Here is a 115343-nt window from a genome sequence, read left to right as displayed (position 1 = left end):
GGTAGAAGTGTGGTCAATGGACAACTTACAACAACACCCTGATCATCTGTAACAATAACATTGTCCAGAGGTTCAATACCAATATTTGTAACAATATAGGTCCATGTTATCGGGTCACCAACTTCTATCTCAGGACCCGGTGCAGCATCAGCATCATAACCATTGGTTGCTTTCTCAATATCTATTGCTGCCAGTGGTGCAGCGGCTCCAATAGATGTTGCCAGTACCAAAGATGCCACTAGGCAAAATAGTATAGCTAATTTGTTTCTCATTTAATTGCCCCCATGATATGAAATTCAGGTCAATTCCACATCACTTTAAATTTGGTTTGCAGTGATTTATACTTAACTTGAAGTGAAGTTCCAATAGTAGCTACTGGTACTGAAATTATTCGTGATATATAAATTATCTTACATGAAAAAGAAGTTGAGAGTTAAGAAGCTTTAAGCGTTCATACATACCTGACAAGACGAAAAGCAAGCTCAATTTAGGAAAGTAGGAAGGAATACATTTCAGGAAATTAAAAAAGGATTAGGGAAACAGGAAACTTGAACTTGCGTACTCCTGCTGTGAGAAAAGACTATTGACATCTGTCTGTAAAACTATATATCATGGGTGAGATATTTTTATTGTTTAGGGGTTTAAATGAAAAATTATATCACTGATTTATCGCCAAGCAAAGCGGCAATGGTTTTAGGGATTGCGTTTATAACCTCGGTTTTCATTGTAACCTTAGTTGATGATTTTCTTTTAGCTAATTTTGTAATACCCGGAGATACTGCAGTTTTAGCCAGGGATATTGAGGCTAATGGGAGGCTATTTGGTTTTGCTGTTGTTGGTTATCTACTCGTACTTGCGTGTGATTCTATTATTGGTCTCACACTTTATGTAGTGCTTAAACAAGCAAACAAGACTCTCGCGTCGATTACAGCAGCTCTTAGATTACTATACGCTGGTATTCTTGTAATCGGTATCTTTGCTCTAGTATTCCAAATTATCAATGTGTATGTCTATGCATCCATAAAACTTATCGGATACATATTTTTTGCCTTACATATCTTTGTACTTGGTTATTCGGTCTTCAAGTCAGGATATATCCCGAAAAGCCTTGGTATATTGTTGATATTTGCATCGTTTACATATATTGTATTTTTTGTGGATCTCCATCTACCTGAAACACTTGGGGTAATTATTATGTTAACAATGGCTGTTGCGGAACTTTCACTAAGTACCTGGCTTATAGTGAAAAGAAATAGACTACCTGTAAATAGTTTTTAGTGAAATTACTTAGTTTTTGTTCTTTTCTAGCGGGTAACATTTAGAAATATCACATCAGTTCATTTTTTCCTTTCTCAAATCCTGCGGACATATCTTATTTTAAGTAAAAGTTCGGTTTTTTGGCGTTACCTATTACCCCCTCTAATTGTTTTTGGATAATAGGTCAGTCCAAAAAAGCGAACTTCTACTTTTTGCTTAATGATAGATTTCATTTTTGGACTGCTAAAATGATATATTTTAAAAAATCAAAAGACAGATTTACTTTATATATACATTCAAGTTATTCTAATTATAATACTCTAACAATTACATATCTGGAAAAATAATGCTACCTAATTACAAATACAAACCCGGCATCTATTATCTTTCAACCTTTATCGTAACCTATATTCTCTGGTTTGCAGGAGCATACTTGAGCTTTCATGATGGTGGAAGCGGCTTATACATGCTTATAATGCTTCCAGGGCTTATGACACCATTTCTAATATCTCTTATTATGATTTACCGTTCAAAGAATGTGGATTTGAAAAATGATTTTATTAACAGGCTTACTAATATCAGGTTAATACAGCCAAAGATTATGCCTGTATTTATTTTGTTAATGCCTTTGTCAGTTCTTATATCAATACTAATTTCCCTTTTTTTCGGAGAAACTGCATCACAATTTCAGTTTGCGGAAGGTTTCTCTTTTTCTGCAGGAAGCATCCCCGCATTGTTGATTCTCCTGCTTGCAGCCACCTTTGAAGAACTCGGATGGCGAGGTTATGCCTTCGACAGCCTGCAGAGTCGCTATACTTACTTTACAGCATCGCTTATTTTTAGTGTACTATGGTCATTCTGGCATTTTCCGCTGATATTCGTCAACAATTCCTACCAGTACGAGATATTCAATGAAAGCTTCTGGTACGGTGTGAACTTTTTTGTTAGCATCATTCCAATGGGAATAATAATCAGCTGGATCTGCATAAAGAACAGGAAAAGCATCATTGCTGCCATGGTCTTTCACTTCATTGTTAATATGTCCCAGGAACTACTGAATATAACCCAGAACACAAAGTGTATCGAGACTATTATTCTAATAATTGTGGCTGTTGTTATCATTGCATATGATCGGAAAATGTTCTTTTCAAAAGAGCACCTTGCAGAAAGACTGAATAAGAGTCCTGTTTCTTTTTTATGAAGTTAAAAATGGTAGTACAATCACAGAGTGTAGAATTTCAGACATTTATACTCAAATTTAGCTACACCTCTAACCTTTCCATCTTTAAGTACTTATTAGACAAGCCATTAAATCAGAGATTTAATGGGAGTTCCAGATTTTCAATCTGGAACAAACACAATAATCACCTTTGTGTTTTCTGTGGTGAGTAATACTCAGGGGATTTATTCTTTTTAAATTAATATGCTAAAATAAAAATTGAAGTAGGTTTTCTACAGAGTCCATTTATGATTATTTTTTGTTTTCTTTGAAGCAACATATCTAAAGTTGAAGTTCCTTCACAAAACGAAGGTCAAAAATATCTTCCTGCATCAGCTTTCCTGAAATACATCCCAGTTCATGCAGTACATCCACGAATCTCATGGTAGATGCAATATAGTTCTCAGATATGGCTGCCGAGTATTTTGGCGATACTTCATACATGTCCCGTACAAAGTCAGCATCAACCATCTTTATGGTATCTGCGACAAGTTCCGAAGCTTCTTCAGTGTTTTTCCGGATGAACTGGCAGGCTTTATCATGTAGTTCTATGAACTTCAAAAGAGTTTCATGTGAATTATCTATCATTTCCTGGCTTGCTATTATCCCGTAGCTTGGATTATCCGGCCAGAGCTTTTCCGGTGGGACCATGATCTTGGCATCACAGTATCTTTCCGCTACAACTGCTAGGGAAGGTGTACCTATGGCAACCTCGATCACCCCGTCCATCATCGCCTCTGGTATCATGTCTGCCCATTCGTAGTTCAGGACCTCTATGTCTTTTTCAAAGCCAGCTTCTTTTATGAAGTTCCTGATGATCACATCATGAATTGAACCCGAGGGCGGACAGGCAATAGTAAGTCCCCTGAACTGCTCCAGAAAAAGTATGTTATCGTTATTGCATTCTTCAAGGGTACGATATCCGGCAGTGGCTATCATCACCGTACCTTCGACATGCCCGCCTGCGATACACCTGGCCTTCAGACCCCTGTCAATTCCAATCATGGTGGGAGGAAGTCCGATATAACCTATGTCTATCTCATTGTTCTTCAGTGCATTGACGATTGCAGGTCCTCCTCCGAAAAGATTCCATTGGGGCTTTATACCTGCCTTTTCCAGCCAGTCCGTTCCCATTAGTATGAACGAGCTGTGATACATGGTGGAAAGGTGTCCGATTCTTAATTCTGTCATGTATTCACCGTCTTTGATGGGTATATGGATTCACTTATGATGGATCATCCCCCGCTGATTGCCGGCAGTACGGAAACCTCGTCCCTGTCTGTTATCTTTGTATCTATGCCGGAAAGATGCCGTATGTCCTCTCCGTTAACATAAACATTGACGAACCTTCTTATCTCTCCTCCTTCCATCAGGCGTGTCTCGAATTCCTTGCCGTATTCGGTGATAAGCTTTTCAAAAAGTTTTTTGATTGTAGTTTTTTCCAGTTCAATACTTGTGGTTCTTGTCCCTGTAACATCGTTCAGGGCAGATGAGAACTTGATCAATACCATTTGTTTTTCACATCCATTTTTCCCTTGCGGATATCTTCAGTTTTTTTAGAAATTCAACACGAGGGTTTTATAAATCATTCAAGGTTGTACTCTTAGAGCAGCCTTAGTTTGTGAAAGGTTAGTTATTGCAATTACATCTGTTCTTGTATAGAGGAAAATATAGCCGCATTCATTTTTTCAACAAAAAAAGACACAATATTGCCTCTTTCTATACATATTTATTACAACTTATCCATTCTCTGAAAAACGAATATGAGCCATGATGTTCAACCTTTTCCGGTCTCAGGGAGTTAAAGATGATAGGTGATTTTACAGAAGAACAGATCCAGCGTTACTCAAGACATATCATATTACAGGAAGTTGGAGGAACAGGACAGCAGAAGCTTTTATCTTCAAAGGTTCTCTGTATAGGTGCCGGGGGTCTTGGTTCTCCGGTAATACAATATCTTGCAGCTGCCGGTGTAGGGACAATTGGTATTGTTGATGATGATATCGTGGACATCAGCAACCTCCAGAGGCAGGTAATACATGCAGGTAATGTGTCAATGCCAAAGGTGGAATCCGCACAAAGGTACGTAGAGAATCTGAATCCTGATGTGAAGGTGATCACTTATAATGAAAGGATCAGTCCTGACAACATACTTGATATCATAAAGGATTATGATATCGTTGTGGATGGCTCTGATAACTTCGCCACTCGTTATCTTGTTAATGATGCATGTGTGCTTGCAAAGAAGCCTCTTTCCCACGGGAGTATCTTTCGCTTTGAAGGTCATGTGATGACCATATTGCCTGATGAAGGACCGTGTTACAGGTGTCTTTTTGAACATGCTCCTCCTGCAGGAATGGTTCCGAGTTGTCAGGAAGCAGGTGTTCTTGGTGTGCTTCCTGGTGTAATTGGGACAATGCAGGCCACTGAGGTCATAAAATATTTGCTGGGTGTTGGTGACCTTCTTAAAGGAAGGCTTGTATTCTATGATGCACTGAATATGTCTTTTGATGAGATAAAGGTCCGCAGGGATCCAACATGTCCTGTATGTGGTGAAAGTCCTTCGATAACGGACATAGTTAATGAGAACTACCTTCACGGAAACGGTGTGTGCAGTATAGGCTGAGAACATAGGAAGGAGAATACATGAAATTACTAATGTTCGATACCGAATATTTCTGGTACGAAACATTCCGTAAGAACCTTGAGCAGGCAGATGATGCCGAAAATGAAGAACGCATAGAGGACACGGCAGTTGTCTTCATCCATTCGGAAGCTGAAGATGAAAACAGAAGGAACAAGGTCCTGAAAAGTGCAGTGTCGAACTTAAAGTGGTATCTGAATAAGGTGGGTAAGGAACGGATAGTCCTTCATTCATTCGCTCACCTTTCTTCAAGTAATTCATCTCCTGAGTTTGCCATGGAAATTATCACTGATATAAAAGAAAAGCTCGCATCCAAAGGGATTGATGTCCGTACCACTCCCTTCGGTTATTTTTCAGAGTTTTCGATTCATGTGCGTGGGGAATCCCTGGCAAAAGTATTCAAAGAAATATAAGATCCACATCAACTGAATATCATCACTTTCTTTTTTAAAGTTCTTCTTCATCGGGTTTACTGTTATCATTAAAGAGATACAAGAGCTGATAAATCTCTCCTCCTCATGTCTATGAGCTTCGGTTCTAAAAACAAGTGTCAAAACATTTATATTTCATCAAACAAGTGCATAGGTCAGCATTTCGATATATAAAATTCATATTTAAGATATGAGTAATCGTGACTTTATTTTCTTATCTTTTATTCATCTTCATTCAAGAGGAATGACATTGACCGGTAAACGTATACTAATGGGCAACGAAGCCATTGCTTTTGGAGCCATGAAAGCTGGCCTCCAGATCGCAAGCGGTTATCCTGGCACACCATCCAGTGAGGTCATGGAAACCATCATTTCACATGCAAAAAAGTACGGTATCTATGCCGAATGGGCAACCAATGAGAAAGTAGCACTTGAAACAGCAGTTGGTGCTGCATATTCCGGTGCCAACACTATTGTAACAATGAAACAGGTCGGCCTGAATGTAGCTTCAGACCCTCTAATGAGTCTTTCTTACATAGGCATCAAAGGCTCACTTGTAATTCTTGTTTCCGATGACCCAGGACCACATTCATCCCAGACCGAGCAGGACACAAGAGCGTTCGGCCACTTCTCCAACATTCCTGTTCTTGACCCTTCAACCCCGCAGGAAGCCTATGACATGACAAAACTGGCCTTTAAGCTTTCACATGAGCTTGAAACTCCTGTTATTCTGAGAACTACAACAAGGGTTTCCCACGGCTGTGAGGATGTGCTCATTGAGGACATTGAGCCAGTAACAAGGGATATTGAAGGATTTGTGAAGGATACAAGATGGACTATATTTCCTAAACTGACAGCCCAGCGTCATCCTCTTCTTGAAGAACTACAGGTCAAAATGTCTGACCGTTTTTCAGAATACTTTAATGACAATACTTTTAACTCAATCACAAAGGGAAGTAGCAAAATAGGAATTGCAGCTTCCGGTGTTTCCGCTCTTTATGCAAAGGAAGCAATAAAAGAGCATTCTGATGTGTTCTCCTTTTTCAAAGCAGGCACTGCATATCCTTTCCCTGAAAATGCGGCTCTTGGGTTCATGGAAGGTTTAACCGACCTGATAGTTGTGGAGGAACTTGACCCTTATATGGAAGAGCAGTTCCTGCAAATAGCAGGCAAATATCATCTTGATATCAATATCCACGGAAAGAAGAACGGTTCTTTCCCTGTAAGCGGTGAATATGATGTTGATGTAGTTGTGGACAGCATCAACCTCGCGCTTGATAACATAGGTAGCCAGAATCTCAAGCTTTCTCATTCAGTTGCAGCCGTAAAACCAGAGGATATTCCACCGCTTCCTATCCGTGCTCCAACATTATGTGCAGGTTGCATGCACCGCACAGTATTCTATGCTTTCAAGAAAGTTGCTGCTAAAATGAAAAAGCAGGAAGGTATCGATTCAGTATTTTCAGGTGACATTGGATGTTACACTCTTGGAAATGCACGTCCTCTTAACATGGTGGATACCTGCCTCTGCATGGGTGCAGGAATAAGTGTGGCAGCAGGCCTTTCCCGTACTCCTGAGTTCATGCAGGGTAAGAAAGCAAAACAGGTTGCATTCATAGGTGATTCCACATTCTTCCACTCCGGTATCGCTGCTGTTGTAAGTGCTGTCTATAACAATGCTGACATAACGATTGCAGTGCTTGATAACCGTACAACTGCAATGACAGGACACCAGCCTCATCCCGGTATAGGTTTGACAGCCATGGGCTCCCCTGCAAAGATGATAGACATTGCAGAGGTTCTCAAAAGCTGTGGTGTCGGCATGGTAAAAACAATTGAAGTCGATGACCTCGATAAGTGTATGGATATAGCTACCGAGGCAATGGAATTTGAAGGTCCGTCTGCTGTGGTGTTCAAAGGTAAATGTGTTGCTATATGCAAGGCAACTGGACAATATGTTGTGGATGAGGACAAGTGTACCAACTGCAAGTTGTGCATCAACCAGCTTGGTTGTCCTGCAATATTCTCAATATCATCTGGCATTCCTGTAATTCAGGACACCTGCAGTGGATGTGGTCTGTGTGCACAGATTTGTCCGGCTGGTGCAATTGTACTGAAGGAGGCCTGAAAATGAAATTCGATATTCTCATTGCAGGTGTAGGTGGTCAGGGTGTTGTACTGGCTTCCCGTTTACTTGCTACCGCTGCAATGGATGCAGGTTTCCATGTTGCTACAGCCGAGACCATAGGAATGGCCCAGAGAGAAGGTTCAGTAACCAGCCATGTAAGAATAGGTGACGATGTATGCGGCTCATTGATTCCACAGGGAAAAGCAGACCTGCTTATAGGTCTTGAACCTGCAGAAGCTGCAAGAAATATTCTTTTCCTCAGCAAAGATGGTAATATGGTTGTCAATGAGCATGCTATTATGCCTTCAACTCAGGGATGCGATGAATACAACCCCGAGAAGATACTGGAGTTTCTGAAAGAGAGCTGTCCGCAAATCATTACAGGAGATTTCACCGGACTTGCAAAAGATGCCGGAACATACAAGGCTGCCAATGTTGCCATGATAGCAGCATCCGCAGGCGCTGGCCTTTTGCCATTCTCTGAAGAATACCTGTGGGGTGTGCTTGAGAAGATGATCCCTGAAAAGTACAGGGATGTTAACCGCAGGGTCTTTGACAAAGCTATTGAAAGTGTTTCAGGGAAATCTGTAAAATCCTGCAGGGAAACAAATGAGGATAAATGATCACAGGGTGAGTTGAATGTGTAACTGTCACGATAACAATAGCAAGAAGCTTGCAGACAAAGAGAAAAATGATGCTGATTACCGCAATCTCTGTGATTATGATACGTCCATAGAAAAGAGAACCGCCAGTCTCATGGACCTTTTGAAAAGAGTTACCGAAGGCAGTCCGTTTTACAGGAAAAAGTTTGCAGAAGCTGGCGTTGATATTAATGAAATTAAATCTCTTGAGGATATCAGCAAGCTTCCTTTCACCACAAAAGAGGAACTAAGGGATGCATATCCATTGGGATTACAGGCTGTTCCTGATGAAGAAGTCGTAAGGATACATTCATCTTCAGGTACAACCGGAAGCCCTGTTATTATTCCGTACACAAAAGGGGATGTAGAGGTCTGGGCTGACATGATGATGCGCTGCTATAAGATGGCAGGGCTCACAAATACGGACAGGATACAGATAACTCCCGGTTACGGATTATGGACAGCTGGTATCGGATTCCAGGCAGGTGCGGAACTTCTGGGTGCAATGGCTGTTCCTATGGGTCCGGGAAACACAGAGAAACAACTTCGGATGATGCAGGACCTTAAATCCACAGCTCTTACGAGCACTTCATCCTATGCTCTCCTTCTTGCAGAGGAGATCACTAAAAGAGAACTGAAAGATAAGATCCACCTGACCACCGGTATAATAGGTTCCGAACGCTGGAGTCCTAAGATGAGGGCACGTATCGAGGACGAGCTGGGAATAGATACCTATGACATCTTTGGCCTGACCGAGATTTACGGACCTGGGATTGCTCTAGACTGTTCACTACATGATGGTCTTCATTACTGGTCAGACCACTTACTCTTTGAGATCATAGATCCTGTTACCGGTGAAACATTGCCGGATGGAACTCTCGGTGAGCTTGTGATCACCACTCTCACAAAAGAAGGTGCTCCGCTCATACGTTACAGGACAAGGGATCTGACACGTATCTACCCGGAACCATGCAAATGCGGCTGTCCTTTCCCGCGTATTGACCGTTTGCTGGGACGTACTGATGACCGCATCAAGATCAAGGCCGTTAATGTCTACCCCGGACAGATAGAGGATGTCATCATGAGGGTGGAGGGTGTGAGCAGTGAGTACCAGATAATTCTTGAAAGGGAAGGCGGAAGGGACAGTATGCTCTTCAGGGTTGAAATCGAGAATGCTGATGATCCTGAGGCCAATAAACAGAGATCAAAACAGATGAACAAGGCTTTCCATGATTTCATCGGTGTAAGCGTTGATGTGGAATGTGTTCCAATCGGAGCATTGCCACGTAGTGAAAAGAAGAGTAAGAGAGTTATCGATAACAGAGAGATGTGAGAACATCAATCTTTATCCACAAGCACAGCATTGGTGATAACCACTTTTGCTGTGTACTCATCCCGTTCAATGACTTCCATTTCCTTAATCTCTATCTTTTTGTGATACATCGGTCCGTCAGTTACAAAGCTCTCAAACTCGCCGCCTTCACCGGCAACATTGAGTCCTATCTTTTCGTTGAGCTTGACAAGTTTCTCGATGTCCTTTTCGGTGATAATACGGCCTACCCAGTTTTTGTTAAGACCGTATGCAGCTACACTGCTGAAAATGAATTCAAATCCAAGGTCAAGGAGCTGGTACATTTCTTTTTCCTGATCAATGTGCCACAGGGGTGAGAACGCCTTTAGTCCGAGTTCGTCACAAACCTTCTCGATCCTCTCACGCTGGTAGTTTGAATAAAGAGCACCGGTGATAACACCTTCAATACCGAACTCTTCCTTTGCACGAATGATGGCATTCTTCATGTCATCCAGTTCTTTTTCCTTTTCTCCTTTAGTGAGTTCTTCGATGAGTGGGAGTTCCATTGCTTCTGCCTGCAGGCGTGCAAGGTCAATGTTAGGGGTGTGGAACATGTATGAGTCGAGGTTCTGGCTCTTGATGGTTATCAGACACTCTATGGAATAGTTCTGCTGCTGCATAACATGCATTGCATAATTACTGTCCTTGCCTGAACTGAACAGAACTCCCAATTTGAGGTTTGGCTGTCCGTAGAACTGCTTCAGGTAGTCAGTCTTTGTTTTACAGCCTGCTTTCTTTGCAAGTTTCCCGATGGCCTTGTCAAAACGACTTCCATATTGTGCAGCCTGTTTCCTGCGCTGGCTGACCTCGGCAGGAATGCCGATCTCTTCAGCGAGCATGCGGAGTATGAGCTTGTTCTGCTCTTCATTGATCTTGTACTCAGGCGGGATTTTCAGACAGTAATCCACAAACCTCTTGTCAAGATAAGGAACACGCAGCTCGATGTTGTTGTTCATTGAAACAACATCATCGCGGTATGTGTTCTTTTCATAGATCTTCAGAACATCAGCATAGCAGTCTCTGCTTATATCTGTGGAACGTTTGTGACGGTCATAACCTGCAAAGATCTCATCGGCTCCTGAGCCGGAGAACATCACCCTGATGCCGTCTTCTCTTGCAGCCACACATGCTGCATACATTGTCAGTGCAACACCGACTTTTGGAACGTTGCTGTCTTCAACAAGAGGAACCACGTCTTTGAGATATTCTTCAACTTCATCAAGGTCTATGATTTTGATTTTCAGGTCGAGTCCGAGTTCTTCTGCCATCTTCTTTGCGTATTCCACGTCAGGTGGAAGCTGAACTCCGGAAAGGCCAGCGGTGTAGCATGTAAAATCAATTCCCGGCTTTTTTCCCATAAGTTTGCAGAGACTTGCAATTATTGTAGAATCAAGTCCTCCTGAAAACAGGATTCCGAACTTCTCTTCCGGCATGCGGATCGATACTGCATCTTCCAGTTTCTCAAGCATTACTTTTTCAAGTTCTGCAATGCTGCCTTCGTGTTCCGGTGTAATAGAGAAGAATTCCCTGTTGAATTTCTCAAGACTTCCGGTTTTGATGTTGTAAGCCAATATCTCTCTGGGGTTGAGTTCCTTGATATCTGCAAAACCATTCCTTGCAAGTGCTTTTTTCTCAGAGCAAAATGCAAAGCCACCAGAACCAGAGTTGCTGTACCAGAGTGGTTTAAGGCCAACAATGTCCCTTGCAATGTAAACTGTGTCATTCAGCCAGTATGCGATGGCGTAGACACCGATAACCTCACGGAGCACCTCATCTATGAGCTGCATCATGTCGGTCTCAGATTCTATGGCTCTTTTCTCAATTAGTTGGATCAGCAGATCAGTATCGTTCTCAGCTTCGATCTCGTATTTCTCAGCAAGCTCTTTCCAGTTGTATATCTCACAGTTGGCAACCATTTTTCCTTTATAAACAAGAGGTTGCAGGACAAAGTTGACCATGGAGTGCAGTCTGTGTCCCAATACATTTCTCTCAGGGATTTCACTGTCAATTTCAAGTGAATCTACATTTTCTGCACGAAAAACTTTCTCAGCAGTGCAGATCCCAATTCCATCGAGTCCTCTGTTCTTTGTGATTTCCAGGGAACTGAGGGCATATTCCAGTGAATTGTCATTATTAAAAAAGCCTGTAATTGAGCACATATTCTGATCGGTGACCTGTTTTTAGTTCAAAGAGGTGTTAGCCTGATAAATACTTTGAGTATTGTGGTGTAAAATAATAAAAAATGAAAAAGAGAGGATTATTCTAACAGAATAAACAAAATAATAACAAAATAAATGTAAGTTAAAAAATAAAGTTAAAGAAAAATGTGCTCAGGGCTTACATTCCAGAGCAACGCGTTCTTCGGGTGAAAGTGAGATGTAGAATCTCAAGATATCATCAGGGTCCATGTCAAGTCCAAGGTTGTATCCGTTGGCTCTCCCAGCCCTGAGGAAAGTATCTTCTTTTTCATGCTTTTTGAGCATAAGAGCCTGAACCTCTTCATTGCTGAGTTTTGACATATCAGCTTTCCTGAGAAGACCAATGAGCAGGAAATTGTTCTCTATGCGTTCGTAATAGTTCTCTGTCGTGTTCTCTGCCTTTTTTTCAGGCTCGAACAAATATGCGGTCCCCCCATTAGAGTCCGTGTAGGCAAGTGATATTTTTCTAAGTACCAGTTTTCCGTTCTCGCACACCAGAATCTTACGTTCGGTCTTCATTTGCTTTCCTCGATTTTTTTAATAGAACGGGTACAACACCCCAGGTATTTTCACAAATTGATCTATTCCTATCCTGTGAAATTACTAACTGCAATTAATGCTTTCTCAAATTAGTATATATTATTTTCTCTACTATACTATCTAATGATTATCATCATAATGAGGAACTCTATTTACTCTGTGCATTTTAATTTCATAAAATGCAACAGATGAAATAGAATGAGATTCTAAATAGTTACAACAGTTACAGGATAGAGGAATATAATGTTCAGTGAACTTAAAGATACTATCAGGTCTTCGATATTACCATTTGTGAAATGGATCCCATTATCTCCAAATTCGCTCACCATAATCGGTCTTCTGATTAGTGTCTGGGCTGCATTTGTTTTCGCGACAGGTGACCTTATAACAGGAGGTTTACTTATCCTTTTCAGCGGTTTTTTTGATATGATAGACGGTGCCGTTGCACGGGCAAAAGGTCGTATGACAATATTCGGGGCTGTACTGGATTCCGTATGTGACAGGTATGCAGATGCAATCATATTTGCTGGTATCATTTACGGTTCAGTTACCGGTGCTATCGTCCAGACCAGCTTGTTCTCAGTGCCACTGTGGTTCTGGGTCGTCTTTGCCATCATGGGCTCGTACCTTGTGAGTTACGTGCGTTCCAGAGCGGAAAGCGCAGGAGTAGCTTCAATGAATATCGGTATTGCCGAAAGACCGGAGCGTATGATCATCCTTGTTGCAGGTTCACTTAGCGGCTATCTTATGGAATCCATTGTCCTGATCGTTATCCTTACACACATAACAATGGTTCAGCGTTTGCTATATGCAAAAAAAGAGCTTTTATAATATTCTTTTTTATGATTTTATCATTGTCATTTTTGTATTTAGGAACTGGAAATGGCATGTCTCAATGCAAAGCTTATAATATAAGGCGTTATTATTAATTGCCTAGTTAACTGTTATATTATTATCAATATACATCATCAAATGAGGATTCCAAATGCAATATCAGGCAGATGTAACCATTGAACTTAAAAGCGGTATGCTTGACCCTGAAGGCACAACAATCAAAAGGGCACTTGAGCACTTAGGATATGAGACCGACAGTGTAAAAACAGCAAAGAAATACACAATTGGTCTTCAGGCAGAGAACATCCATGATGCCAGAGAGACAGTCGAGCAGATGTGCCAGAAGCTCATCGCAAACCCGATCATCCATAATTATGAAATATCTCTGAGGGAACTGCAATGAGTATAGGTATTGTACAGTTTGGTGGCAGCAATTGTGACCTTGACGTGTTGCATGTCTTAAAGGATGTTCTTGGAGTTGACGCTGAACTCGTATGGTACAAGGAAGAAGACCTTTCCCGTTTTGACGGAATAGTTGTTCCGGGAGGATTCTCATACGGAGATTACCTCAGGGCCGGTGCCATCGCAGCACGTACTCCTGTCATGAATTCCATCAAAGCACTTGCAGAAGCCGGTAAACCTGTCATAGGTATATGCAACGGTTTCCAGATTCTCACAGAATCCGGCTTGCTGGATGGAGCTCTCACAACCAACAACTATCCTAAATTCAAATGTGAATCCACACTTCTAAGAGTTGAGACAACTGACACACCATTTACATCGAAATTCAAAAAAGGTGAGATTGTCAGCATTCCTATCGCTCACATGGAAGGTAATTTCTATGCAGACGAAGCAACCCTTTCAAAACTTGAGGACAACGGCCAGGTTGCATTCAGATATGTGGACAAGGAAGGTAAGGTCACAGACGAGGCAAATCCTAACGGCTCACAGGAAAACATTGCAGGCATTGTAAGTGCAAAGAAGAACGTACTTGGTATGATGCCACACCCTGAAAGAGCTTCCGAGGAAATACTCGGCTCAAAAGACGGTATCAGAATATTCGAATCAATGATGGAGTTCATCTCCAAAAATTGATTCCACTCTTTTTTATTTCAATTAACTTTTATTTGATTTTTATTTCCTGCTCTTATCGTAGGTCATGGATAACTTGGGTTATCCCGAAGGGTCCGGTGAAGCCGGCGTTTTCCCATTAGACAAAACAAAATAGTCTGTGCAATACTTTCTTCACAAAACGTCTGTAAAAGTCATTCTCTCTCTATACAAAAATCTTTGGCACAATCTTCTGTATAGAAGTATCGGAATGTGCCGCCTTCGGCGTATGGTTACTTTATTTTTAGGTTTAAGACTATTTTTGTGTCATTCATATTAACAGGGATTTTACAGAGCCTTATTTTGTTCTTGCTGCTTTATTCCTGATCATTTTCAGCTTCAGCATTCTTCACAACATTCTCCGCCGTCTTCCAGGAATGTCTCACATAATCAGGTAATTCTCCATGCTCCTCATACCAGTCAGCAAGGAACTTCTTAGTTTTTGGGTCTGAAGGATATCCGCTTCCAAAATCCACATCATTCTCAGCTTTTAAGTCCTCTATAAGCTGGTCCCTGCGAACTTTGGCAACGATTGATGCAGCAGATACTATAGGATAACTTGCATCTGCTTTGTGCTTTGAAACAATTGTTATGTTGTCAGCTTTTTCAGGATTATTCTTCCTGTATTCTTCCAGAAGCCTGAAACCGAATCTTTCTTCTTTTACATCAGCAGCATCAGCATATGCAGTTTCAGGGTGAAGCTGTTCAAGCACTTTTGAGAATGCAAGAACCATAATGTCATTCATACTCATAAGGGTTCTGAGTTCATCTATCTGCTGAGCAGATATCTCTAAAACAAAGACATTTTCTGAATACTTTTCTATCTGCCCTGCAAGATGCACTCTCTTTTTAGGACTGAGTTTCTTTGAGTCGGCAACTCCAAGATTCTTCAATGTACTTTCCTTTACATCGTCAATCATAACCCCGCCGATGCACATTGGTCCTATTACCGGTCCCTTTCCAGCTTCATCTAATCCGGCTATTTTCATGAACAAATCCTCTCTGCTGATCAGTACAAAGGATCCTGATTCTAAAAAAGTATTTGCCAGGAGAAGTTTAAGTTCCTGGCTTAATCTATAATGTTTGTCCTATCACACGAAAAGCGTGAATATTATGTATCCAATGGCTATCATAATGGTAGAATGCTTCAGACCGGACATTACATTCCCTTCTCCCATTGCACCTGCCATGAGTCCTGAGCTAAGTCCCTGGATAATGGATGCGTGCTTGAACAGACGTGTGTATGCCTCAAGGTCAAAGCTTCCGAGGAATCCTCCTGTCTGTGAGCCTGAAGCTGCCATCTGTTCTCCGGCTGCTGCCATCTCGGTAAGGAAGGTTGTGGAAATAACAAATATAACTCCGACAAAGACGAAGAACGATATATAGATGATGACAATGTAGATCATCATGCTCATACCACGTTCCCTTTTCATTCCCTGCTCGGATGCTGCATCCCTTGCAGCAACCATAAGGACTTCACCGATATCTCCACTGGATTCATTGGCTTTTGTTATAAGTGAAAGTGACCTTGTGACAACCTGAGTTCTCAGACGATTTGCAAATCGTATCAATGCATCGTTGATCTCAAGTCCCCAGAAGATATCACGCCAGATTTTCTTAATCTCTTTGCTAATAGAATCTGTATCGGATTTGGCCATAAGTCTGATGGAATCCCTGAGCGTCATACCAGTTTCGTTGGTGCTGGCAAGCTTTTTCATGAAATCCGGGAAGCTATTCTCCAGCTTTCTTTTTCTTCTGGCCTTTATCTCATGGAATATAGAGAGTGGTACAATGATTATAAAGATTGCAAATACTATCTTATCGTCAATAAAATCAATGAAGTAGGCTGGATCACGTATTCTGTTCATGTCCATTAGTATGGGCACAAGGATTACAAGCAGAGCCAGTGGGATTGTGATTGCAAGCGTAGTAAGTGGTTCCTTAAGCATTGGCTGCAGAGGATTCAATGCTATACTCTTCAATGCAAGAGATTTCTTGGATTTGATGAAACCTTCGAAATAACCTCTATTGCGGATTTTCTCTTCTGTTTCACCAATGAGTTCACCATCTTCATTATAAACCTGCTCCAGATTACCTGGAACATCCGGTATTCCGTGGTCCAGAGTTTCATTTGTAGGTAGCAGTTTAGGTTCACCAAGCTCAGTCGGTGTGATAATACTGATCATCACAACGAACATTATGGAACCAATAGGCAATACTGCGTAGATGATGGCATATACCATGGTGGTAGTTCCTGAGCCCATGACAGCCATCATGACTCCCATGATAATAATGAAAAGGGGGCCAGCTACAAAGGCAGTGACATATGATTCTGCCAGCAGTCCCAGGGTTTCAAGGAATCCTTTCTGGTCGACTTCTGCCTTGACAAGATATTGTTCTGATTTGTCGCGGAAATAGTTAGGTATATTTCCTCCACTGTCAATAACAGTAAGAAGGTTATACATAAGATCTTGGAATCTATCAGAGGGTGTTGTTTCAGAAGCACTTGAAAGTGCGGTTCTCAGGTCATGTCCGAAATAATCCATATCCCTTACTATGGAATCAATTTCCTTGGACACTTCTCCATATGTGTCCTCAGACCTTGCAAGTGCTCTGAACACATCAATAATATTCATTCCGCCTTTACTAAGGGCGTACATAAATGTAACAGCATAAGGTAGCTGCATATCTATCTTGGCTTTTCTTTCGCTTGCCTGGAATCCTGGCAGGAGCATGAAAAGTGCATAAACAACTCCTCCCATGCCTACCATGAAAATAGCCGTGATGAATACACCAACAAATAATTCCTTGAAGGCCAGTAGCCATGCAAACCTGGGGCTGAATGTTAGGTTTGTCAGTTGTTCAGGCAATCCTACAAGGACAACAACAGTGTATGTAAGGAATAATCCTATAAGGGCACCTGCAATGCCTGCAACAAGGGAATAGAAGATTGCATTTGAGATGTACATCTCATGAGAAATAGGAATACGTGCCTGGTTAAGCTGTAGTTGAAGATTCTCATAGCTTTTGGCTTTGATCTTATCGCCAATAAGCACATAAGGTATTCTTTTAAATATCTCCAGGTAAATTCCAGCTTTCTTCACGTAATGATCGAAATCAAAACCATTATTTGGTTTTTTAGATTTTTTAGACTTATTTTTCTTATTTTTTCCCTTCTTATCATCGCTTACCGGGTTCTGAGCTGTCCGGGTTTCAGCAGATACATCCTCTTCACCAATCTCCTCGATAATATCTTCAGGGATATCTTCTGTCAGTATCTCAGAACTTTCCTTTATCTCAGTCACATTATCACACCCAGTTTTTCACACCAGTGTTATACCAGTTTTAATTTTTTCAGTACCTTTTCCGGTGTGGACTGGTAAGCATTGATAATATCGGAGATCTCCTGGAAATCTGTAATACCGTTGTTTGCCATGTATTCAAGGATCTTCTGACGATAGTACAATTCCTGATCTATCTTACCCTGTGCCCAACCACGCCTCATCTTGATGTCGAAAAGGGCTTTTGATTCGCCTGTACGGATGAACATGTCCGACTCTGAATCCCATACAAAGATGTCGTTTGTCCTGATGTTCCTTGTATTCGGATCGATGTCAACGATCTCTACCAGCTTGATGTTTCTTCTTACACGCTTACCATGGGTGTATGTCTGGGACTGGATGCTCATGATATCCAGTGCCTGGATCATTGTACGTGGAACACTGATAGGGGGGTTCTCAAGTCTGTGAATGGCAGATGCAACAGAATCAGCATGCATTGTTGAGAATGTGGTGTGTCCTGTTGACATTGCCTGGAAAAGTGTGAGTGCTTCCTTACCTCTTACCTCACCCACAAGCAGGAACTCAGGTCTCTGCCTCAGGGCTGCTTTTAGCAGGTCATACATATCAACAGCTCCCCTTTCATCTGCGGTGAAGGAATCCCTTGTAACACTGGGGATCCAGTTTGGATGTGGGAGTTTGAGTTCTCTTGTATCTTCAAGGGTGATGACCTTGGCTTTTTCAGGAATAAAGAGTGAAACCGCGTTAAGTGATGAAGTCTTACCTGATGCAGTACCTCCTGCATAGATCAGACTCTTGTTGTTCTCAATACAGAGCCAGAGATATGCCATAGATTCTGAGGAGAAGGTTCCCCATTTGATAAGGTCCACAGGTGTTATTGGTGTATCACTGAACTTACGGATAGTAAATGTACTACCGTGTGCTGTAACACTTGTACCCAGTGTCATCTGGATCCTGGACCCATCCGGCATGGTTGCGTCAACCATAGGTTCTGCAACTGATATATGCTTACCACTTCTCTGGGCCATCTGGATGATGAAAGAGTTCAGTTCATCCTCTTCATAGATGACATTGGTTGCGATATTCGTGTGTGCCCTGTGATAAAGGAAAATTGGCACGTCATGGCCATTGCCGGACACATCTTCAATGGAGTCATCCATCATCAGGGCATCGATCTTTCCGAACCTGACGAAGTCCCTCTTAATGAAATATGAGATCTTTGCCAGCATCGGCGGTGTAATTTCGATAGTGTAATCCTTAATAATGGACCTGATCTTCGAGTCAAGCACAGCTTCCTTGTCATCCTCTTCCTCACGTATCTCTTCCACAAGAAGCACATCTCTTAATCTATCCTTTATTTCAAGAAGGAAAGTATGTTCAAAATCAGTAAGTTCAGGTTCTACTATGTAGTAAAGGTGACCGTTGCGGTCTTCGTTGAATAAGATAACTATGAATGCATACGGTTCATTTACCCAGTAGCGTTCAACTTCTTCGTATCCTTCCACACCTTTGAACTCGGTAATAGGTCCGTGAATCTCCGGGTCATACGGCTCGATCTCATCTTCTGTTTGTTTGAAAAGGTTTTTGATCTTGTCAACAAATCCAAGCTTCTCGTCTTTTTCTTCCGCTTTTTCCTGTTCTTTCGGAGCTTCTTCTTCAGTTTCTAATTCCGTAGCCTCTGAGGAAATTAATTCTTCTTCCGGCACGATACTTTCAATTTCTTCTTTGCCGGTATCATCTTCATCTTCCTTTTCTATACTTACTTCTTCTTTAATTGGCTCAGGAGCTTTTTCCTCATCAATTCCAGTGATTAGTGGCTTTGAAGGTCCGAAATTTGGTGATTTTGGAAGTAAAATCCCAAAATCTTCATCACTTTCCTCTTCTTCTCTCTGATCCTCATTATCTTCATCGGTTATGGCTTCAGTTGCACTAAGCAGTTGAGCAAAATCCTTCTCGAATTTATCTCTTTCTTTCTCAATTTCCGACATTTCCTTCATTATGTCCGTGTTAAGGATTTCATCGTCAGTTTCCGGATCACTGGAAACTTCTTCATGATTGTCTTTTTTATTTTTGTTATGGGTGGAAGATTCTTCCTCAGAAATATTAGATTGATCATCGGCCATTGTTTCACCGCTGGATGAATAATTTGATTTTATAGTGAATCTCTAATTATTTGATGATGTTCAAGGTATCAAGAAATACGATTAATTATATTGTATTTGTTTTATAATTAAACGGTACTGGTAATTAAAGGTATTGTAAGAATGTAAGTTTTCTATCCTACAATGCTGTGCAATTTCTGTGTATCTTTGCGTTATCTGCATATTCAATTGCAGAACTTAGCTTAAATTTTTATTTTTTCCCTTGCTTATCCGTAGATACTTATTCAAGTAGAGTATGTTCATTGGTATATACTAAATGTTCACAATTTTTAATATATATTTGCATTTATATTCATTATATTAACATGCGTGTCCAAAGCTATCAACTTTTATGAGTTCTCATGTACATGCAGTCGGTTCCGGATTAGGATTTAGAAATGATATCGTAATGCTTATGAATGTGCTTTGGAGAGAACTGGTGTTTGGTGGCCATCTCTTCGCTATAGGATCAGTTTCTGTTGTAATGGCTTGCTCCATTCTGTTTATGATCCATGTAAGCTGGGATATTCTCATTGTGACATATCTTCTGTTTTACGCAATTTATCTTTATGACTACACACAGGGTGCATCCACTGATGAGGTTACAAACAGCAGTCGTGCAAAGTATCTATTATGTAAGAACAAGAGCAAGTGCACAGTTATTATCGCATCTCTGGTACTTTTCACTGTAATGATGATTTTCACATCAATTATCATAACCGCAATAGGAATGTCAATCCTGATTCTTGGTCTTCTTTATGGAAGCCACTTTAAGAAGCTTACAAAAAAGATCCCGGCATTCAAGAATGTGTTTGTTTCCATTGTCTGGGCATTCATGGCAATTTTTGCATTCGTCTACTATTCAATACCAGTCACATACGGTGCAATGATGCTTTCACTCTTTGTTTTCATTCGCATGATGAATATCCAGATACTCTTTGATGTAAGAGACATGGAAGGCGACCGTAAAGATGGTCTTCTGACAGTCCCTGCAATTCTCGGTGATAGAAAATACCCATTCATTCTCAGACTTATCAACTATGTGTCAATTATCTTCATACTGGGTTGTGTTGTACTGGGTCTTCTGCCAGTTTTCACACTTGCGGTCATCCCAATGTTCTATTACGCTGTAAGCTACATTAACAGGGTTGTAAGGTCCAGAAAAGAATACACATCTTACATCTTCGCAGCATTTGAACCTATTATGTGGTCAGTATTCATATTTGCAGGAAAGTACGTCACAATGCTCAGTATTTTCTGAGCATTAAATTCAACATTAAATTTGGATTAAATCTTAATTTAATCTGGAATTAGCTTAGCATTTGCAATGTTTCAGGCATAGGGTTCTGAATCCTCTACAAAAAACGAACAAGAACTCTAAAAACGAACTGCATGTTTCCCTGTAAGCCGCATTTAACCCATATTTAGCCCATATTTAGCCACAATTAAACACAAATATTAAATGTAAAGGTGAATATGTTCTGCTAGATTATAGCTAGAATAAAACAGGGAAGGAACTGAGGAAAACCCTATGCCTATTATAACCTTACCATATGATGACCTTGAAAAATTAACCGGAACCGACAAGGATACAATTATTAAACGCGTGCCAATGATAGGTGCAGATATCGAGCGTATAGAAGATGAGTCCATAGATATCGAATTCTTCCCTGACCGCCCGGACCTTTACAGTGTTGAGGGCGTTTCACGTGCACTGCGTGGTTTTCTGGATATTGAAACCGGTTTCCGTGAATATGAGGTCAAACCTTACACAGTTGAGATAACAAAGGATGAGAACATAGATTCAGTCCGTCCGGTTTTTGGCTGTGCGATCGTCCGTGGTGTAAAGTTCACTTCAAGTGCTATCAAGACACTGATGGACCTTCAGGAATCACTTCACTGGGGACTTGGACGTGACCGTAAGAAAGTATCAATAGGTGTGCACGACCTCTCAAAGGTGCAGCCTCCTTTCAGATACATTGCAGCAGACCCGGAATTCAGTTTCATTCCTCTTGATTTCACAGAGCCAATGACCATGAGGGAGATACTTGAGAAGCATCCTAAAGGAACACGCTTCGCACATATCCTTGATGGTTTTGACATGTATCCACTTATCCTTGATGCAAACGACAATGTGCTCTCATTCCCACCAATAATTAACGGTACACTTACAATGGTCACCGAGGATACAACCGATCTTCTGGTTGATGTTACAGGACTCAGCAATGAAGTATACACTGCACTCAATATAGTTACAACAGCTCTCGCAGAACGTGGCGGAGAAATTGAGTATGTTAAGGTTGTAAATGCAGACGGAACCGAATCTATCCCTCTTGACCTGAGCCCAAGGTTAAAAGTACTCGATAGAGAAGAGATCGATGGTCTTATTGGTATGGAACTTCCGGCTGATGAGATAATTAACCAGCTTGGAAGAATGGGCTTTGGTGCTAAAGAACTTGAAGACGGACGCATTGAAGTACAGATACCACGCTACCGTGCAGATATTCTTGATAATTCTGACATCATTGAAGATATTGCAGTCGGATATGGTTTTGATAAGATTCCTGCTGTATTCCCAATGAATGCAACAGTAGGTAAGTCACACATGCTTTCAGACATAAGCACTGATATGCGTGAAATTATGACCGGACTTGGATATCTTCAGGTCATGCCTTTCACACTTACAAGCGACAGGGTTCACTTCGACTGGATGTGCAGGGAAAAGACCGATGATGTTACTTATGTAATGCATCCGATAAGTGAAGACCAGACAATGGTCAGGACAACTATCCTGCCCAACCTCATTGAGATCCTTTCCATGAACCAGCACAGGGAGCTTCCACAGAGGATATTTGAGGCTGGAGATGTTGTTATCAACGGAAAGAACGGTCTGCACCTCGCAGCAGTTTCCATAAGCCCGCAGGCAAACTTCACTGAAGTAAGGGAACTTGTTGATGCTCTTATGCGTGAAAGACTTGTGGAATACGAGGTAGTAGAATCAGAAGACCCTGCATTCATGGAAGGCAGAAGGGCTGACATTCTCGTAAATGGCAAAAAAATAGGTGTCATGGGAGAAGTATTCCCACAGGTCATAGTTAACTTCGGCCTTGGTCAGCCGGTTGTCGGATTTGAGATCGATCTTCTGGATTGATTTCAAACTCTATTTTCTTTTTTAAGTTTTATTCTTATTTTTAGTTCCCAGTTGAAAAGCGGAAAGTATCAGCACTTTCCACTTCCACATGGGACACAGACTTTTCTGTTAATGTCGGTTATGTCTCTTACAGTGACATCTATGCCATAGACCGATGACATTATCTGACTGTTCACAACCGATGGGACCGGTCCGCAGGCAAGCAGCTTACCACCTGTCAGAGCAACAGCATTGCTGCCTACCAGGAAAGCATGGTCTGGCATATGGGTGTTCATAACAATTGACATTCCTGATGATGCGAGTTTCTGAACGGTTTCAAGAACCAGCACCTGATTTCCAAAATCAAGGTGAGCAGTTGGCTCGTCCAGTAAAAGAAGTGCAGGTTCCTGTGCAAGGGCACGGGCGATAAGCACCATCTGCCGCTGTCCGCCGCTGAGACTGTTCAATGTCCTTTCAGAAAGATGCTCAACACCGACAGTTTCGAGGGATTTCCATGCGATTTCCATATCTTCCTCTCCGGGTGAACCGAAGATTGAAAGATGAGGTGTTCGTCCCATAACCACAAAGTCAAGTACATCGAATGGGAAAACAGTCTCGCTCTGTTGTGGTACATATCCGACTTTCTTTGCAATAGACCCTGAAGTCATTGTTTGAGTATCCTCCCCCTGTATGCGGACAGAACCTGCAGCAGGTTTGAAAATACCTGCAATACATTTGATCAGAGTGGACTTACCCACTCCATTGGGTCCGAGTACGCACATTACTTCTCCGCTTCCCATTGAAAACGATACATCCTCAAAGACGGATCCTTTACCATACGAATATGCCAGTGAATCTACTTCTAAGATTAATTCTAATTCCATCCCATACGCCCCCTTTTGAGAAGATATGCGAATAACGGTGCACCAAGCAGGGAAGTGATTATTCCCAGCGGTATCTCAGTTGCAGTTACAGTTCTAGCAAGGTCATCTACCAGAAGCATGAATGATGCACCAATCACCATGCTCATTGGCAAAAGCCGGTTGTAATTCGGACCTACGATCATCCTTGCAATATGCGGTACCACAAGTCCCACCCATCCGATAACGCCGCTGATACTCACAGCAGCTGATGTGATAAGGGTGGCACAGATAATTATTATCAAACGTATCTGGTCAACGTTCACACCAAGGGAACGTGCTTCTTCATCCCCCAGTGAAAGAATGTTAATACGCCACCTCAGGAGGAAAAGTACCAAAGTTCCCAGGAGCATCGGTACAATGATCCAGAGCAGGTCGTTATATCTGATCGAAGATAAACTCCCCATGAGCCAGAAAACAATTTCCGGCAGGTCATCATAAGGATCAGCCACGTATTTTGCAAGTGATATCAGGGCTGTAAATATCGAACCTACGATTATTCCCGAGAGAACAAATACAAGAGTCCCTGTTCCTTTGCTGACCTTGCCCATACTGATCGCACCAAACATTGCTATCAGCCCGCAGGCAAATGACAGCAGTTGGATTGCAAGCTGGCTGTCCCAGAGCAGAATTCCAAGACATGCACCAAAACCTGCACCGGCGCCCACTCCAAGAATATAAGGTGATACCAGAGGGTTCCGGAAAACACCCTGAAATGATACTCCTGCAAGTGAAAGTGATGAGCCGACAAGCAAAGCTGCAAGTATTCTTGGTAACCTTACACTGAAAAGTACAGTATGCTGTGTGGACATCGGGCTTGCAGTTCCCGATATGAAGGAGATTATTGTATTTACTATGTCAGCAACTATAAGTGGCGCCGGCATCTGGTACCTGCCAACAAAGAGTGAAGCAACTAACAGCAATATTGGAAGCAAATAAATTGAAATGGTGGCCCATCGCCTGTAATCAGGCATGAGTGCACCCCGCAACTTCCCTAGGCCAGATTCCTGAGGATGGCCTGTGGAAAGACCTGTTAGGCTTTGCATCAGTGTAATAGATGCCGTAGTAGCGTATGTAGAACGTATTTGCTTCCTGCTCAATGTCTATTTCCAGTTTACCCGGATACAGTTTATCTGCTATGTAAAGAAGACCGAGTATCCAGCGAGGACTTCCAAAATCCCACGAGGGTGGAAGCGCATAGATCCTCTGCTGCTTTACTGCATCCGCTTCAATTCCGTAATACTTGCAGAGACCATAGAACTCATACAGCGGACGGGAAAGAAAACCGGAGATAAATATCGTTTTTGGGTTATTGTCGTTGATAAATCCCGGATTGACATTGAAACCAGGCTTACCTTCTTTCTGAAGCAACTTGTTGATACTCCGTCCTCCGGCAAAATTAACAAGATTGTTTTCCATTCTTCCGGCGTTCAATGCAAAGAGCGGTGAACCCATACAGTAGTATGCGCTTCCTCCATCATTTTCCAAGGCTACCTTTTCAATCAGCTCCAGACGCTTGCTGATGAATGATATAAGGTCTTCACCTTTCTCCTGTACACCTGCCTTGTCAGCGATCAATCTGATATATTCCAGATATGAGGTCGGGTTCTGTATCATATGGTGAATGTCCATGAGTACTTCTGAGCTGGAAATTTCCTTCCATACTTCAAGCATCCTTTCCTCTTCGGGAATTCCCAGGCATGTAAGAACAGCATGAACCATTCCAAAAGCACGGCTTATCCTGTATCCGCCCATAAATCCTGATTCACTGAAACTCTCAATGGCCCCTGTACCTGTGACCGGAATATCGTGGCCACACTTACAGGTGTAATTGCTCCATGGTTTAAGAAGCCTGGAACCCATAGGTCCGTAGAACTCTCTCTCTGTAACGATTTCACCGCATTCAGGACAATAAGTGTGCATTAATCCAGTACCGGGAGAGTTGAAGAGGTACACATGTTCCAGATGGTCATGCAGGCTGTTGCACAGTCTTTCTGATGCACCAATGGAAGGTTCAAGGGTTATCGGTGCATCACCGAAGGGAATGAATCTCATGAGTTGCAAAGGAATTGATGTTGATATGTTTGCAAGGTTTCTGGCAACCTGGATTACGTCTTCTTCGTTTCCTTTTAAGTAGACCGCTGAGACCTCAACGTGTACTCCCATCCGATGTAATTTCGCTATATTACGAAATACTGGTTTGGAGGACAGGACTCCACAATTCCTGTAAGCATCATCAGAATATCCCTTTATACCTACATTCATGAAATTGACAAACCGGGCAAGTTCTTCAATAGTTTCTTCCGTAAAGTAGCAGTTAGAGGAACAACCAACAAGGAGGCCTTTTTCCCTGGCTTTAAGTGCCAGTTCACGGAACATATAAAAATTTGCAGCAGGTTCATTGAGTGTGGAAGCAATTCCCTTGCATCCAAGTTTTAGTGCGGTTTCAATAACCTGGTCAGGACTTAGGGTTTGCCATCCAAGTGATTTTCTTGTAGCCAGCAGTCTTGCAATACATCCCGGACACTGAAAATTACAGCCTGTGCTGAAAACCTGAAGGAATTTTCCTGCAGGATAGTAGTGGAGCATAGGAATTGTCTCTATTGAAACAGGAAACGCTCCCAGATAGCCAAGATCAGGGTCCTGGATTATTTTGTCACCGTCAAGCTGGTAGGTTTTGCATCTGCCGGTACTATGCTCGTTGATATCACAAGCCATTTCACATATCTTGCATTTCATTTTTTTGCCTCCTTTCTCTCTATTTGTTCATTACTATCCAGAAACCAGCATCATCATCTACAACTCTAAATAGCAGTCCTGTGGTGAAGCAGGCATTTTTCATTGCCTGCTTGTTCTCCGGGCTGAGCCTTTTTTTAGAACCTTCCTGCCAGTCAGGAGCACGTGCTTCCATTGTTTTTGCTATCTGCTGGCGAAGCTCAGCGGTACCAAAACCACCACCTATCCAGGCTTCACCTCCGGGAGCAAGCACTCTGGCAATTTCACTGAAGGCAACAGGAAGATCATCCCAGAAGAAAACAGAGCCACGGCTCACTATGAGATTTGCAAAGTCATCATCAAATGGAAGTTTATGTACATCTGCAAGCACAGGTTCCAGCCTGTCAGAAACACCGTGTCTGGCTGCTTTTTCAATTGACAGCTCATGCATTTTCTCGGAGATGTCTACAGCATAGACCATAAGTTCCGTCTGTTCTGCAAAAGCAATGCCAAGGGATGCGATTCCACATCCAAGGTCAAGGCAAATACCTTCTTTTATACCACTGGAAGCAGCAATATCTGAAGCTATAACGGGATATATGGGAGCAAATACGTTCTCTGCTATATCCGGGAAATTTCCTAACTTTTCATCCGTACTCATGCTGATGCCTCCGTTTCAGGGTGCAACAAATTGTCCAGTTCTTCCTCACTGAGGTCATAATGGAAGAATTTCGAATAGAATTCGGTCGTCAGTTCTTCAAGTTCAGTGTCTGAGAACAGTTCCGGATAGAGTACGTTGGCTGTCCATGCAGCTCCTATCACGCGGTGTACACCGTATGGCCTGTCTATCCAGCAGAAGGGATTTTGTGGTGCAAGATATACACGCTTGTTCTGCACAGCATCAATATTTGTCCATAACGGATCGGAATAAACGGAGTTGTAGAACTCGGAATCTGTTGTAAGTATGACCGCTGGGTCCCATTCAGCTACCTGTTCAATAGATACAGGTGTCATTCCCATTCCTGGTGTGACCTGGCAGTCTGCAACATTAATACCGCCACATATGGTGATTACTTCAGAATGCAATGAACCGGCAGGGTCGGTTTTAAGACCGGTTGAACCTTCTGCATAATATACACGTACCTTTTCATCATTCGGGATGTCGCTTACTTTATCTTGTATGTCATTGAGGACAGATGACCTGAAATTGATGAACTCAGTTGCCTTCTCTTCACAATCCAGCAGTTGACCCAGATATTCTATAGTGTCATCTCCATCGGCTACGGCAATAATGGAACCATTGATAGCAACCACAGGAATACTTCCGAATTTCTCCTGTCTTTCAGTAACCTGTTCGCTTATCTGTCCGTTTTTGCTTACGGTGTATCCTTCAATAACAATTTCAGGATTAAGACCAATGACAGTTTCATAGTTTGCTGTCTGGGCACTTCCCCATGAACCAACTACGGGAAGGGATGTATACCGCTCATCCATAAGCATATGGTCTACAGGAGTAAATGTATTCCAGCCTGCAAGTTTTTCAGGTGCAAGCATGTAAACCAGTATGGAATAAGGGCCTGTTGAGGTTACAAGGCTATCTATTTCAGAAGGCACTGTAAGGTTTCTGCCCAACATATCGGTTATTTCTACTGTCTCTGCCGTTTCTTCTTGCTGGACTATGGATTGCTGTGTCTGGTCAGTGCAACCGCTGATCGCAGTTGCTAAAATAAGAATTAATAAAAAAATACCTAAGGAAATACCTGGATAGAATTTCTTATCCATTTTTTTCACCACCTTTTGTTCTATATTAAATAAAGCACAGGCAGGAAGGTTTGTGCGAATACCTGTGCTTATTATTTTTTGAATCCGGTTAAGGATTCAGCAGTGATTCAAGTTCCTCGTCTGTAAGATCATAATGCAGGAACTGTGAATAGAAATCACGTGTAGTCTGTTCCATATCCATATCTTCGAAAAGATCTGGATACAATACTGTGGCCGTCCACGCGGTTCCGATAATGAGATGTGGTCCCTGTGGCCTGTCTATCCAGCAGAATGGATTTAGTGGTGACAGGTAAACACGCTCATTCTGTACAGCGTCGATGTTCTCCCAGAGTGGATCGGAGTAAACTGTATTGTAGAACTGGGCATTTGATGTGAGGATAACCTCCGGATTCCATTCTATTACCTGTTCAATGGATACTGGCGTCATTCCGTTTCCAGGGGTAAGTGAGCAGTTAGCAACATTTATACCGCCACAGATATCGATTACCTGTGAATGCTGTGATCCCGATGGGTCTGTGGCAAGTCCCTTTGTTCCTTCTGCATAGTAGACTCTTACCTTTTCATCGTCTGGAATATCAGCGACCTTGCTTTCAATTTCATCAAGGACCCCGGCTCTGAAGTTTATGAAGTCAGTAGCCTGCTCTTCACAATCAAGGAGTTTTCCTACGTATTCAATTGTAGGGTCTGACTGTTCTACAAAAATAATCGAATCATCAACGGCTACAACCGGAATATTTCCAAAAGATCCCTGTCTGCGCTCGATTGCTTCATCAATCTGACCGTCGGTTGTGTATCCTTCCATAACGATGTCAGGATGAATATTGATAATCGTCTCGTAATTTCCTGTCTGTGTGCCGAACCACCCGCCAAGAATTGGCAAATTGAGGTATTCATCGTTCATCAATGTGTGATTAAAAGTGTTAAGAAAATTCCAGCCTGCGACTTTTTCAGGTGCAAGCATGTAAACAAGAATCGTAGAAGGAGGAGATGTGGCGTAAACCGATGTGATATCTTCGGGTACCGTTAGTTCCCTGCCAAGCATATCCGTGATTTTCACCGTGCTATTTGTAGTATCCTGTACCTGTTCTGCACTTGTCTGTTCCATGCACCCGCATGCAGTAACAGCCAGCAGAACCATAAAAATGAGGAGTAATGTACCATTTTTTACTTTCATGACAACACCTGTAAAACATTAATTGTTTTTATCGTTATGTTCTGACAAACACAATGGTATAAAAAGATATACCATGAATTCGTTATGAATTTGATATTATATTTCTTATGTATCAGTTAGAATTATTTTATGAAAAAGACACTAGTTGCTTTTTCTAAGTCTGAATAAATGCTGTAAAGAGATTGAAAAAACTCAGAGTCAACATCAAATAAACAAAGAATTTGAAAAATAATAAGCAAAAGAACGGGCCTGCCGCGATTCGAACACGAGTCGATGGGTATCTTCGGACCAGAAGGTCACATCGAAGCCCATCAGGATATCCTGGCTACCCTACAGGCCCTCAAAGCAACTACTGATTGCTACGGGCGGTATTAAAGGTTTCTGTTATACATATCATTTTCACAAAAGTCCTGATAACATCTTAGCCGCCATCAGCCAAAGCACTATTCCAAACATTTTTTGTAGTGTTTCCGCTCTGACCCTGCTGTGCATCAGATGAGACCCCAGCTGCGCTCCGGAAAATGCTGCAATAATTATGTAGGTGATCAAACGCAAATCCGGGTTCCAGGAAGAAACATGGGCAATAAATGCGGATATGGATGTAAAAAAAACCATAAACCCGGAGCTTGCTGCGGCTCTTTTTATATCGAATCCAATTGCAAGTAATAAAGGAACGATCAATGACCCTCCTCCTATCCCTACCATACCTGATATCAGTCCTATCAGAAGTCCGCAGATGACTATCAGCAGGTATTTGAGCTTTCCTTTGATCTGTTTCCTCTTGTACAGTATCTGCACCTTTGAAAATATCATTTCTTCACCTACGAATAACATCAGTAGGGAAAGCATAAACAAAAGGAAATCAACGGGTGCTATCTTTGTGAAGAATGCGCCTATTTGTGCTCCCATTGTGGAGGCAATTACAAAAGGTATTGCTGTTTTGAAATCCACCATGTGCTTTCTGACATACGTAATAGCTGCCGATCCAGAGGTGGTTAAGTTCAAAAACAGGGCGGTAGTGACAGAAAATATAAAATCTCCGGTAAGCCAGTAAAAAAACGGTACATAGAATATAGCGCCACCAAGTCCTATCATTGAAAAAAAAGCAGATGCACAAAAAACAACAAGAGCAATAAGCAGTATGTCCATTGGTAGCAACCCATAAAATCAAATAATTCAGTTCTTTACATACTTTTCCTTGAAACGGGATATCTCTTCTTTTCCGCCTACAACTGCAATGATATCTCCTTTCAGTATCTTTGTGGATGGGAGTATGTCTGTGATGATCTTTCCTTCTCTTTCGATTCCTAAAATAGTACATCCTACTTTGTGTCTGAGACTTATATCAGCCACGGTCTTGTTTGCAAGATCATCTGAATGGGTAATCGTGTGTTTTTCAATATCTACGCCTTCATAGAGCATGATATCCTCGTCCATTTTCTTGCATGAGATATCTATGCATCTTGAGGTCATTTTCGCAAGCATTTGCCCGGCAACAATAGGCAACGCAGCAACATAATTAGCGCCTGCCTTGTATATTTTGTCTATGGACTTATATGAATTTGCCCTTGCAATTATCGTTGAATCAGGGTTAAGTCCCCTTGATATGAGTGTTGCGAACATCACATGGGTATCGTCATTAAGTGTAACTATAATTGTGGATGCATTTGGAACTCCTGCCTGTATCAGTACTTCTTCCTCAGTTGCATTTCCAACAACATAATCGTAATCAGCATTTTCAAATTTAAATACTTGTGAATCCACTACTACAAATTCAATATTGGCAAAAGTTAGAGTTTCCACAACCCTTCTGCCGACATCCCCGCATCCAAGAACTATAATATGATCCTGATGTCCTGAGTTTTCCATATCATTTACTCCGTGGATTGTGTCAATTTCTTAAGTTTCGATAGCTGATCATTGGAACCAATTGCAAGAAGCACGGAATTGTCTTTAATGATATCGTCCGGTTTGATCACAAAAGTCAGGCTTCCACCTTTCCACATCCCAACGACATTTGCACCGGTTTTCTCTCTTATTGCAGCACTTTTCATGGATTTTCCTATCAACGGACTTTTCGGATAGATGGGTAATTCCACGATGCTGACACCTTCAAAGAATTCCGTTGCACCGGTGAGCCTGTTAACAAACGGATCTGCCGCCTTTCTTCCGATGAACCTTCCAAAGAGTTCCTTTGGTGAAACTACACTTGTTGCTCCTGCATATTTCAGGTATTTCTTGTTGGCTCTGTCCTCAACCATAGCAATGATATTCAAGTCACTGATATTGCGTGCTGTCAGCACGATATTTGCATTCATCTCATCGCTTCTGTTTGCTATCAGGAAGCGGGCTTCTTTTATATTTGCATTCCTGAGGGTTTCTTCCTCGCTTACAAGGCCATAGATTGCATGGATATTCCTTTTAAGCAGTTCCATGACAAGCTCTGTCTCTTCTTCAACAAGGATATAAGGGATATCATTTTCCTTCAATTCCTCAATAAGCGTCTCAATAAGCCTGTTATATCCACAAATAATGATATGATCTGTAAGCTTCTTCGGTGCTTTGGAAGGAATGCCGGACTGGATCTTTTTTTCCATCCATGGGATTATTATAAGGGTGAAAAGTATCCCGAACACCAGTGGTATTCCTGTCAGCTGGACAAAAACAGCATACATCTTCCCTATAGGGGAAGTCATTGTAATATCTCCGTATCCTTCTGTTGTAAGGGTGGTCACTACCCAGTAAATGGAATCGTAGATGTTGACATGAGCTGTCTGACCTTCATATATCATTATCTCCAGAAAAAGTAATATATACACCAATATTATGGCAAGAGCTCCGGTGACTGATTTCAGAAGCGTTTTATGCCAAAGGTGTCTTTTTTTCATGTAGATTCCCATATAATTGTATCCAAACTGTCAGTTTCAGTCAGTCTTAGAACCCATGTACCAGATAAGGTCCTATTACCATAAAGATGAATGAGAACAATATCATCATTGCAAATGTAGCAGATATCAATGATGACATATTTTCTGCTTTTTCCTCATTTCCTGTGACCTTGTAAATGAAGGCGTTCATAGAATCCCTGAAAACGTGTCCTCCGTCAAGAGGTACGGCCGGAAGACAGTTGAACAGGCCTACATAGAAATTAAGCCAGCCTACCCACAGGAGAGTGTTTGCAAGCCAGAATACTCCTATTCCGAAAGGTTCTGCCCATCCTACAGGCATGTAGAACTGGGAAAGCGTTTCACTGAAACCCGGGAATCCGTTTCCTGTAAATCCGCTAATTGGCAGTACAAGAATTATGTACCATCCTGCAAGTCCTCCGAGCATGCCAGGGATGCTCTTTAGTAATTCAAGGTATTCTGCTGCCGGATATTCCCCTACGGAAAAACCAAGTGATGTTGCTACATTTCCTTCTGAGGTTGTTGTTACTCCAAGGAATCCTCTTCCTTCATAATCAGGATGCTCTGCAAGTGTGACCATATATTCAATTGTTTCTCCTTCATCGTTTTCAACAACAACTGAAATTTCCTGTCCGGGAGTGCTCTCACTGAGGATCTCGCTGAAATCGGTATACGTATAAATCGGTTTTCCATCAATGTAGAGAATGCGCGTACCTTCTTCCATTCCTGCTGTTTCTGCAGGTGTCCCCTCTACTATGCTTTGTATAAGGATACCTTCTGGGTCTATGTCAGTATTGCCAACTTCAAGTTGGTAACTTGACACTACACGCTCTGTAGCCGCCTGGACTGTTACTGCTGTGCCGGTTTCAAGTCCGCTCAGGTAGTCAAGCATTTCATTTACGTTGTTGATTTTTGTGTCATCAAGTTGCGTAATTACCATATTTTCCCGGATGCCTGCTGAATAAGCCGGGCTATCTTCGGAAATGTCCACGACCATTGTATCTCCAAGAGGTGCCAGTGAGCCAAGTACTGGTCCAAAGAGTAATGCAAAGGCCAGAAAAGCGACCACGAAGTTTGCCATTACGCCCGCTGCCAGTATTCTTGCCCTCTGTTTGCGGGTAGCTACCTTTTCATCGGTTTTGACAACTTTCTTTACTTCGCCCTTGTCTATTATGATTCCAAGGCGCCGGTCTCCATAAGGGTCGTTCTCATTATTGAGTTCTTCTTCCTGCTTTCCGAAAAGCTCTTCTTCGTCAGGTTCTGCAAAACCACCTATGGGAACAACAGCAAGCAGGATTCCCATTGATTTGACTCTGATATCTTCCACTCTGCATAGTATTGCATGTGAGAATTCATGGACTACAAGGGTGACAAGTAGTGCGATCGTACCCCATACGAGAGGTATGAACTCATTGACACCAGGTATCAGGAATATATTCCTTGCCTCGTTGAACTTGCTTGGCTCCGGCATTGTATTTGCTTCATATGATGCCAGCATGGCAAGGTCGGAAAGGATAACAAAAAGGAACATTGCTATCATTCCTATAAACATCAGTCTGATGCCGATGTCTGCATAAACTCTCCATGCTTTTTTAGGTATGGCAAGCTTATCAAGTAATTTCAGTCCTTTTGTTGTCCTTATCATTAGAACAGGGCCATAGGCGCTGATATTGTATTTGTCAAGTATTCCTTTTCTGTCAAGTGTTATTACAACGATCCAGTAAAGCAAAAGAATTGCAGCTGCAATGTATATTCCGTCCAAAAAAACTCTCCGGCGTTTGGTATTTTCGGTTGAAGTTGATAAATTAAGTTGATAATTAACTATTTTCAAAATATTATCAAGATTACTTACAAGGTAAATTAGATTTGTTTGTTAATTCTCTTTACGAGGTATATATCTTTACCATATAAAATGATAAGAATGATATATAATTGATTGGGCAGAAATCAGGGTGAAATATTCTGAAATAACTGCCTCTACTATTTTTATACAGTTGGTAAATATAAAAACCATGCAGGTTAAATTTATATAGTTTCTTTCTCAAATGTAATATTTAATGTTTGCCAGCTTTCCGGGTCCTTTTTTGTAAAATGTTTCAAACTTGCATAAAAGGATAAGTATAATAACAATAACGGAAATATAGCAATTACAGAATTACAAAACGTTGATAAACGTTGATGAATGGTTACAGTAAAAAATCGAGCAACAACTAAAAACCAGGACACTATACCGTAATGTTACTAAATCCGTGAGGGGATGAAAGTGCAGTCAATAGTTCAGGAAGCCTTAAAACACACAGAGAAAGAGAAAGCGTACCGCCAGTCAATTGCAGTTAACGATGATCAGTTCGATATTCTTGGTCAGCCAAGGATTATGATCGTTGGATGTGGTGGTGCAGGTAATAACACTATCAACAGACTTTACAATATGGGTATTGAAGGTGCTGAGACAGTAGCTATCAACACTGACAAGCAACACCTTGACCTCATTCGTGCAGACAAGAAGATTCTCGTGGGCAAGACACTTACCCGCGGTCTTGGTGCAGGAGGATACCCGGAAGTTGGTGCAAAGGCAGCAGAACTTGCCCGCGGCACCCTTGAAGAGATCTTCAAGAATGCAGACCTTGTTTTCGTTACAGCAGGTATGGGAGGAGGAACCGGTACTGGTGTTGCTCCTGTAGTAGCTGAGATCGCAAAGGAACAGGGCGCAATTGTCGTAGGTATGGTCTCCAGTCCTTTCAGAGTTGAAAGGGCAAGAGCAGTCAAGGCAGAGGAAGGACTTGAAGAGTTCCGCCGCGCTGCAGACACTGTTATCGTACTTGACAACAACAGACTCCTTGAGTATGTACCAAACCTTCCAATTGACCAGGCATTCTCAGTAATGGACCAGATCATCTCTGAGACTGTAAAGGGAATCACAGAAACGATCACACAGCCTTCACTTATCAATATCGACTACGCTGACATCAGGGCAATTATGGGGTGCGGCGGCGTTGCAGTAATGCTTGTTGGTGAGAGCAAGAACCAGGACAAGAGCGACGATGTAGTTCGCGCAGCACTTAACCACCCACTTCTTGATGTGGATTACAGAGGCGCAACAGGCAGCCTTGTACACATCACCGGCGGTCCTGACCTCAGTCTTAAAGAGGCTGAAGAGATTGCTGCTTCACTCACATACGAGCTTTCAGCCAGTGCAAATGTCATCTGGGGAGCACGTATCACTCCGGAGTACGAAGGCAGAGTACGTGTAATGGCTATCATGACTGGTGTCCAGTCAGCACAGATCCTTGGGCATCCACAGTGCAGTAGTGTATCATACGAGAGTGCACGTGAACCTATGGCAGACGCACCACGTGCATACAGGCGTGCAAGCCCATCTGTGAACAAGGTCAGCCGTTCCGTTGTAGAACCAATTCAGTCCAGGGGCAACGGCGGTTCAATCATTGACATTATCCACTGATTGATTTAATCAGTATCAGTCCGGCATTAAGCCGGATCTGCCAATTTAATATATTCTATATTTTTGGCAGATATTCTTTTTTACTTTCACTGCTATTTCCATTCATGAAAATACTGATAGCTACGGGCAGACTTGCTGAACAGACTGTAAGGAATGCAATTGGCAACCATGCAGATGTCGTTGTTGCTGACACTCAGGTTGCCGCATTCATTACCCCTCGTAAACTGCTTGCTGCGATCAAAGACCAAGTTACTGTTTTCGATCATGACTTAATATTTATTCCCGGTCTTGTTTCCGGCAATTTTGAAAAGGCAGAACATGAATTAGGATGCAAAATACGGCTTGGTCCAAAGCATGCCTATGATCTCAGTTTTGTACTCCCATTTGCAGAAACAATGGAATTCTCAAGGGATGTTCCTGCCTGTGAACTTCTTGCAGATGTAAGGCGTGCCATGGCTATTGAAAAGATTGAAGAACTCGAAAATGCTGCTATTTGTCCGCTTCAATTGAAGGAAATAAAAATTGGAGGCGATTCCCGTATGAAGGTACTTGCAGAGGTGGTTGATGCCACAGGGCTTGCTCCTGAAGCTCTTGAACTACGCATCCGCAGTTTTGAAATGAAAGGTGCGGATATGATCGACCTTGGTGCATCCCTTGACGCAAATCCTGATGATGTAAAGCGAGCTATCAGCATTGCCCGCAAAACCACCGATCTTCCTGTGAGTATTGACACTCTTGACCCTGTACTAATCAGGGAAGCCCTTAACTGTGGCATTGATATGGTGCTCAGCTTAGATGGTAGCAATATTGCAGAAATTGCTTCTGAAATTGCCGCCCATGATATTCCTGCTGTTGTGATACCTGATCAGGGTGAAGGTTATGACAGTCTCATGAAGAACATTGAACTTGCCCGCAAAGCCGGTATTGAGAAACTAATTGCTGACCCCGTTCTTGACCCGATTGGTCATGGAATTGCCGTTTCTATTGTAAGGTATATGGAATTCCATGAAAAGAACCCTGAAATCCCTGTTTTCTATGGAATAGGCAATGTCACCGAACTCATAGATGTTGATTCTACAGGTGTTAATGCTACACTTTGTGGAATCGGCGCAGATGTGGGAGCAAGCATTCTCTTTACTCCAGAATACAGTAACAAGACGCAGGGTTCCATTAATGAGCTCAAAAAGGCGTCCCAGATGATGATGCTGGCAAAAGAGCGCGAAAGTTCACCAAAGGATCTTGGAATAGATCTGATAGAGGTCAAAGAGAAAAGAAGACGTACAGATTCAATTCTTCCGGAATCCTTTGTGAGTGCAGAAAAAAGCAAGATGTGGACTGTTGATCCAAAAGGCAGCATCAGGATTAGCATAATTCCTGACTGTTTTGGAATGAAAGACGGAAGCATACTTGCAGAACATGAAAATGCTTCCATTGTCGGAAAAACTGCCAGGGAAGTCATGGATACAATTCTAAAGCTGGAGCTGGTTTCAAGAATGGAACATGCTGCTTATCTGGGACAGGAACTTAAAAAAGCAGAACTCGCCCTGAAGCTGGGGAGAAGTTATGCTCAGGACGATGAATTTTAGGCTATGTAGAATAATTTTCATAAAACAATATGAAAGTTTTAAAACTGATTAATCATAAGTCATGGATATCTTGAGTGATCCCGAAGGGTCCGGCGAATCCGGTGTTTTCCCACAATAAAAGACAAAATAATCAAAGACAAAATAATCTGCAAATCCTCTGTACTTTCTTCTCAGGATTTCTGTAAAATTCTCTGTATAAATACAATCGTCTTTGTAATTATTTCCGTGCAGCAGCATCGGAATGTGCCGCCTTCGGCGGATGGTTACTTTGTTTTTAGATTGCAGGTTGTTTTTGTGGGCATAAAAATGAGCAATTTTTGTGTCACTCAGATAAACAGGATTCCTACAAAGACGATTTTAAACAATTTACATAGAGGATTCATATACAATTAGATTTCAGGAAGCTTCAGCTTCCTGTATCTTTTCAAGCGATTGTTTAGCACTCAGCCTGATTGCAGGATAATCTTCTTTATCATTTGCAATCTCGGTCAGTAATTTAATTGCTGCAGGGTCTCCTATTTGTCCGAGTGAAAACGCGACCGCGTTTCTGATATCTGGTGAATCCTCCCTGTTGTCAAGTATCTCCATCAGGGGCTTGGTTGCTGTTTTGTTACCCATGGTTCCAAGTCCTGTTGCAGCTTTAATTCTCACATTCAGGTATTCTTCCTTATCCTGCATTAGCTGGATAAGTGCTGGTATTGCTCTGCTGTCATTGGTGTGAACAAGAGCACGTGTTATATACTGACGTATGTCATTATTTGTTTCATTATTAAGGGCATTTACCAGAGGTTCTGTTGAGTTTTCATCTGCTATGTTGACAAGGTTCATTGCTGCAATATACCTGACATCGTGCTCTTCATCATTCAAAGCCAGTAGTAGCGCATTAGACGCATCATCTCCGGCAATATCTGCAAGAATCTGTGCAGCTTCTTTTCTCACAGCCCACTTTTCATCGTTTAATAAAACATATTTAACGAGTCCGATAGCTGCTGATAGATTCTCTTTATTCTCATTATTCGACCCTCTGAATGCAGATAGGATGCTTAATCGAATTTCTACGTCTTCTATTTCAAGTTCCTTAATTAGTATTTGAACAGCCTTTTTTTCGTCAATATTCATTAATGCCCGTGGAATTCTGGTTCTGATTGTCCTTTTTTCATTTTCGTTTTCCAGAATCTCAACAAGAGGCGCAATGGTATTTTCATCACCGAGTTTTCCAAGGGCTGAGATAGCTGCTCTTCTAACATCTTCATCTTCTGTTTTGTCCTCTGCAATTTCCAGAATTATATCATAAGCACTCTGTTCATCCAATGCACGTAGTGCATAGATTGAGTTAATACGCACAGCAGTATTACTACTTTGAATATTTTCAAGAAGTATGTCTTCTACCGTCACTCCTAATTTATCTAAAGCCTCGGCTGAACTGGTAACTGCAAATTCATGCTCATTATTCAGTAGCTCAGTTAAAGGCCCAATTGCTCTTTTATCGCCAATTTCTCCCAGGGCCCATGCAGCCTGACCTTTTATATAATACGGTGTGTCATCCTTCAGGCATTCAATAAGCACTTCAACCGCCCTTTCATCCCCTATTTTTCCAAGTGATTCTATTGAATGCTCCCGCATATATTCCGGCTGACTCTCATTTGCCACTATGTCCATTAGTGGCTTGACTGCTTTTTTATCACCCAGATTTCCCAGAGCAACAGCTGCTCCTGCTCTAAGGGGGTCTTCATCAAGCTTTTGTATTAGTATATTCGTATGTTTTTTACTTCCCACTTTTCCAAGATTTTCAATTGCATACTCTCTTATTTGAGCAGATTCTCCTGTGTCTTCCATAATTTTGATAAAAGTTTTTACAGCTCTGCTATCTCCTGATTCCCCAAGTTTGTATGCAGCACGGGATCTTTCCGATTCATTTTTATTTTTGTCTTCAAAAATCTCAATCCACTGGCTTACATTATCTTGTTCCTGATTGCTTTTATTTTCGACATTAATGTATGTACGAAAAGCATCTATGGTCGATGAAAGATTAAAATTTGATACCATTGAAGTGGTGTATTTTGCATTATCATTTTCCTGATAAGCACTGCATTCAGAAACAAGGATTAATAGCAAAAATCCAATTATGATTAAATTATGTGCTTTTGTTCCCAATCCTTCTGCTCTCGGTTTCATAGTTCTACCTCCGTCACAGAACTATTTTCAGGCACAAGTATTTCCTTTTCAACAACCTGGTCATGCCATACAGCAGTAACTCTCACAATATATTGCTCTCCAGTCTTCCCTTTGGCAACTGCCAGGGCAGGCATGTAACTTTCATCTGAGTTATCACCGGAGCTTAGCTCAATAACACCCGCCGGAGAATCATGCCATGTGCTGAAAGGGCTTTTTGAATAGGCTGGCACAACAAGATTCCATTTATCTGAAGCTAAAGTCTCATTTGTTTCAGGGTTTATTATACTCAGGTTTGCTTCTACATTTTCAGCTCTGCCAAGACCGCTGTTCAGCACATAGGCATCGATATTATAGATTTCCAGTTTTCCTTCGGTTTTCAGATTGTAATTTAACTCCAGAGAAAGTTCAGGTGGTAAGACATCTACAGTAAAAGATTTCTCATCTAAGACAACTTCATTGTTTACAATCCTGATATGAACATTCTGTTCTCCCGTTACCTGATATCCAAGCAGCAGGGTTAATCTGTTCTCACCTGGTTCAAGGCTGATCTTGTCCTGTGTTGAAATATAATCACTGTAGCGGTAGCCATTATATCCGAATACAATAAATGTATCAACGCTCTTTCCGTTCTCATCTACAAAGGCGTTTTCAGTTTCAATCGTTACTTCAACATTTTTTGATTCGTTGTTCTGTATGACAAGTTCAATTTCGTTCATGCTGTCGGTTCTGATAGTATCTACCCCCAGAGTCCGAGGTGCACTTATCTCAGCAATACTTACATCGACACTACTGTCATAGTGCCACCATATTATGACAGAAACCAGAATAATTCCTGCCAGAATTAATGGAAGTTCTTTTCTCATTTGTTCTCACCCCTTATCTCTTCAGTCAGTGAGATGCAGTTGGTCAGTCCGTACTTCTGTTTTGAGATTATGCCCTTCTTTTCGAGATTAGAAAGAACACGTGAAGTTTTAGCTTTGGAAAAATCAAGTCTGTTAACAAGTTCATTCTGAAGTATCTGTCCGTTATTATCCACAATTGTCCTGACAATCTTTTTCTCATCTCCTTCCAGAGCCATGAGAAGTATTTTTTTCATGTCAGTATGGATTGAAGCTTGATTTTCAGCTAAAATTTCAGTTTCATTACCAGAACTAAGCATTTCTAAGTTAGTTTTAACTTCAATATCAGAAGAAAACTCACGAATAGTTTTGTGTTTGAATGGATAAATGTCCAGAGACAAAAATATCTGGTATAATGTAAAACCTGAGAAAAAACCGGATATTAACAGCAAGTATGCTTCACCTGTAGTGTAGGAATAGGGAATCTCGATTATCTTGAATGATTCACCATCTATCTGTATAACTACAGGTGCATCCTGCAGCAGTGTGCTCACTGTAATTATTCCTGCCAGGATAAGAATTCCTGCTGATATCATTAGTTTTGTTTTTTCCTTTATCAAGTCACCATCTCACTGTTGACAATTATCACAAGGGATGAAACAAATGATATATTTTGACTGTAACAATTGGATGAAACGTATCATTTATTTGAAACCACCATTGTTGCATACTGGTTTTCGACAACATCAATTAGTGTATTGTTATAACAACCATTTTAATAATAACACGCCAGGTATTAAATAGTTTAATACATCATCTAAGTTATTAGTAAAGTCCCATGCACGTAAAACTGGCAACATTTATTTTTAGAAGATACTAAAACAACATTGAAATAATTAGACAGCTTTATATAAATGTAGAATTATATTGAGGGGTAGATGACAGCCTCGAAATATAAGGTTCTTATTGTTGATGATGAACCACTGAATGTGGAATTATTATCTGTATATCTTGGGGATGGTTACGACATCGTAACTTCGTATAATGGAAAGGATGCTCTTGCAAAAGTAAAGGATGAATGTCCTGATCTGATACTTCTGGATGTGATGATGCCTGAGATGGACGGGTATGATGTCTGCAGGGTAATCCGCAATGAGTTCAAACTGGATTTCATTCCTATTATAATGGTTACAGCTTTGACTGACAAAGCAGATCACCAGAGAGGAATCGAGGCTGGTGCGGACGAGTTTCTGAAAAAGCCGGTTGGCAAGTTTGAGCTTGAAAAGAAAATTGACTCTCTTTTAAGAATAAAAGAGCAACATGATAGCCTTTTGATCGAGAAGAACAAAGCATATTATTATCTTGATTATGTTGGAATTCTGGTAGCAGTTCTTGATCTTGATTTCAAGGTCACTACTATTAACAAGAAAGGATCGGAGCTTCTTGGCTACAGTCCTGATAAAATAGTTGGCAAAGAATGGATAGAATCTTTTATTCCGCATGATTCCGTAAACGATATAAGGGCTCATTATGATGGAATTGTTTCAGGTGAAGTAAAACCTTATGAGTACAGTGAGTTTCACATTATTATAAGTACAGGTGAGGAACGTCTGTTCAGGTGGTATGATTCACCACTGAGAGATAGTTTTGGAAATAATATGGGTATTCTGATATCTGGTGAGGACATCACCGAGATGAGAGCAGCTGAAAAACAGTTAAAGGAATACGCATATCAGCTTGAGAAGTCCAATGACCTCAAGGATCTCTTTACCGATGTCATGAGGCATGATCTGTTAAATCCTGCAGGTCTCATTAAATCATTTGTAGATTTACTTGTTGAAATTGAAACGGACAGTGAGAAAAAGAAGCTTCTTAATAATGTAAGCACAGCAACTGAAAAACTGATCTCCATGATCGAAGATGCCGCTCAGCTTGCCAAACTGGAATCTGTTGATGATATCAGTTTTGTACGTGTTGATCTTAATTCTATGATAAATGACACAGTAAATGGATTTGCACATCAGGCAATGGAAAAGAATATGGTTATCAGTGTTAGGATGGACGAAGGTTGTTATGCCCTTGCAAACCCAATGATGGAAAGGGTATTTGTGAACCTGCTTTCTAATTCCATAAAGTACAGTCCTGATGGAAGTACCATTACAATTGATGTCATGGATATCGGGGACAAGTGGAAGCTCAGTTTCATAGACCAGGGTGACGGTATACCAGACGAGAGCAAGGCATCTGTTTTTGAACGCTTCAAGAGGCTCCATAAAGAAAACATCCGTGGAACTGGCATAGGTCTTGCAATCGCCAAGAGGATCATGGACCTTCACATGGAAACCATCGATGTTGATGACAATCCGGAAGGCAAGGGTAGTGTTTTCTGGCTGACGCTTAAGAAAGACAAATAATCATGATTTCGAATTTTTAGTTTACTGTTCAGGTAAATAGTAATCACAACTTTCATATCATATATTTTCATATTAACGAGCAGTGAGTGATACCATAGGTAGCTAATTGAGCGTATAATTGCCTGAAAAGACGGTAGGTATATATGCTCCAGTGCCTAATGTCACTCGATTAACAGGTTAAGAGTGATAAACGTGATAAGTGTCAACGAAAAGGGATTAGCTATAATCGATGAGATGCTTGACTGGGAAGAGGAACTTAAAGTTCAGTCCATAGAGCTTGATAACGGCGCTACTGTCATTGACTGTGGTGTGAATGTAGAAGGTGGATATGATGCAGGTATGTATCTTTCCCGTCTCTGTCTTGCAGATCTTGCAGACATCAGCTACACCAAGTTCGACCTGGACGGTCTTCCAGTACCAGCTATTCAGGTAGCAACAGATCACCCAACCATCGCATGTATGGCATCCCAGTACGCAGGCTGGAGAATTGCAGTCGGTAAATATTTCGGTATGGGTTCAGGTCCTGCAAGGGCTCTGGGTCTTAAACCAAAAGAACTGTACGAAGAAATAGGCTACAAAGATGATTCCGAGTTTGCAGTCCTTGTAATGGAATCAAGCCAGATACCAAACGAAGAGGTCGTAGAGTACATTGCAAAGCACTGCAGTGTTGATCCTGAGAACGTCTACATCGCTGTTGCACCAACAGCATCAATTGCAGGTTGTGTCCAGATCTCAGCACGCATCGTTGAGACAGGTATCCACAAGCTCGAATCCATCGGATACGACATCAACACAATCAAGAGCGGTTTCGGTGTTGCACCAATCGCACCTGTAGTCGGTGACGACACAAAGTGCATGGGTTCAACCAATGACTGTATCATCTACTGTGGTGAAACATACTACACCGTTGAGTACGGAGATGTCGAGAAGCTGGAAGAGCTTGTAAAGAAGGCACCATCCACAACCTCAAGAGACTTCGGTAAGCCATTCTACACAACCTTTAAGGAAGCAGAGTTTGACTTCTTCAAGGTTGACGCAGGAATGTTCGCACCAGCAAAGATCACAGTGAATGATGTCAAGAGCAAGAAGTCATTCACAAGCGGAAGGATCAACCCTGGCATTCTCCTGGAATCCTTCGGCATAAAAGAGATCTAAACTGATTTCTAACATACTTAAATAATACCGATACAACCTTAAAGGTTGTATTACTTTTTTCCTTTTGGAGATAGTTATGGAAATCATTAGTACTTCAAAAGGTATCGGTGGCCAGCTTACTGAATTCAGGAAACTTGTTAACGATTCTAAAAAGATCACTTTTATCGGAACAGTTGGTTTTTGTACACCATTTGCCGAGCTTATGGCATTTGTTCTAAGAGGAAGCGATAAAAAGACTGTTTTTCTTCCTGACCTACGTGCAGATGAGGCACGTTCAATGGTATTCTCATCCTACGGAATGCAGCTTGATGAAAAGGCAGACCCTGCTGCAGATACTGTGGTTCTTCTTGGCGGTCTTGCAATGCCAAAGATAGGCGTTGAACCTGAAAAGATGAAAGAGCTTGTTGATGAGCTGACCAAAGATGCCGATAACAAACTGATAATTGGCGTCTGCTTCCAGTCAATGCTAATAAACTGCAACTGGCCAGGCCACATTGACTTCGATTACATCATTGATGCGGATATGACAAACGAAGTCAAAAAACTATAAACTCAAATACTAATTTTCGTCTTTCAGTTTTAAGAAATCCTGGCGTCCACAACAACATGCCAGACGCCCGGAGAATATTTTTTGATCTTGCGGCAGTCCAGTATCTCTACTTTCTTCTCGGCTTTTAGTGCAGCATCCTGTATTCTCTCAATAGGTCTTGAGAATACCATGCTTTCAGGTGTTGTTTCATGATAATGGATTATGCCGCCTTCTGGTTTAAGGGCTGCTATCCCGGAATCAAGATAGTGGTGAGTGGTGTTCACATATCCCATTAGAACCCTGTCCGCAATTCCTTTTGGTGTTACTTCTGCACAGTCACCGTTTCGTGCTTCAACTATATTTTCGACTTTATTCAGAAAAATGTTCTCTTTCAGGTATCCGTATGATTCAGGATTTATTTCAATTGCAACGATCTTTTCAGGTTTTGCGTGTACTGCCATGGGGATTGTAAAATATCCGATTCCTGCAAACATGTCGACTATTGTCTCATGCGTGCCTATTTTGCTCATGAGTTTCTTCTCATGGAGGTTGCCTTTGGAGAACATCACTTTTGTAACATCAAGCTTGAAAAGGCAGCCGTGCTCTTTATTGATGGTTTCCGTGTTATTTCCAATAAGAAGCTCTCTCTTTGGTAACCTGAACTGGCCACTGATACCAAGGTCACGTACAACCGTATTGCAGGAAGGGTACATTCTGAGCAAGGCTTCAGCGATCATCTGTTTCAGGTGATCTATGGCAGGATCAATTGTAATGACGATGATCTCTCCGATAATATGCCATCCGGAAGGCAGTTTATTAAGCTCTTCTGCAGAGATGCCCTTTCTTAATATATCTTCAAGAGACTGCCATTTATTGTAAAACTCAGCATCTTCCTGTAAGAAGGTTTCAAAGCCTTCAATATCTTCAGTAACCGGTATCTCGAGCAGACGCTGTTCAGTGTCTATGAGTTTTATCTTGCGGTGTGGATCAAGTCTGCCTGATTCCGCAAGTTCGATTCTTAATTTTTCAGCATCTTTTATGGAAACCCGGATACTTTTATTCATGGTCATTGGATCAGAGGGCATTTTCTTTTTGCAACTAATATATAATATTAGGAATCATTTCTATATATAGTGATTAAAGTCATTCGTCAAATAGCGAACATTTAAATACGTTGTCGTTTTATTCATAATTGCATGAACAACGGAGACAACACGGCTATTTTTTCCACTGATATTGGAGTTATTGCTCTTAATGGTTCTGTAAAGATAAAGATACTTGATTTTCTCAAAACTGGCTGTAAGTCCTTTGATGAGATTGTACAGCATACTGGCAAGGCCAAATCAACAATATCCGTGCATCTCAATGACTTAAAAAGCCAGAATCTCCTTGAGGAGACCATTGATTCCAATGACAAACGGAAAAAGGTCTATTTCCTGAGATGCCAGTATGTTGCATGTTCCCAGGAACCGGGAATGAAACAATATAATGAAATGCTGGATCTCATAGCTTCTCCTGATGTGCACTCTTTTGGCTGCTTGAAATGTCTTTTCCATGCAGTGCAATATGGTTTCAGGGCGCATGGTGTTAATTGTGACCCTATCATGCGTAAGATCGGCCATGATGTTGGTAACAGTCTTTCAAGGAATATAGTTTCACAGGAGCCTGAGGATATCCTTCAGGAAATGCTGGATTTCTGGGTCAAAAATGATATTGGAAGCTTTACTGTCCTTGAAAAAGACCCCATTAAACTTGCCGTGCACAACTTTTTTGATTGCCGTTCAATTCCCATTAAGGAAAAAACCTTATGCTCATTCGCACAGGGAGTATTTGAAGGTGTTTTCATGGCAAAAATGGGAGGGGAATGTGTAATGCAAATGCTGGGCAAATGCGATGATACATGCGATTCCTGCCTTTTCCAGATGATCAAACTCTAGTGTTAAATCCTTAATTAAAAATCAGTTTGAGGTTCTTACAACCCCAAGCTCACCTTTTACTAGTTTTCCGATTGCGGCAACAATGCCCGGTCCATCAGTGTTTTCCCGACATGTTATCATGTGTTCCATAAGCCCCAGTCTTTCAATGCCGTAAATGTCTCTTGCATGACCTGTTTTCTTGATAGCTGCCTTAAGTTCTGATCTGGTAACTGAATTTGCAATCACTCTGTCCTGCTCAGATTTCTTCCAGCTCCACCAGAGGTCGGCCTGTTCTCTGGTAAAAATCCCTGTCTTTGTTTTTTCATCGGTAATCTCTACTTTTACTGGCAGGTGTCTGATAATACCAAAACGGGTAGCTATTTGTTTAGCTGTGCCAGTTCCAAGATTGTTGAGATTCTTACGGGGAATGGTCACAAGAACTCCAACATCGACAACGATTTCTTCATCATGTATCTGTCGTATAAATCCATGATATATTTCATTTTTAACGATTTCAGTGACAGGTGTACCGAACTTCTGTATAAGGAAATTGGAAGCAAATTCGCTGTCTTCCCCGGCAATATCAACAGTAAACCAGTTATCATCACTAACTGAGAATTCAGCTGAGGCATCAAGTTCTTTCAACTCATTGTTAACCAGTACTTCTGCAGAATGAGTTGCTCTTTCCCTGTTGCCATAGATCTTGATCAATAGTTTTGTGACCATCATCATTGTCCTTTAATTTGTCCTTTTATTTATTGCTTCATCACAAGGTCAAAGATATTCTGTATCTCTGTAAGCTTATCCAGGCCCTCGTCATCAATGAGGTCTTCATTCTCCTCTATTGAATTTAAGAGTAACTGGATATCCCTGCTAAAAGGACCGATCTTCATTCTCATGACCTGGAGTTCAGTGTTACTTTCTGCGAGATCCTTATATGTGGTCATGATCTGCTGGTGCAGTCTGTCTATATGATCAAGGGTTGTTTTTTTGGCTTCGTCAGTATCTTCTGAACCCTCTTCGGAATCTTCGCTGTTTTCTGCCTGTGATTCCTCAGGTGATTCTCCCTCTATTGCCATGATCAGGTTCTTGAGCGCATCAACAACCTGATAACCATGATCTGTAAGCTCCACGTATTTTACACGCCCTTCTACTGAAAACTGTACAAGGCCATGTTCTTCCATTTTGGCTAATATTTTAGTAGTGTGGGCAAAAGTGGAATTTATTTCTTTAGTTATAACAGATGCATAGGTTTTTTGAAGGGACCAGATAGCCAGAAGTGCAAGGGTTGGTTTTTCCTGTAAAAAAAGTTGTTCAGCATATTCTTTTGTCATACTATTTCCCCTCTAATTTAGCTTTTAGAACCCTTGTTTTAAAAAACATCATAATACCTTGTATTATATATTATTATATATATCATTAAAATAAATATACTATATATTTCTATCGGATATCAACAATTATTCGTTCAATATCCGGCAGTTCTGCGTCCGTTTTAAATGAAATGCCACTGAAATGCGTTCTTGAAGCCTTATATCCGTTATCCTTCAGTGCAGTGATAAGAGTATCAATAGTTGACGCGGAAACTCCAAGTTTTTTACATAGCAGGTGCTGGTCATAGAACATCGGGATACTGAGCTCATCCCTGCAGAATTCCAGCATTTTTATAGACATCTCTTTAGTTCCGCAGTTTCTCTGCTCGAGTTCCTCAATGGTCTCATCACAGAACTCAGGTTCATGCAACTCTCCAAGCCACATAGGTCCGGAAATTACATTTTCTTTCCCGCAGAGACTGCACCTGTCGTTAATGTGGACAGCAAGACCATGAACTATCTCACGGTTTCCGCATTCACACTGTGCAATGAACCCCATTTTCTTCAGCATTTTATCAGCCTGTTTTGCTCCTCTTCTGATCTGAAGATAAGTTCGCACATAATGCCTGGTAGCATGTGACAGAAGTGGAACCATGGCTTTATCATGAAGTGAGAGTTCCCTTGCGATCCTGCCAAGAAGAATGCGTACTCCCATCTCGCTGTGATATTCATTGTTAAGTGGAATTGCTGCATATTTGCGTATTCCTGAATTCAGGTGTGCACCGCAAAGTGGTGCTGTATCAGTTGCTGTGACTTCCAGTAAATCTATCACAGAACGGGCGGCAGCCGCCAGGAATGGTGCAGGTGTGCCAAATGGATCAAGATCAACAATATTGAAATGTTTCTCATGTAACAGCACATTGGCATTTTTATGGGTTGCAAACGTATGGTCGGCAATACCCAGTTTTTCAATATTTTCCTGTATAAGCTGATAGGCATCTTCACTCCAGTCATTCAGGGTGGTTTCAATGCCGATTTCATTGGCTACTCTTAAGCCTCTGATTCCTGAAGCTGAAAGTGCATCAACATAAGTAATGGTCTTCTCAGGGTCAGGTTCCATTCTTTTTAGAAAAGCAGATGTTGCAGCTATGGAGATATCACGGTTCATCTCCATGACCGGATTAAAAAAAACAGGTGCTGCAGAAGGAGCAAAATTAGCTCCTTCTTCAGGAATAGGAACCAGAACTTCTGTATCTCCTTCTTTAACAGATCTTACTTTCATCCGGTTCCCAGAAGATACATTCTTATTTAACAATAATGGTTCCCTTCATTCTTTCTTCCCAGCCGAGTACATAGTATGTATACGTACCAGTCTCGTTGAAAGTGTATTTGAAGGACAATCTGTATCCGATGGTAGTATTATCCCAGAGTTCCTCATTGCTCACAACTGTAAATAGTCGAGTTGGGTTATTCCTGTTGAACCATACCACAGTGTCATATTGAGCAATTGTTAGATTACCTGGCTGGACTAAAAAGTTCTCCATGTATACAGTATATGTTTTTGGACCTTCATATTCAGTAACTACTAGTTTCTCATCTTCTTCAGAAGTAGTATCTTCAGAGTTGTTTTCCTCAACAGAAACATCATCTGCAACAGTGTCATTTACAGTATCGTTTACTGAATCGTTTACCGAATCGTTCATGGATGCATTCTCTTCTGTTGTGGTCTCAGTGTTATCGACACAGCCTGCAACAAGTAGGGAGAGCGATATTAGTAGTATCATCAATAATTTTCCCTTCATTGGATCACCTGCATTATAATATATTTCCGATGGTTAAATAACTTCTCTATCACTTTTTATAAGTTCGACATTTATAATATGAGTTTTTTTCTCAATTTTAATATCTATTACAGCAGCAAATCCTAAAGCAGCCATTCCGGGATTGACAATTGTGGTTCTTCCGGACTTTTCAATTCCTCTTGCTTCATGAATGTGGCCACACACTATAAGGTCAGCTTTGCCAAGAAATACATTGAGTGCCTTGCATCCAACATGGACATCTCCCACCGTGTCAAGAACACCGAAGGGAGGAGTGTGTGTAAGAGCCACAAGCGCCTCATCTGCGTTCACATCTTCCATCATGCGATTGACATTTTCTTCAAAATCACATTCCTGTATCTCAAATGGAGTGCAGAATGGCGTTGGATTTGACCCTCCCATGCCTATGAACCTTATTCCATCTACTGAGACTGATCTTTTATGCAGGTTAGTGGCTTTTGATTCTTCAATCACTTTGATTATGGACTCATGATCGCAGTTGCCGGGTACGGCAAGAATTTTTGAACTAAACTTGTTAAAAAGATCAAGGGCTTTTTCATCAGGTCCAAAATTTGTGATGTCACCTGCTATCAGTACCAGATCCACATTACCTGCAATCTTTAGCAGATCCTCTATCTTTGAATAATTTCCATGCGGATCTGCTATAGCGAACAATCTCATTTTCCAGTGTCTCCAATTTCTATTGTTGAGTTATTTGCTCAGAATGATCGGTCTCCGCCAAGAAGACCTCCAAGTGCATTGCTGCCGATACCAGCTATTCCGGAAGATTCTTCTCTCTGATTATTGGTCATATATCTTGATGCAGCGACGATCCTGTCAGCAAGACGTGAGAAGGGCAGGCTCTGCAGATATATTTTTCCAGGTCCGGTAAGTGTTGCCAGTACAAGCCCTTCGCCTCCAAAGAGCGCATTCTTGAATCCGCCTGCCCATGTAATATCGTATCCTACAGTTTCCTCAAATGCAGTAAGACATCCGGTATCTACCCTGATCGTCTCTCCGGGTGCAAGGTCTTTCTCTACGATAGCGCCACCGGCATGTACAAAGGCCATACCATTGCCTTTCAGTCTCTGGAGTATGAATCCTTCTCCACCGAAAAGTCCTGCTCCTATCTTCTTGGTGAGTGCTACTTCGATCTCAATTCCATTTGCAGCGCAGAGGAACGAATCTTTCTGACAGAGGAAACTACCTCCGAATTTTCTGAGGTCTAGTGGTATAATCTTTCCTGGATACGGTGCTCCGAATGCCACATATCCTTTTCCTTTACCTTCATGGACAAAACTTGTAATAAAGAAGCTCTCACCTGTGATAGCGCGTTTTAAACCTTTGAGCAAGCCGCCTCCGGTAGATGTTTCCATTCTTACTCCAGGTCCCATATACATCATAGCTCCGGCTTCTGCCCTGACAGCCTCGCTGGGGTCCAGTTCTATTTCTACTAGCTGCATGTCGTCGCCAATTATCTCATAATCTATTTCATCAACCATCAATCATTCCTCTAATGCAATTATTTAATGTTCCTGAAGAACTTGTGATAGAGATTTGTGCTACCAGTATTTATTGCTTTATCCTTCATTATGCATATTCGAAGGCATGTTGCACAACTCAACTTGAATAGTTTAATATAGCTCCTGTGCGTAACCACCTGTTGATAAGTGTGTACCGAAAAAATTTTCCACTTCATTTGAAGCATTATTTGCTTGCACTGCAGGCAAGGAAACATGGTGGGAGGACTCATGAACTGGCAATGAGATTCAACAGTGCCGAATCAGATATTCTTGATTTCAGTTCTAATATGAATCCTCTTGGCACACCGTTCAATTTTCAATCAAGTAACCTTGACCTGAAACAAGTTGTTTTGAGATCAACAGAAAGGATAGATCAATATCCTGATAACAGGTATCTTGAACTCCGGAAAGCTGCTGCTGCATATATAGGTCATAATGTATCTGCAGATAACATCATTCCCGGAAACGGTACATGTGAGCTTCTTCGTCTGATAATGGAAACAGTGGTTGAAGAAGAGGATATTGTGATTTTTGCCTCACCATCATCGGGTGAATATCGCCATATTTCCGAGGTTTTCGGAGCACGTATTCATTCTTTTACTACAGACGAATTATTGCATCTTCCAAAAATGACACTTAACAAGGCAAAGGTCATTATTATAGGTAATCCGAATAATCCGACCGGCCAACTCATACCAAGAGATAACCTTTCTGATTTTGCACAAAAATGCGCTGAACATGGTACCCTGCTTATTGTTGACGAATCAGCAATTGAACTGGCTGACCCTGATATGAGCATTGCTGAACTGGCATTAGATAACGAGTATCTCTTTATAATAAGGTCAATATCTAATATTACGGCCATGCCAGGCACCAGGCTAGCATACGGTATTGCTTCCCTTCCTCTTGCAAACATACTCAATTCTGCACGTCTTTCATGGAACATTGGTGTGACTGATGAAGCCATAGGTTTAGCTTTCCTTAGCATGGAAGGTGGTCCTCATAGTGACTATCTTAAAAGGTCCCGTGAGTTCATAAAAAATGAGAGGGAATACATAGTTAAGCGCTTTTCGGGAATTTACGGCTTTGATCCGGTAAAAAGCAGTACTAATTATATACTTATTGACGTGAAGGACCTGTTCCTGGATTCGGTAAGACTCAGCGAAGGGCTGGCTCTGCATGGTATATTGATACGTGAATGCAGTGATTTCTTTGATGGAAACAAGCGATATGTGAGAATATCTGTCCGCCAGAGGGATGATTTTGAAAAACTGATACATACTCTTGATGTTGTCTTTGCTGAAACCAGCAGGGAAGATGCAAGGGAAAAGCTTGAAGAAACCATAGAACACGGCGGTAGTTCATGTGCAGGCCGCGGTACATGTGAATATTATCCCTGCCATTTTACCGGGCAGGATTGCACTTTCTGTTTCTGTCCTTTCTATGCATGCGAGGAAGAACTGACAGGAGGCAAATGGATAGAAAGCTCCACCGGAGGGCAGGTGTGGAGTTGTGAACATTGTACTTTATTGCATAGACCAAAGGTCGCCAAAATGGTGCTTGATGCACTGATGGCAGACGGAGACACTGATAATAATATAAGGAGGGCATGGAAGGAAATCATTGAGCCCCTGCTTTGATTCAGTGGAGCTCAACTGAGCAGGTTAATATATTTCCTGTTTTCTACATGCTTTGATTATTGTGACAGACCAAAGACCACCTCTTCCGGTGAAGAAATATCTTCTAAGCCTTGAACCATGTGTTCACGGTGGACTGATAAGAAAAAGTTCCCAGAAATATGGCATTCCTGAATCAGACATCCTTGATGCAAGTGCAAGTCTTAATCCCTTAGGAACTCCTTTTGACCAGCCGGATCCTGAGCTGGATTTACAGGAGCTTCTAAACAAAGGACTTGAAAAACTGGAGCAGTACCCTGACAACCGTTATCTTGAGTACCGCATAGCTGCAGCAGAATTCGTGGGAATGGGAATGACATATGAGAACATCATTCCCGGAAACGGTTCAACTGAGATTATCAGGCTGGTGGCAGAGTGTGTTGTAGCTGAAGGCGATGTTGTGCTTATTCCAAGGCCCACCTTCAGTGAATATGAATTGCAATGCAGTGTCATGGGTGCCAAAATAAAGTACATCAAGCAGGATGATATCTTTGACCTTGATAATGATGTCCTTGCAGAGGCTAAGATCATCTTTGTGTGTAATCCGAATAATCCGACCGGAAAACTGTTTGACAAAGAAAAGATGGAGAAACTTGCAGAACAATGTGCGGCTCAAAAGACCATACTCTTTGTGGATGAGGCTTACATCGAACTGGCAGAACCGGAGCAGAGTGTTGCTTATCTTGTGGAGAATAACGATTATCTTTTCATCCAGCGTTCCTTAACAAAATCATTTGCAATCCCGGGAATCAGAATGGGTTTTGGAGTAGCTTCTTCAAAATTTGCATGTGTACTTAACAATGCAAGACTTTCCTGGAACATGGGATGTGTTTCAGATACCATTGCAACTGCCCTGCTTAGTATGAAAGGTGGTGTGAACAGCAAATACCTGCTGGATTCAAGGACTTTTATAGAGCAGGAACGCGAGTTTTTAATGAAGAAACTCTCCCGCAGGGGATTCAAACCAGCAGAGAGCTGTGTAAATTACATTTATGTTGATATTTCCGATCTTTCCCTTAATTCATCAGAACTTGCAGAAAGGATGGCATCTCATGGTGTACTGATACGTGATTGCAGTTCTTTCCAGAATAATGGCAAAAATCACATAAGAGTGGCAATACGTACAAGGGAAGAAAATGAGCGTATTGCAGATACAATTCGCCAGGTTATTTATGAATGGGGCAGGGAACAGGCTGAGATGCAGCTTCATGAAAATATTAATGTAGCGGCAGAATGCGGTCGTAAAGGAAGCAATATTGATTGTGACTATTATCCATGTCATTTCGAAGGACAGGACTGTACCTTCTGTTTCTGTCCGTTCTATCCGTGTGAGGACGGTCGTACGGGTGGCAACTGGATTGAAAGCTCAAGCGGCGGTCAGGTATGGAGTTGTTTGAACTGTAATATAGTTCATGAGGAAAAGATAGTCAATGAACTGTTGCCTATATTTGTTGCTGAAGGTCTCAATGATGAAAGTGTCAAAAAGGCCTGGAAGGAAGTTATGGAGCTCAATCTATGATCCTGCCAGTGCCGGTACAACCAGATGCCAGTGAATTGGTTATAGTACTTCTTCTGGCCTATGTTCTGGATATTGTGTTAGGTGAACCTCCATTTGCAATACATCCGGTTGTCTGGATGGGCAAATTGATAGGCTTTTTCAAGAAGAATATTCCTGAGAACAACCGCAGGCTCTACGGAATATTCATTGGCCTGACAACGATACTTTTCGGATGTACTATCGCCTATCTTGTAATGTTATTCATGGGCATTGAATCCGTCCCGGCAATTCTTCGTTATCTTGTGGCCGCTTATTTCCTTAAGGCAACATTTGCTATTCGCTGCCTTTACGGTGCAGCCAGTGAAGTAAGGACTGAGCTTGATGCCGGAAGACTTGACAGTGCCAGACAGAAGCTTTCAATGTACGTGAGCCGTAATACATCAAAACTGGAGGAAGGGCAGGTTTCTTCAGCAATAATCGAGACAACTTCAGAGAACTATGTAGATGGGATACTTTCTCCTTTGTTGTTCTATGCATGTTTCGGGCCTTATGGACTTATTGCAGCATACATATTCAAAGCTACAAGTACCCTGGATTCCATGGTAGGATACACAGATGAACGCCACCGTGAAGTGGGCTGGTTCTCTGCAAAGTTCGATGATGTGCTTAACTGGATACCTGCACGTGTGTCTGTGATTTTCCTTTCAGCTGCAACTCTTGTTGTGAGCCTTGTGTATCGTAAGGTCAAAATACCGGATTACAAGACTGCCCTTAAAACAGGTATCAGGGATGGATTAAAAACACCATCTCCGAATTCAGGTTTTCCAATGGCCTCAATTGCAGGTGCCCTGAAAATAAAACTGGAAAAACCAAACACATATGTTCTGGGTGATGGTTTTGTTTACCCGGTGTCAGAGGATATCAAACTCACATCCTGGATAATCCTTGTGGCATCATTCTTTGCAATCATCGTATCTTCGATTACGATTATACTTTAGTTATTTGATAATTAGTTCACAATTACAATCTGATATTAAAGTCTAAGAATTGAAATCCAGAAATATAACGATCGAATCTCAAACAAAAATCTTATAAAGAAATCTCTCCGAAGTGATGGCAATGAAATTATCGGATATAGAATCAAAAGACCTGAAAAAGAACCAATCCAAGGAACTGGAGGGTGAGATCACCAGGGATATAATCGAGATCCTTGAAGAGGAAGGAATTACAGTCCGGATGCTTGTTGATGCTGCACTTGAACTGTATGCGCCGCATCCGGGTATAGAGACAAGGGAACTCGCAGAGGAAAAGTTCCTCAGAGAACTTGATATCGCAGTATCCGATCCGAATCTCTGTCTTCTGATCTATTCCGGTATCTTACTTGAAAAAGAAGGGCTTGAAGGGCGTTTGCCTAATATAAGCAGAAGTTCATACGAAAAGGACCTGACATTCATCATTGCAGATGAAGTGCTTGGTATGAGTATTTCCAAGTATATCAGTGGTGATAAAGGAATGTTTGAGTTCGTACGCTTTGACAAACAAAAACCTGGAATTCTTGCAGAACTTGGTCCTTTTATGGATGATATCATCGGCGGTCTTATAGGCGGAGTGTCTGCCAATATGTACACAAGAGCAATGGCAGAAGCTGCTGAAATGGCTAAAAAGAAGAAAACCGATCCTGAAAATAAGAGTGATGTGATCTCAGGATGAGCGGGTTTTTATTAGCTCTCAGGTCCAGTTTCGGATTCCTTTCAACAATTCCCGTAGGTATTAGTATGGAAGGGCTTGACGAGTTCTTCAAAAGAACATATCTGCATCTGGTAGTGGGAATTGTCCTTGGATTATTAATAGGTGCGGTTGCATACCTTCTTGTAACTTATTTGCCAATCTCCATTGCTGCTGTACTTGTGATAGCATTCGTCTACTATATTACAGGACTGAATCATCTGGATGGAGTGGCGGACCTTGGTGATGGTCTCACTGCCCATGGTTCTGTGGAAAAGAAACTCAAAGCACTGAAGGACATGTCACTTGGAATAGGTGGCGTTGCCTACGCAGCTCTTATTATTATTGCATTCTATGCGACTCTTGTAGCATTGCATGAGCAGTCTTTGATTGTATACTCATCTGCTGCCGACATCGCAAAAATATTCTTCTTTGCAATGTTTGTTTCAGAGATCAGTGCCATGCAATCAATGCTGACAGTTGCTGCATTCGGCAAGTCCATACATGAAGGATTGGGTTCAATACTTATCAAGAATACCACAGTACCTAAATACCTTATAGGATTTGTAATTGGTATTGTTGCCTGTGTTGGAATGTCATTTTACCTGGGTTTTGGTATGGCAGGTATTATTCCTTTCATTGCAGCTATATTGGCAACGTTTGTTTTGATCAATATCAGCAACAGGCATTTCGGTGGTGTTAATGGTGACGTTATCGGTGCTTCCAATGAGGTAGGAAGGATAATAGCACTAATTGCCGTGACATTGGTAGTGATGTATGGAGGTATTGTTTGGACGCTATAATAATGGCAGGGGGATTTGGAAGCAGACTAGGTATGGGGGAAAAACCCTGTGTTGAACTACTTGGAAAACCTCTGATATCATATGTTATCGATACTTTGCAAAAAACAGAAAGCATTGGTGATATCTATGTTGCCGTATCTCCGGCAACACCTAAAACCGCATCTTATGTAGAGGAAAAGTATGAGGGTAAAGTTCAGGTCATACCCACAGGTGGCGGCAACTATGTTGGTGATATGGTCTATGCAGTAAAAGCTGCCTGTATAAGCGACCCTTTGCTGATACTCATGTCAGATCTGCCTTTACTTACTCCCGATCTGCTTGAAAAGGTAATTGCTGAATACAAAGTATGTGGTAAACCTGCAATGTCTATATTCTCTCCGATATCCGTTTGTAAAAGTCTTGGCATAAGGCCGGATACGGTGTTCAATTGGGGCGGTGAAGGAAAACTGATAGTTCCTTCAGGTGTCAATATAATGGATGGTAAAGATGTTGATCATGAACAGGACTATGTTAGTCTTGTGATGGACGATGTTGAATTTGCTCTAAATATCAATACAGTTGATGACCTGAAAAGATGCAAAGAGATGATCTCTGAAAGGGATGCCAAATCTATCAGGAACTAATTCCGTTCTAAGAAAATATCAGTAAAATATTGTTAATGATATTTAATTATAATATCCGTACACTTTATATCTTATAATTACTAATATTTCTTTAGACAGGTTTAAATTATCTCATTGTGAGGTGGTTGGAGAACTCACAGGCACCTTTTAAGGAATAAAGGGTGCCATTCTATTAATTTTCTTTAATTTCATGTTCTTTCTATTTTTTATTGTTTATAGCAGAACAAACCAAAGCATTTAAATTCTGTTTCTGACTAAAACTAACATAATTTTGGTTGTTATTACAGTAAATACATATGAGGATAGGTTTATGATTAAAAGATCTTACATGACATTTATCATGTGTCTCGTTCTCATGGCTGCAGTCTTTGCAAGTGGCTGCACCGGTTCGGATGACACTGTAAATGAAGAATCACAGCAGGAACCTGTGGCTGATACGGCTTCCACTCCTGAGGAAACCCAGGTCGATGACAGTACTTTTACCAATTCTATCGGAATGGAATTTGTAAAGATTTCCGCAGGTGATTTCCTGATGGGTGCTCCAGAAGATGAACAGTATAGTGACAGGGAAGAAAGACCTGTTCATCAGGTGACCATTGGAAATGATTTCTATATAGGTGTTTATGAAATGACCCAGGACCAGTGGGTGGAAGTTATGGGTGAGAATCCTTCTTACTTCACAGGTGATGGCGACCTTCCTGTAGAGAAAGTTTCCTGGGCAGCGGTCAATGAGTTTATTGATGCTCTAAATGAGATGGAAGGAACTGAAAGCTACCGCCTTCCTACTGAGGCTGAGTGGGAGTATGCTGCAAGAGCCGGCACTGATACTGCTTTCTCATTTGGTGATGATACTTCAATGATGGCTGATTATGGCTGGTTCGATGATAACTCAGAGGACAAGACCAGACCTGTTGGCATGAAGGAAGCAAACCCATGGGGTCTTTATGATGTACATGGAAACGTTGCTGAATGGGTCCAGGATCAGTATCACAGCAATTACAATAAAGCACCAACTGATGGTAGTGAGTGGACAGGTGGTGTAGACCGAAGAGTTATCCGTGGTGGAAGCTGGGAAAATGCAGAAGAGAATTGTCGTTCCGCTTCCAGAGATAGCATTGGCGAAGGAAGCCGCATGAATTACATCGGTTTCCGTCTTGTGAAGGAGATTTGATATCCGTAATGGGTATCTTCTTCTTCTTTTTTATTTTGATTACAAATCATTCAGGATAGTTTTCACTGTTAAATTCGAAACTTTTAAGTATGATTCATGCTGCCCTTAGTTGAAAGTATTCAGGCTTAGGCGATAGAATTAGCATGATGCAGATTCTTGATGCAATATATTTAAATTCCATATTGCAGTAGGATAAGCACTAGGTTTACACGCAGTGTTTACATATAAATTCAAACTAATCATAATTCACATTTACATGGAGAATCCTGAATGATAGAGGAGATCACCAACCAGTATGACCCAAAGAAAATAGAGGAGAAGGTACATGCTCTCTGGAACGAGACAAGTGCCTATTCCAAGGTACGTGAGCACAGAAAAGGTGGAAAACGATTCTTTTTCGTAGATGGTCCGCCATATACAACAGGACATATTCACCTGGGAACAGCCTGGAACAAGATCATCAAGGACTCCATTCTCAGATACCGTTCCATGAATGGTTTTGACATAATTGACCGTGCAGGTTGGGATATGCATGGTCTTCCTATTGAAGTTAAAGTGGAAGGTGCACTTGGTTTTACTTCCAAGAAAGACATCGAGAGCTATGGTGTCGGTAATTTCATCGAGAAATGTAAGGAATTCGCACTAAATCAGAAAGATGACATGACAGACCAGTTCCAGGACCTTGGAGCATGGCTTGACTGGAACGACCCTTACATGACACTCAGGGATGAATACATCGAGGCTGCCTGGTGGACAATGAAACAGGCACAGGAAAAGAATCTCCTTGAGCAGGGAAAGCGTGTTGTCAACTGGTGTCCACGCTGTGAAACAGCTATTGCTGATTCCGAAGTAGAATATGATGAAAGGAAAGACCCTTCCATATTCGTAAAATTCCCGATAATAGGTGAAGAGGACACCTTCGTGGTCATATGGACCACAACACCATGGACCATACCTTCAAACGTAGCAGTTGCAGTACATCCTTCTTTTGAGTACTCAAAGGTAAAAGCAGTAAGTTCAGAAGGCAAAGAGGAAACACTCATAGTTGCTTCCGAGCTTGTTGAGAACGTACTCAGAAAAGGAAGATACGCAGATTATGAAGTTCTCGGAACAATGCTTGGCGAAGACCTCACATCACTTTCATACGAAAGCCCGATCGCTGATAAGGTGCCAAAACAGGCCGAGATGAAACACAGCATATATCTTGCAGACTATGTAACCGCAGAGAATACCGGTTGTGTACACATTGCTCCGGGACATGGTATGGACGACTTTGAAGTTGGTAAGAAGAACGGTCTTCCAATATTCTGTCCTGTAGGGCCGGATGGTCGCTACACCGAAGAAGCCGGTGAATATGCAGGAATGCACATCCGTGAGGCTAACAAAGTTGTCATCGAAGACCTTAATGAGCGTGGAAACCTGCTTTCAGAAGGTATCATCGAACACAGGTACGGGCACTGCTGGCGTTGTAAAACACCAATCATCTACTTAGCTACTGAACAGTGGTTCATCAAGATCGGCGAGCTCAAGGAACAGATGCTTGAAGAGATAGCACAGGTAAAATGGTATCCTGACTGGGCCGGTTCTGCAAGATTTAAAGACTGGGTCGAGGGAGCACGTGACTGGTGTGTTTCCCGTCAGAGATACTGGGGTATCCCGATCCCTGTCTGGAAGTGTAAAAGTTGTGGCAGGATGCACGTAGTCGGTACCAAGAAAGAACTTCAGGAAATGTCCGGTGTCAGTGATGATATTGAGCTTCACAGGCCATATGTAGATGAAGTACTACTTGACTGTGAATGTGGCGGTAAGATGAAGCGTGTTGAAGACGTTTTCGATGTATGGTTCGATTCAGCCGTAGCTTCCTGGGCAACACTCAGGTTCCCACAGCAGACAGAAGAGTTCGACAAATGGTGGCCTGCTGACTTTATCACAGAAGGGCAGGACCAGACACGCGGATGGTTCTATTCACAGCTTGGTGCAAGTATGGTTGCTTTTGGCAAGGCACCTTACAAGAGCGTACTTATGCACGGTTTCACCCTTGACAGTGAAGGCAAGAAAATGTCAAAGAGTCTCGGAAATGTCGTAGCTCCCGGTGATGTTATAGAACAGTTCGGTGCTGATACCCTGCGTAGTTTTGTCTTATCTTCAAGTGCTCCGTGGGATGATCTCAAATTCGTAAGCAGTGAATTGGGCAATATCAACAGGACTATCAACATTCTCTGGAATGTTTACCGTTTCCCACTGCCTTACATGGTGCTTGACAAATTTGATCCTTCACAGGTTTCACTTGAATCCGTAAAACCACATTTTCGCAAGGAAGACAGATGGATTCTTTCAAGAGCTCAGTCACTTGTTGCTGAGGTTGACGATGCCATGTCAAAGTGCACATTGCACAGGGCACTCAGGTCTATCAACGAGTTTGTGCTTGAAGACCTTTCAAGGTGGTATATCCAGCTTATCAGGCCAAGGACATGGGTAGAGGCAGATGACCCTGACAAGCTTGCTGTGTATCGTGTACTCTATGACATATTCGTACTGACAGCAAAGGTAATTGCACCATTCATGCCACACCTGGCAGAGGAAATGTACCAGAACCTTGTGAGAAATGTGTACCCTGATGCACCGGTAACAATTCACATGAACGACTGGCCACAGGTGGATGAGAGCCTTGTCGACAGGGATCTTGAAGCTCATATGGATATGGTGCGCTCAATTGTAGAGTCCGCATCCAATGCCCGCCAGAAGGTTGGAAGGAAGCTCAGGTGGCCTGTATCACGCATAGTTCTCAGTCCTGTAAACCAGCAGGCAGCAGATGCAGTTACAAACCTGAAATCCGTACTAATGGACCAGACAAACTCCAAAGACATCGTGCTTACCGGAGTAGGAGAATCATGGGATGAACTTGGATTTGAGGCAAATCCGGATCCCGGAAAGATAGGTCCGGTATTCAAGGGCGATGCTGGCAAGGTCGTTGGTGCAATAAAGCAGGCAGATGCAATGCAGCTTAAGAAAGCACTTGCTCTGGAAGACCAGTTTGAACTGGAAATCCCGGGCGGAACTGCTATGATAAAACCTGAAATGGTCAACTTCATAGAGACACTGCCTGAAATGGTTGCAAGTGCCCAGTCCAGTGCAGGTATAATTTATGTGGATGCGAACCTGACCCGTGAAATAGAATCCGAAGGTTACACAAGGGAAGTAATCCGCAGGGTGCAGGATATGAGGAAGGAACTCAATCTTGCAGTTGATGACAATATCAAATCCCACATACAGATAAACGACCAGAGGGTACTTGACCTTGTACTTGACCGTGAGCAGTTCATTGCAAAAGAAACCCGTGCGAATATCCAGGTCATTGGCCTTGATGTTGACACAGCAAGTTCACTTGAAAAGGACTGGGATGTCGAAGGCATATCCATGACCATCGGCATTTCAAAAACAAACTGAGGTTACAATGGACTTCAATGAATGGGAACCCATTTACGAGTCCATACTAAAGGACATGGGCTTTAGCAGGGAAGGTGATGAGCAGGCTGCTCTTCTCCTCTCTGCAATGCTTAATGCATCTAATTCTGCAGACATTTCCGAATTAAAAGCTCTTATTGAAGGAAAGGACGTTCTTGTCTGTGGAAATGCTCCTGTTCTTGCACAGGAACTTGAACTGATTAATCCCGATGATTTTGTGATTATTACAGCCGATGGGGCTACTGCTGTACTTGTTGACAGGGAAGTTATTCCAGATATCATTGTAACCGATCTTGATGGTGATGTCGAGAAAGAGATAATTGCCAACAAAGCCGGAGCAATCATGGTGGTACACGGTCATGGAGACAACATTGACAAACTTCATACCTATGTTCCTCAACTTAACAGAATAATAGGAAGCACTCAGGCTGCACCTCTGGAAAATGTTTTTAATTTCGGTGGTTTCAGTGATGGAGACAGGTGTGCGTATCTGGCAAGAGAATTTGGTGCCACCAGCATAACCCTTCTGGGATTTGATTTTGATGATGAGAATGTCAATCCAATTAAGAAGAAAAAACTAAAATGGGCTCGTCTGCTAATTGAAAGACTAAATCCATAAGTCTTTTAAAATTCAATTTATCTTTTTTCCAAGTTACTTACAGGTAACGTTTTATCAGAATCTATTTATATTTTCGTTATAAATATCTACAGGAGTTGCATGCAAACACTGGTAATATGTATTGACAGGGATAATGACCTTGGAGACAAAGCAAACGTACTTGCTCCTCTTATAGGCAGGGAAGCAAACATAGAGGCAGCAGTGAAACTTGCAACGGCAGACCCTGAAGATTCTGATACCAATACGATTTTTGGTGGAGTCAAGATACTTGACGAACTGCTGGATAAAGGAGTCGATGCAGAGATAATCACCCTTGCAGGTGACCGGAATATCGGTATCATATCCGACCAGAAAATAGCAAACCAGCTCGATATTATATTGAAGAGATTCCCTGCAGAATCCGGAATATTCGTTTCCGATGGCGCCGAGGATGAAACGTTACTTCCAATCGTCCAGTCAAGAATGAAGATCGATTCTGTCAGGCGTATAGTAGTAATGCAGAGTGCAAATCTTGAAAGTACTTACTACATAATCAAACATGCATTCAATGACCCGAAGATATCCCAGACATTCTTCGTACCTCTGGGCCTTGCGGCTCTGATCTATGCATTTTTCCTTCTCATAGACTATTCCCAGGGAGCCATAATCGGTATTCTGGCTGCTGTGGGTCTTTACATGCTTTACAGAGGTTTCAGTGATACAGTAGACCTTTACTGGGAAAAACTGAAAGATTCCTTCTATTCAGGCAGGATGACATTTTTTACCTATGCAACAGCAGCTCTTCTGATATTGATCGGAACATTGGTAGGACTTATGGGTGTATGGTCACTATACACCTCACAGGGAATATGGTATTACGGAATTATTCCACTAATTACGTCTTTCATTCATAGTACTATCTGGATATACATACTGGCAATCATTTTTGCAGATGCCGGTAAGATCATTGATTGCAGACAACGCTCTGAACCATCAGGTAAGTACATAATTCCTGCTTACTTTGTCATGTCATTAGGTTTCCTTTTGTGGGGAGCTACAAGTTACCTTATGTCCCTGAATCCAGTGATGGGTGGGACGGAAACAAGCCTGCAGGCTGGCTTGGAGATATTTGTATATTCCATTGTGTTTGCCATAATTCTTGCACTGGCAGGAATCAGAGCTTCCAATAAACCCCAGAAAAAAGAAAAAAGATCAAAAAGGTAGGAACATGAAGGAAAAAGTACTCAATTGTATTATATCCCCTGGTAGTTCACAGGATAATAAGGACGATATGCAGGGTTACCGGAATCTGAATATCCAGGCTGCCTTAATAGGTGGCGTTGCTTTTCCTTCCGAAGCAATGTCAGAGGAATTAGTGGTCAGTACGCCTTATGGGGACGTTACTGTCTATCTCTGTACTATTGGTGAAAAAAAAGTTGCATTATTACCCAGGCATGTGGGGAACAATGGTCATCTGCCACCCCATATGATCAATTACAGGGCAAACATTTATGCTATACATAAACTTGGTATTTCAAGGGTGATCTCTACAAATTCAGTAGGAACGATGAAAAATCATCCAGTTGGAAGTTTCTTCCTTCCTGAGGACTTCGTTGACATGACGCGTACCCGTCCATCTACGTTTTACAATGACAGGACTGTTCATGCCGATGTAACTGAACCATACTGTCCTGAGATAAGAAAACTAATGGCCGATTACCTTGAAAGAACTAATATTGGCTATTCTGAAGGTGTTTATGTATGTACCGAGGGTCCACGCTTTGAGACCAGGGCTGAAATACGAATGATGAGACAGTTCGGAGATGTGGTTGGTATGACAGGTCTTCCTGAAGCAGTCCTTGCAAAGGAGATGAATATGTGTTATGCTTCTATCTGCACAATCACCAATAATGCATGTGGTCTTGGAAATGGGAAAATGACAGTAAGTGATGTTCTTGATACTCTTGACAAAATAAAAGAAAGGTTGCAGGACATTCTGGCCAGCGTTATATATGCACTTCCTGAAACCCCGTCCTGTAATTGCAGATATGCCTGTTCTGATTCTGAACTATAAATATTTTTTAAAATCTGATTAAGCGATATCCCTTGAAGTATCGATCTGGACACCATCACCGATCTTGAACTTAATGATCTCAGTGTTGGGTATCATTCCTCTTATTTTCGGAATCGCCAGTTTGCTCACGACCTTGTCAGCCCCCTGGTCAAGCATGGATTCGAATATTACATCACATAGATTGTAAGCGAAGGCCTTGAGATTATCATTGGGGCTGGAAGTTGATCCGTAAAGGTAAGTGAGGCAATTAAGTTCTTTTGTTGTTTCGTATATGACGTTAATTAGCTGTTTTATAAGTCCCTTGTTAGCTGTAAGTCCTGTAAAGAAACAAAAAGAATCAAAGATTATGTTTACATCCTCTCCACTGGAGTCATTTGCGATATTACGCAGGTTATATTCGGTAAATTCCAGTATTTTTGAATCTATGAACTCGTTATTCAGATTATCAGAGATCTCTCCACCTGAGGTACAGTAGTATTCGCTGTAAATGTCTACAAATATTATATTAGAAGGATCAAAACCAAGGTTAATGACATCATTTAACACGAATCTTGGTCTTCTGTTGGTTGTGAAGTAATATGTTTTCCTTGATTGAGTGAACTGGTAAAGGAAAACCTCTGACATGGAGCGGGGATCAGCTGAGAAAAATGTAAGCGAACCTGCTGGCACCCCTCCTCCCAGTGTTCTGTCAAGAACAGATATACCGGTAGATTTTAGTTGAACTCCTTTGTGTATAACCTGATTCTTTTCCGGGTTTTTGATACTGTCATACAGGGAGCTTTCACTAGTCTCTCTTGATTCTTCTACATCAGGAGTAGCAATTTGGTTTTCGAGCATGTTTTTAGGATCCAGCATATTATGCCCTCTTTAAGATACTAATTATATTGTGTTTAATATTATAAAACTCTTTTTTTACGTTTTCGATATCATGCAATATTATTTGTTAAGTTCATGATGTTATCATCAGTACCAACAGTTTTTATAAACTGAAAGTCATCAATGAGCAGCAATGACACTCTGGATACTTGCAAGCCCTGAAAGGTCAAAGATAATTATTTTACCGATACGGGATAAGAAAAAGGTTCCTCTTTTTGTCGGTGAACTCATCCTGAGGCATACTGATGCAGGCCCGCGCCCTCATAAATTCAAGGTAAAAAGTGATGGCAAAGGAGAATACAGGCCACCTTCCGAATTCATTGATCTTTTAAGGATCGCTGACCGCATCATGATAGCAAAAGGCGGTGATGAGAAACAAACAGCAGAGTTTGTTGAAATGCTCCAGGGATTCCAGCTCAGTGCAGATGTCGTTAATGCCTGCAGGTTCTGCCTTTTGAAGAACAGGTTCAATTTCCTGAACCGGCGTTCCATTAAATATCACAGGGACAAGATATGCGAAGACTGTGCCAGGGAAGAACTTAACAGGATGTTAAAAAGTTCCCAGGTCAATTATGCTGATGAGGCATGCCAGAGATTCGAAGAGATAATGCTCCAGACAAAGGATCTTGACCGTACGATGGCTATGGTAAGTCCTGAAGACCTTGATCGTGAGCTCACAAGGTTCGATTCCATTGCAGCAAACACAGAGGTTCCTACAGGGAAAATTAAGGATCTGCCTCTGCATAAGAGTTTCAAGAATATATTGCTGGCAAAATCAGAAACTCTTCTGCCGGTTCAGTCGCTATCCATAGAGAATGGTCTTTTAAAAGGTCAGAACCAGCTTGTAACTTCCGTGACAGCTACCGGAAAGACACTGATAGCAGAACTTGCGGGTATTGAGAATATACTGCGTGGTAAAGGACGTATGCTTTATCTTGTGCCCCTTGTTGCTCTTGCAAACCAGAAATACGACCAGTTCACAAAACGTTATTCTCCAATAGGTTTAAAGACATCCATCAGGGTTGGCAGTGCGCGAATTAAGACTGCAAAGAATGCTTCCATGAAGAGAACCCTGGATTCAGAGATCATTGTGGGAACGTATGAAGGATTGGATTATTTGCTCAGGACCGGCAGTGCTGACCTGTTAGGAAAGATTGGTACTGTGATCATTGACGAGGTGCATACCATTGAGGATTCTGAAAGAGGACACCGGCTTGATGGTGTTATTGGAAGGTTGAAATATGTTGCACCAGGTGCCCAGTTCATCTATCTGTCTGCTACCGTTGCAAAGCCGAAGTTGCGCGCAAAGCAGTTTGACGCAAGACTGGTGGAGTATGAGTACCGTCCGGTGCCAATAGAAAGACATCTCATTCTGTGCCCTGAACATTCCAAGAACAAGATAATGACCCGGCTTGTGAGGGAAGAATATGCCACCACCTCATCAAAAGGGCACAAAGGACAAACCATTATCTTTACAAATTCAAGAAGGAACTGCCATCGTATAGCTGAAGCACTTCCGATATTTGCTGCTCCTTACCATGCCGGTCTTACAAGTCAGGAACGAAAAAAGACCGAGATAGCATTCCTCAAAGGAAAACTGCCTGTGGTGGTTACAACTGCTGCACTTGCTGCCGGAGTTGATTTCCCTGCATCACAGGTGATATTTGAATCCCTTGCAATGGGTATCGAATGGCTTACAATGCAGGACTTCCTCCAGATGCTCGGGCGTGCAGGAAGGCCGGATTACCATGATCGTGGAGAGGTTGTGCTGCTTGCAGTTCCCAATAAGAAATACTCAGGTGATAAAGGTGACACCGAGGATGCTGTTGCCCTGAAACTGCTTAAAGGTGAGATGGAACACACAAAAGTCGAGTACGGGGAAGATGAACAGCTTGAAGAGACTCTTGCTTCGGTTGCTGTGACTTCATCAAAGAAAGACCTGGAGAAGATCCATTCATCTATGCTGGCAGATTTTAATGTGGATTATCTGCTTGGAAAGCTTGCTAAGAATAAATTCATTCATAAAAAAGGAGATTTTGTGTCTCTAACTAAATTTGGTAAGATAGCAGCAGGGCATTTCCTGTCGGTTTCGAAGGCGTTCCTTATACGAGATTCTGTTCTTGTGGAGCAGGACCCTATTGTTACGGTTTCCAATCTCGAATTCTTTGATTCGGTTTATTACAAATACGCGAATCGTATTTCTTCGGCTCTTAATGTGAACCTTCCTTCCAGGGTATTCCAGGGTGCTTCTCTGGATATTCTTTTTGAAGGAGAGAACATGGATAAACTGGATATTACCCTGCGAGACCAGTTGTTCGAGTTTGCGGCTGATTTCCTTACCTGCAATTGTCGTGATTCTCCGTATTGTGGCTGTGCGGAGCGCAAGTTCTCTGAGAAGATAATTTCTATCAGGGCTGAAGGATATGAACCGGAGGCCATTGTAAAGAAACTCGAACATCTTTATGGTGTTACGGCTTATCCGGGTGATGTACTCGGATATCTTGACAATGTAGTGCGTAACCTTGAGGCTGTTGAGATGATAGCCGGGGCTTATTCAAAGCGTGATCTTTCGGCAAGGGCTAAGAGTTTGAGAAAGCTGGTTGAGGGATGAACTGTTTCTTTCTCTTGAAAGTGAAATCAAAAATTATAATAGTTATGTTGCTAGATTAGAGTGCTGTGAGGATATGATATTATGGACAAAGAAAAAAACGAAGGTGTTGTAATGAGCGATAAACCGGAAGATGCTAAGAAAAAGAAGACTGTGAGAATAGAGCTTCATAAGCCTGAGGACTTTAAACAGGTGTACTCTATTGGAGCTGTAGGCGGTCACAGTCCATATGATTTCAGGATCGGTTTCTATAATGATATGCCAATGGCAACGGATAAGTCTGGAGAGCAGATAATCCAGAGAAGGCTTGAGACCGAGGTAATTATGTCACCTCTGGCAGCTGTGGAACTTGTGCGCTGGCTTAATCAGCATATTCAGAACTATGAGGCTGCATTCGGTCCAATTACAAAACCACAGGTGGGCGTTAAGAAAAAGCCTGAGGCTGTTCAGGACAGTACCGAGATACAGGGATATATGTGAATTTAGTTATCATACCAAAAATGAGTGCCCGTGAAATTGCGGAGATGAACCGTTTCCGGTAATCCCACTTGTTTTCCAGAGCTGTAAGATTTTCAAATTTCCCTGAGAAGTCGCAAACCAATACGACTGCTGTTGCGTCTTACAACCTGGGGAAAAAAATAACGGCTTGCAGAACGGCATCCTACGGCAGATGTCTGCCAGCTGCCTCCACGCAGTACTCTCACAACCCTGGAAGAAATATCAGTGTTTTCCCGCGCATTGCCGTCTGCAGGGGCACCTTCGTAATTATCAAAATACACATCCTGAACCCATTCCCACAAATTTCCGTGCATGTCATGCAATCCGAAAGGATTTGGCTTCTTCTGGCCTACGGGATGTGAGCCAATATCCGAATTACCGTGATGACAATATTCATTCAATTCTGACTCATCATCACCAAATGAATATCTTGTAGTTGTTCCTGCCCTGCAGGCATATTCCCATTCTGCTTCAGATGGCAGACGGTACTTTTCAGTACCCTCTTTCTCATTAAATTTCTTAATAAATTCCTGCGCATCATTCCATGAAACTCTGTCAACAGGTCTGCTCTCCCCGGTAAACTTAGAAGGATTGCTGCCCATTATTTCAATCCATTGTTTTTGTGTAACTAAAAATTTACCAAGATAGAATGGATTTTCTATGCTGACGCTGTGAACTGGTTTTTCGTTATTATACCAGTTACTTTCATTTGCATCAGAACCCATTTCGAAATCACCTGGTGGAATTAGAATGAGTTCCATTCCAATAGAATTCATGTAAGTATTAAGAATCTCTGCTGCTTCTTTTTTTGGCAGAATGGATGGTGATTCCATAGTAACATTCAACCCGAGATATTTCCATCTTTCACAATGCATTGTAAAGGTTCTAGGTATTAATCCCTTCCACCCACTTTGGAATCTTTACATGGAATGAACTTCCAAGTCCCCTTTGACTTTCTATCCATATGTTTCCATTGTGAGCTGCTACAGTATCTTTACAAATATAAAGACTGGACTCAAAGCCCTGGAACATCCTTGCTATGGACTCATCTGCCTGATACATCTTGTAGAACAAACGCGGGATAAGGCTCTTGTCCATACCTTCGCCTGTATCTGTTATGGTCACATGCAAATAATCACTTTCATCGGCAACATCAACTCCTATGCTGTTTCCTTTAGGTGTGAGATTAATTGCATTGTGGATAAGATAGACAAACATTTCCTTCAGTTTCTCCTTATCAGCTTTCACAGGCGGAAGTCCATTGGGAATTTCTTTTTCAAGTAAAAGTCCTTTCTCATCTATAAGCAATATCTGGTTCAGCAGAACATCAGAAAGAACATTTTCAATACTAACCGGTTCAAATGAGTACTCGATCCTGCCAGACTGCTGCAGATCACTATATAGAATTGCATCGACCAGCAGCTTTAATCTCTCAGAGTTATTCAGCATTATGGAAATTGCTTCTTTCTGGGAGTCATCCAGAAGGTTCAGTGTTTCATCATCAAGTATATCGAAGCTATGCAAAAGGTCATGTCCGTTATTCATATATTCTTCTATAAATTCAGCTTTTATCATATTAACAGACCGAAGCTTCGTGTTAGCTTTAAGCAGCTCCTCGGAGTACTTACTTAATGCACCTATCAACTGTTTTCTCTGGATCAGTTTCCACATACCCTGCATCAGGAGAGTTAACTGGCGAACATCTGATTCATCATAGTCCTCATCCTTGTTCCCGACACCTACAACAGCGACTATGTGTTCACCGTCAAATATGGGAACATTCATATGCCTTGTCAATTTGACATGCCCCTCAGGATAACCTTTCTTCAGAGGACTGGGGGCTTCATAATCATTTGTTATGATAGCTTTTCTCTGCCTGATGGCTTCTCCCCATAATCCGGTATCCTTTACAGGATAAATGAACTCTTTATCACTTATGGCACATTCACTCATTGCTGTTTTAGACCAGGAATGCATTATCAGGTCTGTCTCATCAGCATTCATGAATGCAATATATCCAAGGTTGCTGTCCGTAAGTCGAACAGCCTCTTCTTTGACAAATTCAGCGATTTCATCCAGAGAAGCGCCTGTCATCTCATTGAGCTTTATCAACGCTTCAAGACGCGATTCATTAAGTTGTTTTGCTTTTTCAGCCTTTTTACGTTCTGTAATATCGCGTGCAACAGACAGGACAGTCTTCTTGCCATTATAGTTGATCATTCTTGCATTAATTTCCAGAGGGATTACACTTCCATCCTTGCAGATGGCTGCAGCCTCATACATTGCCTTATGATCCCTTTCTATGATCTTAATGAGCTCAGAAGCACGCTGTACGTACCATGAAGGAACAATATCCATAGGTGATGACTTTAAAATAAACTCCTTTGAATATCCAAGGCTATCGACAACAACCTTATTGACATCTATCAGATTGCCATTCAATTCACTGACATAGATCTGATCATTGATATTATTGAAAATGGTCTTGAACTTATGATCGGATTCCCTGAAAGTCTCATTAACTACACGGTGTTCAATCTCAATTGCTGCAAGGTCAGCATTTGCCTTGAGATATTCGTAACATGTCTTCTTTGGTGCATTAGGAAAATTAAAATACATTAAGAAAACACCAAGTATCTCACCGGTAGAAGATTTTATCAGTTCTGCCCAGCTGGCTTTAAGACCTGCTTTTTTAGCAATCTCCCTGTGTTGTGCCCAGTATGGATGGACCTCTATATTTTCAACAATGACATGCTCCCCCATATAGAGTGCAGTACCGCCTGAACAAACACCGTATCCAATCTCAAGACCTTCCATTGCTTCTTTATAAAATGCAGGAAGATTGGGTGAAATAACACGACAAATGTGTTTTTTCTCTTTATCAAGAAGCATAACAGCACATGTAAGGCCATCACGTATCCTTTCGGCATTGGTAACAAGCAGCCCCAGGACATCATCAAGTGAAATCTCGGTAAGTGATCTTCCATTATGGGATTTCTGCTGGTGTTTTATCATTTCATTGTGCTTATGCTCGGTTATGTCAGTAATTGTGCCTTCAAGGTGTAAATTATCCTCATCATATTTCTTTATACGAACCCTGTCCTCAACATACCGGACCTCTCCAAAGCGGCTGATCACCCTGTACTCCTGAATGAATTCCGGCAATTGCTTGTTCAGGTACTTTAGGGATTTTAAAACAACTTTCCTGTCATCCGGATGAATAAGGTCTGCATATTTGACCTGACCTGAATAGAAATCCTCAGGAGTATATCCAAATTGCCTCACATTGTTTGAGATATACTTCACTGGAAAGTCTTTCTCTATCTTTCTGGAAATCACAATAACAGGACTGCTATTGATTATTGATTCCATACTAATTTTAATATCTGCTTGTCCAATCATGATCCTGGCCGATGATACTTTACATTTCCAATTGTTCGTACAGCTAACCTTTATCCGATAAAGCTGAGGTGATCAAACTGCAGTAAGATCACCCGGGGATATTGTTCTTATTTCTCTGTAATTTATAGCTTTAACAGGACAAACTCCTATACACCTTTTACAACTCATGCCCAGGCAAAGATGTGCTGTATAGTCAACAAAAATATGCCCGTCCTTTGGGACAACATGTATGGCCTGCTCCGGACATTCGCGTTCACACATCTTGCACTGCATGCATCCGCTGGATTCTTCTTCGATGAGCATATCAAGATCCCTGATTATCTTTAGACCCTGATAACCCGAATCTTCAATATCTCTGCTAACTCTCTTTTCTATAGTCGGGATGTAGTCAATATCAGGAATAGAAGGCATTCCGTATGATTCAAGGAATTTATTGTACATTCCATAGGGCATTCCTTCCGTCCAGTAAGCCAGTTCACATGCGTAGATATTTTTGAAAACATCATTTGAAGCCAGCATAATATGATCAGCTTTTATCCTGTCAGCAAGACTTACTATCTCGTCCAGTTCAAAATTGCTAAGAACTACATCCTTTGCAAGTTCAAGAGATGTGTTGCCGAATTGTACTATATTCCTTGAGAAAATAGGTGCCAGACCTATCTGACGTCCTTTCTCAGCATCAACATAAGTTCCTGAGGCGCCTGACATATACATGTACTTCAGATCCTCATACTTCACTCCAGCCTCAATCAGCAATGTCAGATGAGCCGCTCTTATGGCACCTATAGCTTTTCCTGCCTCTGCAAAGTCTTCATTTGTGAGGGTAACCTTTTCACCAAGAATAAGCCTTCCATTTGGAAGTTCAGGTAATTTAGTTACCATTCCTGAGCTTATCGCAAGTGATATTGCAGAAATGACGCCAGTTCCGGTGATTCCCCTTGACTGCACTTCACCTTTTTCCACAATCACTCCGGTTTCAGGATCGATCAGATCACCTTTTCCCGGTTGCATATTTTCATCCAGTACAGTAATCCTCCAGAATCCGTTCTCATCATTCACATCAGAAATAGCTCCTGGACTGGCAAGCATACCACACTTGATTCCCTGCCCTTCAATTGAAGGGCCGGCTGCTGCACTGCAGGTAATAATGCGATCGCCTACTTTAAGTGCCATTTCAGCATTAGTGCCATAATCCGTAACAATCGCCACTTTATTTTGTTCAATGAAATCTGTCTTGACCATCATTGCAAGAGCATCAGCCCCAATCTCATGCTCAATTGAAGGTAAGACAATTACCTCACACTCGTCCAGTCCGCAATCCTGACCAAAAATATCCCTGCCAGTGTAGATCTTTAAGCCCCTTTCAACGCTTTTGATACCAAGTCTTCGTTGCATATTCTTTCCGGCATACGCAAGATCCCTTATTTCGATGTTCTGGAAAAGTGAGAGCTGTATGGGATTTCCACAAACGGCGATTCTTGTAATCGCTTCAAGAGGGATGTGCAGTTCATTGAACATTTTGAGAATAGTATGGATCATTATCCTGTTTGCATTATCTTCACCGACCTGGATAGCAAAACCCAGATGGTCAATCACATTTCCTCCTGGTAGGGGATGTCTCATTGTCATTACTGTTTTGATAGCATTTCTGTTTCTCAGGTTTATAAGTTGTAATCTAAATCCGCTTGTTCCAAGATCTAATGCAATTCCATACAAACGAAATCCTCCTTTTATTTTAAACGTGAAAGCCTGGAATGTAGTTCTATTGTATATGCAATTGATTTGTCTGAGAACTATAAATAACGACTTCGGGGAAAAAATAAGAGCCGGCGATATTATCGATGCTTCAAATAAGGATAGTATTGTTGATAAAAAAAAGACCGGAATTAAAAATAACATGGTTGATTTTATCAACCATATTTTCACTAACGTTGCAGATAATTAAAAACTGTTCGTAAAATATCACTATGGAATTGTCAATTGTTTGCAGGGCCATTTTAAATGTGGAGAGACCCTGCAAAACAGGTGGATATTCAATATGCATAATCTTCAAGAAAAGTTATAACTTAATTTCTGAATGAAATTTCAGATCGGAAGTAGAATTACAGACCCTTGAAATATGCATGTATTTTCTATCCTATCCACAGATGGACAATTCATGCTATCAGGTAATAGAATATATAATAACTTGAAGTAATTAATCAGTAAACAGGATATTATCAACACAATGTTTTCAATTCAAACAATGAATTTTACAACTTCCTGATTCAGGATAACAGCATTCAAAATGACAGGTACATGAGAACAATTAAAGCCTTTGATTATGTCAAAAGCATGAATGAGTTTGCAAATAGAAAACTAAAAACGAAAAGAATAATGATCTTATATTTTCATTTAACCTGTTCGGCAAGTCCTCTGTAATGTAAAAAGAAATCCTGTCCCCATTCCCGTGCACTATCCTCAAAACTTATGATCTTCTTATGATCAAAGAATCCCTTCTTATTAAAGAATGACAAAAGAAGAAGATTATCTGTAACAGATATTGCACCCGGTTTCACAATATCCTCTTCACACACATAAAGATGTGAAGTGGGAGATTCCATTATAGCGTTATATTGCTCTGTATATTCATCCCGCAGTCTTTCATATACCGGCCTTGTAAGAATAAGATTATAATTCACTTCTTTTTTTGCCAGCTCTGCATAGTTATTAGGACATGTGGGACAGAAATATGAGTAGAATGTACAGACATTCTTTGTCTGCTTAAGGCTCACAAGCAGTTCTCTGGGAGGTTCGAATAGATGGTTAAGATCAGGTTCATGTATAAGGACATCTCCCAGGTCACCAATCCTGTCAAGCAAAGGATCAGGTACTGCACCAAGGTCTCTGCTTGCCCAGAAATCCTTATTCCCTTCCACGACATTGAGCGCCTCTATTAATGGTTTTATTTTTTTAAGGATTATCTGGCCAACATGTGTCAATCTGTATTCATCGTTCTTCTGTTCTATCAGACCCTGCTCCAGAAGGATTTTTATCTGAGCCATGATCGCACTGGTTGTACCATTTATGGAATTCTTGATCTCATCAATGGTGGCTGGCCCATCCATTAACATCAGCAGAGTACTTTTCCTCTTTTCAGATAGGAACACCGTACTTATCAATTCAGTTTTCATGTTCTCTCACTCGCCTTTTCCCGAAGGAAGTAACATTAATTACATGGACACGATTGATCTCTAAACAGTATAAATAGCAGGACGATGACATTCTTAACCCCCGAATCCGGTTGATCAGGCTAATATTATTATTGCCCGGGTCTTTCTCCAAAAGCATCATGATATCTTTTTATTACTGATTCAATGTAGTTAGCTGTCATTCGTGTGGATCTTTTGGACATGAAGTCGTTTAATGGGAATTCGGTATGGCAATGAGTGCATCTGGCAAGTTCACAACCCCTGACAAGACTTGGACATCCGGTACATAATTTTGCTCTTGAGTAAAACAGATTGAATGATCTGCCACATTCAGGACAAAGAAGCATTCTGTTGGCATCATAGAAGTTCTTGTTAACTCCCTTTCTCTGCAGCTCAAAAGAATACCGTTCATCACGCTTCAGATCATCAATATATTTTTTCTCATCAGACATTATTTCACCTTTTGACAGTAATACATAATTTCCATTTCATACCTATATATAACGAATTATACTTTAAAATCAAAAAGTCATAGGAAATCTTTAATCAACAAAATAACAACGATGTCGATAAAATCAAAGGCTTGAACTTAACATCTGCATTAGATATAATAGACAGCTAAATCTATATTTTTACACAAATAGGTACGTATCAATTACCTGTTATTGATATCATATGTTGTCCGGATACCTCTTTTGCAGAAGGTAGAGAAAAAAATGTTTTCATGTAGCTAATGTCAGACATATTGTGAGGATATATGGTATTTGAAAAATTGTTCGAACCGCAGTACATTGGCAAGTGCAAACTTAAGAACAGGATAATAATGTCTCCTATTGGCAATATTAATATGGCAGATCCTGTCGGTCGTCCCCTCAATAAGATGATAGAATATTTCATTGAAAGGGCAAAAGGAGGTACCGGTCTGCTGATCACTGGCCTTGTACCTGTGTCTTATGGAATCGATCCGACTCTTTCTGAAGAAAATGACACCACTTATTTTCCGCGTATCGATGGCTCTTCACGGACACGATTAAGCGGCTGGAGGGACCTGACTGCCGGTGTAAAACCCTACGGGGCAAAGATATTCATACAATTGTCGGCAGGTCTTGGAAGGGTCGGTTCACCTGAACCTGCATTACATGGAAATATACTGAAGTCTGCTTCATGGAACAGAAATTATTACATTCCTCAGGTTCCTCATCTGCCACTCTCTGACCGCAAGATAAAAAGAATTGTCAAAATGATGGGACAGAGTGCAGCCAATGCAAAAATATCCGGATTTGACGGTGTACACCTGCATGGTCACGAAGGATACCTGATGGACCAGTTAACATCTGCACCATGGAACCGCCGGAAACTGGGCAGGTACAGGAATAAATTCCAGTTCGGCATTGATGTTGTAAGGGAAATAAAGCGTTGTTGTGGAGAGGATTTCCCTATAATATATAGAATAGACCTGACACAGGCATTGCAGGAAAGCTACGGTGATGAGATCTTCATGAAACGCTTTCATGGAAAAGAAAGGACAACAAATGAAGGATTACAGTTCTGCAAGGCTCTGTATGAAGCCGGAGTAGATGCCTTTGATGTTGACAAAGGTTGTTATGATAACTGGTTCTGGCCTCATCCCCCATCTTATTTTGACGATGCGATCTATGTTGAGGAAATGGCTGGCAGGCTAAAGGATTTCTTTAGAAAGGAGGGCATAGATGCAAAGGTCATAGCCGTAGGCAAGCTTGGAAAACCTGAAGTTGCCGAGTCTGTACTATCGGGTAAGCAGGCCGATTTTGTAATGCTTGGACGGCCTCTGCTGGCAGATCCATACTGGCCGGTCAAAGTGAAAGAGAACAGGACAAAAGAGATAATTCACTGCATAGGTGACCATGAAGGATGCATTGAATCTTTTAAAAAGGGAGGGCATCCTTGCTGTTCAGTGAATCCGTACACCGGATTTGAGGACACAAAGAAACTTACTAAAGCAGAGAGGAGAAAGAAGGTCGCCATTATAGGTGCCGGTCCTGCAGGTTGTGAAGCGGCCATTACATCCCATATAAGGGGGCATGATGTGACTCTTTTTGAAAAGACTGACCGTATTGGAGGTCAACTGGTCACAGCCGGTAAAATGCTAATAAAACATGATATCAGGAGATACCTTGAGAATCTTGAATATCGTGTGGAATTGCTAAAAAAAGATGGGCTTTCTATCAGGTTCAACACAAAGGTCGATGAATCTGATATTACTGATGAGTTTGATGTTGTTATCTGTTGCAATGGAATAAAAACGACTTTACCTGTAATAGAGGGACTGGATGATATTATGCATTTTGAAGTCAGGGATTTTCTGAACAGTGAGATGGAAATGCCTGAAAATGTGCAGAACGTACTGGTCATTGGCGGAGGAGTGCTTGGATGTGAGATCGCTTATTCCCTTTCATATGAAAAAGGAATGAATGTGACTCTTGTGGGCAGGAATAAGGAATTAATGCCTGATACAGTACAGGCTAACCGGGCTCAGATGTTATGGATGATGATGGGAAAAGGTTCACCATCCGGCAGGAAGGAAGATATCCTGAATCGTCCTGTTAAAGTCTATAATGCTTCTGAAGTTGTCAGATTCTCAAATGGTAAAGCCTATGTTAAAGTGAATAAAGGCAGAAAAGACCCATACACTCCATGGAAACCTTTGATCCCGGAGAATGTCAGAAATCCCTTTGAAAAGGAACCTGATCCTAAAAATGTAGAAGAAATAGCCATTGATACCGATATGGTGATATTTGCCACCGGAGGTAAGGCTGATGATAGTCTTTACTATGATCTGCTAAAAAGAAAAACATGTGTGGAAGTCTATTCAGCAGGTGATTCAACAAAGCCCGGAAGAGTATGGGAAGCAATCACAGGCGCAAATGAAATTGCAAGGAACATATGAACTTGCGGATAACAAAGTAATTTTCGATTTGCCATGTGATTATATTCATGCTATTGATATAATCAAAGTCATTCTTTTTTTTTGTATTGATGTTTTTCTGAAAGCTGTAAATTCAGAATACCGTATTTGCAAAATCCATATTTTGAATATAGAATGCCGTATTGATAATAATTATTTTGTTGATTAATTACTGCAAGTTATTATTTATATCTATTATTGGATATGGTAAATTGTCAGCAATTACAGGTTCTTACCTTTTTGCTGTCATCATAAATTATTCGTGGAAAATAATCAGGAGGCATTCTATGGAAGAAAATGAGATTATTAGCGGACTTACAGACGCCGTTGTTACAGGAAAGAAAGATCAGGCAGTCGAATTAGCACAGAAGGCACTGGACCAGGGTATAGATCCATATATTGCAGTTATCAATGGACTTGCAAAGGGCATGGAGATAATGAGTGAAAAGTATGAGAAAAAGCAGGCATTCATGCCACATCTGCTCATGGCTTCTAACGCAATGTACGGAGGTATGGATATACTCGTACCACACATCAAGGCCGAAGGAGATGGTGCAAGGAAGGTCCTTATCATTGGCAGTGTGGAAGGAGATGTCCACGACATTGGAAAGAACCTTGTTAAAACAATGATGAGTGCAGTAGGCTTTGAAGCAATCGATCTTGGAAAAGACGTACCTGTTGAACAATTTGCAGAGGCTGCTGCTGAACATAAGGCAGACATCGTATCAATGAGCACACTCATGACCTCGACAATGGACAACATGCAGAGGGTAATGGATAGTCTCCAGAGCAAGGGTATCAGAAACAACCTTAAGGTCATCATTGGCGGTGCACCTATAACTGCAGACTTTGCCGAAGAGATCGGAGCAGATGCTACAAAGACCGATGCTATGGAAGCTGCAAGATGGGCACAGGAAGCTGCTGCATCACTTGCACCTGAAAGATGGGCTTAAAGATTAAACAACTGCAAAAACCAGAGCAAAAAACTGTTTGACAATCATCCGGGAATGAAACCCAAGTCTAAGTTCATTAACCGGATGATCTGCATGAATCAACCAACTTTCCACTCTGACTGTTTTAAATATGACTCGCCTGACAGTCAGATCAAAAGCAGAAGATCAGGTTTTTTGCAGGTTGATGTGGGGGTTCACAGAATGCACAGGAGGATATTTACAATATCTGTGACCCTGCATCCTATTTAAAAACAACAACTAGCAAGCAATTATATTTCATATTTATTTCAGTTCACAATATCAAATAATTACAGGAGATCATCACAATGGATGAATATACACCTAAAGAGCGGCTGGCACGTGCATTAAAAGGAGAATCAGTTGACAGGATGCCAGCTATATCCGTTACTCAAACGGGAACCGTAGAGCAAATGGAAGCCTGTGGCGCATTCTGGCCTGAAGCTAATGAAGATGCAGAAAAAATGGCCACTCTTGCAGAAGCCGGTCATAAGGTCATTGGATTTGAGGCTGTACGTGTTCCTTTCGATATCACAGCAGAAGCTGAGTTCTTTGGCTGTGACATTAAAGCAGGTACAAAGGAACAGCAACCATCTGTTGTAGGACATATTGTGAAATCAATGGATGATATTGCCAAGCTCAAGGACTATGATATCAGCAAAGGCCGTGTTGGTGTTGTCTGTGAAGCTATCAGGATACTTGCAGAGAAATATGGTAATGAACTGCCAATAATGGGCAGCATGCTGGGTCCTTTTTCACTGGCTCAGCATATGAATGGTGATGACTGGTTCATGGCGATAATGACAGATGAGGAGTTTGGTCATGCACTCATGGAACTCACAACAGAGTTCAACATCGCTTATGCAAAGAAAATGGTAGAGAACGGAGCGGACACTATGGTCATCATAGACCCAACTGCAAGTGCAATGCTCATTGGTGATGAGTTCTACCAGAAATTCGTGGTGCCAGCTCACAAGAAGATCGCTGATGCAATGCGTGAATTGAATGTTGCAACCGTACTTCACATCTGTGGAGATACCACGCCAAGTCTGCCATTAATGGAATCATCAGGAGTGGACGCCATCAGTGTTGACCAGAATGTGGATGCTGCAACAGCTTGTGGAATGGTCGATAAGGCAGTGATCATAGGAAATCTTGATCCTGTAAGTGCCCTGTGGAAAAAGACGCCTGAAGAGATCCAGAAAATATCACAGGATGTCCTGGATACAGGTGTTGGACTGCTTGCACCCGGATGTGGTATTGTCAGCAAGACACCGAATGCAAACCTTCAGGCAATGGTCGAGGCAGCAAAGAGCCACAAATATTAAGATCAAAGATAATTTCTCCGGCTCCCGTCTTTCATGTTCGTCTGACCTTCCATCCGGAGAAATTATTCCTTTGTAATGGTGAAACCTGGGATATAAAGAACATAATATCAGGTTTTGTCCGGAAATCTACCTCCAAAACTTCCCTGGCCAGTGTTTATTCACTGGCACCTTTTATTATTCAGGGAAATTACCTGCCACTATAAAAACTACAAAAGCCTGCGCCAAATGTAAAAAAATAGTGATCGAAATGATATCCCAACTAAGTTCATTTATTAGCAAGCAGAACGACCAGGACTCTTTTTCATACAACGAAATAAGGTCTGCACTGAAAAACACACTGGATACAAAAAGTGGTGTTCTTCTCAATACTCCACATTATTTCTTCATTTTCATGCTTTCTGTGATATTCGGAGTTCTCGTTTACTACACAAATACCGTTGACGAGATAATGCCAACGATTGTGCTCTCAGTCCTGTGGGTGCTTTTCTGGAAGAACAGTGACAGCCAGGGAAGGATCTTCCTTATCATTGCATCCGTTTTCGGATACATACATGAGCTTCTTGGTGTGAGATACGGATATTTCACTTATCTTGGAGGATTCATAGGCGGTTCACCTATATGGCTGATACCCGGTTATGGAACTATATTCTGGTCATCTCACAACCTGTGGAAGATATTTGAGGATAAATATTCAGACAGAAAATGGTTCCGTTTTACAGGAGCCTTTGTTGCCCTTAGTTTTGCTGTGCTGGTAACTGCAGATTATATTTTGTTAGACCTCTCTGAAAACATGATGGGAATAATGGTCAAATTTGTTCTTGCATTCATGCTTTTCAGCACGATACAAGGTATGAGGCTTGCATATTTCGTGGCATTCTTCACAGTGCTCACGGAATTTACAGGTGAGATGCTAGGCACATGGTATCATCCTGACTTTTCATTGATCTCTCTGATGGCAGGATATGTGTTCATGCTGTGGCTGTGCCTTGCGCTTAATAGTATTTCAAAAGGGACATATCTTAAGAACCGGAGAGGAACAGAGTCCGCCGCCGCAGTTGTTCTGACTGCATTTTACGTATTATCTTTGTCAGGAATAGTATCTGTATAAGAAATAAAGCAAACGAAGTGATACAGTCGATGGAACAGGATATTCAGACGATATTCAGATCACAGAAAGAAAACTCATCCAGACTTGCACAGATGAGCGTAAAGGAAAGACTGGAACGTGTGGAGCGCATCGATAATTACCTGAAGGATGAAAATAACTTATCAAAACTATATAATGCACTTTACAATGATCTGCGAAAGCCAGAGGTCGAGGTCATAGCAACAGAAGTAGGAATTGTTCAGACCCAGATAAGCCACCTGAAGAAGAATCTCAATAAATGGGACCGGGATCACAGAGTCTCCACTCCGTTACCATTGCTCGGAACCCGGTCCTACATTCGCTATGAACCCAAGGGAGTGGTTCTCATTCTATCACCATGGAACTTCCCTCTGAACCTCTCCCTTGTTCCTCTGGTCTACGCTATTGCTGCAGGCAACGCTGTGGTATTAAAACCAAGTGAGATTTCATCCCACACTTCAGCTTATATTAAAAAAATGATAGGCGAGCTTTTCAGATGGGATGAGGTGGCTGTTGTCGAAGGCGATGTCTCAGTGGCAACCAGGCTATTGGAGATGCCATTTAATCATATATTTTTTACAGGCAGTCCCCGTGTCGGAAAGATTGTCATGGGAAAAGCCGCTGAGCATCTTAGCAGTGTGACCCTGGAACTTGGAGGAAAATCACCTGCTATCATTGATGAAACAGCAAATATCCAACAGATAGCAAGACGCCTGGCATGGGCGAAATCCGTCAACTGTGGTCAGACTTGTGTGACCCCGGACTATGTTATCATCCATGAATCAAAAAAAAGAGAGTTCATTAAGGAGTTCAGGTCAGCTATCACAGAACTATACAACAGATCCGGAAGCGGTACGGAAAACTCACCGGATTACTGCAGGATTATCAGTAAATATCATTTCATGAGACTTAATTCCCTGTATAAGGATGCACTTGAAAAAGGTGCTTCTCTGCTTACAGGCGGGTATTTTGAAGAAGATGATCTTTTCATTTCTCCCACATTACTGGATGGTATCTCTGAAGAGATGAGCATTATGCAGGAAGAGATATTCGGTCCATTGCTTCCGGTACTTACCTATCATGACCGCCTAGAAGTCAGTGAGATTATCAGCAGACATCCAAATCCCCTGATGCTCTATATTGCCAGCCGGGAGAAGAAGAATATCCGGTATTTCATGGATGGAAATCCGGCAGGCGGCACTGTGATCAATGACTATATGCTGGGTTACAGCAATCCGAATCTTCCTTTTGGAGGAGTGAATAACAGTGGTATCGGTAAGTCACTTGGTTTTCACTGTTTTATGGAATTTTCCAATAAGAGAAGTGTCATTCATCGTAAGTGGGGATCACTGGATATGATCTATCCGCCCTACAACAGCCGTGTCCTGTGGCTGGTCAAAAACCTGTACGGATGGATGTGATCTGATGACAACTGATAATATGGCGGATGAGAACACAGAAACTTGCAGAAAGACTGTTCTTATTACAGGAGGTGCAGGTGGTATCGGGCAGGAATTTGCAAAGCTCTTTGCCAGGGATGGCTATGACTTGCTGCTTGTGGACAGGGCGAAAGAAGAGCTGAAGCATGTTCGGGATTCTTTACAGGCCATTAACCTGAATATGAGCATATTGCTGCTGGAACAGGATTTGACGGAACCTGATTCTGCCGAGAAGGTGCATGCATTTACCAGTGAACGCGGACTCCACATAGATGTGCTGATCAACTGTGCGGGTTTTGGGTCCTTCGGTTTTGTCAACGATATCGATGTAGAAAAGGAACTGGACATGCTGCAACTGCATGTTATTACACTTTACAGGATGACACGGCTTTATCTTAAGGAAATGATCAGGCACAATGAAGGTACGATAATAAACGTGTCATCAATTTCGGCTTTCCAGCCGAATCCTTATTTTGCTACTTATGGTGCCAGCAAGAGTTTTGTGCTGAACTTTAGCAGGGCACTGAATTATGAACTGAAGGAGAAGGGAACGAATGTAAAGGTACTTGCTGTCTGTCCCACAGCCGTGAAAGATACGGGATTCAAGGCAGCGGCCGGGATGGAGCACACAAGAGCTTTCCATTCGTGGATGTCTGTGAATGCGAAAGTTGTAGCACGTGACACGTACAATGCGCTTGGATCAGACAGGGATGTGGTCATACCAGGCAGAGGTTTAGGTTTGCTGCATCGTGTAGTCAGCTTTCTGCCGGTTAAGTGGCTGATGAGGATTTCACGCTGTGAACTGAAAGAAGGCAGCGGTATACGCTTAAAAGAGACGTTCATCTGTTCCCATGATAAGGGAACTGATCAATGATGTGTTCGAGGTGATTAAAATGGATATTGGATATGAGGAAAATACAAAGAATGATGTTTGTAGAATGAGGGATGATCATAGTTCTTTGATCCAGGTTTTGAGTACAGATACCAGTAACTCCTGCAAGACAGATTGTCTTGTCTGTGGTACTGAGGTAGATTATCTGAGCGAACCGGTGAATGCAACATGTCATTACTGCGGAGTTGAGGAGAAGACGTACTTCGTGTGCAAGGATAGACATTATGTCTGCAACAGATGCCATTCCAAGGATGCCCTTGCTGTGATCGAGAATATATGCACTACAACGAAACTCGCTAACCCGCTTGCAATTGCAGAAATCATTATGAAACACCCCGGCATCCACATGCATGGACCGGAACACCATTCTCTTATCCCTGCGGCCCTTGTTGCTGCTTATCAGAACTATACCGGCAATACGGATAAGAAACAAATTATTGAAGCTATCAACCGTGGAAGCATGATTCCCGGTGGTTTTTGTGGCATTCACGGAGCATGTGGTGCAGGAGTAGGAGTGGGCATTGCAATGTGCATATTGCTGGAAGCCACCCCCCTCACACCAGAGGAAAGAGCACATGCCAACTGGGCTACTGCCTGTACCCTGAAATGCATAGCCGATGCAGGTGGAGCCAGATGCTGTAAAAAGTCAACCCGTATCTCACTGGAAGAGGGAATGAAGTACCTGTCCGATATGTTCGACCTCAGCTGGCATGAGAAAGCAGATTTCAATATTAAGTGCGAATATATGCAGTACAACAAGGAATGTGACGAAAATTGCAGGTACAGGAACGATTCCTGAATCCTGCTTTGTTTTCTTTAATTCATTTATGCGATTTTAGCTTTTTTTAGAAACCTTGATGTGATAATAGCAGTTTTTTGATTTGAATTTACCCTGTAGCAAAGCCATTTTGGGATATAGTTAACAACAAAAAACGGAACTCTAGAAAATAGCTATGTAAGTATGTGTTTCAATAGTTCCGATCAAAAAGTTATTTTAAATAGTGTTCAATTTCTATTTTAATTGGAAGCAATGTTCTATCCCCTTGATATTTTTCACATTTGTAAAAGTGAACATCAAATCCTTCATCAAGAAAATATTTTTTGATGCACTTATATATTTCTAGTATATGATTATGTGGGGTGTTTAATCCAAATATTATGCCTACTAGTGAACTTTTATCAAAAGTTTTTAAAATCCCCTTTTTCTTAGATGAGTTATACTGAAAATCAATTAACCTATATTCTTCCTCATATACCCAATTTAATTTTTTTGTAAGCAAACAATTTCTTAAATCATCCATTTTTGCATTAAAATAGTGAATTGGTTCAGGAACTGCATCTGAGTATTTCATTTCATATAACTCTAATAGTTCTGAATCAAAATTGATTGCAAAAAAATCAGGATGTTGTACCGCCTTAAGACAAAGACAAATACCTTTATTATTATCGGCGTAGTGACTCCACATTACATCATTATTATTCTTTTTAGTTAAAGAAAGTATTTTAAAATTATCTCTAAAGTCATTCATTGATGCTTCGCTTGGCTTTTTTAGATAATTTCCATCATCAAGTTTTTCCAAATTTTCACTAATATAGTTATCAATTTCATTGTCAGTAACTCTGTATCCTACCAAGTCAATATAAAAATCTATCAATTCAGCTTTAGTTGCTTTTAAAACAACATCAATCTGAGAATCAAATAAATCATTAAAACACGAGGGGGATGAAAACCACAACTGATTGTTTTTCAACATATCCAACTTGCGCTTATCTAGTTTTTTGCCTCTAGATACTGATAAATATTTGTAAAATATAGAGTCTGAACTGTTCTCTCTACTCATAGAAAAAACATAGACTTACAATGTATTAATTTTTTGTTAAAAACAATTTTGAATCTACTGAGCAGAATCTAATAACCTCCTCACCGCTGGAGTATTCAAATTGAGATTTCCATCCCTTATCCTTTTCTGCATATCCCACAATGTAGTCTTTGGAATTCCTAATTATTTTAAAATCAATAGTTTTTAATAATCTTCTCTCCTAAAATACGATACAAAAAACTTAGAGATGATTTCTTTTGACTTATGTATGTAAACATTGCAAAAATCCAGTAAATTCCTTCACTCATTTTTGTACTCATTGTGGGCAAAGAGTAGAGGTTATTGATCCTAATTCCATCAAATCTGAAAATAAGCAGTATGCTGTAAAGCCTACAGGCATAAGAAAAGGACCACATTACAGATGTAACGCATGTTTTACTGTTTTCAAAGATAAAAGCAAGTGTATTTCACATATTAAAAGATGTCACACGTTGCTATATATGAAAAATAACAGTTCCTTTCATGAGTTATATACCCTTAACGGCATAAGTGTCTCTAAACATAAAAAACAAAAGACTTCAAAACATAAAAAACGAAAGACCTCGAAATGAGGTTTTTTTAAATATTTAATCTTTATCACTTTTCCCACATCTCCAACCTTTCCCTTACATGAGTATTCATAGTAAATGGCTTATCAGCTTTAGCATTCTTCTTCATTTAATGCAAAGTACCTTTTGAGATTCCCATCTTTTTCCAGTCTGAATATGAGATACTCAGTATTTTCTGCCTTATTTCGTCTGAATTTTTTGTTCATCCAGTTATTGAACTCTTCAGTCACCTTCTTAGCTCTTGAAAGTTCGTGCCTAAGAGAACAATTCTTCCACACATTCCTTAAGATCACGGTAGGCGCGGGTTTCTGCTATGTTCTGCGGACCCGTAGCTAAAGCCTCCAGCATTGAGTGGTAGTACCATTCCTGTTCTTCCTTTGGTGCGTTGAACTTGTCCCAGAATCCTTCTCCTTCCATCTTTAGTTCGCTGATGAGGTCCCTGATATTTGCAAGCTTGTCCGCACATGAGAGAAGTTTGATCTCACGGTCAGCATTCATTATCTCTTTTATGGTGTGTTCCTTCCGCTGCTTCCAGGTCTGCGCTTTGTCACCGGTTGCAGGCTGCCTGAGCTCTTCGGGTTCGGTAACAGCGTTCACGTAATCAGCAACCTGCCTGCCGTATTTCTTTGATATTGTTTCAATATCTACATCGGTATCCTCAACAACGTCATGGAGCAGTCCTGCAATAACAAGCTCAAGAGACGCATTCTCTTTGAGAAGGATGGACGCTACATCCATTGGATGAGAAATATATAGAGTACCGGACTTCCTCATATCGTTATTGTGTGCACCAACGGCAAATGCAAATGCATCAGCAAGTTCTGTCAGGTCTGCTTCCTTGTGTACCTCATACTTTTCCTGGAGGTCATTCAACTGTATCCTGTAGTTTGCCATCCTCACGTGTTCGTAAACGGTTAAATTGCCATCTATCTCTGTTGCTATCATCCTGTAAGCATCGCTGGCCCAGATCTTTCTGAAGGGTTCCATGGACAGGTAATCCAGATAACTGAACAGTTCGGGTGTTTCTATGGATTCAGGAGCATCTATCGTATAGATGGTGATTCCGTTCCCTTTTTTCTCAGTACTGCTGCAATATTGACTGATAAGCTCGCGTATTTTCATGATGATAACTTCCTGATAAGTGTAGATAATCTTAATACCGACTTTGCAGGTCTTCACCCATACGCTTTAAAGTTAATGGTATCCCAACCCCGCAATGGAATAAGGTAGACGAGAGTGAGAATGGCCATTCAGACTGAACAGTTTATATTCTCACAACTAACGTTTGAAGACCATATCACAAAATTAGTGCTTCAATTCTTCTCATCCCTGAATTCAACATTGTAGTGACTGCCGTCACAGAATGGTTTATTTTTTGAGGCTCCACATCTGCAAAGGGAATAATGGTCCTGTGTCTCCGGTACTGAGCCATCGGGATCATCAAGTTCTATCCCTGTAACATTATAAGGTCCGTCCTTCTGAATGGAGATTCCCGGTTCTTCCGAGTAATCCTTATGCAATTCCCCGTTGATAGTATAACTCAATGCACCGGAAGGACAGGTCCTTATGAGAGCTGCTATCTCTTCCGGGTCTGCGGCATCGGGATCTGCCCAGGGATCCCTACCCCTTTCAAAAACCGCAGGCAGGTTGCAAACACAGTAACCTGCATGAGAACATACACCTCTGTTACGATGGATGGTGATATTTTTCCCGACATAAGTCTCAATTCTGTCGGGAACCCGGTCCTCTTCTTTTTCCCCGGAAAAACCAATCTTTGCATGTGTCCCATCACAAAATGGCATATTAGCCGAGCCTCCACACCTGCAAAGTGTCATTATGGGTTTTGTCTCAATCAAAACACCTTTTGAATTCCTGAGCGATTTAACGTCTTTCGCAATGAATGGACCATTTTTTGATACCTTTATCGAAGGTCTGACATCTTTATCCACTGATACACCTCTGTAAAGTGAAATCTGTGTGCATCAGATTTTAGATTTTTGCAGGGAAGATATTGTAATAAGATTGGAGAAAATAACGGACAAAGTTAGTCGGTCAGTTCAACAATAACGATTTGCATTCTTGTAGATATGAATAGAGCCAATATACTCTACGCTTGTTTTATTAATGAATGATCAGGATGTCATACAGGTAAAATTTGCCTCAAAAAGGAGGAATAAATATCCCTTCATCAATTTTTGATATTAAAGACCAAAATATACTTCACATAGCATGATATCATTTCACCTTAAGCAAGTAGGTGAACCTTGATTTTTGGAGGCAGTATGGAGAACTTTCTTCAGGTAGAACAAGCTAATCTATCGCACGTTGGCTTTCTTTCAGAATTCGGGAAAAGTTCATTCATATCCGCATATAAACTAACACTTCCTATAGAAGAACTTAGAGCCTATGTTAATGAAGCTTTCTCGGAAGAACTTATCAAATATGAGATCGAAAGCTCAGAAGCTCTTTATTTGATCTGCAAGAATGAAAAAAGAATGATATGTGGCTATGCGAAATTTCTGAATTCTGCGGTACCAGATTGTGTAACAGATAACAAGGCAATAGAATTGCAACGCCTTTATGTCAGGAATGAAGCAAGAGGTAAAGGAGCTGGTGGGCTTCTATTCAAAAATGGAATATCAATATATAAGGAAAGGGGATTCAAAGTATTTTGGTTACGTGTCTGGGAAGGTAATACTGTTGCTCAGAATATCTACATGAAATGGGGATACACAATTTGCGGTCAAGAGTGGTATGAAGTAGGAAAAGAAAAAAGAAGAGTATTAGTAATGATGAAGCAAATTTAAGCAAGGATTGATCTTCTTTCTTCGTTATCAAATCAACATACGTTTTCTAGTTATCCTGCTTATATCAAAGGGTAGATTATAACCTATACATAGGCTATGTATGTTATAGACCTCAGGATAAATTACCATGTCTATAAACTCATTTTTGGTATAGATAGACAGACCATTTTTAGGAGCACAGACATGACATCTCTCTATGTCTGTTAGTATGTTTATTTTCCGTCGATAACTATTTTGCTTGAAAAAACTACTATTAATGGGGGAACAATAATGAAAATATCAAAGCAGGAGTTACCTGTAACACTTGAATCAGATGCTATGGTCATCCAGGAAGTGGTCTGGGGAAATATGCATGTAGGATATGAAACCTACAAAGAACACACAGATCTTGGTCCACTCCTAAAGGGCCTGCCTGATAATAGTTGTCAGTCTTCTCATTGGGGGTACGTGATAAAAGGGCGCATGGTCATCAAATACAAGGACATAGAAGAAATTATTACAGCAGGTGATTTTTACTATCTTACACCAGGACACATAGCAGTCATGGATGCAGGAACTGAGATAATGGAGTTCAGTCCAAACGATGAATACAGCAAGACCATGGAAGTAGTTGAGAAGAATTTGTGATCAAAGAATATAGCATTAGATTAATCCAAATTTGAACTGTATTTTTTTATTTTATAGTTTTTCTTAAAAAGGAGTCGGATTTTTAAAAGTATTATTTTAGGGTTTTATCTATAATTTCTTGTATTATCTGATGACAACACTTGCCTGATGGATTGTTTATCTGGCAATTTGGTTTATTCATTGCCCCTGTAATTTTTATAACTTCTTTCACACTAGTTGCATTGTCGTTAATCACAGCTGTTATAACTTCTTCTTCTGTAACTTTACTGCAATAACAGGCATATTTTGGTTTTGCATCCTTTTTAAACCATATTGGTACTTTTATGTCACTTTTTTTGAATTCAATCTTGAGATCAATGTTATAATACGCAATCTGACAATCTTCATTCATACACAAACAATAGTCGGAAGTACCTACCGTTTCTAGCAGGTCATCAGATATCATGTGCCTTACAGTAATATTCTTTACAAAACTGCCTGAACCACTACAAACAGGACATAAACTATTATTGTCTTTAGTATCCGGTTTTAAATTAGTTTCACAAGGTATTACATTAAGGGCAATTTTGTTCATTTTATGTTTATCTCCTTTTGTACTTGTCATCAACACTTATCTTCACATTTTTAACCTTACACTGACTTTTATGTATATATAGTAAAAACAATCATCCCTTTGTGTTTTCGGTAGCAGATAATGCTAAGGGTATTAATCCTTTGAAATTGTTATGTCAAAATAAAATAGGAAGTAGGTTTTCTACAGAGCCTAAATTCTGATAAATAATTATTGAATCTTTTTCCCATCATTAGAATGCTTTTCTTATCGAGTTATCAATGAAGATGATTCATTCCCACATCTCCAACCTTTTCTTAACATGAGCATTCAAAGTAAACAGATACTGAACAGAACAATCCTGTTAAATAGAATAATATCTGATTTTAATATGGGTTAAATCATGGGGGTAATTATTTGCTGAAATACATTTGTCCAGCTCTGGTTATATTACTTATTTTTAGTAGCACAGCAGAGGCATGGCAACCTGAAACATGTAAAAGTTGTCATATTGAAATTTATGAAAAATGGAACGCTTCAGCACATGCCGAATCACTGAAAGCTGCCGGGGGTTCGGTTCTGAATATTGAAGAATGTACAGAATGCCATCTTGAATCTTCCATCAAAGAAACGTGGGGTCGAGAAGATATTGAAACAACAATTGAACCCATCACCTGTGAAGTCTGTCATAATCCACCGGCTGAAGGTTATAATGCACATATAAATGAACCTTCTTATTATGCACCAGAAGTGAACCTTTCTGCAGAAATATGCGGAAACTGCCATAGAGATGAACATCATCCGATGATCGAGGAATGGGACGAGTTCAGTAATCCGGATTTCAATATAACATCCATGGAAAGTCATTCAGAACCAACCGATATTGCGGAACCGTATATCCTTGACAGAGACAATTCCTGTGTTTCCTGCAAAGCAACAGACGGTGCAATTCCAAATTTAGAAGACCCGGATATCTTCGGACTGAACCTTGATGAGGTTCCTGAACCCTCCGAAGTATCAGAATGGCGTATTACATGTGTTGCCTGCCATGAACCTCATTCAACTGGTTACTGGATAGAGGATGACGTTTTGTTGTGTGGGAATTGCCATAATTCTGAACATGCAGTACCAGATGGACAGACAACCCGGGTATTGCATCCCCAATGGGAAATGTACAATGGATCAATCTATGATACAGGTATCCATCCTGTAGGCATAGGTTGTTCAGATTGTCATATGGTCACTCAGGAATACAATGATACTACCGAAGAATCTGCTATAACCGGGCATACCTTTGATTTCAAGCCTGAAATCCTGTTCAGCCCCAACGCTACCAATGGTTGTTATGATTGCCATCAGGAAGTCTTTATTCCGGTGGTAAAGGCAAAGCAGGAACTCATCGTGAGAAGGATCAATGACCTTGAAACGATCAGGATCAATGCCAGCGAGTCACTGGAAGAATTGAACGGAACCCACACATATGATGCTGCGCTTGCAGATTACAACAATGCTGTCTTCTATCTTGAAGCGGTCAAGGCGGACGGCAGCCATGGTATACATAACATGGAAAGAGCCAGTGAGTATCTCGATAATTCCAAAGAACTCTTTGATTCTGTGATTGAACGTCAGGCAACAATGTCAGAACCAGGCTTTGAATTGATTCTTGCTGTGATCGGATTGCTGGCGGCTTTGTGGACCATGAAGAAGAGAAAGTAAGACATTCATAATTTGCCTTGCTTTCCTTTTTATTAATTAGTTTTTGCAGTTATCGAAATGATTAAAGTTTACTGAATATTTTAGCATTCCCACATCTCCAACCTTTCCTTAACATGTGAGTTTAGAGTAAAAGGCTTATCATTTTCAGCATTCTTCTCCATGGATTAAAAATTGCATATCAAATATGCTATAGTCAATTCTTTACGTAGATAACTTCCCCTTTGTACTTGATTTTAAGTATTCTATGATATGGTATCATAGTATCGGGAGTAACTGTAAAGAATGAATGGCCAATGTCTTCTATATCCTCACCTGAAACCTTTTTTGTGTTTCCAGGTGCACCCCTGTGAATATACTCTATGCTGCATTCATTTATATCAAGATCATCTTTCCATTTCAATTCATTGAATATGTCTCTCGGATGTTTTGATTTTATTGCAGTACTCATAAAATACCTTCTAGAAAGCTTAATATGCTTATTATAAAACCATTCATACAGATCCAATTATCTGTTGAATTCTGTCTGTTCTCTACAATATTAGTTAAGATAAATTTTAATAAATAATTATTGAATCTTTTGACTTATATCGTCTGAATCCTGCCTTTCAACTGCAAACGCAGGCTTACTGAAATCAATACTTCTACACCACACTATCAATCTTTGATTTAAAACAGGCTTACTGACATTGTTATTAAAAGATAGATAAAGACTACAGGTCTGTTCGAAGCTTAAGAAGAGACTAAATAACAACAATTCATACTGGAATGAAGGGAGCAAAAACCTATGCAAAATACGAGAAAAATACTTACTTTACTTTTCATATGTGTTTTAGCCACAGCCACTCTTTTAGTATCCGGCTGTACTGAACCTGTTGATAATTCGGAAGATATGAACAACGAAGAAATGGAAGCTGAAACCATTTCCATAAATGATATAGCTGATATTGAATGGCAATGGTCAGGATTGACTGAGACACTTTCATCCAGCCAGTCCGTAGTTCCTGATCCGGAAAATTATAAAATCGTGTTCAACTCGGATAATACATACTCAATTAAAGCAGACTGTAATGTTGGAAGCGGAAGCTACACACTGGAAGGAAACAACCTTACATTATTACCAGGAATAATGACACTTGTCTATTGTGGTGACGACTCAATGGATAGCCAATATCTTTCCCTATTAAATAATGTGACAACTGTCTCAATGGAAAATGACCAGCTTGTCCTTGTTATAGGAAACAATAGTGGCAGAATGCTATTCGTTGAAGGGGAAGAATCAACATATAACAACGAAGAATCCGAAGCTCTACACATTCTTAACGGAACCATATCTTCAATCGAGGAGGGAGGTTCTTATCCAATGCTCCTGCTTGAAGGTGAGGAAGTAAATAACTCAGGATATACAAAAGGAATTAAATTCGTTATATCCGAGGAAACAGTAATAGTAGACCCAAACGGAGGTCTTTTTGATTCAGAGAATCTAAAAGAAGGAATGAACGTTAGAGTTTTCTTTGGTCCGACATTGACCAGGAGCATTCCACCTATTGGGCAGGCTGAATTAATTCGACTAATTTAAAAATTACTTTTTTTATTTTTTATATACTTGATATCTATTTTTCAAATATACTTAGAAAAGACTATAAAACCTTCACAAAAAAGCAATCTTTTGAAAAACAATCTCAAACCCCATCGCCAACAGCATCCCCACGTTCCTCAACAACAGCATCGCTAATAAACACATTATCATACACTAATGCTGCAACGATACCGCCAATTATCGGACCGATCCAGTAAACCAGATGATCTGTCCAGTAACCTGCCATCAGGGCCGGACCAAATGACCTTGCGGGATTCATGGATGCGCCTGTGACCGGTCCGCCTATAAGGATAGCCAGAAGGACAAAAGCACCGATGGTAAAACCTGCAAGACCTGGTGGTGACCTGCTGTCTACTGCAACACCAAATATCGTAAAGACCAGTAAAAAAGTGAGGATTGCCTCGATTACCATTCCTGCTGCAGGGGAGATGTTTGTGCCAAGACTTGTAGCCCCAAGATGGACACTGCCCACGGCGGAAGGGAACATCTCCATGAGCATAAAACTTGCAGCACAGGCACCTGCCACCTGTGATATGATATAGGCAAAAGAATCCCGGGTGCCCATTTTTCCTGTCACAGACATTGCAATTGTGACAGCCGGGTTAATATGGGCACCTGAGATATGGCCGATGGCATAGATCATCACCATCACGGTTACACCGGTGGCGATTGCCATACCTGTCAGACCGAGGATGCCATGTGATATATGGTCCACTGCGTTAGAACCCGCAGCAATGAACACCAGTGTGAATGTCCCGATAAACTCCGCTATATATTTACGGAGTGATGTGGAGAGGCTTGGGATCATTCACCGGTCCACCGCTCTATATCGCCGATCCTCTGGTCCAGACAGGCCCCACACATACATGTTTCATCGATAATTGAAGTGATATCCCGAGTCCTGTATCGTATAAGAGGCATACATTTTCTTCTCAGGGTGGTGACCACCAGCTCGCCTTTTTCACCAGCAGGCAGCACCTTCCCTGTCTTCGGGTCGATAACCTCAACAAGGAAATCAGGGTTGTTAAGGTGAAAGCCATCCTGATGTTCACACTCGATAGCATTTGCAAGACCAAGCTCTGTCATTCCCCATTGACGCAGAGTCTTACAGCCCCATACGCTCTCGATCATTTCCCGCATGGTCTCCGTGAGGGGTTCTGATGAACAGATGATTCTCTTGATCCCAAGTTCACCTGGTTCTATAAGTTCATGTGCCTGCATTGAAAGATTATAGAGGAAAGATGATGTCCCGATAATAAAGGTTGTACCGGATTCTTTCATAGTCCTGATCTGCTCTCTGGCATCAAGTGAATCCTCAATAACGGAATTAAAACCTCCAAGAGCACATGCCTTACTCAGAACAAGTCCCGGGTCCCATGTTGCTGTGATTGTGGGGTACATTATCTGCAAAACATCATCCTTTGAATCCATGCCTGCCATCTTCAGACCGGATATCACGGAATCCACGATCTCCAGCAGCTCATCCTGAGTATATGCCATTCTTTTCAGCATATTTGTTGTCCCGGAACTTGTGAATTCACGGATTATGTCTTTTCTCGGGACACAAAGGAAGTGATATGGTTTGTTCGCAAGGTCTTCCTGCTCCGTAAGCGGTAGTTTTTCCAGGTCCTCATAACTTCTGAACGTGGAAACATCGATGCCTGCATTTGCATAAAGATCCTGATAATAGGGACTGTTCTCCAGTACGTAACCAAGAACTTCCCTGAACTTGATAAGCTTGTACTCTTTGATAGCTTCCCTGTCAAGCTCAACGCCGCTGAAGTGATTGCTCAGTACCTTGTTACTTTTGATGTCGTTCCTTATTTTTGCAAGTCCCCACTGTTCAAGCGGGTTTCCGTGCTGGGCCTTTATTTTTCTGGAATCAAGCTTTCTTTTTGCCACGTTCATGCGAACAGATGTCTTTATTTTTGTCTGAAGACTCATTTTCTTCCTCCTGTACAATTTCAGACCATGCGGTCATTTGCCCGAACTAAAATAACCGGATAAAATGAAATTTTGAAAATGAAATAGAATTATCGTGCATTCCTGTAAAGAGTATTCCCGTTGCAGTCACTCATATTGTAATTACAGAACGGGACAAAACGCCCGTCACGTGTAACAACATGTATGCAGCAGTTTTCCACACGGTCCTGTTCATATGACCAGGCGTCCTGGAATGCCATTGTTGAGATAGTAAGATAATTGTTCTTGCTCATCTCAATGAAATCAGCCCATCCTCCGCTCTTATCCTTACCGGAACCTGAGTTCTTCGGAAGGATATCGATAAGCGGTTTCTCGCAACATGATCCCTTCACGGTTATGCTGCTCAGAGGCTTTTCACAGCATGAGCTTTTTATCAGCAGGTCACCACATGATGACTTGGAAGTTGAAGTTGAATCCTTTTCAAGACCCTTCCACCTGCCCATAATAGACTTCTTGGTTTTGCTTGCAACATCCGATGCTGACTTGACAGCACCCATTGAAGCATTGGTCAGTGGCAGGAATCCGCCGTTGTCTATCAATGTGAGACATGTGGCACCGCAATGTGCATGTGGCATAAGAGCCGGTGTAAAGTTGCTGACCTTGAGCTGTCCATTGGTCTGCTTTTCAATTTCCCGAAGCAGTTCCAGTATGGTTACCTTGTCCTTCATATCCGATGGTGATCTTCCAGAGTGGAACACCGGCTGGAAATGCACACCCCTGACCGCCGGAACTCTGCTTGCAGCGAAATCTATGATACTGCCAACTTCATGCAGATTGTATCCCTTTGCAACCAGCGGTACCAGAACAACACCGATACCGGCTTTCTCACACCTGTTTATGACCTCGGTCTTTACGTCAAGCATCTTCCTTCCGGTCCTCTGCATGTATATATCATCCGATACACCGTCGAATCCTAGGTAGATGGCATCCACTCCTGCGGCTGCAATTTTATCAAAATAATTCTGGTCGCTGGCTATCCTGATTCCGTTGGTGTTCAGTTCAATGTGATTTATGCCAATTTCCTTTCCCATCCTGATTATTTCCGGAAGGTCGTTTCTGATGGTAGGTTCGCCTCCTGATATCTGTATACAGGTAGGTTCATTCTGGCATTTCTTAACCGTCTCGAACATCAGCCTGATTGTATCCATGTCAGGGTCAAGACTTTCGTCCATTGATGAGTTGGCAAAACAATATGTACATTTCATATTGCACCTGTCAGTGACCTCGACCACTGCCAGGCACGTATCCTGTTTATGAGAGGGACACAGGCCGCAATCAAAGGGACAGCCACGCTGTGTTTCTGTCAGAGGTTCCCTGGCTTTCGCCCTGTCCACATCAAAACATTCCTCCATCTGACGATAATGGTTCACATCTTCAGAGACAAGGTTAATGAAATTGCCGTGGTCGGCACAGTTCTTCATTATGTAGACCTTGCCGTCCTCTACATACTTGATGCCTTCAATTTTAGCAAGGCACTGCGGACACAGACTCTGGACCGTTCCTATTTGTTCCATGTTATCCCTCTCAAAGGTGGTATATTTAGATCTCAGTGATTCTGAGATTTGCTTAAGCTCTCTTTTCTTCCAGAATTGCTTCTGCGGTCTTCAGGGTCCTTGCAACACCATCTGAAACGTAGAATTCATTGCATTTCGGACATACAAGCCCCGGTCCGGGTCTTGTAACACCCATGTATGTCATATCTACGTTCCTTTCCAGTGCAATCTCACCACATTTTGCACATGCCCAGTTACTTGCATCATCATAGTCGATCTCGTTGAGTTCGCCTCCTGTGAGACCGATAATGTTCATTTTGTGGGCATACACATCTAAAAGCTCGGAAGGTGAGTATACAGCATAGACAGTCAGGTTGTCTGCCCCGCCCTTTGCAATGGATATATCTCCATCTCTGGCTTTGAGCTTCTGACCGCTGGATTCCGCGTTGGCTATCAGTTCCTTGATCTCTGCCTCTTTGAAGCCGTTGTCCTTCAGTGTGTTGTTAAGTTCTTCAGTTATTGTGATATCCATGTGAAACACTCCTTGAATTTTATTTATGTTGTTGTCTCTCCTTTCCTTAGAACTTCTCATACTTTCCGTGGTCTTTTGCGGCCTTTACGAGTGCATGGACATTCACAGGCGGTGCATTGGTCGGACATTCACAGGCAGTTCCCAGGATGAATCCTCTCGGACTGTCCTTTCCGGCAATGACCTGCTCCTTTGCCTGTTCATAGACCTGTGCAGGTGTTCCACGGTCTATTAGTTTTGTATCGACCGTACCGAAACAGGTACATCTGTCACCAAAGGCTTCTACGAGCTTGGTTGTTGGGAAGATGTTCTGTCCGTCATATCCAATCTGTACGATGGTGAATGGACTCATTGGAGCGTTCTTCCACATCTGATAGTCATCAGTGTGGTTTCCACAAAGATGGTAGTAGATACCTGGCCCTGCTCCTGCATTCAGGACTTTCCTTACAGCGCGGGAAACCGGCTGGAAACTGAACCTCTTGATCTGTTCTGTGTCCATGAGATCACCGCTGGCGATAACCGAACCGGTGATCATTACGTTTGCACCGTATCTCTCAGAAGTGGCCTTACAGGCACTCACCATGTGGTCTCCTGCCTTCTGACAGAGCTTATCGACTACCTCCGGTTCCGTTATCATCCACATGAATACATCTTCAATCGCAGCCCAGTTGGTTGCAACTTCCATTGTTCCTCCAAGCTGAGTGATAGGAGCGAACATGTGAGGGAATTCCTCTTTACATGTGTCCAGTGCCTTGTAGTGTGTTGTAAGGGTTGGACCTTTAGCAAGTTCATCACTATCCAGTACTTCGAAGTTGTCAACATCTTCAGCGGTCTTTATTGGACGCTTGGTAATACCCGGTGGGGAATTGGTCTGTATCTTGATCTCCGCTCCATAGTCCTGTCCCCAATAATCGGCATACAGGTAGTGTCCTACCGGAGTGACATCATAGAGTTCACAGGCATGGCACACCATCCTTATCGCTTCATCTGGGTTCTGGTAAAAATATCCCGCATTTTTTCTAAACAGACTTGCAGCATGGGACAAAATGATCGGGTCTACGATAACTCTTTCAGATGGTTTGTCAACCCAAGGTGTTGTCCATAAACTTCCTGCATTTTCTAGCCAATTTTCATCTATTGGTGCATAGTCTTTTGCTGGCATGATTTGATCACCTATGTTCTTATTTTATCTAGCAGAAATGGAGGATGTTATATTCTCCAGTCCCTGCTATCTATGTGGTAAGTAATTGTTTCAGGCCGGGAAGACTAATTCAAGCCGTAATTCCTGACCATAAATAAGTAGCAGTCTGGAAATATTTATAATAACTCGAGGTAATTAATCAACATGCATATTATTATCAATGCAGCATCAAATGTTCAAAGAATGGTTATAGCAGAAGATGTAATCCTGAATGATACCATGCAGGAAAACTGTAATGAAGAAAAAAAGAAGACCTTTGATAATATCAAGACCATGAATTAAATCATCTGTCCGGAAGAATTGAACTGATCAGAAAATAAACCAGAAAAAAGAGTTTTCCAGATTACTGGAATTATTGAAAATCCTGAGTCAAAAAAGAATTATGTTTTTCAGGGATCAATTGACTTTTTCAGATCTTTCCTTGTAATACTGGAAGAGGTCCATACCCCATTTGCGTGCGCTTTCCTCAAAACTGAGAACTTTTTTGTGATCAAATATCCCGTCCTTATTGAAAAAAGCAATGAGCATAATGTCATCCGTAACGGAAAGAGCTCCCAGTTTCACAGAGTCATCATCACATATATACATATTAGAGTTTTCTGAATTCATCATTGCATCATGCTGCTCTTTATATTCATCCCTTAATCTTTCATAGACAGGTCTTGTAAGAATAAGATTATAATTCACTCCTTTATTTGCCAGCTCTGAATAATTATAGGGACATGTGGGACAGAAATATGAATAAAAAGTACAGACGTTCTCAGTCTGTTTGAGACTTGTGAGCAAAGCCTTTGGTGGTTCAAAAAGGTGATTCAAATCCGGTTCATGGATCATTACCTCTCCTAGATCTCCAATTCTATCGAGTAAAAATTCAGGAATAGCACTCAGATTTTTGCTGTCCCAATAGTCTTTGTTCTCCTCTACAACATTAAGTGTCTCTATAAGGGGCTTTATTTTTTTCATTACTATTTTTCCAATACATGTTAACATGTATTTTCCTTCTTTTTGCTCAATGAGCCCCTGTTCATAAAGGATCTTTACCTGAGCCATAATTGCACTGGTGGTTCCTGTAAGAGAATCTTTTATCTCATCGACTGTAGCTGGACCGTCCATTAACATCAGGAGAGTGTTTTTTCTCTTTTCCGATAGGAACACCGTACTTATCAATTCGGCTTTCATTGTAATTTCCCTTTTATTGTTTTGCTTTGCTAGTATAAAATTTTGGTCCTCATTTGGCTTGGGGGAAATGCTTTGCCAGTTGAATGCAATTACTCTCGGCTTGGTTTTAAATTTTAAATATATGTTCACGCCGTTAACCGTAACTTACCAAATTCCATTATCAAGATTATATCTTAAATCTATTTTAAATGGAATCTTCGGTTGCTTATAATATTTGCTCTGTAAAGAATGCACATATTAAACTTCTTGATCAGGCATTTGTTTTTATTGCTGATTACAGATCAGTTTTGAAAAATCAAGTAATAAATCAATTGATATGTAGATAATTTTAAATAGAATAAATGGACCAACACATTTTTTTCTCCAGGTTTGATGTTTCCTGAAGGTTAATACGATGTTGTTTATATATCATAGGAACACTCTTTTATATCTAAAGATTTCATATGGAGAAAGTCAGTGATAAATCTGGCATATTTGCATTAAATTAAGATGCGAAATACCATATATTCCTGAAATTCTAAATGAAAGAGAGGATTAATTTTGTTCCCAAGTAAGAAAGTCCAGAAATTAGTTGGATCCAAGGTCCAGGTAGAGATGAAAGGTGACCTTCACCTTCTCGAAGGAACTTTAAAAAGTGCAGACGATTATATGAATCTCCATATGGTCGATACTGTAGAGGTCGCAAACGGTGAGCGTCTGCGTTCCCTTGGTTCAGTTGTGTTGCGTGGAAACAATATCATTCTTGTTGTTCCTATGGAAGAATAAACTCTCAGTGGAAACTAGTATGAGTATCGAAGAGACTGCATACAATCTTATTCGTGACAGCAAAGAAGGCGTTTTCCAGAACGAGCTCTGGAAGATGCTTGAGATTGATAGTCGTAAATGCTCCAGGGTCGTTTCTAAACTTCTCGATGATAATCTTATCACCCGTGAGCAGGCTGTCTCGAATGGAGCCAGGACTTACCTTCTGAAAGTCAAGGAAGAGGAGAAGCCCTGCTTCGATCTCCTGTTATCAGGAGAAATGTTCTCACCTTGTGCAGGATGCAGGGATGCATGTCAGCCTGAAACCTGTGGAAAGCTTACTGCATGGGTTGAAAATCTCAATGACAATGCCGAAACAGGTGAAATGTGTTGATTCAGGCGAAAGGTTTATATACAATATATGCCATGTTGGAGTCGCTTCACTAAAGCGAAATCAACGTGCTCCGGTAGTGTAGTCCGGCCAATCATTCCGGCCTTTCGAGCCGAAGACTCGGGTTCGAATCCCGGCCGGAGCACCATACAATTTTTCAGATAAATTATTGAAGTTAACATTCACATTTTCTCTTAAGATTTTGACTGTTTAACTTTGTTGATATCGTTTGTGTAGAATAAAATCATAATCGATAAATTTACAGATAGTACGAGTTTTATATTGCAGACGCTATATGTCGCACACTAATTCTACTTAATGCAACCGAGGTTCACATGTCATTTGATGATCTTAATCTAATTTACCCGCTTCAACGCGCATTAAAAGAGGAAGGGTACACAACCCCTACACCCATACAGCAGCAGTCCATACCACATCTTCTTGGTGGAAAGGACATGATAGGTATTGCCCAGACAGGTACTGGCAAAACCGCTTCATTCATATTACCAATTCTGCACAACATGTCAGGTACTCACAAAAAGACACGAAGGGGAAGTCCACGCGTACTGGTACTGGCACCAACAAGGGAACTTGCAGCGCAGATTGGGGACAGTTTTTCAACATACGGAAAATACACTCAGTTCAAACATGCAGTCATTTTTGGAGGCGTAGGACAGGCTCCCCAAGTAAAAGCTATTTCAAAGGGTGTAGATTCCCTTGTAGCAACACCCGGACGCTTACTTGACCTTGTGGATCAGGGACATGTAAATCTCTCAGAGGTCGAGTATTTCGTGCTTGATGAGGCTGACAGGATGCTTGACATGGGATTTGTCAAAGATGTCTATAAAATAGTTGAAATGCTGCCATACAAGAGACAGTCACTTTTCTTCTCGGCAACAATGTCACATGATATTTCAAAGCTTGCAAAGAAAATGCTGACAAGTCCTGTAACAGTTGAAGTCACTCCTCAGGCAACAACTGTAGAGCGCATAGACCAGTTCATATTCTTTGTTGATTCTGAGGACAAGAACGAGTTGATACTTCAGCTCCTCAGAAGTAAACATTTGGAATGTGTCCTAGTATTTACCAGAACAAAACACAGGGCTAACAAAGTCGCCCAGATGCTTAACAAGAACAAGATCTCTGCTGATGCAATTCATGGCAACAAGTCCCAGACACACAGGACAAAAGCTCTTCAGGACTTCAGGTCAGGACAGCTTCGTGTGCTGGTGGCAACGGATATTGCAGCCCGTGGAATCGATATTGATGACATTTCCCACGTAATCAACTACGACCTGCCAAACATCTCTGAAAGCTATGTCCACCGTATCGGCCGTACAGCAAGAGCAGGAGCCGACGGAACAGCATTCTCATTCTGTGCTGCTGATGAGCGAGATTTCCTCCGTGATATAGAGAAGCTCATCAGAATGGAAATTGAAGTTGCAGAGCATGACTACCATTCCGAGAAAGCTATGAATGCCACAGGTGACGATGCAAAACCTGCACCAAGACAATTTGGAAGACCAGGGGGAAACCCAGGTAATAAAAGAGGCCAGGGAAGAGGTAAAAAAGGTGAAGACAAAGGCGGCAGGAAAAGCAGTGGCAACAGTCAAGGCAAGGGTAACAATGCAGGCAATGACACCAGCTCCGGAAAATCTGCACCTAAATCCGCACCTAAATCTGCACCAAATGGTTCAGGCAGTAACAAGCCAAAAAGGAGCATGAAGGCAAAATCTGTCCAATCCCACAATTCAGGAAGCAATAGTAGTTCTTCCAGGCAGAATAAGTCTAGTCAAGGTAAAAAGAGTGGATCACCACCTTCCAAATTTGGAAACAGGAGATGATTTGAAAACAGGTGACAAACCTGTTCCTTTATCATTTGTATTTCATTACCCGTTCATTCTTATAAATCTTTGAAACTTGTAGCCACGGCATGTGAACCGAAAACGCTAATATCTGCGACTGACTTTATAGCATTCCATCAGGCTGCGATGAATGCAGTTTGTAATGAATACTTAAAAACGCAAGTGACCTTAAATGAAATACATCATCCAGTTCGCCATCATCTTAGCAATATGCTATCTTGGTGACCTGATCCACAGTTTCTCTCACATCCCGATTCCAGGAAATGTTCTGGGAATGGTCTTGCTTCTGGTACTTCTGCTCACAGGAGTTATCAAGCTCTCCATGATAGAGGATGTTAGCAATTTCCTGCTAAAACACCTTTCATTTTTCTTCATCCCGGCTGCAGTAGGATTCATTACCTGTTTCACAGTACTTGAAGGAAAATGGACTGCGCTTTTTATAATTTCTGTGGTCTCGACCTTCATAATTGCAGTCATCACCGGTGCAACGGTGCAGATACTTATCAAAAGGAGGCAGTCCGTTGAGTGAACTTATATCTGAGTTTGTACAGTCTCCTGTGTTTGGCATCGGGATTTCCCTGGTGACATTTTATGCAGGTGCCCAGATTTACAAAAGGACCGGCTCACCTCTGCTGAACCCGCTGGTTCTCAGCATGTTTATGATAATAGCCCTGCTTCTAAGCTTCCACATAAGTTTTGATGACTATAATAATGGCGGACAGTTCATATCATTCTTCCTTGGACCTGCGACTGTCATTCTTGCAGTTCCTTTGTACCGCAAGATAAGTTTGCTGAAGGAGAATGTTATTCCGATCATTGCCGGAATAAGTATTGGTTCAGCAGCAGGTATTACAAGTATCATTGTTATGTGCAAGATGTTCGGACTTGATGAGATACTCAGTGTTTCCCTTATTCCAAAATCAGTTACAACACCAATTGGAATTGAAATTTCCAATCAGCTTGGAGGTTTGCCTTCAGTTACCGTGGCTGCAATAGTTTTCACAGGTATTGCAGGTGTATTGCTCGGACCTATGGTGTGTAAGTTGTTCAGGATCGAAGATAAGGTGGCTCTTGGTGTGGCTATCGGAACTTCATCACATGCTCTTGGAACAACAAAGGCTGTTGAGCTTGGTGAGACAGAGGGTGCAATGAGTGGTCTTGCAATCGGGATTGCAGGGCTTATAACCGTGTTCCTGGCTCCTTTACTTGCAAAATTACTGATGTGAACTGTTGTAATTGCTCTTATATTTGCAGTAGATGGAAATGGTTATCTTTTGAGCATTGCTATATTTTAATCGGGTAATTCCTATGATCCTTATTCAAAGAAGATATCAGGATGATGTTGAAAAGATCAATGAGGCAGATGTTGACCGCGTTAAGCTGAATCTTGGCATAACGAGAAAAGTCTGCTGCGGTGGCAGGGAGAAAAAAGATTATGACCTTGGCTGGATCGAGAATCCAAAGGATATGAAACTCACCACTGTAAAAGAGTACGAGATCAAGGACAGGGTGCTTGAGGTGTGGATCGAGCCTTAACTTCGTTCATTCTTTTCTGTTAGTCTATTCCTGACATGAATAATGCATACCAGACAAAAGTTCCGATTATGAGTAGAAGAATAAAGTATTGTTTTGGAAGCTTTGCAGCTAAATAGCCATTAATTCCTCCAAGAATAATTAATTTAGCAAAATATGCTATTACGTAATCAAATCTCTCTGGCGTATAATTTTCCAGATTTGCCATATGAAGATCAAGAAACAGAAATGTTATAGGGAGCATTCCAATTAGAACAGAGCCCGTAACATTTTTTGTTTTCCATCCATAGACCAGGGAAACTATTGGATAAATAAAGATTACTAATTCGTTAGCATAAACTAAAAGATATAATAAAAATGAGAGGTACAAAGACAAAAGTACATAGTTACTTAAGTATGATTTAATTATTGATACATCAGGCTTTTTTTTGTTCATTTTCTTCTAATTATTAGCAGTTTTGTAGTTTCTTTCTGAAATATATCAATGGATAATCTGTTGATTCTTATTTTCTAAATATCGATGATTTCAACTATAATATTGAATATGGTTGCAATGAATGTACCAGCAGCAAAACCTATTGTCCCATAGATAAAAGGTGCAAGTAGGATTACTCCTGCTATCAACAATAATTCATCATTCTCTATACCTGCTGGAGATGATGGGATCATGAATATGATTACAAGAAGTTCAAATAGAACGGCAAAGATGATAGCAGCTTTTTTTGCAAATGATCGAACATTGGTCTTTTTTATCTGCATGGTTGTTATATCTATTTTAGTTGATTGAGTTATATAAAAATCAATCATTGGTTCCATATGATTCGATTTCCAGCTCAAATCCACCTGCATGTTCACTTGCAAAATTGAATGCAAGCGCTATTATCGTGCCCGCAATAAAACCAACTATTCCATAAAATACCGGCACAAAAAGGAACGTGAGTATTGAAATTATCATTTCGGTCCTGGCAACTCCTACTATAAGTCCGAACCTGCCGCCATTTTCTATTAAAAATGGTATTATTGCCAGGGTCAATATTGCATATAACAGGAAACTTATAATCCCTAAGTACAGTCCGACTATTTTGCCCATTGACAGGGCATTGATCTTTTTAACATGCATAACCGGCATATTCCCAACCTATTTCCAGATTATTAAGTAAAACGATAAAAAACAATATTCTTTTTGTCAGACCTCTTCAATTTCCATTTCCAGACCGCCAATATATCCGCTTGCTGCATTGAATATGATTGCAGCAATAAGACCTGTGATAAAACCCATGATCCCATAGATTACAGGTGCCAGTAGAACCATACTTAGTATTGCTATTATTTCTGCGGCTCCAATACCTGCTGTTGTTTGTGCTCCCATGAATAATATTCCTGTTAATCCAAAAAAGAAGCCAATTACTCCTGTGACAAGTCCAATAACTTTTCCAAGAGATAATGGATTTATTTTTGTAATATTAACATTTTTCATTTTTACATTCACATCCTAAATAAATGTAAAAATATCAGTATTGCATAAAAAGATGTTGACAGTTTCTTGATAGATTTCATGAAATCAAAACAGGAAATAAAGAATAAATAGAAAAAGGAAAAAAGAATTGCTTTTTTGGTGGGTGATCTATTCGATTTCTACTTCAAGTCCACCAACAATTCCGGTGATAACATTGAAGATCAAGGCTATGATTATACCGCCAATAAATCCGATGACACCATAGAAGATTGGCATTGTAATGATCGATCCCATGCCGAACAGTAAGCCTCCGGCAAAACCCATTTTTCCAAACATGGAGCCCATTATGATGTATGAAAGACTCATTAATGCTCCTATTATGAGTCCCAGTATTGCATATACTGCACCAAGGATTTTCCCAAGAGAGATTACCCCGACTTTGTTGATTTTTCTTGTTTCCACAATAACCCTCCCTTTCCTTTTATTTTTTGATTATTTGGTTAAAACTTTAATAAATGTTATCTCATATTCAGATATAAGAATATCGTTTTGATCGTATTGAGGTTATTTGCCCGATCTTGACTTCCAGAACTCCTGCAGAGTTATCTGTAAGGTTGAAGATAAAAATGAAAAAAGAAAAGTCGTTTTTAATATATATTCAGATTATCGTTAGCTTACTTCGGTTTTTAGTCTAATTCGATCTCCAACCCTCCGGCAAATCCGGCTACAACATTGTAGATCAATGCTGTAATTATTCCAGAGATAAATCCCAGTATTCCATAAAAGATTGGCAATGTTATTATTGCTCCAACTCCGAACATCAATCCTGCGAGTGCTCCTTCATTACTCATTAAAGACCCCATCAATAGTGACATCAGACTTATCATAGCTCCTAGTATAAGTCCCATTATTCCATAAAGTGCACCAAATATCTTTCCAAGGGATAATATCCCTATCTTGTTAATGTAATGTGTTGCCATAAAACAAACCCCTTAATAGCATCACAGAAAATAATAACGTCACATAAAAAGATATTCACAGTTATTTTAGTGAGCAATGTAGGTATATTTAGGGATATTGTTGAATATATACTTAGTTTCCATGAAATGTTTGACATTTTAAATTGAAGAACCTAAGCTATCATTCCTTAAAAAATTAGTAGACCAGTTTAACTGGTCATAAAAAAAGGTCAGCACTGGTCATACATCCGCATTTGGAACAATAATAAACGATGTTCATTCCAAGCTTCTGCTTCTTGAGCATATTCTTGCACTTCTTGCAGGATTTTTCCGGTTGTATTTCCATTCAGAGTCCTCCTTCGCAAAGCATAGCTTCTTCGTACAACATCATAGAGTCCATTCTTGCCGTGTTCTCTTTTGTCCAATATCCACATATTTTGCAGATTAGTATTCCACTTGACAATCTCTTAAAATCCCCATGGCATTCAGGACACTTTTTTAAAGATCCCATTTTTATAACTCCCTTATCTTCTCTTATTCGACATTTTGTAATCAGAGACACATCGCTAGTTAGTCAATGTATCAATTTCTCTCGCAGGCCAGAATTCCCATTTCTTGCCTGATTCAAAAATTGAGCCAGATAGCCCAATTCCCACTTTTACATACATTTGTGTTAATCATATTTAAGCAAATCTAAATACTTTTTTTATATATTTACTTAAAATTTATTATTATGTGGTAGTTATTTTAACTATTTTAGAAATACTATAAAATTGACAAAATGTGCAACAATATGATGAAAATAAATAATACAATGGATTGTAGAAAGCCAATTCAAATCATTAACATATCGACTATTTTGATACAGCCTGAGAAATTATTATATTTTGAAAAAATTTGGGGATATGGGGATATGATGTTGAGAATTAAAAAGTCTAAAACAGAATCAATTATAGTTAAATGAACATATTACTAAAATTAGGTAAGATATTTATACAAATACAACTCAACTATAATAGTTTATAAACATCTTTAAAGGTGATGAGAAATGTTAGGAACAATATGGGGTCTTATTGTATTAATTTCGGTCATATGGGTTATATATGACGTAGTGACTCAGAACAAAGGTCTAACTCCTATAATGAAAGTGGTTTGGATACTTGCAGCATTAATATTTGGTATTCTCGGAGCAATTGCTTATTACTTCTTGGGAAGGAAATAATAAAAATTAAAGGCCTAGTTACTTTTTTACTTTCTTTTTTAAACATTCAATGAAATAATGTTTTTGTTTTTATTTTAATAGGTATCTTGAACATTAATTCTAAACATTTTAAAATATTTGTTTCAGGAAAACAAGCAATTGATAAGAGAAAATAGATATTTGGATCTTAATAACCCGGCTGTGAGAAGAGATTAGGATTATATAGTATATTTGAATCTGACATCAGAAAAAAGCTTAATAAAAACAGATAATCAGGTGGTCACAAGGTGTTGAAGGTTATTTTGGGATCGGGTTTTATCCCGTCCTGAATTTCGCTTCATTTCAGCTATACGTTGATGAAGAATGTTTGGAATTAAGTTCTATTCCATCCTGAATTTTTCTTCATTTGAACTACGTATAATGAAGCTTATTACAGAACGGTTTAGATTCCGTTCTGAATGCTGCTCCATTTTACAGCTTACTCCCTTATGACCAATTAATACTATGTATCTAATAGTATAAGCAACTGACGGTCATATTACTATAAATTACTTAATAAGAATAATTCAAAAATCGATGTTATCTCTCTGAATTTTAACTATGTAGAAATGGTATGTTTTTTCAAAAGTTCCTCTCTATTATTGGATAAAAATACCAGCAGTGAGAAGCCGTTTTTCTTTAATGAACAATATATGATCGATTCAATTATATTGGCTGTTGAAATTCCAATGCCATTATAAATTCAATCCATTTGTTTAATTGATGAACCATTATTTTATATATCAAAAAAACACATATACACATGGACTTTTTAATTAGTGGGGTGGTACCATCAAAAACACCAGCAACAATGCTGGTGTTCTCATTTTAATTATTTTCATATTAGTTTATGAGTATAATCCTTATACAATATATATAAATAATTTATGAATCGTAATTTCGGATGATTGATGATTTACTCTTCTTTTTTCGCATAATTAACTCATTTAAAATAGTTTCTAAATTTAACACCAAAATTCAATTTTTAGTCTCCTTCAATATAACAAGGATTATTAATTATAGAAGTTCAGTTTTTTGGCGTTACCTATAACCCAAAAATAGTTGAGACTGGATTAATTTAAACTTCAAAATCCAGTATTAAATCAAAAAAGAGAAAAAGTTTCTTTTCTTTCTTACTTTTCCATCTCTTTCTCAACCTCAAGCACCTTCAGTGCTATCTTCATCACAGAATCCGGGTTAAGCGAAATAGAATCAATTCCTTCCTTCACCAGGAACTCTGCAAACTCTGGATAATCGCTTGGAGCCTGGCCGCAAAGACCGCTGTGTTTATTGTTTCGCTTTGCGCCCTGCACAGCCATAGAGACTATTTTCTTCACAGCTTCGTCGCGTTCATCGAAGGTGGATGCAAGAATCTCGGAATCACGGTCAACGCCAAGGGTCAGTTGTGTGAGATCGTTGGAGCCTATGGAGAAGCCATCGAAGTACTGGCTGAACTCGTCTATGAGCAGGACATTGCTTGGGATCTCAGTCATCATATAGATCTGAAGGCCATTTTCTCCCCTGACAAGACCGTTCTTTTTCATCTCCTCAAGTACCTTTTTTGCTTCATCGATGCGGCGGCAGAACGGGATCATAAGTATCAGGTTTGTCAGCCCCATCTCATCTCTCACTTTTTTCATGGCTTTACACTCAAGAGCGAAGCCCTCACGGTAACGTTCATCGTAATAACGTGAAGCACCCCTGAATCCCAGCATGGGGTTGTTCTCCATGAACTCGAAATACTCTCCACCTATCAGGCTTTCATATTCATTGGACTTGAAATCGCTCATACGTACAACCACAGGCTTCGGGTGGAATGCTGCTGTAATGGTTGCAACACCCTGGGCAAGTTTCTCCACGAAGAAATCAGCCTTATTCTCATATCTGCCTGTGACTTTGTCGATTTCCTCAAGCACTTTTTCATCCTCAACCTTCTCAGGATGGATGAGCGCCATAGGATGCACCTTGATGTAACTTGTGATGATGAATTCCAGCCTTGCCAGTCCTATGCCGTCATTTGGTATCATGGAAAGCGCAAAGGCTTCCTCCGGGTTTCCGAGGTTCATCATGATCTCGGTCTTTGTCTTCTCAAGTCCTTCCAGCTCAACAGTTTCAGTATGGAATGGAAGTATTCCTTCATACACTCTGCCTGCATCTCCTTCTGCACAGCTTACCGTGACATCCATGTTATTTTTTAGGATCTCCGTGGCAGTCTCAGCACCAACAACAGCAGGAATGCCAAGCTCACGGCTCACAATAGCTGCATGACATGTCCTGCCACCTTTGTTTGTGATGATTGCAGCAGCCTTCTTCATAACAGGTTCCCAGTCAGGGGTCGTGTTATCCGCTACAAGTATTTCCCCTGCATTAAATTCATTCAATTGTGAAACATCAGGAATAACGTGTACTTTTCCGCTTGCTATCTTAGCTCCCACACTCCTTCCTGTAACGATCACATCCGAAGTATCATCCAGATAATAGGTTACCAGCACATCCTTTCTCTTCAAAGATTGTACAGTCTCCGGTCTTGCCTGGACTATGAACAGTTCTCCGGTTTCACCGTCCTTTGCCCACTCGACATCCATTGGAACATGTTTTCCTCTCTTCTGCGAGTAGTGGTTCTCAATGGTCACTGCAAAATTTGCCAGTTGCAGTACCTCTTCATCATTAATACAGTACTGTTTCCTCTCAGCTACAGGAACCTCAACATTACGTGTAAGCACACGGGAATCTCCACGACCGTAGATCATCTTGATCTCTTTGCTTCCCTTCTGCTTTTTGATAATAGGTTTGAAGTTCTCCTTCAGTGTTGGTTTAAAAACATAGAATTCATCAGGATTTACAAGTCCCTGAACTACATTTTCCCCAAGTCCGTATGCTCCGGTGATAAAAACAACGTTCTCAAAACCGCTTTCAGTATCAATTGTGAATATAACACCACTTGAAGCAAGGTCTGAGCGAACCATTTTCATAACACCAATGGAAAGACCCACTTTGAAGTGATCAAAACCGTTATTCTCTCTGTAGGAAATGGCCCTGTCAGTGAAAAGTGATGCAAAACACCTGCTGCATGCATCTTTTAGTGAATGGTAGCCATGAATGTTCAGGTAGGTTTCCTGCTGTCCTGCAAATGATGCATTGGGCAGATCCTCCGCAGTTGCAGAACTGCGAACCGCCACATCAGTATCTTCCCCGTATTGCTCACAAAGCTCATCATAAGCTGATTTTATCTCATCCCACAGGTCGTCAGGGATTCCGGCATCAAGTATAAGATTCCTTGCTTTCTTTCCTCTTTTTGCAAGGTCTGTAACATCATCTATATCAAGACCTTCAATTATCTTCCTGAGTTCCTCAAGCACACCTGCCGATTTTAAAACATGCCAGTATGCATCTGCAGTTATTGCAAAACCGTTTGGGACTTTGATATTTTTATCTGTCAGTTCCCTGTACATTTCTCCAAGGGATGCATTTTTGCCTCCCACTAAAGGTACGTCATCTATACTAATTTCCTCAAACCAGCTAACGTATTTGCTGCCTGTCATCATATCCCACACTACACCCAATTTTCTTCAAGTGTAAGTAGTATTGTTTTTGAAGACTATTAATTGTTTGTGGGAGATGATCAAAACCGGCATTTATGCAATAATACTATAAACCAGAGTGTTAATTGAACTGCAAACCGTATTCTGATTTTCTTAAAAACAAACTCCGGAGCATATCATGGGCACACAGATAGGCACACTACTCACAAAAAACCCGATAACTTACGAGGAACTCTCAGGAAAAGTAATAGCAATAGATGCATACAACACGATCTATCAGTTCTTAAGTGCCATTCGCCAGCGTGACGGCTCAATGCTCACGGATTCCTCAGGTAATCCCGTATCACATCTGACAGGACTTTTTTCAAGGACAAGCAGGCTCAGGGAAGCAAATATCAAACCGGTTTTCATCTTTGACGGCAAACCACCGGAGATGAAAAAAGAAACTCTTGAAAAACGCAAGGTATGCAAGGAAAATGCCGCCCTTAAGCTTGAGATTGCAAAGGATGAAGGCAACCTTGAGGATATGAAAAAATATGCTCAGGCCACATCCCGGATAACTCCGACGATTCTCGATGAATCTAAAAAACTGCTTGAACTCATGGGAATCCCCTGGATGCAGGCAAAATCCGAAGCAGAGGCACAGGCATCTTATATGGTTTCATGTGGAGATGTGGATTTTGTAGGCTCGCAGGACTATGATGTTTTCCTGTTCGGAGCTGAGAATGTCATTCGCAATCTTGGAAGCACGGGAAAGCGAAAGTTACCCGGACAGAAAAAGTACGTTACAAAGACACCCGAACACATCTCACTTGCGTCTTGTCTTGAAGAACTGGAACTAAGCCGTGAACAGTTGATAGACCTTGCAATCTGCATCGGTACGGATTTCAACGAAGGAATGCAACGTGTGGGTGCAAAGACAGCCTTAAAACTCATCAAAAAACACGGTGATATAGAGACACTTATCAGAGAAGAGGACAGGGATATCCGTGCATGTGCCCCTCTTGAAGAGATAAGGGAATTCTTCATGAATCCTCCTGTTACAAAGGATTACATTTTCAAGTGGAAAAAACCTGATTCAGACGCATTATTCGATTATCTTGCAAATGACAGGGATTTCTCTGAAAATCAGGTGTTGAAGAATATTCAGGTATTGGAAGAGAGGGCTGCTTCTGAGTGCCAGTCGTGTTTGGGTGACTGGTGAAAAGTATTCTCTGTTATATGAAATTGAATGCTGAGGCTGATAAGCCATTTACTCTAAATTTTCATGTCAGGAAGAGATTGGAAATGTGGTTTTGATCTTTGTATGAGCAGACCAACAGAATTGATAAACCTAAGACATTCAGATTCTCATTTATTCTAAAAATCTCTGCAAGCAAAGTATATAGATATACTGCAAAACATACATACTAAGGGTGATAAAATGTTCTGCTATCAGTGTGAAGAAACAATGAGCGGGGAAGGCTGTACAAAGAACGGCATGTGCGGTAAGAAAGGTGAGGTTGCAGATCTTCAGGATGATCTAATCTATGTACTTAAGAGCATTGCATTCTACAATCAGAAAGCAAGAAAGGCAAACATTTCTGAGAACAGCACTGATGATTTTATGCTTGATGCATTGTTCTCAACCATAACTAATACTGATTTCAGAGCCAGTGGAATTCAGGAGCGTATCGACAGAGGATTTCATATACAGAATGAGATTAGGCAAAAACTTCTGGAAAACAATGCACTTGATGAGAACGATCTGCCTGAAATCGCAACTTTGACTTCTGAGAACCTCAGTGACAGGAATACAGGTATACTTGCAACCGAGGATGAAGATATACGGTCATTAAGGGAACTGTTGATCTTTGGCATCAAAGGAATTGCAGCATATGGGCATCATGCCATGATGCTTGGTAATTACAATAAGAAGATCAATTCATTTGTAGAAGAAGGACTTGTAGCAACTACGGATGACAGCCTGACTGATAAGGACCTCATCTCATTGGTCTTGAAATGCGGGGAAAAAGGTTTTGATGTAATGGCAGACCTGGACAGGGTAAATACAGCAGCTTTTGGAAACCCTGAACCCACACAGGTCAATATCGGAACAAGAGATAATCCGGGAATCCTTGTAAGCGGTCATGACCTGAAGGACCTGAAACAACTATTGGACCAGACCGAAGGAACAGGCGTGGATGTCTATACTCATGGTGAAATGTTGCCTGCAAACTCATATCCTGAATTTAAGAAATATGAACATCTGGTAGGCAACTATGGCGGCTCATGGTGGCACCAGAAGCAGGAATTCGAGAGTTTTAACGGACCGATATTACTTACAAGCAACTGCATAGTTCCTCCAAGGGAGAGCTACATTGATAGGTTATACACAACAGGCTCCGTAGGCTATGATGGTGCCAAACATATAATACCTAAAGACGGCCAGAAAGATTTCTCTGCACTCATCAAGCAGGCAAAGACCTGCGAAGCTCCGGTACAACTGGAAGAAGGTACCATCATGGGCGGTTTTGCTTACAACTCCGTGTTATCCAATGCAGACAAGATAGTTGATGCTGTCAAAACCGGAAAGATAAAGAAGTTCATTGTCATGGCAGGATGTGACGGACGGCACAAAGACAGGCAGTACTACACGGATTTCGCGGAGGCATTGCCTGAAGATACAGTTATTCTTACTGCCGGATGTGCAAAATATCGCTACAACAAACTCAATCTTGGTGATATTGATGGAATTCCAAGGGTATTGGATGCAGGACAGTGTAATGATTCATTCTCACTTATCGTTATTGCACAGGGTCTTATGGCAAGACTTGGGTTCACAGACGTTAACGAGGCACCGATCTCATACAATATCGCGTGGTACGAACAAAAGGCAGTCCTTGTATTGCTTACCCTTCTGAGACTTGAAATACAGAATATTACACTTGGCCCGACACTTCCAGCCTTCGTCTCACCGAATGTCCTTAAAGTGCTTGTTGAGAAGTTCAATATTACACCGAACACGACCGTGGAAGAAGATATGGAAAGACTTTTAAAATGAAACTCCTCCATTCTCAACGGACACGGAATAGACACACGTGTAAATGGGTCTGAATTGCATATTAGGGATGGGAGACATACCACAGATATAGAACCGGAAAAGTATGTCTTTCCTTCCCAGAAAATAGACATAGACAATATAGTTGTCTATAGTAAGAATGGAAATCTGACTCTGGATGCTGTCAGATGGTTGATTTAACATATTGTTCAGGTTACTTTCCTTGATCGGAATAGTAAAATCCTAAGTACCTTGAAACCTCCTGAAACAACCAATGTCAAGACTAAGTTGCTCAGTATCTCGTTGAGAAAAGAAAGACAATTGATTTCAGTAAGCCTGCTTATAATGTTGAAAGGCAGGATTCAGATAATATAAGGCAAAAGATTCTCAGTATTTCTTATTCTGAAT

107 protein-coding genes and 2 tRNA genes (1 of these 109 only partly in view) are annotated in these 115343 nt (G+C 41.0%); 54 read left to right on the top strand and 55 right to left on the bottom strand.

The annotated features are described in order from the left end of the window. Window positions 1-272 carry the 5' portion of a CLIPPER-2 domain-containing protein gene (locus tag RE474_RS00820; protein ID WP_309311101.1) on the bottom strand. 226 nt of this gene lie to the left of the window's left edge, so 272 of the gene's 498 nt are visible here — the first part of the coding sequence; it begins with the start codon at window positions 270-272; its stop codon lies off the left edge, out of view. A gap of 373 nt (window positions 273-645) precedes the next feature. Here RE474_RS00820 and RE474_RS00815 point away from each other — a divergent pair, with 373 nt between their 5' ends. Together RE474_RS00815 and mmrce1 are read left to right on the top strand one after the other, a co-directional pair. Further along, entirely contained in the window at window positions 646-1278 is a 633-nt protein-coding gene (locus RE474_RS00815; protein WP_309311100.1) for a DUF4386 domain-containing protein, read from the top strand. Window positions 1279-1603: 325 nt separating this feature from the next. Further along, window positions 1604-2458 carry an MmRce1 family CPBP family CAAX prenyl protease gene (gene mmrce1 / locus RE474_RS00810; RefSeq protein ID WP_309311099.1) on the top strand — a complete coding sequence of 285 codons (855 nt, stop codon included), beginning with the start codon at window positions 1604-1606 and terminating at the stop codon, window positions 2456-2458. A gap of 300 nt (window positions 2459-2758) precedes the next feature. Here the strand turns inward: mmrce1 and RE474_RS00805 are convergent, their stop codons facing one another. Both RE474_RS00805 and RE474_RS00800 read right to left on the bottom strand, forming a co-directional pair. Then, the gene (locus RE474_RS00805) at window positions 2759-3667 is read right to left on the bottom strand and encodes an ABC transporter substrate-binding protein (RefSeq protein WP_309311098.1); all 909 of its coding nucleotides are present in this window, start codon (window positions 3665-3667) and stop codon (window positions 2759-2761) included. Between the two features lie 44 nt (window positions 3668-3711). Continuing rightward, window positions 3712-3987, bottom strand: coding sequence for a ubiquitin-like small modifier protein 1 (locus RE474_RS00800; protein WP_309311097.1), 276 nt, complete (start codon window positions 3985-3987; stop codon window positions 3712-3714). A gap of 296 nt (window positions 3988-4283) precedes the next feature. On the opposite strand from RE474_RS00800, the gene moeB reads away from it, so the two are divergent. From moeB to RE474_RS00775, 5 genes are all read left to right on the top strand, one after another. Then, window positions 4284-5102: a molybdopterin-synthase adenylyltransferase MoeB gene (gene moeB, locus RE474_RS00795; protein WP_309311096.1), complete on the top strand. Its 819-nt coding sequence runs from the start codon at window positions 4284-4286 to the stop codon at window positions 5100-5102. Window positions 5103-5122: 20 nt separating this feature from the next. Next, on the top strand, window positions 5123-5533 hold the full coding sequence (locus RE474_RS00790) for a threonyl-tRNA synthetase editing domain-containing protein (RefSeq protein WP_309311095.1): 411 nt from the start codon (window positions 5123-5125) through the stop codon (window positions 5531-5533). Between the two features lie 262 nt (window positions 5534-5795). Next, window positions 5796-7679, top strand: coding sequence for an indolepyruvate ferredoxin oxidoreductase subunit alpha (gene iorA, locus RE474_RS00785; protein WP_309311094.1), 1884 nt, complete (start codon window positions 5796-5798; stop codon window positions 7677-7679). A 2-nt stretch (window positions 7680-7681) separates the two neighbouring features. After that, window positions 7682-8302 (top strand): indolepyruvate oxidoreductase subunit beta, encoded by a 621-nt coding sequence (locus tag RE474_RS00780; protein ID WP_309311093.1) that lies wholly within the window; start codon window positions 7682-7684, stop codon window positions 8300-8302. Window positions 8303-8318: 16 nt separating this feature from the next. After that, complete coding sequence (locus RE474_RS00775) at window positions 8319-9653, top strand: phenylacetate--CoA ligase family protein (RefSeq protein WP_309311092.1); 1335 nt, start codon at window positions 8319-8321, stop codon at window positions 9651-9653. A gap of 5 nt (window positions 9654-9658) precedes the next feature. Here the strand turns inward: RE474_RS00775 and RE474_RS00770 are convergent, their stop codons facing one another. Both RE474_RS00770 and RE474_RS00765 read right to left on the bottom strand, forming a co-directional pair. After that, window positions 9659-11830 carry a diphthine--ammonia ligase gene (locus tag RE474_RS00770; protein WP_309311091.1) on the bottom strand — a complete coding sequence of 724 codons (2172 nt, stop codon included), beginning with the start codon at window positions 11828-11830 and terminating at the stop codon, window positions 9659-9661. 171 nt (window positions 11831-12001) lie between these two features. Then, window positions 12002-12388, bottom strand: coding sequence for a hypothetical protein (locus RE474_RS00765; protein WP_309311090.1), 387 nt, complete (start codon window positions 12386-12388; stop codon window positions 12002-12004). 264 nt (window positions 12389-12652) lie between these two features. Here RE474_RS00765 and RE474_RS00760 point away from each other — a divergent pair, with 264 nt between their 5' ends. From RE474_RS00760 to purQ, 3 genes are all read left to right on the top strand, one after another. Next, window positions 12653-13240: a CDP-alcohol phosphatidyltransferase family protein gene (locus RE474_RS00760; RefSeq protein ID WP_309311089.1), complete on the top strand. Its 588-nt coding sequence runs from the start codon at window positions 12653-12655 to the stop codon at window positions 13238-13240. 154 nt (window positions 13241-13394) lie between these two features. Beyond that, the gene (purS, locus tag RE474_RS00755) at window positions 13395-13646 is read left to right on the top strand and encodes a phosphoribosylformylglycinamidine synthase subunit PurS (RefSeq protein WP_309311088.1); all 252 of its coding nucleotides are present in this window, start codon (window positions 13395-13397) and stop codon (window positions 13644-13646) included. Further along, window positions 13643-14338: a phosphoribosylformylglycinamidine synthase subunit PurQ gene (gene purQ / locus RE474_RS00750; protein ID WP_309311087.1), complete on the top strand. Its 696-nt coding sequence runs from the start codon at window positions 13643-13645 to the stop codon at window positions 14336-14338. The genes purS and purQ overlap by 4 nt, the downstream gene beginning before the upstream one ends. 332 nt (window positions 14339-14670) lie before the next feature. On the opposite strand, the gene rnhB is transcribed toward purQ, so the two are convergent. The 3 genes from rnhB to RE474_RS00735 form a co-directional block, all read right to left on the bottom strand. After that, a complete protein-coding gene (gene rnhB / locus RE474_RS00745; protein WP_309311086.1) occupies window positions 14671-15342 on the bottom strand; it encodes a ribonuclease HII in 672 nt (223 codons plus the stop codon). Between the two features lie 102 nt (window positions 15343-15444). Then, window positions 15445-17658: a type II secretion system F family protein gene (locus RE474_RS00740; protein WP_309311085.1), complete on the bottom strand. Its 2214-nt coding sequence runs from the start codon at window positions 17656-17658 to the stop codon at window positions 15445-15447. Between the two features lie 29 nt (window positions 17659-17687). Then, window positions 17688-19775 carry a type II/IV secretion system ATPase subunit gene (locus RE474_RS00735; protein ID WP_309311084.1) on the bottom strand — a complete coding sequence of 696 codons (2088 nt, stop codon included), beginning with the start codon at window positions 19773-19775 and terminating at the stop codon, window positions 17688-17690. A 370-nt stretch (window positions 19776-20145) separates the two neighbouring features. Between RE474_RS00735 and RE474_RS00730 the strand changes: the two genes are divergently transcribed. Together RE474_RS00730 and pheT are read left to right on the top strand one after the other, a co-directional pair. Further along, complete coding sequence (locus RE474_RS00730; protein WP_309311083.1) at window positions 20146-21054, top strand: UbiA family prenyltransferase; 909 nt, start codon at window positions 20146-20148, stop codon at window positions 21052-21054. A 270-nt stretch (window positions 21055-21324) separates the two neighbouring features. Next, window positions 21325-22944: a phenylalanine--tRNA ligase subunit beta gene (pheT, locus tag RE474_RS00725; protein WP_309311082.1), complete on the top strand. Its 1620-nt coding sequence runs from the start codon at window positions 21325-21327 to the stop codon at window positions 22942-22944. A 68-nt stretch (window positions 22945-23012) separates the two neighbouring features. Here the strand turns inward: pheT and RE474_RS00720 are convergent, their stop codons facing one another. From RE474_RS00720 to RE474_RS00670, 11 genes are all read right to left on the bottom strand, one after another. After that, on the bottom strand, window positions 23013-23807 hold the full coding sequence (locus RE474_RS00720; protein ID WP_309311081.1) for an ABC transporter ATP-binding protein: 795 nt from the start codon (window positions 23805-23807) through the stop codon (window positions 23013-23015). Further along, window positions 23798-24817 (bottom strand): FecCD family ABC transporter permease, encoded by a 1020-nt coding sequence (locus RE474_RS00715; protein WP_309311080.1) that lies wholly within the window; start codon window positions 24815-24817, stop codon window positions 23798-23800. The genes RE474_RS00720 and RE474_RS00715 overlap by 10 nt, the downstream gene beginning before the upstream one ends. After that, on the bottom strand, window positions 24810-26582 hold the full coding sequence (locus RE474_RS00710; protein ID WP_309311079.1) for a radical SAM protein: 1773 nt from the start codon (window positions 26580-26582) through the stop codon (window positions 24810-24812). Before RE474_RS00710 ends, RE474_RS00715 begins: the two co-directional genes overlap by 8 nt. A gap of 19 nt (window positions 26583-26601) precedes the next feature. Further along, entirely contained in the window at window positions 26602-27219 is a 618-nt protein-coding gene (locus RE474_RS00705) for a class I SAM-dependent methyltransferase (protein WP_309311078.1), read from the bottom strand. After that, on the bottom strand, window positions 27216-28340 hold the full coding sequence (locus RE474_RS00700; protein WP_309311077.1) for an iron ABC transporter substrate-binding protein: 1125 nt from the start codon (window positions 28338-28340) through the stop codon (window positions 27216-27218). Before RE474_RS00700 ends, RE474_RS00705 begins: the two co-directional genes overlap by 4 nt. Before the next feature lie 88 nt (window positions 28341-28428). Beyond that, a complete protein-coding gene (locus RE474_RS00695) occupies window positions 28429-29514 on the bottom strand; it encodes an iron ABC transporter substrate-binding protein (RefSeq protein WP_309311076.1) in 1086 nt (361 codons plus the stop codon). A 244-nt stretch (window positions 29515-29758) separates the two neighbouring features. Continuing rightward, window positions 29759-29854 (bottom strand) — tRNA-Arg (locus RE474_RS00690). Window positions 29855-29913: 59 nt separating this feature from the next. After that, entirely contained in the window at window positions 29914-30663 is a 750-nt protein-coding gene (locus RE474_RS00685) for a sulfite exporter TauE/SafE family protein (protein WP_309311075.1), read from the bottom strand. A 27-nt stretch (window positions 30664-30690) separates the two neighbouring features. Continuing rightward, on the bottom strand, window positions 30691-31383 hold the full coding sequence (locus tag RE474_RS00680) for a potassium channel family protein (RefSeq protein ID WP_309311074.1): 693 nt from the start codon (window positions 31381-31383) through the stop codon (window positions 30691-30693). 5 nt (window positions 31384-31388) lie between these two features. Beyond that, complete coding sequence (locus tag RE474_RS00675) at window positions 31389-32402, bottom strand: potassium channel family protein (protein ID WP_309311073.1); 1014 nt, start codon at window positions 32400-32402, stop codon at window positions 31389-31391. A 46-nt stretch (window positions 32403-32448) separates the two neighbouring features. Next, the gene (locus tag RE474_RS00670) at window positions 32449-34182 is read right to left on the bottom strand and encodes a site-2 protease family protein (protein WP_309311072.1); all 1734 of its coding nucleotides are present in this window, start codon (window positions 34180-34182) and stop codon (window positions 32449-32451) included. 501 nt (window positions 34183-34683) lie between these two features. Here RE474_RS00670 and ftsZ point away from each other — a divergent pair. Further along, window positions 34684-35880, top strand: a complete 1197-nt coding sequence (gene ftsZ, locus RE474_RS00665; protein WP_309311071.1) for a cell division protein FtsZ — start codon at window positions 34684-34686, stop codon at window positions 35878-35880. 104 nt (window positions 35881-35984) lie between these two features. Next, a complete protein-coding gene (locus RE474_RS00660; RefSeq protein ID WP_309311070.1) occupies window positions 35985-37466 on the top strand; it encodes a dihydropteroate synthase-like protein in 1482 nt (493 codons plus the stop codon). Between the two features lie 396 nt (window positions 37467-37862). Here the strand turns inward: RE474_RS00660 and RE474_RS00655 are convergent, their stop codons facing one another. Genes RE474_RS00655 through RE474_RS00645 form a run of 3 tightly spaced genes read right to left on the bottom strand, consistent with a single transcriptional unit; the run spans window position 37863 to window position 41100 of the window. Then, the gene (locus RE474_RS00655) at window positions 37863-39641 is read right to left on the bottom strand and encodes a HEAT repeat domain-containing protein (RefSeq protein WP_309311069.1); all 1779 of its coding nucleotides are present in this window, start codon (window positions 39639-39641) and stop codon (window positions 37863-37865) included. Next, on the bottom strand, window positions 39638-40504 hold the full coding sequence (locus tag RE474_RS00650) for a hypothetical protein (protein WP_309311068.1): 867 nt from the start codon (window positions 40502-40504) through the stop codon (window positions 39638-39640). Before RE474_RS00650 ends, RE474_RS00655 begins: the two co-directional genes overlap by 4 nt. Further along, the gene (locus RE474_RS00645; RefSeq protein WP_309311067.1) at window positions 40501-41100 is read right to left on the bottom strand and encodes a helix-turn-helix transcriptional regulator; all 600 of its coding nucleotides are present in this window, start codon (window positions 41098-41100) and stop codon (window positions 40501-40503) included. The genes RE474_RS00650 and RE474_RS00645 overlap by 4 nt, the downstream gene beginning before the upstream one ends. Before the next feature lie 318 nt (window positions 41101-41418). On the opposite strand from RE474_RS00645, the gene RE474_RS00640 reads away from it, so the two are divergent. From RE474_RS00640 to RE474_RS00630, 3 genes are all read left to right on the top strand, one after another. Beyond that, window positions 41419-42894 carry a response regulator gene (locus tag RE474_RS00640; protein ID WP_309311066.1) on the top strand — a complete coding sequence of 492 codons (1476 nt, stop codon included), beginning with the start codon at window positions 41419-41421 and terminating at the stop codon, window positions 42892-42894. Between the two features lie 192 nt (window positions 42895-43086). After that, window positions 43087-44049: a methenyltetrahydromethanopterin cyclohydrolase gene (mch, locus tag RE474_RS00635; RefSeq protein ID WP_309311065.1), complete on the top strand. Its 963-nt coding sequence runs from the start codon at window positions 43087-43089 to the stop codon at window positions 44047-44049. Between the two features lie 76 nt (window positions 44050-44125). After that, a complete protein-coding gene (locus RE474_RS00630; RefSeq protein WP_309311064.1) occupies window positions 44126-44599 on the top strand; it encodes a DUF2124 family protein in 474 nt (157 codons plus the stop codon). 29 nt (window positions 44600-44628) lie between these two features. Here RE474_RS00630 and RE474_RS00625 read toward each other — a convergent pair whose 3' ends face one another. Next, window positions 44629-45663 carry a class I SAM-dependent methyltransferase gene (locus RE474_RS00625; RefSeq protein ID WP_309311063.1) on the bottom strand — a complete coding sequence of 345 codons (1035 nt, stop codon included), beginning with the start codon at window positions 45661-45663 and terminating at the stop codon, window positions 44629-44631. 111 nt (window positions 45664-45774) lie between these two features. On the opposite strand from RE474_RS00625, the gene msvR reads away from it, so the two are divergent. Then, the gene (gene msvR, locus RE474_RS00620; protein WP_309311062.1) at window positions 45775-46515 is read left to right on the top strand and encodes a transcriptional factor MsvR; all 741 of its coding nucleotides are present in this window, start codon (window positions 45775-45777) and stop codon (window positions 46513-46515) included. Window positions 46516-46536: 21 nt separating this feature from the next. Here msvR and RE474_RS00615 read toward each other — a convergent pair whose 3' ends face one another. The 6 genes from RE474_RS00615 to RE474_RS00590 form a co-directional block, all read right to left on the bottom strand. Continuing rightward, on the bottom strand, window positions 46537-47226 hold the full coding sequence (locus RE474_RS00615) for a DUF2110 family protein (protein ID WP_309311061.1): 690 nt from the start codon (window positions 47224-47226) through the stop codon (window positions 46537-46539). Window positions 47227-47249: 23 nt separating this feature from the next. After that, window positions 47250-47828 (bottom strand): winged helix DNA-binding protein, encoded by a 579-nt coding sequence (locus RE474_RS00610; protein ID WP_309311060.1) that lies wholly within the window; start codon window positions 47826-47828, stop codon window positions 47250-47252. A gap of 109 nt (window positions 47829-47937) precedes the next feature. After that, window positions 47938-49089, bottom strand: a complete 1152-nt coding sequence (locus tag RE474_RS00605) for a tRNA (guanine(10)-N(2))-dimethyltransferase (RefSeq protein ID WP_309311059.1) — start codon at window positions 49087-49089, stop codon at window positions 47938-47940. A 22-nt stretch (window positions 49090-49111) separates the two neighbouring features. Beyond that, window positions 49112-49609 carry a cupredoxin domain-containing protein gene (locus RE474_RS00600; protein ID WP_309311058.1) on the bottom strand — a complete coding sequence of 166 codons (498 nt, stop codon included), beginning with the start codon at window positions 49607-49609 and terminating at the stop codon, window positions 49112-49114. A 33-nt stretch (window positions 49610-49642) separates the two neighbouring features. Next, window positions 49643-50308: a metallophosphoesterase family protein gene (locus RE474_RS00595; RefSeq protein ID WP_309311057.1), complete on the bottom strand. Its 666-nt coding sequence runs from the start codon at window positions 50306-50308 to the stop codon at window positions 49643-49645. 38 nt (window positions 50309-50346) lie between these two features. Then, entirely contained in the window at window positions 50347-51129 is a 783-nt protein-coding gene (locus RE474_RS00590) for a TIGR00266 family protein (RefSeq protein ID WP_309311056.1), read from the bottom strand. Between the two features lie 209 nt (window positions 51130-51338). Here RE474_RS00590 and RE474_RS00585 point away from each other — a divergent pair, with 209 nt between their 5' ends. From RE474_RS00585 to RE474_RS00535, 11 genes are all read left to right on the top strand, one after another. Next, window positions 51339-52790 carry an aminotransferase class I/II-fold pyridoxal phosphate-dependent enzyme gene (locus RE474_RS00585; protein WP_309311055.1) on the top strand — a complete coding sequence of 484 codons (1452 nt, stop codon included), beginning with the start codon at window positions 51339-51341 and terminating at the stop codon, window positions 52788-52790. A 61-nt stretch (window positions 52791-52851) separates the two neighbouring features. Then, complete coding sequence (locus RE474_RS00580) at window positions 52852-54345, top strand: aminotransferase class I/II-fold pyridoxal phosphate-dependent enzyme (protein ID WP_309311054.1); 1494 nt, start codon at window positions 52852-52854, stop codon at window positions 54343-54345. Continuing rightward, window positions 54342-55322 carry a cobalamin biosynthesis protein gene (locus tag RE474_RS00575; RefSeq protein WP_309311053.1) on the top strand — a complete coding sequence of 327 codons (981 nt, stop codon included), beginning with the start codon at window positions 54342-54344 and terminating at the stop codon, window positions 55320-55322. The genes RE474_RS00580 and RE474_RS00575 overlap by 4 nt, the downstream gene beginning before the upstream one ends. 121 nt (window positions 55323-55443) lie before the next feature. Then, window positions 55444-56034, top strand: coding sequence for an alpha-ribazole phosphatase CobZ (gene cobZ / locus RE474_RS00570; protein ID WP_309311052.1), 591 nt, complete (start codon window positions 55444-55446; stop codon window positions 56032-56034). Then, complete coding sequence (gene cobS / locus RE474_RS00565) at window positions 56031-56852, top strand: adenosylcobinamide-GDP ribazoletransferase (RefSeq protein WP_309311051.1); 822 nt, start codon at window positions 56031-56033, stop codon at window positions 56850-56852. The genes cobZ and cobS overlap by 4 nt, the downstream gene beginning before the upstream one ends. Beyond that, window positions 56840-57475, top strand: a complete 636-nt coding sequence (locus tag RE474_RS00560; protein ID WP_309311050.1) for an NTP transferase domain-containing protein — start codon at window positions 56840-56842, stop codon at window positions 57473-57475. Before cobS ends, RE474_RS00560 begins: the two co-directional genes overlap by 13 nt. A 310-nt stretch (window positions 57476-57785) precedes the next feature. After that, on the top strand, window positions 57786-58646 hold the full coding sequence (locus RE474_RS00555) for a formylglycine-generating enzyme family protein (RefSeq protein WP_309311049.1): 861 nt from the start codon (window positions 57786-57788) through the stop codon (window positions 58644-58646). A 270-nt stretch (window positions 58647-58916) separates the two neighbouring features. After that, window positions 58917-62093, top strand: a complete 3177-nt coding sequence (gene ileS, locus RE474_RS00550; protein WP_309311048.1) for an isoleucine--tRNA ligase — start codon at window positions 58917-58919, stop codon at window positions 62091-62093. Between the two features lie 7 nt (window positions 62094-62100). Then, window positions 62101-62730, top strand: coding sequence for a 6-hydroxymethylpterin diphosphokinase MptE-like protein (locus RE474_RS00545; protein WP_309311047.1), 630 nt, complete (start codon window positions 62101-62103; stop codon window positions 62728-62730). Window positions 62731-62829: 99 nt separating this feature from the next. Further along, entirely contained in the window at window positions 62830-63933 is a 1104-nt protein-coding gene (locus RE474_RS00540) for a DUF373 family protein (protein ID WP_309311046.1), read from the top strand. Between the two features lie 4 nt (window positions 63934-63937). Beyond that, window positions 63938-64783, top strand: a complete 846-nt coding sequence (locus RE474_RS00535) for an MTAP family purine nucleoside phosphorylase (RefSeq protein WP_309311045.1) — start codon at window positions 63938-63940, stop codon at window positions 64781-64783. Window positions 64784-64801: 18 nt separating this feature from the next. Here the strand turns inward: RE474_RS00535 and RE474_RS00530 are convergent, their stop codons facing one another. Beyond that, window positions 64802-65638, bottom strand: coding sequence for an RAD55 family ATPase (locus RE474_RS00530; protein WP_309311044.1), 837 nt, complete (start codon window positions 65636-65638; stop codon window positions 64802-64804). 154 nt (window positions 65639-65792) lie between these two features. Here RE474_RS00530 and RE474_RS00525 point away from each other — a divergent pair, with 154 nt between their 5' ends. Both RE474_RS00525 and RE474_RS00520 read left to right on the top strand, forming a co-directional pair. Then, window positions 65793-68270, top strand: coding sequence for a DUF5814 domain-containing protein (locus RE474_RS00525; protein ID WP_309311043.1), 2478 nt, complete (start codon window positions 65793-65795; stop codon window positions 68268-68270). 81 nt (window positions 68271-68351) lie between these two features. Then, a complete protein-coding gene (locus tag RE474_RS00520) occupies window positions 68352-68747 on the top strand; it encodes a DUF3467 domain-containing protein (protein WP_309311042.1) in 396 nt (131 codons plus the stop codon). Window positions 68748-68839: 92 nt separating this feature from the next. Here RE474_RS00520 and RE474_RS00515 read toward each other — a convergent pair whose 3' ends face one another. The 3 genes from RE474_RS00515 to RE474_RS00505 all read right to left on the bottom strand — a co-directional run bounded on the left by RE474_RS00515 (window position 68840) and on the right by RE474_RS00505 (window position 73883). Further along, window positions 68840-69598, bottom strand: a complete 759-nt coding sequence (locus RE474_RS00515) for a formylglycine-generating enzyme family protein (RefSeq protein WP_309311041.1) — start codon at window positions 69596-69598, stop codon at window positions 68840-68842. 52 nt (window positions 69599-69650) lie between these two features. Further along, a complete protein-coding gene (locus tag RE474_RS00510; protein ID WP_309311040.1) occupies window positions 69651-72137 on the bottom strand; it encodes a GAF domain-containing protein in 2487 nt (828 codons plus the stop codon). A 102-nt stretch (window positions 72138-72239) separates the two neighbouring features. Beyond that, window positions 72240-73883, bottom strand: coding sequence for a methylamine methyltransferase corrinoid protein reductive activase (locus RE474_RS00505; protein WP_309311039.1), 1644 nt, complete (start codon window positions 73881-73883; stop codon window positions 72240-72242). Window positions 73884-73908: 25 nt separating this feature from the next. On the opposite strand from RE474_RS00505, the gene RE474_RS00500 reads away from it, so the two are divergent. Next, window positions 73909-74112, top strand: a complete 204-nt coding sequence (locus RE474_RS00500; protein ID WP_309311038.1) for a hypothetical protein — start codon at window positions 73909-73911, stop codon at window positions 74110-74112. A gap of 445 nt (window positions 74113-74557) precedes the next feature. Here the strand turns inward: RE474_RS00500 and RE474_RS00495 are convergent, their stop codons facing one another. Both RE474_RS00495 and RE474_RS00490 read right to left on the bottom strand, forming a co-directional pair. Then, complete coding sequence (locus RE474_RS00495) at window positions 74558-75340, bottom strand: helix-turn-helix transcriptional regulator (protein WP_309311037.1); 783 nt, start codon at window positions 75338-75340, stop codon at window positions 74558-74560. A gap of 128 nt (window positions 75341-75468) precedes the next feature. After that, window positions 75469-75810 carry a hypothetical protein gene (locus RE474_RS00490; RefSeq protein WP_309311036.1) on the bottom strand — a complete coding sequence of 114 codons (342 nt, stop codon included), beginning with the start codon at window positions 75808-75810 and terminating at the stop codon, window positions 75469-75471. Between the two features lie 305 nt (window positions 75811-76115). Between RE474_RS00490 and RE474_RS00485 the strand changes: the two genes are divergently transcribed. The 7 genes from RE474_RS00485 (at window position 76116) to RE474_RS00455 (ending at window position 84857) form a co-directional block, all read left to right on the top strand. Further along, window positions 76116-78284, top strand: a complete 2169-nt coding sequence (locus RE474_RS00485) for an oxidoreductase (RefSeq protein ID WP_309311035.1) — start codon at window positions 76116-76118, stop codon at window positions 78282-78284. 305 nt (window positions 78285-78589) lie between these two features. Further along, entirely contained in the window at window positions 78590-79255 is a 666-nt protein-coding gene (locus RE474_RS00480) for a corrinoid protein (protein ID WP_309311034.1), read from the top strand. A 326-nt stretch (window positions 79256-79581) separates the two neighbouring features. Continuing rightward, window positions 79582-80601 carry a methylcobamide:CoM methyltransferase MtbA gene (mtbA, locus tag RE474_RS00475; protein ID WP_309311033.1) on the top strand — a complete coding sequence of 340 codons (1020 nt, stop codon included), beginning with the start codon at window positions 79582-79584 and terminating at the stop codon, window positions 80599-80601. Window positions 80602-80848: 247 nt separating this feature from the next. Continuing rightward, window positions 80849-81709: a hypothetical protein gene (locus tag RE474_RS00470; protein WP_309312264.1), complete on the top strand. Its 861-nt coding sequence runs from the start codon at window positions 80849-80851 to the stop codon at window positions 81707-81709. A gap of 29 nt (window positions 81710-81738) precedes the next feature. Beyond that, window positions 81739-83148, top strand: a complete 1410-nt coding sequence (locus RE474_RS00465) for an aldehyde dehydrogenase family protein (RefSeq protein ID WP_309311032.1) — start codon at window positions 81739-81741, stop codon at window positions 83146-83148. 4 nt (window positions 83149-83152) lie between these two features. Beyond that, window positions 83153-84040: an SDR family NAD(P)-dependent oxidoreductase gene (locus RE474_RS00460; protein ID WP_309311031.1), complete on the top strand. Its 888-nt coding sequence runs from the start codon at window positions 83153-83155 to the stop codon at window positions 84038-84040. Window positions 84041-84059: 19 nt separating this feature from the next. After that, window positions 84060-84857: a DUF5714 domain-containing protein gene (locus RE474_RS00455; RefSeq protein ID WP_309311030.1), complete on the top strand. Its 798-nt coding sequence runs from the start codon at window positions 84060-84062 to the stop codon at window positions 84855-84857. Window positions 84858-85047: 190 nt separating this feature from the next. Here RE474_RS00455 and RE474_RS00450 read toward each other — a convergent pair whose 3' ends face one another. The 3 genes from RE474_RS00450 to RE474_RS00440 form a co-directional block, all read right to left on the bottom strand. Then, window positions 85048-85899, bottom strand: a complete 852-nt coding sequence (locus RE474_RS00450; RefSeq protein WP_309311029.1) for a DUF2971 domain-containing protein — start codon at window positions 85897-85899, stop codon at window positions 85048-85050. Between the two features lie 842 nt (window positions 85900-86741). Next, complete coding sequence (locus RE474_RS00445) at window positions 86742-87608, bottom strand: HD domain-containing protein (RefSeq protein WP_309311028.1); 867 nt, start codon at window positions 87606-87608, stop codon at window positions 86742-86744. Between the two features lie 191 nt (window positions 87609-87799). Then, window positions 87800-88435, bottom strand: a complete 636-nt coding sequence (locus tag RE474_RS00440) for a CDGSH iron-sulfur domain-containing protein (RefSeq protein ID WP_309311027.1) — start codon at window positions 88433-88435, stop codon at window positions 87800-87802. A gap of 333 nt (window positions 88436-88768) precedes the next feature. Here RE474_RS00440 and RE474_RS00435 point away from each other — a divergent pair, with 333 nt between their 5' ends. Both RE474_RS00435 and RE474_RS00430 read left to right on the top strand, forming a co-directional pair. After that, complete coding sequence (locus tag RE474_RS00435) at window positions 88769-89293, top strand: GNAT family N-acetyltransferase (RefSeq protein WP_309311026.1); 525 nt, start codon at window positions 88769-88771, stop codon at window positions 89291-89293. A gap of 270 nt (window positions 89294-89563) precedes the next feature. Further along, window positions 89564-89920 (top strand): cupin domain-containing protein, encoded by a 357-nt coding sequence (locus RE474_RS00430; RefSeq protein WP_309311025.1) that lies wholly within the window; start codon window positions 89564-89566, stop codon window positions 89918-89920. 91 nt (window positions 89921-90011) lie between these two features. On the opposite strand, the gene RE474_RS00425 is transcribed toward RE474_RS00430, so the two are convergent. Continuing rightward, window positions 90012-90494, bottom strand: coding sequence for a Csac_0668 family 2Fe-2S cluster-binding (seleno)protein (locus tag RE474_RS00425; RefSeq protein WP_309311024.1), 483 nt, complete (start codon window positions 90492-90494; stop codon window positions 90012-90014). A gap of 393 nt (window positions 90495-90887) precedes the next feature. Here RE474_RS00425 and RE474_RS00420 point away from each other — a divergent pair, with 393 nt between their 5' ends. Beyond that, on the top strand, window positions 90888-92186 hold the full coding sequence (locus RE474_RS00420) for an ammonia-forming cytochrome c nitrite reductase subunit c552 (RefSeq protein WP_309311023.1): 1299 nt from the start codon (window positions 90888-90890) through the stop codon (window positions 92184-92186). A gap of 193 nt (window positions 92187-92379) precedes the next feature. Here RE474_RS00420 and RE474_RS00415 read toward each other — a convergent pair whose 3' ends face one another. Beyond that, complete coding sequence (locus RE474_RS00415) at window positions 92380-92634, bottom strand: DUF504 domain-containing protein (RefSeq protein WP_309311022.1); 255 nt, start codon at window positions 92632-92634, stop codon at window positions 92380-92382. A 336-nt stretch (window positions 92635-92970) separates the two neighbouring features. Between RE474_RS00415 and RE474_RS00410 the strand changes: the two genes are divergently transcribed. Continuing rightward, on the top strand, window positions 92971-93762 hold the full coding sequence (locus RE474_RS00410; protein ID WP_309311021.1) for an META domain-containing protein: 792 nt from the start codon (window positions 92971-92973) through the stop codon (window positions 93760-93762). 103 nt (window positions 93763-93865) lie between these two features. On the opposite strand, the gene RE474_RS00405 is transcribed toward RE474_RS00410, so the two are convergent. The 5 genes from RE474_RS00405 to RE474_RS00385 all read right to left on the bottom strand — a co-directional run bounded on the left by RE474_RS00405 (window position 93866) and on the right by RE474_RS00385 (window position 98950). Continuing rightward, a complete protein-coding gene (locus RE474_RS00405) occupies window positions 93866-94591 on the bottom strand; it encodes an MIP/aquaporin family protein (RefSeq protein WP_309311020.1) in 726 nt (241 codons plus the stop codon). Then, complete coding sequence (locus tag RE474_RS00400; protein WP_309311019.1) at window positions 94588-95727, bottom strand: phenylacetate--CoA ligase family protein; 1140 nt, start codon at window positions 95725-95727, stop codon at window positions 94588-94590. The genes RE474_RS00405 and RE474_RS00400 overlap by 4 nt, the downstream gene beginning before the upstream one ends. An 89-nt stretch (window positions 95728-95816) precedes the next feature. Then, the gene (locus tag RE474_RS00395; RefSeq protein ID WP_309311018.1) at window positions 95817-97280 is read right to left on the bottom strand and encodes a radical SAM protein; all 1464 of its coding nucleotides are present in this window, start codon (window positions 97278-97280) and stop codon (window positions 95817-95819) included. Window positions 97281-97332: 52 nt separating this feature from the next. Then, complete coding sequence (locus tag RE474_RS00390) at window positions 97333-97791, bottom strand: DUF7479 domain-containing protein (RefSeq protein ID WP_309311017.1); 459 nt, start codon at window positions 97789-97791, stop codon at window positions 97333-97335. Window positions 97792-97837: 46 nt separating this feature from the next. Continuing rightward, window positions 97838-98950, bottom strand: a complete 1113-nt coding sequence (locus RE474_RS00385) for a uroporphyrinogen decarboxylase family protein (RefSeq protein ID WP_309311016.1) — start codon at window positions 98948-98950, stop codon at window positions 97838-97840. 183 nt (window positions 98951-99133) lie between these two features. On the opposite strand from RE474_RS00385, the gene RE474_RS00380 reads away from it, so the two are divergent. Continuing rightward, a complete protein-coding gene (locus tag RE474_RS00380) occupies window positions 99134-99271 on the top strand; it encodes a hypothetical protein (protein ID WP_309311015.1) in 138 nt (45 codons plus the stop codon). A 114-nt stretch (window positions 99272-99385) separates the two neighbouring features. On the opposite strand, the gene RE474_RS00375 is transcribed toward RE474_RS00380, so the two are convergent. Continuing rightward, the gene (locus RE474_RS00375) at window positions 99386-100168 is read right to left on the bottom strand and encodes a helix-turn-helix transcriptional regulator (protein ID WP_309311014.1); all 783 of its coding nucleotides are present in this window, start codon (window positions 100166-100168) and stop codon (window positions 99386-99388) included. A gap of 540 nt (window positions 100169-100708) precedes the next feature. Here RE474_RS00375 and RE474_RS00370 point away from each other — a divergent pair. From RE474_RS00370 to RE474_RS00340, 7 genes are all read left to right on the top strand, one after another. Continuing rightward, window positions 100709-100933, top strand: coding sequence for an LSM domain-containing protein (locus RE474_RS00370; protein WP_023843753.1), 225 nt, complete (start codon window positions 100709-100711; stop codon window positions 100931-100933). 19 nt (window positions 100934-100952) lie between these two features. Continuing rightward, window positions 100953-101303, top strand: a complete 351-nt coding sequence (locus RE474_RS00365; RefSeq protein ID WP_309311013.1) for a helix-turn-helix transcriptional regulator — start codon at window positions 100953-100955, stop codon at window positions 101301-101303. 67 nt (window positions 101304-101370) lie between these two features. Continuing rightward, window positions 101371-101448 (top strand) — tRNA-Glu (locus tag RE474_RS00360). Between the two features lie 187 nt (window positions 101449-101635). Then, window positions 101636-103144 carry a DEAD/DEAH box helicase gene (locus tag RE474_RS00355; RefSeq protein ID WP_309311012.1) on the top strand — a complete coding sequence of 503 codons (1509 nt, stop codon included), beginning with the start codon at window positions 101636-101638 and terminating at the stop codon, window positions 103142-103144. Between the two features lie 193 nt (window positions 103145-103337). Beyond that, on the top strand, window positions 103338-103694 hold the full coding sequence (locus RE474_RS00350; RefSeq protein ID WP_309311011.1) for a CidA/LrgA family protein: 357 nt from the start codon (window positions 103338-103340) through the stop codon (window positions 103692-103694). After that, window positions 103687-104391 carry an LrgB family protein gene (locus RE474_RS00345; RefSeq protein WP_309311010.1) on the top strand — a complete coding sequence of 235 codons (705 nt, stop codon included), beginning with the start codon at window positions 103687-103689 and terminating at the stop codon, window positions 104389-104391. Before RE474_RS00350 ends, RE474_RS00345 begins: the two co-directional genes overlap by 8 nt. A gap of 82 nt (window positions 104392-104473) precedes the next feature. After that, on the top strand, window positions 104474-104701 hold the full coding sequence (locus RE474_RS00340; RefSeq protein WP_309311009.1) for a hypothetical protein: 228 nt from the start codon (window positions 104474-104476) through the stop codon (window positions 104699-104701). A 19-nt stretch (window positions 104702-104720) separates the two neighbouring features. Here the strand turns inward: RE474_RS00340 and RE474_RS00335 are convergent, their stop codons facing one another. The 8 genes from RE474_RS00335 to RE474_RS00300 all read right to left on the bottom strand — a co-directional run bounded on the left by RE474_RS00335 (window position 104721) and on the right by RE474_RS00300 (window position 107624). Beyond that, window positions 104721-105134, bottom strand: a complete 414-nt coding sequence (locus RE474_RS00335) for a hypothetical protein (RefSeq protein ID WP_309311008.1) — start codon at window positions 105132-105134, stop codon at window positions 104721-104723. A gap of 74 nt (window positions 105135-105208) precedes the next feature. After that, entirely contained in the window at window positions 105209-105457 is a 249-nt protein-coding gene (locus RE474_RS00330; RefSeq protein WP_309311007.1) for a hypothetical protein, read from the bottom strand. 40 nt (window positions 105458-105497) lie between these two features. Next, window positions 105498-105827, bottom strand: coding sequence for a hypothetical protein (locus RE474_RS00325; RefSeq protein ID WP_309311006.1), 330 nt, complete (start codon window positions 105825-105827; stop codon window positions 105498-105500). 57 nt (window positions 105828-105884) lie between these two features. Next, entirely contained in the window at window positions 105885-106175 is a 291-nt protein-coding gene (locus tag RE474_RS00320; RefSeq protein ID WP_309311005.1) for a hypothetical protein, read from the bottom strand. 147 nt (window positions 106176-106322) lie between these two features. Continuing rightward, the gene (locus RE474_RS00315) at window positions 106323-106616 is read right to left on the bottom strand and encodes a hypothetical protein (RefSeq protein ID WP_309311004.1); all 294 of its coding nucleotides are present in this window, start codon (window positions 106614-106616) and stop codon (window positions 106323-106325) included. 224 nt (window positions 106617-106840) lie between these two features. Then, window positions 106841-107134, bottom strand: a complete 294-nt coding sequence (locus RE474_RS00310; RefSeq protein ID WP_309311003.1) for a hypothetical protein — start codon at window positions 107132-107134, stop codon at window positions 106841-106843. 196 nt (window positions 107135-107330) lie between these two features. After that, the gene (locus RE474_RS00305; RefSeq protein WP_309311002.1) at window positions 107331-107459 is read right to left on the bottom strand and encodes a hypothetical protein; all 129 of its coding nucleotides are present in this window, start codon (window positions 107457-107459) and stop codon (window positions 107331-107333) included. Beyond that, window positions 107460-107624, bottom strand: coding sequence for an eL43 family ribosomal protein (locus RE474_RS00300; protein WP_309311001.1), 165 nt, complete (start codon window positions 107622-107624; stop codon window positions 107460-107462). 537 nt (window positions 107625-108161) lie between these two features. Here RE474_RS00300 and RE474_RS00295 point away from each other — a divergent pair. After that, on the top strand, window positions 108162-108335 hold the full coding sequence (locus RE474_RS00295; protein ID WP_309311000.1) for a PLDc N-terminal domain-containing protein: 174 nt from the start codon (window positions 108162-108164) through the stop codon (window positions 108333-108335). 1151 nt (window positions 108336-109486) lie between these two features. Here the strand turns inward: RE474_RS00295 and ppsA are convergent. Continuing rightward, window positions 109487-111895, bottom strand: coding sequence for a phosphoenolpyruvate synthase (ppsA, locus tag RE474_RS00290; protein ID WP_309312263.1), 2409 nt, complete (start codon window positions 111893-111895; stop codon window positions 109487-109489). Window positions 111896-112073: 178 nt separating this feature from the next. On the opposite strand from ppsA, the gene fen reads away from it, so the two are divergent. Further along, window positions 112074-113099: a flap endonuclease-1 gene (gene fen / locus RE474_RS00285; RefSeq protein ID WP_309310999.1), complete on the top strand. Its 1026-nt coding sequence runs from the start codon at window positions 112074-112076 to the stop codon at window positions 113097-113099. Window positions 113100-113318: 219 nt separating this feature from the next. Then, a complete protein-coding gene (gene hcp / locus RE474_RS00280; protein ID WP_309310998.1) occupies window positions 113319-114938 on the top strand; it encodes a hydroxylamine reductase in 1620 nt (539 codons plus the stop codon). Window positions 114939-115343 lie beyond the last annotated feature (405 nt).

Source organism: Methanolobus sediminis, assembly GCF_031312595.1.
Classification (GTDB): domain Archaea; phylum Halobacteriota; class Methanosarcinia; order Methanosarcinales; family Methanosarcinaceae; genus Methanolobus; species Methanolobus sediminis.
This window is presented reverse-complemented; position numbering and strand designations above follow the sequence as displayed.

Coding starts and splice junctions, on each gene's coding strand:
- RE474_RS00815 (WP_309311100.1), top strand. CDS start 646: ATGAAAAATTATATCACTGATTTATCGCCAAGCAAAGCGGCAATGGTT.
- mmrce1 (WP_309311099.1), top strand. CDS start 1,604: ATGCTACCTAATTACAAATACAAACCCGGCATCTATTATCTTTCAACC.
- RE474_RS00805 (WP_309311098.1), bottom strand. CDS start 3,667: ATGACAGAATTAAGAATCGGACACCTTTCCACCATGTATCACAGCTCG.
- RE474_RS00800 (WP_309311097.1), bottom strand. CDS start 3,987: ATGGTATTGATCAAGTTCTCATCTGCCCTGAACGATGTTACAGGGACA.
- moeB (WP_309311096.1), top strand. CDS start 4,284: ATGATAGGTGATTTTACAGAAGAACAGATCCAGCGTTACTCAAGACAT.
- RE474_RS00790 (WP_309311095.1), top strand. CDS start 5,123: ATGAAATTACTAATGTTCGATACCGAATATTTCTGGTACGAAACATTC.
- iorA (WP_309311094.1), top strand. CDS start 5,796: ATGACATTGACCGGTAAACGTATACTAATGGGCAACGAAGCCATTGCT.
- RE474_RS00780 (WP_309311093.1), top strand. CDS start 7,682: ATGAAATTCGATATTCTCATTGCAGGTGTAGGTGGTCAGGGTGTTGTA.
- RE474_RS00775 (WP_309311092.1), top strand. CDS start 8,319: ATGTGTAACTGTCACGATAACAATAGCAAGAAGCTTGCAGACAAAGAG.
- RE474_RS00770 (WP_309311091.1), bottom strand. CDS start 11,830: ATGTGCTCAATTACAGGCTTTTTTAATAATGACAATTCACTGGAATAT.
- RE474_RS00765 (WP_309311090.1), bottom strand. CDS start 12,388: ATGAAGACCGAACGTAAGATTCTGGTGTGCGAGAACGGAAAACTGGTA.
- RE474_RS00760 (WP_309311089.1), top strand. CDS start 12,653: ATGTTCAGTGAACTTAAAGATACTATCAGGTCTTCGATATTACCATTT.
- purS (WP_309311088.1), top strand. CDS start 13,395: ATGCAATATCAGGCAGATGTAACCATTGAACTTAAAAGCGGTATGCTT.
- purQ (WP_309311087.1), top strand. CDS start 13,643: ATGAGTATAGGTATTGTACAGTTTGGTGGCAGCAATTGTGACCTTGAC.
- rnhB (WP_309311086.1), bottom strand. CDS start 15,342: ATGAAAATAGCCGGATTAGATGAAGCTGGAAAGGGACCGGTAATAGGA.
- RE474_RS00735 (WP_309311084.1), bottom strand. CDS start 19,775: ATGGCCGATGATCAATCTAATATTTCTGAGGAAGAATCTTCCACCCAT.
- RE474_RS00730 (WP_309311083.1), top strand. CDS start 20,146: ATGAGTTCTCATGTACATGCAGTCGGTTCCGGATTAGGATTTAGAAAT.
- pheT (WP_309311082.1), top strand. CDS start 21,325: ATGCCTATTATAACCTTACCATATGATGACCTTGAAAAATTAACCGGA.
- RE474_RS00720 (WP_309311081.1), bottom strand. CDS start 23,807: ATGGAATTAGAATTAATCTTAGAAGTAGATTCACTGGCATATTCGTAT.
- RE474_RS00715 (WP_309311080.1), bottom strand. CDS start 24,817: ATGCCTGATTACAGGCGATGGGCCACCATTTCAATTTATTTGCTTCCA.
- RE474_RS00710 (WP_309311079.1), bottom strand. CDS start 26,582: ATGAAATGCAAGATATGTGAAATGGCTTGTGATATCAACGAGCATAGT.
- RE474_RS00705 (WP_309311078.1), bottom strand. CDS start 27,219: ATGAGTACGGATGAAAAGTTAGGAAATTTCCCGGATATAGCAGAGAAC.
- RE474_RS00700 (WP_309311077.1), bottom strand. CDS start 28,340: ATGGATAAGAAATTCTATCCAGGTATTTCCTTAGGTATTTTTTTATTA.
- RE474_RS00695 (WP_309311076.1), bottom strand. CDS start 29,514: ATGAAAGTAAAAAATGGTACATTACTCCTCATTTTTATGGTTCTGCTG.
- RE474_RS00685 (WP_309311075.1), bottom strand. CDS start 30,663: ATGGACATACTGCTTATTGCTCTTGTTGTTTTTTGTGCATCTGCTTTT.
- RE474_RS00680 (WP_309311074.1), bottom strand. CDS start 31,383: ATGGAAAACTCAGGACATCAGGATCATATTATAGTTCTTGGATGCGGG.
- RE474_RS00675 (WP_309311073.1), bottom strand. CDS start 32,402: ATGAAAAAAAGACACCTTTGGCATAAAACGCTTCTGAAATCAGTCACC.
- RE474_RS00660 (WP_309311070.1), top strand. CDS start 35,985: ATGAAAATACTGATAGCTACGGGCAGACTTGCTGAACAGACTGTAAGG.
- RE474_RS00655 (WP_309311069.1), bottom strand. CDS start 39,641: ATGAAACCGAGAGCAGAAGGATTGGGAACAAAAGCACATAATTTAATC.
- RE474_RS00650 (WP_309311068.1), bottom strand. CDS start 40,504: ATGAGAAAAGAACTTCCATTAATTCTGGCAGGAATTATTCTGGTTTCT.
- RE474_RS00640 (WP_309311066.1), top strand. CDS start 41,419: ATGACAGCCTCGAAATATAAGGTTCTTATTGTTGATGATGAACCACTG.
- RE474_RS00630 (WP_309311064.1), top strand. CDS start 44,126: ATGGAAATCATTAGTACTTCAAAAGGTATCGGTGGCCAGCTTACTGAA.
- RE474_RS00625 (WP_309311063.1), bottom strand. CDS start 45,663: ATGCCCTCTGATCCAATGACCATGAATAAAAGTATCCGGGTTTCCATA.
- msvR (WP_309311062.1), top strand. CDS start 45,775: ATGAACAACGGAGACAACACGGCTATTTTTTCCACTGATATTGGAGTT.
- RE474_RS00615 (WP_309311061.1), bottom strand. CDS start 47,226: ATGATGATGGTCACAAAACTATTGATCAAGATCTATGGCAACAGGGAA.
- RE474_RS00610 (WP_309311060.1), bottom strand. CDS start 47,828: ATGACAAAAGAATATGCTGAACAACTTTTTTTACAGGAAAAACCAACC.
- RE474_RS00605 (WP_309311059.1), bottom strand. CDS start 49,089: ATGAAAGTAAGATCTGTTAAAGAAGGAGATACAGAAGTTCTGGTTCCT.
- RE474_RS00600 (WP_309311058.1), bottom strand. CDS start 49,609: ATGAAGGGAAAATTATTGATGATACTACTAATATCGCTCTCCCTACTT.
- RE474_RS00595 (WP_309311057.1), bottom strand. CDS start 50,308: ATGAGATTGTTCGCTATAGCAGATCCGCATGGAAATTATTCAAAGATA.
- RE474_RS00590 (WP_309311056.1), bottom strand. CDS start 51,129: ATGGTTGATGAAATAGATTATGAGATAATTGGCGACGACATGCAGCTA.
- RE474_RS00575 (WP_309311053.1), top strand. CDS start 54,342: ATGATCCTGCCAGTGCCGGTACAACCAGATGCCAGTGAATTGGTTATA.
- cobZ (WP_309311052.1), top strand. CDS start 55,444: ATGAAATTATCGGATATAGAATCAAAAGACCTGAAAAAGAACCAATCC.
- cobS (WP_309311051.1), top strand. CDS start 56,031: ATGAGCGGGTTTTTATTAGCTCTCAGGTCCAGTTTCGGATTCCTTTCA.
- RE474_RS00555 (WP_309311049.1), top strand. CDS start 57,786: ATGATTAAAAGATCTTACATGACATTTATCATGTGTCTCGTTCTCATG.
- ileS (WP_309311048.1), top strand. CDS start 58,917: ATGATAGAGGAGATCACCAACCAGTATGACCCAAAGAAAATAGAGGAG.
- RE474_RS00545 (WP_309311047.1), top strand. CDS start 62,101: ATGGACTTCAATGAATGGGAACCCATTTACGAGTCCATACTAAAGGAC.
- RE474_RS00540 (WP_309311046.1), top strand. CDS start 62,830: ATGCAAACACTGGTAATATGTATTGACAGGGATAATGACCTTGGAGAC.
- RE474_RS00535 (WP_309311045.1), top strand. CDS start 63,938: ATGAAGGAAAAAGTACTCAATTGTATTATATCCCCTGGTAGTTCACAG.
- RE474_RS00530 (WP_309311044.1), bottom strand. CDS start 65,638: ATGCTGGATCCTAAAAACATGCTCGAAAACCAAATTGCTACTCCTGAT.
- RE474_RS00525 (WP_309311043.1), top strand. CDS start 65,793: ATGACACTCTGGATACTTGCAAGCCCTGAAAGGTCAAAGATAATTATT.
- RE474_RS00520 (WP_309311042.1), top strand. CDS start 68,352: ATGGACAAAGAAAAAAACGAAGGTGTTGTAATGAGCGATAAACCGGAA.
- RE474_RS00515 (WP_309311041.1), bottom strand. CDS start 69,598: ATGGAATCACCATCCATTCTGCCAAAAAAAGAAGCAGCAGAGATTCTT.
- RE474_RS00510 (WP_309311040.1), bottom strand. CDS start 72,137: ATGGAATCAATAATCAATAGCAGTCCTGTTATTGTGATTTCCAGAAAG.
- RE474_RS00495 (WP_309311037.1), bottom strand. CDS start 75,340: ATGAAAACTGAATTGATAAGTACGGTGTTCCTATCTGAAAAGAGGAAA.
- RE474_RS00490 (WP_309311036.1), bottom strand. CDS start 75,810: ATGTCTGATGAGAAAAAATATATTGATGATCTGAAGCGTGATGAACGG.
- RE474_RS00485 (WP_309311035.1), top strand. CDS start 76,116: ATGGTATTTGAAAAATTGTTCGAACCGCAGTACATTGGCAAGTGCAAA.
- RE474_RS00480 (WP_309311034.1), top strand. CDS start 78,590: ATGGAAGAAAATGAGATTATTAGCGGACTTACAGACGCCGTTGTTACA.
- mtbA (WP_309311033.1), top strand. CDS start 79,582: ATGGATGAATATACACCTAAAGAGCGGCTGGCACGTGCATTAAAAGGA.
- RE474_RS00470 (WP_309312264.1), top strand. CDS start 80,849: ATGATATCCCAACTAAGTTCATTTATTAGCAAGCAGAACGACCAGGAC.
- RE474_RS00465 (WP_309311032.1), top strand. CDS start 81,739: ATGGAACAGGATATTCAGACGATATTCAGATCACAGAAAGAAAACTCA.
- RE474_RS00460 (WP_309311031.1), top strand. CDS start 83,153: ATGACAACTGATAATATGGCGGATGAGAACACAGAAACTTGCAGAAAG.
- RE474_RS00455 (WP_309311030.1), top strand. CDS start 84,060: ATGGATATTGGATATGAGGAAAATACAAAGAATGATGTTTGTAGAATG.
- RE474_RS00450 (WP_309311029.1), bottom strand. CDS start 85,899: ATGAGTAGAGAGAACAGTTCAGACTCTATATTTTACAAATATTTATCA.
- RE474_RS00445 (WP_309311028.1), bottom strand. CDS start 87,608: ATGAAAATACGCGAGCTTATCAGTCAATATTGCAGCAGTACTGAGAAA.
- RE474_RS00435 (WP_309311026.1), top strand. CDS start 88,769: ATGGAGAACTTTCTTCAGGTAGAACAAGCTAATCTATCGCACGTTGGC.
- RE474_RS00430 (WP_309311025.1), top strand. CDS start 89,564: ATGAAAATATCAAAGCAGGAGTTACCTGTAACACTTGAATCAGATGCT.
- RE474_RS00425 (WP_309311024.1), bottom strand. CDS start 90,494: ATGAACAAAATTGCCCTTAATGTAATACCTTGTGAAACTAATTTAAAA.
- RE474_RS00415 (WP_309311022.1), bottom strand. CDS start 92,634: ATGAGTACTGCAATAAAATCAAAACATCCGAGAGACATATTCAATGAA.
- RE474_RS00410 (WP_309311021.1), top strand. CDS start 92,971: ATGCAAAATACGAGAAAAATACTTACTTTACTTTTCATATGTGTTTTA.
- RE474_RS00405 (WP_309311020.1), bottom strand. CDS start 94,591: ATGATCCCAAGCCTCTCCACATCACTCCGTAAATATATAGCGGAGTTT.
- RE474_RS00400 (WP_309311019.1), bottom strand. CDS start 95,727: ATGAGTCTTCAGACAAAAATAAAGACATCTGTTCGCATGAACGTGGCA.
- RE474_RS00395 (WP_309311018.1), bottom strand. CDS start 97,280: ATGGAACAAATAGGAACGGTCCAGAGTCTGTGTCCGCAGTGCCTTGCT.
- RE474_RS00390 (WP_309311017.1), bottom strand. CDS start 97,791: ATGGATATCACAATAACTGAAGAACTTAACAACACACTGAAGGACAAC.
- RE474_RS00385 (WP_309311016.1), bottom strand. CDS start 98,950: ATGCCAGCAAAAGACTATGCACCAATAGATGAAAATTGGCTAGAAAAT.
- RE474_RS00380 (WP_309311015.1), top strand. CDS start 99,134: ATGCATATTATTATCAATGCAGCATCAAATGTTCAAAGAATGGTTATA.
- RE474_RS00375 (WP_309311014.1), bottom strand. CDS start 100,168: ATGAAAGCCGAATTGATAAGTACGGTGTTCCTATCGGAAAAGAGAAAA.
- RE474_RS00365 (WP_309311013.1), top strand. CDS start 100,953: ATGAGTATCGAAGAGACTGCATACAATCTTATTCGTGACAGCAAAGAA.
- RE474_RS00355 (WP_309311012.1), top strand. CDS start 101,636: ATGTCATTTGATGATCTTAATCTAATTTACCCGCTTCAACGCGCATTA.
- RE474_RS00350 (WP_309311011.1), top strand. CDS start 103,338: ATGAAATACATCATCCAGTTCGCCATCATCTTAGCAATATGCTATCTT.
- RE474_RS00340 (WP_309311009.1), top strand. CDS start 104,474: ATGATCCTTATTCAAAGAAGATATCAGGATGATGTTGAAAAGATCAAT.
- RE474_RS00335 (WP_309311008.1), bottom strand. CDS start 105,134: ATGAACAAAAAAAAGCCTGATGTATCAATAATTAAATCATACTTAAGT.
- RE474_RS00330 (WP_309311007.1), bottom strand. CDS start 105,457: ATGCAGATAAAAAAGACCAATGTTCGATCATTTGCAAAAAAAGCTGCT.
- RE474_RS00325 (WP_309311006.1), bottom strand. CDS start 105,827: ATGCCGGTTATGCATGTTAAAAAGATCAATGCCCTGTCAATGGGCAAA.
- RE474_RS00320 (WP_309311005.1), bottom strand. CDS start 106,175: ATGAAAAATGTTAATATTACAAAAATAAATCCATTATCTCTTGGAAAA.
- RE474_RS00310 (WP_309311003.1), bottom strand. CDS start 107,134: ATGGCAACACATTACATTAACAAGATAGGGATATTATCCCTTGGAAAG.
- RE474_RS00305 (WP_309311002.1), bottom strand. CDS start 107,459: ATGGAAATACAACCGGAAAAATCCTGCAAGAAGTGCAAGAATATGCTC.
- RE474_RS00300 (WP_309311001.1), bottom strand. CDS start 107,624: ATGGGATCTTTAAAAAAGTGTCCTGAATGCCATGGGGATTTTAAGAGA.
- RE474_RS00295 (WP_309311000.1), top strand. CDS start 108,162: ATGTTAGGAACAATATGGGGTCTTATTGTATTAATTTCGGTCATATGG.
- ppsA (WP_309312263.1), bottom strand. CDS start 111,895: ATGACAGGCAGCAAATACGTTAGCTGGTTTGAGGAAATTAGTATAGAT.
- fen (WP_309310999.1), top strand. CDS start 112,074: ATGGGCACACAGATAGGCACACTACTCACAAAAAACCCGATAACTTAC.
- hcp (WP_309310998.1), top strand. CDS start 113,319: ATGTTCTGCTATCAGTGTGAAGAAACAATGAGCGGGGAAGGCTGTACA.